Below are 115343 nucleotides of genomic sequence, written 5' to 3'. Positions count from 1 at the left end.
GAGGAGAAGCTTTTCTCCCCAATATTGGGCTGTTTTAGCATGCTTTAATCTCACAATTTTGTAGGTGTAATTTTAAAAACAAAAAAATGAGAAGAGCATTACTCGTGGGTATTAATCATTATCCAAAAAGTCCATTAAACGGATGTATTAACGACGCAAACCGCATGCATGAAGTTTTTGCTACCCATGAAAACGGCAATCCTAACTTTTCTTGCAAACGCCTGACCTCAGATAAAATAGAGGTTACCCGTGGTTACTTAAGAAAAAAAATTGAAGACCTGTTTAACCATAGGGATAACGATACTACCCTACTCTACTTTTCTGGTCATGGAGCCACCACCAAAGCAGGTACTTATCTGGTAACGCAAGATGGAGAACCTAACGATTATGGAGTAAGTTTAATGGAAATTGTTGCCTTAGCCAATAGTTCAGTGGCAAAAGAAGTAATTATCATTCTAGATTGCTGCTATGCAGGAGATGCTGGGAATAGCATTGATTTAGGAGAACGAAAAGTAGTACTACGTGAAGGCGTTTCTATTTTAGCCGCTTCTACAGACAAACAATATTCTTATGAAAAAAGCGGTGGCGGTATTTTCACCAATATTATTTACGACGCCATGCAAGGTAGCGCCGCAGATCTTAGAGGTAAAATTAACCTATCGAGTCTGTATTATTTTGCCGATACGCAACTCGATGCTTGGCAGCAGCGACCACTATTTAAATCACACGTGTCACAAATGATTTCTTTACGCAATTGTGAACCTAAAATTCCTTTGGATATTTTACGAAAACTGCCGCAGTATTTCAGTGATACAAAAACAGGATTGCAATTGTCTGTTAATTTTCTGAAAACAGAAGACACCAATAACCTCAAATTACAAAAGGTTATGGAACATTTGCACTTATACCACACCAATGGCTTACTACAATTAACCACAGCTAAGACATTGGAAGCAGCCGCCCAAAAAAACGAAGCATGCACCTTAACTCCATTAGGAAATTATTATAAAAAATTAGCCCTTTCAAAAAAAATATAAGCACAAAAAAATTAAATATGAGTCCAACTGACAAACACCATTTAACCAACGAAATTTATTTGTGCCTACAAAGCACTCATACAGAAGAAGAGTTAAAACAAATATTTATAAAATACGGTATTCATCTAGAGCTTTCTAAAACATATACTATAGATCAACTCAAACAAATTGTAAGAGATAGTAAAGATGATATTGTATTAGATATTGCCAGAGACCTTAACCTATCCATTACCGCATACACCCAAAAAAACAATACTAAAAAGCAAAACAAAGCAACTTATTTGAAAAAAGTTTTTGTGAGTCATGCCCCAGAAGATACCGAAATTGCATCTGATTTCACCCAAATACTGGAAAGTATGGGCGTAAATCCCGAACATATTTTTTGTTCCTCTTTAGAAAGTAACAGTACTCCTTTAGGCAGTAATTTTGAAGAAGAAATTAAAACACGATTGTCTGATGATGTCTTAGTACTCTTTCTAATTTCAAATAATTTTTACAACTCTACAGATTGCCTATTGCAAATGGGCGCAGCATGGGGATTAACCAAAGCACAAATTTCTATTGCTATTCCTCCTTTTGATTTAAAGGAAATGAAAGGTGTTTTTCAAAAGTTTCAGAGTATACATATCGATCAAGAAAAGCAATTGAACTTGTTAAAAGAAACTTTAGAATCTAAACTTAACCTTAAACCCGAAAGATATTTAAGATGGGAACAAAAACGAGATTTGATTTTAAAAAGTATTCGAGAGCATATTTCTAAAGAAAAATACTAAACTATTTATGTTGTGACTCATCACAGTTTGGAAGGTATTCACAACTGATCGAGTATTCTTGTTTTGCTTTGGATCGTTGTGACTCATCACAATTTGAAAAGTATTCACAACATAAAACATGTTATTATAAAGAGGGAAGACTGGTGAAGTATTATTATTTACGAGATAAAATGGTATAAAATACAAATAGACAACTTCTCGATACAAAGTTATTTTTCATTGCATTACAAATAATTTCACTAGAAGTAACATTCCATATACCAAACTATACTTTGTTAATAACACAATCGCTGAACTGATAAGTAAATTATCTCATTTCTCAGAAAATCAATCACAACAACAAACAATATTCTATATATGAAAACAAATTATTTTACCTATTACCAACCTTGGGCGGTTGTCTTTGTAGTTGGAAGCACCTTATTGGGTATTATTTGGGCACAACAATTCAATTGGTCCTATCCTATTATTGGTATAGGATTATTAGGAATTGTTTTAAAAATCATAGACCAATGGTTATGGAAATATCCGCCTTTTTCTTGGCTTTTTACCATTAAAGACTTTTCCGGCACCTATACGGGTACGCAAGAGTGCTTTATTATTGAAAAAGAAGACCATTGTACTACCAAAAAAATATACATCGATGTTACGATGGTTATCGTACAAACTGGGAGTTCTATAACCGTAAATGCTTTTTATAAAAGACACAACAAAAAGTCTTCTAATTCCCACAGTAACCTTTGTATGATTACCAAAACAGAAGATAAACAGCACTTTAAAATTTTGTATCAATATACCAACGAAGGGAATGAAGCACTAGACACTCATTTTGGTACCTGCATTATAAAAGTAAAAGAACACAGTGGTAATTATCTTTTAGAAGGTACTTACTATACAAACAGGAAACCTTATCCAACCAAAGGAAACTTTAAAAACCTTACAAGAACCTCAACAAAAACTATACATCCATTTTAAACACAAACACTCATGGCAACATTACATAAAGAATACAATACATTTTACCATACTATAAAACTCACACAAAAACGTAAAGACGATTTATTAGGCAGCAGAAAATCGCTTCGTAAAAAAATAAAAGACTGGTTTGCAGAAAATAAACCTGACAAACTACAGCCTACGTTTAAAGGACAAGGATCTTTTGAAATGGACACCACCGTAAATCCTATTGTAGTAAAAGATCAAGATGGAAACGAACTTCGAAAATACGATTTAGATGACGGAGTGTACTTCAACGAAAAAAAAGACGAAGACAACAGAGAACATATTTCAACTTGGCACAACTGGGTATACGAAGCAGTAAAAGATCATACAGAAACAGATCCTATTCGAAAAAACACTTGTGTACGTGTAATTTTTTCAGATGGACATCATGTAGATTTACCCATTTACTATAAAGAGGGTACTAAACCTGAACTAGCGCATCGTGCTGAGGGTTGGAAAGAAAGCGACCCTCCAGAATTTACCCAATGGTTTTTAAACAATGCCAATCCGCAAATAAAACGCTTGGTTAGATATATTAAAGCTTGGAAAGATTTTAGACATCAAAAAAACAGTCATTTAAAACTTCCTTCTGGTTTCGCCTTAACTATTTTAATCGTAAACAACTATGTAGAAGATGATAATGACGATACTGCATTTAGAGAAACGGTGAGAAAAATGTTAGACACACTTACAGCACCTAACGGTTTTACTTGCAAACGCCCCACAACACCAAAAGGCGACAATGTTTTTGCCGATTATTCCAAAACTAGAAAGGAAAATTTTTTAAACACCTTACAAAATTTAGTTTCCGATTGCGATCGAGCAAAAAACGAAACCAACTTTAAAAAAGCTTCTGAGTATTTACGAAACAATCAGTTTGGCGATCGTTTTCCTAAAGGTTCAGATGCAGATGAAGAAAGCCAGAAAAAAGCAATGGCTAGTACTTTAAACACTAGTTATATAAAACCTAAACCGTATGCAAATTAATACACAAATTGCAAAGGTATTAGCACAATATCCTGAACTTTCTTTTAACCAAGCAACACAAGTATTTACAGGAACACTGGAAGTATTTTCTGATGATATGTATACGGTAAACATAGACATTAGCCCTTGGAATTCAAGTTTTCCAAGGGTATTAGAAACAGGAGAACGAATCCCTAAAGATATCGATAGGCATGTGTATTCTGATTCTGGATATTGTTGCTTTACAACACCCAGATTAGAAGAAATCTACCTAAAAACAAAGGTAAAAACCTTAGTTCAGTTTATAAGGCACATCTTAATTCCGTATTTACAAAACAACTCTTATTACGAACTACACAAAACGTATAGTAATGGAGAATTTGCCCATACCAATAGCACCTTACAAAGCTACCAAACGTTATTAGGAATTACGGATGCTGCAACCATTATAAAAGCACTCTATCAATATATAGAAGGAAACAAACTACGTCATAACCACCTTTGCTATTGCGGTAGTGCACGCACATTACGAAAATGTACAAACGGTACGCATAAATTAGGCTACGATAAACTACAATATATCGCTACCTCTAATTTAAAAAAAGACCTACTCACTTTGTTGGGAGATTATAAAGAACAGCACAAATTAGCAAATAACACTTAAAAATTGTACACCATGAATCACACTAACAGAAGACTAAAATCTAACCAAAGACGCTCAGTCCCTAGTATTCATAAAAACGGAGAATTGGCAGTATTTTATAACCTAGCTTATAACCGTACCAGTAATTTTATTAAAACAATACAACGAAAAGACAAGGCACAAGAGTTTACTGAAATTCGATATATTTTCTTTCCTAAACATTCTGAATCTGGAAAACAAAAAGAAAAGATAGACTGGAACGATTTAAACCATAAAATTAACGGACTTACCGATAGAACCTACTCTGAACTCAAAGTATTTTTTTGGAATACTGTGAAAGGAAATAACATTCGTTTTGTAACTCCAGAAGAAATTAAAGAAATAAATCATATTTTACTCTTGTTACTTCGCTTACGCGATTATCATTCACATTATTGGCACGAAGAAACCGCTATTTATCCATCTAACACCGCCAGAAATGTATTAGATCGCACTTATAAAATTGCCCTAGCAAGTTATCAACCTAAAATTAATTTTGCCATAGATGTATTGCATTACGATACCTGTTGGAATGCAAAAAAACCTGAAAAATTAAGCAACTTAGGAATTGATTTCTTTTTAAGCTTCTTTTTAACCAGAGGGCAAATGGAGTTGTATATGAAATCGCGACAATACCTAAACCGTGGTGGCTATTCCAAACCACCAACACAACAAGGTAAATCCGCTAATCCAGAAAGTTATTTATACGATGCTAACGGAAAGCTCAAAAAACGCAAAGACGGTACTTTTCGTTCTTCCGAAGATATTATCGATTTAGAAAAAAGTAAGTTTATTGCTTCGTTCTATGCTCAACGCGATGCTTCTGAAAGTGCTGGATATTGGTTGGGAAAACATTCACTTTTTGAAGTAGATGCCTTACAATACCATTTATTACAACTCCGTAATTACCTAGGTACGCTTCCTCAGTATTTACACCATCAACTTTCAGAAACTACAGCAACACAAACTGTATGTAGAACTAGTCGTAAACCCACTACTTTATTAGCTGCTTCTATTGCTTATTTAACTGAAGATGTATCTGGTCTTTCATGGCGAGTACATACCGATGATATGATTCAGAAAAAAGTTTCCCATGCTGTAGAAAATGAAGCAGAAAAAACTGAAGAGGAGATTCAGAAAATTCCAGCAATGTACTATACCCAAAATGCCACCTATACGCAGAAGCTAGGTATTACCAAAGTACTGGCAGATCGTTTACAACACGATACCGAAACGGTTACAAAAACCGAAGTACAAGTACATCAAGAACTGTATGAAAAAGCGGATCGTATTATGATTCGTATAGAAGTAGCTCCCAATAAATTTATGCACATCAGCATAGGTTATCAGAATTTAAAACATTGGGGAGCCTTAATAGCGATGAGCAAAACTGACGAAACTATTACGGCACTGCAACACTTTGCTACTGCTTTTATGGAATGGTTATGCTACTTAAATAAGCCATCTAAAAAACATTTTTTTATAAACAACTCCTACCTAAAACATTTTAAAGGTATACAAAATACGGATGGTACTTGTAAACACAGCTCTTTATTGCCTAAGATTTTATTACAATTGCAAAACGAAAATTTATCGGAAGCTAAAGCCATGGAAACATTACGCACTCGAATTCAACAAAAACTAGAGCGTATTATCAATCCAGAAAACGAAGGACATTTTGCGGCTATAGTCGCCATGTATAATACGGCTGCTTATGCTACGGGGTATTTTAAAAAGAAAGAACAAGAAGATTTATTAAGAGAAATCAATAGCATCAACAACCGTATTAAAGCTAAAAAAGCTACGGAAGTAGATCTTGCTAAAAAGAGCATATTAGAACGAAAATGGAAAGGGAAAACAAATACCACTGTTCGACATGAAAAAATGTTGTTGATTTATAAAGCCATCGAATGGATTTTAGGAAAACAAGGGAAGTTTACTTCTGTAGCGGCTAAAAAACAATTTGCAAAATATTGTTATTTGCTAGACGACCAACGATGGAAAAAAGAAAATAAAGCGTTAATAGCCGATTGGTTAAATGTGGCGTGTACTGCAAAGTTAAATCCAAAAAAGCACGAAAACGACTTTTTTGAAAACTACCAAGCTAAAGTGTTAACCATTTTAGACGAAGCTCATTCTTTTGATGCTTGTTTTAAGCGTATCACACAATTGGCTATAGATAAATACAAGGATGAATTAGAAAAGAAGTTACCTACATATGAAAAATATGTAAACTTAATTGGCTTAGCTAGACGACTACACATTGCCAATCCGTCTAATGATATACTAAGCAATAAGAATGAGGAGAGCAAACATCCAAACAGAAGAGCAGAAATTTTAGCTCCTTTTTTACGAAAAGAAAAAGATACTGTACATGGGTATATCCATTTACCACATGATTTCTTTTTAATTACTCCTGAAACAAAAGAAGATCTAAAGTTTCAGTTTAAAAAGATGCCAGATACAGTAAACATTTTGGAAAACTTAAAACTACAATGGCAAAACTTATCAAAACAACCAAACTACCAATACTATTTTGCCGATTTTAAAGCAACAAACGCTAAAATTAAGGCTGCTAGAAACGAACAAAACACAAGGGTTTTACACAATTTAAAAGCACAACGCAAACAGATAAAACAACTCTATGAAAATTTATATACCGATACGGTACTTACCTTATTACAAGGACGTTTATTACAAAACGACGCACGACTGCCTTTAGGATGGAAAGAACATCATGTAAAAAGTATTCGTAGTAATGCAAAAACCATAGAAAAAACAATTGAAGGCGTTACGGTTTCCTTTCCTGTAAAGCAATTGAAAAGTCATGATTTTTACAATATAAACCGTATTGAAGCAATAGTAAAACGCTTAAAAAAAGAACAACCTGATAGAGATGAGTACGAATACAAATACATTAAAACCGCTTTACAATTGCATTGGAAAGAAAGTATTGCTTTTGTATCGCAATTGTTAACTTTTGAAAAAGAAAACAAAAAGAAATATACAGACAAAGAAGACACTTCTTTAGCACAAATGGCATATGTTTCTTTTAAAGAATACGAAACCAATTTAGGAAAGTGTTTTAAAAAAATTGAAAAGTTACGTAACAAGGCTTTACATGCAGATGTATTACCTCCAGAATTATCGTACACTGAACTAACGAACACTTTATTAGGATTAAAAAAACAACCTAAAAAACAACGACATAGCTATAATAACACTTATTTTCTCAATCCTAAACAAAAAATAAAAACATAATAATCAATAAGTTAAACACATAAAACAAGTATTACGTTGTGACTCATCTCAGTTTGATAGGTATTCACAACTATAATTTCATCGTTTTCAAATTGATAAATGTTGTGACTCATCTCAGTTTGGAATGTATTCACAATAATATTTAATTATGAATAAATCAAGATTGTCACTTCAAGTGAAATTATTTGTAATGCAATGGAAAATAATTTTGTATCGAGAAGTTTTCGTTTTTTGGAATTGTTCTCGATACAATCCCGATTAGCATCGGGATCACTCGAACTGACAAGATGAAAAACTATTAATCGTAAAAAAGTATAATAAAAACAAACAACACTATTTATAAGATCAAAAAATTAAAAACTACCGTTTAAAATTGTTAACTGAATTACTAAACACTGCTAATTGAAACGTTGTGACTTATAACATTTTGTAAAGTATTCACAACACATAGTAGGTTTGTTGATCTTGTTTGTAAGTTATGACTGATACCGTTTTGGAATGTATTCACAGCTTTACACCAACAAGGGTTTTAGACGTGATTGTTGTGACTAATGACAATTTAAAACCTATTCACAACTGATTTTGATAAAATATAATACGCTATAAAGTTGTGACTCGTGACAATTTGTAACACGTTCATAACATAACGATTGTTGTTATTCATTACTCCTGTGTTGTGACTTACCTCAGTTTGTTAGGTATTCACAACTCATGTTGGTTGGATCTGCAACGATTAACTTGTTGTGACTCGTGACAATTTGAAACTAATTCACAACAATATTTAATTATGAATTTTCAATTACAAATTATGAATAATAAAAACTAACGTCACTGCAAAAACTAAATGATAATGGAGTTTTGTGGCAGTTTAATTCTTAATAAACAGATTACTTCATAGCTCCATAAACTACGCTATTCGCAATGACCCATTTTTTTACGTTATGACTCATCACAGTTTGGTAGGTATTCACAATATTAATGTAACAATGTACCAGTATTTCAATGTAACAATTTGTGATAATTTATAAGCATTCATAATATATTTATACTAAAAAACGTCACTGCGAAAAACGAAATGATAATGAAGTTTTGTGGCAGTCTGCTTCTTAAAAAACAGATTACTTCATAGCTCCATAAATTACGCTATTCGTAATGACATATTTTTTACGTTGTGACTCATCTTAGTTTGGAAGCTATTCACAATACAAAAATTAAAGACAATAAAAAGGTTAAAATCAGCTTTTGTAATTATCTACTTAACAAACCTCTCTTTAACAATCTTTGTTATCTTAGCGGCTCATTTCATCATTTAAAATGACTCAAAAATTACGTCCAATAATGTTGGTAGGTACTGGTTCTGATGTTGGTAAAAGCATGTTAGTAACTGGTATTTGTCGCATTTTAAAACAAAAAGGATATGCTCCTGCTCCTTTTAAAGCTCAAAACATGTCTTTAAATAGTTTTGTTACCAAAGATGGACTAGAAATTGGACGAGCTCAAGCTGTGCAAGCTGAAGCTGCAGGTATTGCATGCACCACTGAAATGAATCCTGTTTTGTTAAAACCTTCAGGAGCTAACAAATCGCAAGTTATTTTGCATGGAAAACCTATTGGAGACCAAACAGCCCGTTCTTATTTTTTAGGAAATAACAAACAGCATCTTTTCCAAGAAGTACAAAAAGCTTTTAATAAACTACAAAAACAATACAGCCCTATTGTATTAGAAGGCGCTGGTAGTATTAGCGAACTGAATTTAAAACACAGAGACATCGTAAACATGCGTATGGCAAAATACGCCAATGCTTCGGTATATTTAGTTGCTGATATTGATAGAGGCGGTGTTTTTGCAAGTGTTTATGGCAGTATTGCTTTACTAGACGAAGATGAAAGAAAATTAATTAAAGGGATTATCATTAATAAATTTAGAGGTGACATTTCTTTATTTGAAGAAGGAAAAAAAATGATAGAAGAACTTACCAAGGTTCCTGTTTTAGGTGTTATTCCTTTTGCTAAAGATATTTATATTGAAGAAGAAGACTCCTTAGCATTAGACACTAAAAACAAAGCTATTACTTCAGGTAAAATTAACATTGCTGTAGTGTTACTTCCTTTTATCTCAAACTTTACTGATTTCAATAGACTAGAAAAAGACGAGAGAGTTCATTTATTTTATACACGCGCTAAAGAAGATATACAAAACGCTGATATTATCATCCTGCCTGGTAGTAAAAATACAATTGCCGATTTACAGTTTTTAAGGAACGTTGGTATTGCTCAAGAAATCTTAAAAGCTCACGAGCAACAAAAGAAAATTATTGGAATTTGTGGCGGATTCCAAATGTTGGGACACTCTATTTCTGATCCGCATCATGTGGAGAATACTATACAAACCATACCTGGATTGGGTATTATTCCTGCTGATACTATAATGGCTGCAGAAAAAACAACGTTACAATGTAATTTTAAATTCAAAGAATATCAGAATCTTTGTACTGGCTATGAAATTCATATGGGAGTTACTACTTTTAAACACCAGCAAAAATTAAATACTATTAATGATGTTTCTGAAGGTTATGTTGAAGAAAACTGTTGGGGAACTTATATTCATGGAATCTTTGACAATAGCATTGTTATTGATGATCTTTTGAGTGATTTTACTATTGAACAAAACACAGCTACTTTCGATTATAAAAAATATAAAGAAGAAAATTACAACAAACTTGCTCTTCATTTAGAATCGCATTTGGATATGGAAACTATAATTCAACAAATGCAATCGTAATTGTTTATAAGACATGATAGAATACGGACACGGAGACGATACTCATAAATTTAATAACGTTAATTTTAAAGCAAACTTTAGCTCTAATGTATACAACCTAGGTGCCAATACTGAACTTAAACACTATTTAAAAAAACAATTAGATACCATAGAAAGTTACCCAGCTCCAAGTAGTGAAGATTTTATAGAATTACTTAGCAAACATCATCAAATTAAGCCCCAAAATTGTTTGGTTACAAATGGAGCTACAGAAGCTTTTTATCTAATCACCAATACTTTTCACGGAAGTAGTGCTACTATTTGTACCCCTTCATTTTCTGAATATGAACAAGCTGGAAAAGTAAATGATTTGCAATTAGAGTTTATTGATCGAAAATTAGTATTGCAACATAAATTTACCACCAAACTGGCTTTTATTTGCAATCCTAATAATCCAGATGGTTTTGAAAATACGAGTGATGAAATTGCTACTTTAGCAACAACGTACCCAAACACCTATTTTGTTATTGATGAAGCATATACTGAATTTACAAGCAACTCAATCTCTTGTGTAAATTTGTTATCAAAATACCCAAACATTATCCTGGTAAAATCATTAACAAAACTATTTTGTGTTCCCGGACTACGTTTAGGCTATATTCTTAGCTCCTCCTCTATCATTACTCAGTTATTACAACACAAAATGCCATGGAATGTAAATAGTCTTGCCTTACAAGCTGGTGAATTTATCTTTAAAAATTACACAAAAGTTCTACCCGATTTTAACGCTTATTTTTCAGACGCTATAGCCTTACAAAAAGAAATTAACACCATAAAAGGTTTTGAGGTAATCCCCACACATACAAGTTATTTCTTAGTTCGTTTGTCTCAACCAAGAGCCTCGGAATTAAAATCATATCTAGTAAACTCTCATCAGTTATTGATACGAAATGCTTCAAATTTCAGAACATTAGATGAGCATTATATCCGGATTGCAAGTCAAACTCCTGAGAAAAACGCCTTACTAATCAAAGCACTACATGCATGGAACTAGTACTCTTTTTACTTCCTTTAGGTATTGCTTATGTATTAGATTTAGCATTTGGAGATCCTAGATGGTTACCACATCCTATTCGTTTATTTGGAAATTTAATAGCGTTTGGAGAACGAAAATTAAATAGAGGAAATTCCCTATTTACAAAAGGTATGGTATTAACTTTAATACTTACTATAAGTACATTTCTTACCTTTTATCTTATACAATTCCTACTAAAACCTTACCCTATTATATACATAATAGTTCAAAGTATATTTTTATTCTATGCCATTGCTAATAAAAGTTTGATTCAAGAAGGGAAAGCTGTATTTGACGAACTGGATAAAGGAATCCTGCAAGGAAGGAAACGACTTTCATGGATTGTAGGAAGAGACACTTCTCAACTTAATGAACAACAAATAAAAACGGCTGTTTTTGAAACCCTCTCAGAGAATTTAAGTGATGGCGTTATTGCTCCGTTATTTTATTATGCCATACTAGGCATTCCCGGAGCCATGTTATATAAAATGGTGAATACGTTAGATTCTATGATTGGTTATAAAAGTGAACGTTATTTTTACTTTGGAAAATTTGCAGCCAAATTAGACGATGTATTAAACTACATTCCTGCAAGAATAACAGCCATTTTAATGCTGGTAGTAACAGGTAAACCACATAAATTATTCACTGTTTTTAAAGAGGGAAAAAAGCATGCAAGTCCCAATGCTGGATACCCTGAAGCTGCTTTGGCTATTATTTTAAACTGTAGGTTTGGCGGTCCTAATTACTACCACGGAAAACTCGTAGAAAAGCCATACATTGGTTACCATAATAGGGAATTAAAAGATTCAGAATTTAAAACGGTAGCAAGGATTAATCATACCACTACCCTACTATTTGTAATTAGCATTGCTATATTGCACCTTTTATTACTTACCTAATGAAAAGATACATTATAACAGGAGCTCCAAGTACTGGAAAAACGTCCCTAATCAATGCTTTACAAAAAGAAGGACATCTTACTTTTGAAGAAGTCTCTAGAAGAATCATTCTTGAAGAACAAAAAAGAAAAGGTACTAAAACCCCTTGGGAAGATGTGGTAGGTTTTACCCAATTAGTCTATCAAAAAACAATAGAAGAACTGAATACACCTATAGCAAACTACGCTTTTGTAGATAGAGGCTTGCCAGACAATATAGCGTATTTAGCCTTAAAAAAACATCCTATTACTAAAGAATTGCTTGATTTTAAGTATACCAAACATTACCACACTACTGTATTTGTATTACCCATATGGGAAGAGATTTATGTACAAGATGCACAACGCTTACAATCTTTTGAAGAAGCTACTAAAATACATCACTTATTAATAAGCACTTATCAAAAATTAGGCTTTACAACCGTGCTACTTCCTAAAAACACTATTGAAAGTAGAGTACAAAGCATTGCCAAAATCATTCAATAAAAAGCGTTACATTTGCTGCTGATTTTTGGTTTTTTATAAAGGTAAACTACCTTAAGGATTCTACCCTTTGGTTATACCAATAAAAATTAAAAGGGAATTTGGTGCAAATCCAAAACTGTTCCCGCAACTGTAAGGTTTATTACAAACAAAATATCAATAAAGCCACTGCTTTTAAAAGTGGGAAGGCGATATTTTGGAACCAAGTCAGGAGACCTGCCACAAGTCATAAATTAATTAGTAACTCTCGGGTAAAGAGTTAGAAAATTTATAACTACATCTACTGTAGAATTTTCTACACATTACCTGCTTACACTTATTTTTAAATGAAAAAATTAGTATTATGCAGTGTGTTTTTGTTATTAACCGTAATGGTTAATGCACAATCTAACACCATGATTACAGGAATCGTTAAAGACGCTAAAACTGGCAAGATAATTCCTGATGTTTCAATTATTATTCCCAACCTATCCAAAGGAACAACCACTGATGTTAATGGGAATTATGCTATTCAACTTCCAAAAAACAATAACACGCTTCGGTTTTCTAAAATTGGTTATGAAACACTTTTAAAAAATGTATCTCCTACAAAAGCAAAACAATCACTTATTATTTTCCTGAAAAAACAAGATATTGCTTTAGAAGAAGTAACTATTACTTCAACTCAAAACAACTTAAAACAACAAGTACTTAATGTAGGTAAACTTCCTATTAAAGACATCGATGCTCCTATTACAACCAATAGTATAGATGCTAAAATATTACAACTTCGTAATGTTACTGATTTAGGTGATGCCATTAAAAGTGCTACTGGAGTACGTCCTATAAACAGGTATGGCGGGTTCCAAACATTTAGAATTCGAGGTTTTAATAACTTTGTATTACTTATAGACGGTGTAAGAGATGAAAGACATAACATTTCTACAAGTGCGCCCACAACAAACTTAGCCAACCTAGAACGAATTGAAATTTTAAAAGGTCCTGCAAGTACTCTATATGGTCATTCAGCATTAGGAGGAATCATTAATATGGTTAGAAAAAAACCTACAGCTACTCCTGAGGGAAGTTTTAGTATTTCTTATGGTAGCTATGATACCTATAACATGACTGCTGGATTTGGCGGTGCTATCTCAGACAAGTTAAGATACAGAACCGATTTTGGTATAACACGTACCAATGGATGGAGAGATTATGGAGTAGCCACCAATAATGGTGCGGTTACTTTTGAATATACACCTACTGATAAAGACACTTTTGAGTTTTACGCGCAAGTAAACAATGACACATATGATACAGATACAGGAATTCCTGTAGATGATGATGGAACTTTAGTAGCGGGTATGAACCCTGAAACAAGGTATAACGATCCTCAAGATTATTTAAAACATAAACGATTTGATTTTCAATTAAAATACACACACAAGTTCAACGCTAATTTTAAATTGACCAATCACCTTTCTTATTCAGATGATGATATTGATTACTTATCTACAGAATTTCTAGTATTTAACAGTGCTAAAGATTCGCTTAAAAGAGACTTTCCTTTCTACTTTAACCACCAAACAAAAACGTTGCAAAATCAATTAGACATTAGTTATACAACCCACATAGGAAGTATACAACATAAAATTCTTGTTGGAAATTCATTGAGTTATTTAGATCGTAAAACTTTTAGAGGAAGTGTGCAAGGACCTGGTACTTTTACCACCATTGCCGTTCAAAATCCTATTTTAAATCAAGGGCATATAGAGGCTGTTGATAAAAGAGTAGATGTAACCGATGAAATAGTTAGCGGGTTTTATGTACAAGATTGGTTAAAGTTTTCAGATAGCTTTAAAGCTTTAATAGGATTACGATACGACATTTTTGAAGGCACCTATTATAGAGACGCTATAGACCCTAACAGAAATGTAACCGCTAATGGTAATAGAACAGACATTCCTTCTAATGCTTTTACTTACAGAGCTGGATTGGTGTATCAACCTATTAAAAATACACTTAGCTTTTTTGGTTCTTATTCTAATTACTTTAAACCTTCTAGAAGAATTGCGCCAGATGGCACTATTTTCGATCCAGAAAAAGGATATCAAATTGAAGGAGGTTTAAAATTTCAAAAAAATCATGCATTTGCCGCTACACTTTCTACTTATTACTTATTAAAAAACAACATTGTAGAAAGAACCAATGTAAATAATTTTCAACAAATAGGAGAAGCTGACTCCAGAGGCTTTGAAATAGACATTGAATCGCAACCAGTAAAAGGCTTGTATTTAAAAACAGGATATGCATATGTTGATGCTAAAATAAGATCATATAATGAAACGCTACAAACTATAACTCCTGGAAATCAATTACGTTTTGCTCCTAAAAACACGGCAAACTTTTGGATTAATTACAATTTTCAAATGCCTAAATTAAAAGGTATAGGTATTGGATTTGGAGGAAACTACGTAGGTAGTAACTACACAAACTCAAGCAATACATTTGAACTACCTGCCTATACTACTTTAGATGGAACCCTATACTACCAAGCAAAAAAAGTAAGGATTGGTTTTAACTTGAACAACATTACTAATGAATTGTATTTTACAGATGCTATTTACGATCGTCAGTTTTTTGTAGGGCAAGGAAGAAATTATAAAATAAACATCACCTATACATTTTAAAACATTGATAGTGCTAAGGAGTAAGCAATCAGCGAATAGTATTGATAAATACAATCATTGACATTCTTTTCGTCCTTGCGATTGAAACGTAGTGTAAAGAAGCAATCTGTGTATAGACAAAAAGATTACTTCACTTCGTAAATTCCATTCGTAATGAACCTTATAGGATACTTCTTAGCCATCTTCTTTTTTATGATAAAAAAAATAATTTCTTTGCACCATTGGTTAGGTACTTTTTTTAGTGCTCTCTTTCTTATTTGGTTTTTATCTGGTTTTGTTATGATGTATCATACCTTTCCTTTTCTAAGTAAAAATCAACAAAGAGCCATGCTCCCTTCACAAGAAATAGACAGTGTTCTTACTCCTAAAGAGGTATTTAAAAACAATACCACAGATGCTATTTACAGTCTTACATTAAACTTTCAGCTACAAAAACCTGTTTTACATTTAGTAACTACTTCAGGTAAATTGGTTTCTAAATATGCAGATACAGGAACCCCTATAACAATGTCTAAGGTAAAAGCCTTGGCTATAGCCAAAGAAAACGTAAAAAGTAATGCCACAGCACAAGTAACTACTATTACAGAATTAGATCAGTGGATTCCTAGAACGCGTTTTCTAAAACACATGCCTATTTATAAAATTACTTTTGATAACTCAGACAAAACCTATACCTATATATCTTCAGTTACAGGAGAAGTTTTAGCCACCAATACTATTTCTGAAAGGTTTTGGTCTTGGTTAGGCGCTATACCGCATTGGATTTATTTTAAAGACATTCGAATTCATAATACCCTATGGTTTCAATTAATTGTTTGGTTGTCTAGTCTTGGTTTTGTGATGGTTATTACCGGTATTGTTACAGGAATTGTTCGATATCAAAAAAAGCCAAACGCTAAATTCAAACGCTTTAAAAACAAATGGTACAATTACCATTATTACTTCGGATTGTTTTTTGGGACCTTTGTATGTACTTGGATTTTTAGTGGATGGATGAGCATGACACCATTTAGTTGGACACCAAGCACTAGTTTAAATAAAAACGAACTACAGCAATGGCAACAAGGAAGTTTTCAATTATCGGATATTTCCTCAGAAGTATGGAATCATTTTCTAAATCAAACAAAACACACCTTCATACAAGAAGGTAACTTTACCTTATTTAATAATCAGGTATTTGCGGTAGTATATAACGCTAATAATTCTCAATTATATAATTTAACAGTACCTAAAAAGCTTCCTAATACGGAAGATTATGCTACAACCATTCAATCTTTTAACATTGAGAATCCTATTACAGGTACAATGTTATTGAATACATATGACAACTATTATTATAGCAGACACAATAGCAAAGAATTACCTGTTATAAAAGTAAATACCGCTAACAAAACAAGTTATTATATAAATCCTAAAACAACCAAGGTGCTATATAAGTGTGCTACTAAAAATAGAATTCAACGTTGGATATATCATGGTCTGCATAGTTTAGACTTTTCCTTTTTAGCCTGGAACAGACCTCTTTGGGATATTGTACTTTTTATTTTGTTAATAGGTGGTACTATTCTTAGTTTTACAGGAACTGTATTAGGCTATCGATTTATAAAAAGAAAATGGAAAAAGAAAAAACATCAAAAGAAGAAGAAACTAACAACTAAAGCGTTATAACATATGGGAAAAAATATAGCAAAAGCTGCAACTACCTTTTTATTTTGCGATGGTGGTTCTTGCCAAAAAGCAAAAAGTGAAATGGCGGTACGTGAAGCAAGAGCACATTTACGAAACGAAGGACTTTGGGATACTACACACACTATAAGAACCCGATGTAATGGACGATGTGAAGACGCACCAACATGGATTGTACAACCTGGTAATTGTTGGTACAAGAATGTAACACCAGAAAAAGCGGTTGAAATTGTAAACGCACATATCCATACAGTAGAGCCTATAGAAGAATACTTATTGTATAAAGGCGGAAATAATTATATTACGTCTGATAATGAAAGAACGCCCAAACCTATTGTTTTTAAAGAAAAAACAACCCCAAACCACGCTTCAATTTTAGTAGCTAGAGCCCCAGCTTCTGATCAAAATATATATCCATTGTTTAAAAAACTATTTGAAAATCCAAATGGTTTAAAACTTACATTCCCTGCTAAAGACGAACTGATAATACTCACAAAGCATCAAGTAGATTATACAGATACTTTTGATATTGCTGTAACAGGTTCAGAAACCAATTTTACCTTAGCCATTGGCCCAATTACCAAAGCTATGGAAAATGATGTTTCACAAGAAATTAAAGACCGAAAAGTTGGCGTGGTAGAAGTACTTTGGGATAAGCACAATACTAATTATATTTGTGAAATTAATTTTAAAAATAGGAAAGGAAAACACTTAGTGTCTTTTCACATTCCTATACACAATAAGGATGCTTGGAATTACCTGCTAAGTATTTATTTAAACATGGACAGTAATAAACCTAAAATAGCAACGCTTCTTGAACAATAAACAAATAAGTATACTAGGATGCGGATGGCTAGGCTTGCCATTAGCCAAACATTTTATAGCACAAAACTATACCGTAAAAGGATCTACCACTTCTCAAGAAAAAAAAGAAATTTTAAAAGAAGCTGGTATTACCCCATATGTTTTTACCTTAGGAAAGGATATTGATAAAGATATTTATACAGAATTTTTAGCGGATAGCGCTGTTATTGTTATCAACTTTCCGCCTAAAAGAATTCCTGATATTACTACCATATATCAAGAACAAATTCAACATATTTTACCGTTTATAAAACCTACTCAAAAGGTGCTATTTGTTAGTTCTACCTCAGTATATCAAAACACCAATGATTGGGTCACGGAAACTTTAGAAAACAAACCTGAAAAAGAATCAGGATGGGCAGTTTTAGCCGTTGAAAATATTTTAAAAGCACATTTAAAAAACAATGTTTCTATCCTTCGTTTGGCTGGATTGATTGGATACGATAGAGTTCCTGGACGATTTTTAGCCAATAAGAAAGAAGTAGCCAATGGCAAAGCACCTATTAATGTCATTCATCAAGATGATTGTATAGGACTTATCAATGCCATAATTTCTCAAAATGCTTGGGGTGAAATTATTAACGGTTGTGCTGATGAACATCCACTTAGAGAAACATTTTATACACAGGCGGCAAAGAAAGCAGGATTAGTGCCTCCTCAATTTAAAGCCTCAAAAGCTATTCAGTTTAAAAAAATAGCCAATACCAAAAGTAAAGACTTGTTAAATTATACCTACAAGTATCCTGATCCATTAACGCTTGTTCAATAAATGCATAAAATAACCATTATAGGTGCAGGTCCTGGAGATCCTGAGTTACTTACCGTAAAAGCATACAAGCTTATTACTGAAGCGGATATTATTTTGCATGATAATTTAGTTTCTGCCGAAGTTTTAGCCTTAAACACACAAGGAGAAAAGTTATATGTAGGCAGAAAATTTGGAGATCAAACCAATCAAGTTAGTCGGCAAGATCGTATCAATAAATTATTACATCAACACCAACAAGAAGGGAAAAAAGTAGTCCGTTTAAAATCTGGCGACCCCTATATTTATGGGCGTGCTGCTGAAGAAGCTAGGTATTTAACCCAACATAAAGTACCGTTTGAAGTAGTTCCGGGTATTACAGCGGCCATTGCTGCAGCAAACATTGTAAACATTCCCATTACAGAACGTAACCACTCTAACGCCATGCTTATTTGCACGGCACATACTGCCGATTATTCTTTTGAGCAATTAAATGGCATTGCACACATGCTAAAAGCCGGTAATACCATTTCTATTTATATGGGATTTAAAAGCTTACATAGAATTATTCCTAAGTTATTAGAAGTATGTAAAGACGAAAATATTCCGGTGAATGCCATTTCTAATGTATCAAGAGAAAATCAAGCAATTATTACCGGTACATTAGGAAATATCATTCCAAAAATAACAGCAAGTACTATTGAAATGCCTGTAGTATTTATTATTGGCGCAACCCCTATACATTAAAGTAAGAGAGTATGAAAGAAGGAATTTTATTATGCGGTCATGGTTCAAGAAGAGAAGCTGCCGTAGCATCGTTTAAAAAATTAGTCCGTATTTTAAAAGAGCGCTATCAAGATGCTTATGAGGTAGATTATGGTTTTTTAGAATTCAATCACCCAACTTATGAAGCAGCCGTGGAACGTATGTATTTAAACGGAGTTCGTAAAATTTACGCGCTTCCTGTTATTTTATTTGCGGGTTCACATGCTAAAAACGACATTCCTTTTGAGTTAAACACCCTACAAACGTATCATGATGATTTAACCATTTCCATGGCTAAACATATTGGGGTAAGTTCTTTTCTTTTAGACTTATCTGTAAAACGCATTCAAGAAACTGAGCAAAAACTAACACCTATTGACCGTAAAGAAACTTGCTTGGTGGTAGTAGGAAGAGGTACTACAGATCCGGATGCCAATAGTGATGTTGCCAAATTAACCAATATGCTATGGGAAGGTTTAGGCTTTGGTTTTGCTACCGTTGGTTATAGCGGAACTGCTTATCCTAACATTAAGGAAAGTTTGGCTATGGTTGATAAGTTGGGCTTTAAAAGAACCATTGTAATTCCGTTTTTCTTTTTTACAGGCGTGCTTTTAGAGCGTATTTACGATGCCGTAACCATCATGGATCAAAATTCTGAACTGGAGTATGTATATACCGATCCTTTTGGGGCAGATGAACTGATTTTAAAAGCTTTTGATGAGCGTTTGGAAGAAGCTAAAAATGGTGTTGCTAATATGAATTGTCAGCTATGCAAATACCGAAAACAAGTGGTTGGTTTTGAAGAGTATTTAGGGCAAGAACAAATAGGGCATCATTTAAACGTAAAAGGAATTTTGTTTGAAGAAGACGAAAAGCCTGGTGATAAAAAAGGGGGTATTGGAAATACGATTAAAAAGATTTTAGGGATATAGTTACCTACCATACAATACCCAACTGTAGAATTTTGTTCGCTACTGTCATTACGATGAACGAAACTTAGTGAAGTGAAGAAGTAATCTTTTAGTCCAGTAAAAGTTTTTTTGTCTGAATAGTATTCTCACTTCGAATGAAATTATTTGAAATACAATAGAAAATAATTTTGTACTTCAACTTTATTCTGTAGAACTATCAAGAAGTAATTAAATCGTTCTCGATACATTTTTATTCCGTTTTCACTTCATAAAAACACTCGAACTGACATTGCGTACAAAATTGTAATAATTTATAAACGGTATACCAATCATAAAAGCCTTTCCAATATTGAAAAGGCTTCTTGTATAGTACATCAAAAGTTATCACTATTTTTTATTCTTCAGAATCGTCATCAGGTGTGGGTTCACCACCATCAGAAGTGTTGTTCTTAGTTCTATTATCTACTACCTGATTGTATTGTTTTGCCAATACATCAATTTCATTTAATAAAGATGTATAAGTTACTACATCTGTCAACGTTTCATGCGCTACAATATGTTTTAATAATGAACGATACGCTAGAGTAGCATCAAATTTTAATTCAGGATTATTAGCGGATGGATTTGCCGCAGCTTCTCCTACACGCTCTATATACTTATTAGCACAATCTTCATTAGCTATTTTTAGTTCTTCTACCCAACTTGCTAATTCTAAAGTTGTCACTGCTGCTATTAATTCTGCTTTTGTTTCTAAATCTTCTACAATACTACTTAGTATAATCGTTTCTTCTTGGTAACTTCTACGGGCAATATTACTCCCATACAATTCTATGTTTTTCACAATGGCTTGTGCTGCATTTGCTGTTACTGAATCAAAGTGATAAGACAATCCGTTAACGGTGGTTTTTAACCCCGTAATTGCCTTGTCTCTTCGGTCATCAAAAGCCTTAATTTCTTTGGTAATATCACTTCCTTTTTCTTGCTGAAACACATCGTTTATAGCAACTACTGCCTCCCTTAATGTATTAGTAGGATTGGTTAGTTTTAAAGTTTCTAAATCCTGTAAATCTAAAAGCTTTAAAATATCTTTCATGTACTGTAAGTACTCTCCGTTACGGTAACGGTTTAAATATGGACTATTGTTCATATCATACAATTTTTAAAATGTTAGTAATTCAATTTTTTTGCTGAAAAAGTTATCCGGAATGTACTTTCATAGCAGGGGCAAGATAATCAGTAATTCACTGATTGTAAACACCTATAATGTTAATTTTATTTTAATTTTTACGTTACAACTACTAATTATACTATAGCAATACACTTCTACAACACGGTTTTGTTGTATTGAGAAGTGCTATACACTAGTGCGAGACGGTTTTGTTGTGTTGAAGAAACGCCATACACTAGTGCGAGACGGTTTTGTTGCGTTGAGGAACGCTGTACACTGGTGCGACAAGCTTTTGTTCTGTTGAGGAAACGCTATACACTAGTGCGACAAGCTTTTGTTGTCTTGAGGAACACTGTACACTAGTGCGAGACGGTTTTGTTCTGTTGAGGAACGCTATACACTGGTGCGACAAGCTTTTGTTCTGTTGAGGAAACGCCATACACTAGTGCGACAAGCTTTTGTTCTGTTGAGGAACGCTATACACTAGTGCGAGACGGTTTTGTTCTGTTGAGAAAACGCCATGCACTAGTGCAAGAGGCTTTTGTTCTGTTGAAAAAACACTATACACTAGTGCGAGAAGCTTTTGTTGTGTTGAGGAACACTGTACACTAGTGCGAGAAGCTTTTGTTCTGTTGAGGAAACGCCATACACTAGTGCGAGAAGCTTTTGTTCTGTTGAGAAAACGCTATACACTAGTGCAACAAGCTTTTGTTCTGTTGAGGAAACGCCATACACTAGTGCGAGAAGCTTTCCAAACCAATAGTATTAAGACTATTCATTAAAGTGTGTCAATATTCTTAAAAATACATTAGTCCCTCAACAATATCAAGCTAAATAGCTTAGCAACAAAAATTGATATTTGAGCTTTCTATACTTTTTAATTAGTAGAAAATCTAGTAGATTTGTTGGTATAATGGGAATGAACACATTGTGTTTATCCCTACGTTAATCTGTAATCTTCGCTTCGCTCGCTTACAGATTAACGTTGTGAGCAGGAGCTGTATCGGCTTCTTAACCACATTGTTTACTTTCTAGAGTTACAACGAAGAGGCTTTAGATACCCAAAATTATCAGGTCTTTACTGAGTGAAAGCTCATCTAAGACAACCGATAACAACAGGCAAAAGGCAATGGTTTACAACCTCATACCTCTTGCCAACAAACTAGTTTGTTTAGAGGCATGGGCTGTAAACCACAGCTCCTGTCCACAACGTTGCAGCACATATGACCAAAGAAACTGAAAGAACACATTTTGCCATATTTTCTGGCAGTTGGGTAGACCTTGATAAATTGGATTTTTCAAGCCTAAATCTTCAATTCTTTAACTTAAAGAATGATGAAGTAAAAAAGAAAATCGAAGAGGTGGAAGTTCGAGCACCAAGGATTGAACATCTTTTCAAAGGTATTCTTAAAGAGAATGGAGATTCTGACAGACTGCAAATTTTACTTCCAATTGATTTTACAAAAAAAGTATCGGAAAATGACATTTATTTTGTTCAAAACATTTTGCTTTTAATTTTCCCATCGGACATAACGCTTCACTATTTATTTCACTTTGAACTAAATCAAAACAAGATAAACCTTCAAAGTCATACTTCATTTCCTTTTCGCTCTACTGGAATTTACAATATGTATGACAATTATTTAGTTTATCACGATAGAGAATTAGAGAATATAAATTTGTTCATACCAATTTTGGTAGAAAGACTCCCGAAAATAAAATATGCTCAATCTGCATTCTATTCTTACACAAGCAGTTTTTTTCAAAATTTCAAAACAATGGAATACCTTAATTTGTGTATAGCATTGGAAAGCATTGTTAGTGGAAATACCGAATTGAATTACAGAATAAGGAGGAATACATCAATATTGCTAACATCTGAAGTTGAGTTTGCAAAAAACATTTTTAAAAATATTGGTAAAATTTATACGTTAAGGTCGAAAATTGTGCATTCTGGAAAATATAAAGGAGAAAAAATTTATGAATATCTGCCATATTTAAGGAATGTTGTATCGAGATTAATAACAGAAGTAATAAGTCATAACATTGAAAACCTTGATGAATTGAATCAAATACTTACTGAAAAAGGATTCGGAGATAATAAATCAATTTCTGAAAATTATGTGCATTATTCTTTAAGTTCTTCAGTATCGTCAAACGCTTTAGTAACAGAATTGGAATAAATACGTGCTACAATGTGTATAAAACATAGCTAATAAAGGCTTTCCGAAAGGTTAGTGCTTATTTGCGAAGACTGCCAAATTTTTAATTTGGCTTTTAAGATTGAAAAGTTAAAAACAAAATATAAAAATTCGGTCCCCGATACTCCTAGAATATATTAAGTGCTACTGCTAGTATTTACTAGTAGCGTCAATGCGTGAGAAACATGCTCACTCAGATTTAACATAATGTTATCCGAGTTTATAAAAAGACAAAGAACAGTATAAAGACTTCCTGCTTTTTATAAAAGCTATATAAATCAGAACAAAACACAAAAATTGGTCTTCTTTTAATAAAATAATTTAAATTTGGTCAACAGAAAAAGGGATTTAATCACCATAATAAACCAAAGATAAAACGATACCGCATAATTCAACTACGGATTAAAGCAAAATGCGCCTCTGGCTTATATGATTTAATCCTATAATGTTTCCCACAATATGAAAAAAACATTCTCGATAATATTAATTGCTCTTGCAGGAATTTATATCTATAGATTGGAAAAATTGAATTCTGAACTTATGGAAATGACTAAAGAATTATCTTTTGAAAAATTTGACAATTTTATCCATCCATCAAACAGCTTTATTTACCAAAATGGGAATCAAAAAATAGAAATGAAAATCTCAAATGGGAAAGATTATTTAATTTATGACAAACCAACTGAAACGGAATTCTTAATAACTAATATTGAACCAAACGATGTCACAATTTATGGAGCAGGAATTCGAATTATTGGAAATTCTAGCGGAATATTGAAAACGGAAATAACTGCCCCTAATAATTATACCGAATCTGATAGTTTGTCTGTTAAAATCAGTATTGGAGAAAAAGAAAAACTTGAATTTAATATTCCTTTAAAGAATGTTGAGTAAAATGCTGTAGGCAACACCAACTAAACTGTATTAAAAAGCAACTCAGCCAAAATGTTAATTTGAATGAATAAAACGGATAAATCAAAACATAATATTTCAATTGCTTCAATAAAACGAAGCACCATAAAACCCTATGATTTTAAATGGACAAAATTTTATGAATTGAATTCTGACTTTCCATACTCAGAAATAGATATTCGTTTATCTGAAAAAGAACTCATTATATGTTCTACTGTAATCGATTCCGAAAATTATAGTATTCTAACCAGTCAAAAACTAATTACAAATGAGAATGGAAATGAAATGATTGGGAATCTGGTGAATGCAAAAAATAAAGGGTATGGAGATTTTAAAGGATATATAGACAATGTACTGACATTCGGAACTGTAGAGCTTCAAAACGGAGATGAACTCAAATATTTTATTGAAACTGGAAAAGCGTCAATGATTATGATTCATGGAGTCCGAACATTAATCAGAATACAACGAACAACAGAATAAAACATTGAGAATACTATTAAAAAATGGAAAAATACCTAACGTCAACAAAGTATGTATTGCACATGTTTCCTTTGGCAGACAAGCATAACGCAACATACAAAAGCCGTTAGCTACAATAGAAATTATACAAATTGATGAACTATGATAGAACTTAAACCTTTTAATATTGATTTGGCTGCTGAATATGCAAGAATAAGGAATATACCTGAAATTCTTGATAATGGATATGACAGAACTCCAAACCCTTTTACCGAGAAGGATGCTTTAGAACTTATAAATAAAGAAATAGGAAAAAGCCCTTCTGAGCGCTTCTTCATATTCTGGAATGGGAAATTAGCTGGAGAAATTGGAATTTCTATTAAAGAGGATGTTTTCAGGTTAAACGCTGAAATAGGGTATTTTGTAGGTAAAGAATTTTGGGGACAAGGAATAGCTTCAAAAGCTGTTGATAGAATGACTACTTATGCCTTCAATACATTTAATATTGTTAGAATAGTTGCAGGAGTTTTTGATTATAATAAATCTTCAATGAAAGTTTTGGAAAAAAATGGTTTTTACCTTGAAAGTATAAGAAAGAAAGCTGCCATTAAAAAAGGAAAGATAATTGATGATTATATTTGGGTAAAACTAAAAGAATAAAACAAGGTTCTTAACAAAATACCCCTTTAAAATGGGGTTTACATCTGGACGTTATAATTCATACGAGAAAAACCTGATCGCTCGGATTTAACAAAGCGTAATCCAACTACACAAAAAAGTAAAAACAAATTTGTACGTAATTTCTATGAAAACACTATTTGAAAATTCTATAACTAAAATTGGTATGAATAGATTGATGAAAGACCTATTCATTAACGCCCCTGTTTCAGCTTTAATATTTATTTCATTTATATCTATTGTAACTTGGACAAAACCAAATATTAATTGGATATTGATTTTTATTTTAGTCTTTGTATTATTAAAATTATTCCGAACTTTAATACATAATTACAGAAACCACTTAGAGAAAATTTCTATAGATTATGAGAATGAAAAAATAATTATAAACCACATAAGACCATCAACGAAAAAGACTAAAACCGTAATGAATTTAAAGGAAATTAAAATTTCTGAAATTAAGCATGTACCCATTTCTTGGTTTTCGTTTGAAAATTACTTCTGGATATCAGATCAATATTCAAAAATTAAAATTTCTACTGCTGGGCATGAAAAACGAGAAATTAACCTAAATGATATCTACTCTGAATTAAGTAACATGTGACAACAGTATCCAGATGGCACGGATATATAAAAACCACAAGTGTTAGCTCGAAAATGATCCTTAAACCCGATTACACAAAAAGCAAACTAGCTATCAACTTACTAAAAGTTATGAGTGTTTTAAACAAAATTCTTAACCACTATATTTCATCTAAAAAATAAAGTATTTTGATAGCACCTATAAACATCAATACAAAAGACACTATTGTAAATTTATCTATGGGAATATATGATATATATGTAGTTGGAGGTTGGTATGTATATTTAGGAAAGTTCCATCTTAAACTGAATAAAACAACGGACAACGAAGTCATAAAACCTAAAGAAGTTACTCTCAAAATACATTCATATTTCAAGAAAAGCAGAACAAAGAAAATATTTTCTTTTGAAATTAATAAGAGAGGTAAATATAAAATAGAATTTGATGGACAAGAAAGTTTAATCTTAAAAAAACAAGGTTTCATTTTTGGATATTTGTTTGGAAAAAAAATTGATTTTAAACAGGTTGAAATTTTGATTGAAAGAAACTAATTCAGAAGCATTTTATTATAAACAATAGTATCTGCTACACGATGTCAGAGGCGTCTTTAATTTCATTAAATTTGTTTTTATTCAAAAAATATGGGATTAGTAAATTCAAAAGAAATTGCAAAAGTATTGAATGTTGGTAAAGCTGGATTTTTAGGAACCTTTATAGGTTGGATTGTGTTAAAAGTATTACGAATAGATGCTGTTAACAAATTGTATGACGACAATAAACACCTACCTGATATTGAGTTTTTAAGAGGTATTTTAAAGGACATGAAAGTTAAATATGAAATTTCTGATGAAGACTTAGAGCGTGTTCCTAAAAACGGTTCCTTTATTACAGTTTCAAACCACCCAATGGGAGGTGTAGATGCCATATTGCTTTTAAAAATAATGCTAGAAGTTAGACCAGACTTTAAGGCTACTGCTAATTTTTTTGCACAAAGGGTAGTACCTGTTCAATCTATCATCATTCCCGTAAATCCTTTTGAAAACAGAAAAAAAGAAATTGGTTCCTTAGGTGCTTTTGAGAAATGTTTAACCGTTATAGGAGAAGGAAAGCCTTTAGGGCTTTTTCCTGCAGGAGAAGTATCTACTATAAAAGATGGAAATATTTTTCAAGATAGAAAATGGGGAACGTCATCTATAAAATTAATTCAAAAATCTCAAGTACCCGTAGTACCCTTATATTTTCATGCTAAAAACAGTAATTTGTTTTATTGGCTTTCGGGAATTAGTGGTTTTTTACGTACAGCTAAACTTCCTTCAGAATTTTTTACTCAGAAAAAGAAGATTGTTAAAGTTAGAATTGGAAATCCTATACCTGTAAAGGATCAAAATAGACATACTAATATTGAGGATCTTTCTAATTTTTTAAGAGAAAAAACATATGTATTGGCTAATTCATATAATGAGACATTTAATTCTTAAAAAGAAATACTATAAAGCAATTAAAAAACTACAGCTAATCGTTAACTATTGTGCAACGCTTCTTGGTTGTAATTTTGAAAAAATGAAAAGAACTATTTTATTGTTAATTCCAATAACCTTCTTTAGTTGTTATTTTGGAGCAAATGAATATAGCGGTAAAATTACTAGGGACTTTTATTTAATTGCTTGGGACGATAAATTTTGGCAAATATCGCGGTCAAATAATAACAGTGAATTTAATCCTGAAAACATTATTATTAGCCATGATGTTTTTGCCATTGGGAATACTAAAAATTTCATCATAGCCATTCAACATCCGTGTAAAAATGAGCAAAACCATTTGAATGATTATTTTGATGACTCTAAAATTAATAAAGAAATTACTAACTATTATATTATTGAACTACTAAAAAATGAAAAATACAGAATCAATAAGTTTGATAATAAAACCAAATACCTAGTTGCTAGAACCGAGCTTGGAGTCCCAGAAGATTTAGACTATAAGTTTTATAAAGAAACTTTAGAATAAAAACGAACCACAGTAATTATTGTACAAATATTCAAAACAAAAACAGCATCTTAAACACCAAACCGCATCTATAAAAACTACCATTTACCACATAAAAGACAGTTCTAAAAAACTTTATACAACATAAAAACGCCTCTAGAAATCGAATACTATAATAAATTAAATAAAGTCGCTTAGAAAATTAGTCCCAAATTTATTGGGTAGTACAGTACTTTTTAAAATAAATATTATTTGTATAAACTATACCTCTTGTCTTTGTTTATAAAAATTTGATTTACGTATTGTAAACTCAAAACAAACTCCTTTTTTTCCATCTTCTCTTTCTTTTAAAGAAATCTTCCCTCCTAACCTAGTAATAATTGATTTAACCGTAGCCAACCCTATGCCAGTACTTTGGTAATTAGAAGTTTTTAGAGTTTCAAACATTAAAAAAACTTTATCTCTATATGCCAAGGATATCCCAGGGCCATTATCCATATAAGTAAACTGAAGGAAGTCTTTATTTTGTGAAAAAAGAACTTCTACTATACATTCTCTTTCGTCACAAAATTTATTAGAATTGGTTAAAAGGTTTTGAAAAATTTGAGTAAAACAAACTTTTGAATGAACAACATCTATAGCTAATTCTTTAAAATCTATACTTATTTTATTTTCTAAATCACAATTCTTTAAAATACTCTTTAGCAACAATTCTAAATTAAAATTTTCAAAATTAATTTCTGCATTTGTTACCTTCGTATACAGTAAAAGTTGTTCTATCATCAATTCCATATACACCGTCTTTGATGATATAAGCTCTATTAGTTTAATGTTTTTTTCATTATTAGCCTCTTCTTCTAAATCTTCTTTCACAAACTCTGCTAAAGAATGAATCCCACGAATGGGCGCTTTTAAATCATGTGTTAACTTGTATGCAAATTGTGTTAACTCTGTATTTAACCTTGTAATTTCTTTATTTGCTTGCTCTAAAACAATATTCTTTTGTCTTAAATCTAAAAGCCTCATTACTTGTTTAGACAATGCTTTTAAAGACTCTTTTTGTCCTTCAGTAAGTGCTTCACGGGGTTCATTATCAATAACACATAAAGTTCCTATTGGGTAACCATCTTTAGTTTTTAATGGTGCTCCAGCATAAAATACTACATGAGGTTCATTTTTTGTTAATGGGTTGTCCTTAAAACGAATATCTTTGGTAGCATCTGGAACAATGAATAAATTTTCAGGTTCTAATATGCTATGCGCGCAAAAGGCATAATCTCTAGATGTTTCTTTTGCATCTAAACCGTAAGTAGATTTAAACCACTGCCTATCAGGACCTACAAGAGAAACAAGAGCTATAGGAGTATTACATATTTCCGCTGCAATCTTAGTAATATTATCATATGCCTCTTCTGGTAAGGTATCTAAAATATTGAAACTTTTTAAAGCCTCAACTCTTTTTTCTTCATTCTCTGGAATATTAGCTACTTGCATTTTGAACTTTTAAAAAAAGATAAAACCTAAGATACTTCCAACATTTTCCGTGTAGAAACAACAAAAGCTACTCTTCTATAAACTAAGTATATAAATATAACACAATGTACTGAATGAAAAAAGGGTAAACGTTAATATAATGCAATATCTCCTCTAAAAATGTAGTACTTAAACTAAAAACCCCTAGCAAACTATTCTATAATTCCTTCTCCTTCTAAATACAAATTTTCTAATTGTTGCTTTATTTCCATTGAAGGTTCTTGCCACATCCCACGTTGTATGGCTTCTAATAAACGTTCACTCATATCTTTTAAAGCCCACGGATTGTTTTCTTTTATAAAGGTTTTATTTTTTTCATCTAATAAATAACGTTCAGTAATTCCCTCATACATAAAATCATCAATTAAATTAGTGGTAGCATCATAAGCAAACAAATAATCTAAAGTAGCTGCCATTTCAAAAGCACCTTTATATCCATGACGTTGTACCCCAGAAATCCATTTTGGATTTACAACTCTTGATCGGTACACTTTTAAAAGCTCCTCTTTTAAGGTTTTTACCTTGGGAGTTTCTGGTCTTGAATGATCTCCGAAATATATCTCAGCATCACTGCCTTTTACTGTAGCCACTGCATTGGCTAATCCACCTTGAAATTGATAGTAATCATCACTATCTAAAATGTCATGTTCTCGGTTATCTTGATTGTGCATTACAATTTGCATAGCTTGCAATCTGTTTGTAAAAGATTCATGTGCTGAAACTCCTTGTTTAGAACTTCCATAGGCATAACCACTCCAATTGATATATACTTTGGCTAAATCTTCTTGCGTTTCCCAATTTTTCTCATCAATTACTGCTTGTAAACCTGCTCCATATGCACCTGGTTTAGACCCAAAAACTCTATACAATGCGCGTTGTTTAGCTTCTTCTTTAATTAAACCTTTAGTTTCCCAATCGTTACTTTCCTCTAAAAATCGTTTACGAATAGGATTTTCTTCTAATGGTTCATCTAATTCTGCTATTTTAGCCACAGCGGTATTAAATAGGTTGATTACATCTGGAAAAGCATCTCTAAAGAAACCAGAAATACGTAAAGTAACATCTACTCTTGGACGTTGGAGTTTTAATAGCGGAATTACTTCAAAATCGCTTACTCTTCTATTCGCATTTTTCCAAATTGGTTTTACCCCCATTAATGCAAAGGCTTGTGCTATATCATCTCCTCCAGTTCGCATGGTAGAAGTTCCCCAAACCGATATTCCTATAGTTTCAGGGTATTCGCCATGTTCTTGTATGTATCTATCAATAATTAATGCTGCACTTTTTTCTCCTAAACGAAAAGCTGTTTCCGTTGGAATGGTACGAACATCTACAGAGTAAAAATTACGACCCGTTGGTAATAAATCTACACGACCTCTTGTTGGAGCTCCAGATGGCCCCGAAGGCACATAATATCCATTTAATCCTTCTAACAAATTGGTTATTTCTTCTGTAGTATTATTTACAGCTATTAACGTTTTTTGTTTAATAATAATTAAAACTTCATTCAGTTTTGGATAGGCTTCTGATAAAATACCTTCTTCTAGAAATTCTATTAACTGCTGTTTCGCTATCAATTCTAACTGCTCAATAATCTGCCCCACAGTTTTACAATCTTTTTCACCAATAGTTATTTCTAGTTTTTCAGTATAATCTAACGTTAGAATGTTTTGTTTAATCCCAAAATCTTCTGCCAATACTTGTGTAATTCCTTTTTGATTATACGTTGGCATCCTATGTAAGGCTATTAATAAATCAATCAATTGCTCATCTATAGGGGCTTTTCCGAAAATGTGTAAACCATCACGAATTTGCGCTTCTTTTAGTTCGCATAAATAACCATCTAATTTTACCAATAACTCATCAACATCATCAGAGGTAATTCCTAAATCTACATTTAATTGTGTTTCTTTAACTAAATTGGCTATTTCTTGTTCTAATACTTTTGAGCGTTTTGGATCTAAATTCGATGCTTCATAATACTCATCAACTAAATGTTCTAACTTCATCAAGCTTCCATAGCTTTCTGCTCGCGTCATCGGTGGAATCAAATGATCTATAATTACAGCTTGATTTCTTCGTTTTGCTTGTGTTCCTTCTCCTGGATCATTAATAATAAACGGATAAAAATGAGGCAATGCATCGAACAACATAGCTGGAAAACAAGTTTCTGGATTTAGAGATACACTTTTCCCTGGTAACCACTCTAAATTTCCGTGCTTACCTAAGTGAATTACAGCATCTGCTTGATATGTATCTTGTAACCAGAAATAATATGCCAAATATTGATAAGTAGGTGCTAAATCTGGAGAGTGATAAATTGCTTGTGGATCTTGATTATAACCTCTGGAAGGTTGAATACTCACAAAAACATTTCCTAATAAAAATCCGGAAACTATAAAGCCTTCTTCCGTAAAATAAGGATCGTTATCTGGTGTACCCCATTGTTCAACTATTTTCTCTTGTAATGTTATTGAAATAGTATCAAACCGTTTTTTAAAATCTGATAAACTATATAGAATTGCATGTGGTCTGGTTTGCGTAGTGCTTGTATCATTAGTAGTTACTTGTGTTATCCAATGCATCAATGCTGTTCCTGACTTAGGTAATTGCTTTCCTACATTATAATTTGCTTTATGTAAAGCTTCTAATAATACAATACAACTTTCTGGTGTGTCTAACCCTACTCCATTTGCTAATCGGCTATCTTTGTTTGGATAGTTGGGTAAAATAACTGCAATACGTTTTTCTTTGTTTTTCTTTCCCTGTAATGTAATCCAGTTTTTTGCTAATCGTGCCATAAACTCACAAGCAGGTTGATGTGCTTCGTATTTTACGATGGTACTATCTGTAAGTTCATCTTTTTGAATCTCCTTTTTAAAAGAAACGGCTCTTCCTATAATTCTTCCATCAATTTCTGGTAAAGCTACATTCATTGCAATATCTGTTGGTGGCAAACCAAACATACCTTCTTCCCAAACTGTTTTATTTGTTGTTGAAAAAATAGCTTGTAATACAGGAATCCCTAATCGATCGAAAATAAAATCTGTTGTATCCGAAGATTTTATTGTAAATCCTGTTGTATTAATCATGGTTGCTATTTTTCTAGTGCCTGAATTAGTCATTAATTTTTCAAGATTCACTAACGTATCAGGATCTCTTAAATTATTTGCAAAAACTACAACAGGCTGCATTCCTTGGTCTATTAACGATTGACTTAAAACCTGTAAAGGCTCTAAATTATTCGCTAAAAAATGAGTTCTATAGGCTAATAAAACTGTTATTGATTTACTACGATCTAAACTTGAATCTAATTCTTCTTGTGTAACAATTCCATTTTCAAATGTATATAAAAATAAGTCGTCTATTTGTTCTGCAATAGCGACCTCTATAGTTTGGTTAAAAAAATGTTTACGGATATAATTTAAAAAGTTAACTGCATTTGTTTTTCCTCCTTGCTGTAAATACTGCCTACAATGATGCACCATTTGAATATCTACCGATGATAGTTTCATTAATTCATAATCGGGTTCGTGCGCTGGTATAAATAGTAATACACAATTGGTTTCTTCTTGCAGTTCTACCAAAGATTCAACTAAATATTTATAATAACTAATCCCACCTAAAAGACTACAAACAATCACTTTGGCTTTTTCTAAAACATCCTCTAAATAATTATCAATCGTAAGTTCTTGTTTTAGATACACCAAATTTGTCATACGCAAACTTGGAAGACCTTCTCTTTCTTGATCATAAAGTTTTTTATAGGCTTCATTTACCGTATGTATTTCGGTATCACCTGCGCTTAAAAAAACAATATCTCCTGGTTGTTGTTCTATATAAAAGACGCCGTCATCATCTGGATTCCATCCTCCTGGTATTGTTGCTATTAAATGCATAACTTTCTTAATTCCAAGGGGATTAATCCCCTTGGCAGTCCCCTTGGATCAAAGATGCAATGAATTCACTCATTTCTTCTCCCCAACGTTCTTGATGTTTATAATGATTATTTTTAATGTAATTCGTTACTCTTTCTATTGAGCCATCTGTTTTAGAGATCTTTTTTCTATGAAATTTCTGAACCCAAACTTTTTGAGTTCCCTTTTCCCATTCTTTAAATCTCTGAAATTTATAAGAAGTATATCCTTTTAAATTTTTAATCTGAATTGCTAGTTCTTTTTCACTATTTATTTTTAACAAGATATGGATATGGTCTGGTAAAATATTAAAACAATCTACATCCATTTCATATCTCTTAAAGGCTTCTTTAAATAGTTGCCTCATTTGTTCTATATCATCCGTTTCAAAAATTAATGGATCTAACTCTTTTATGAACTTTCTTGAGTTATACTTCACCATTCTATCTGAAATTCTTGATTTTGCTGTGGCAAAGGTTACGAAATAGTAATCTTTCTCCTCTTTCCCAAGGGAATTAATCCCCTTGGGAAACCAATTGAAATTTCCTTCGCCCCAATACAAGTGTATGTAACTTGCTAAAACGTTTTTATAGGAGTATACTTTGGTATTTATTTCTTTATTTCTTGCGGTGTATATTTCGGCTACAGAACTGTAATCATCCTGCATTATTGAGGAATAGTGAAATTCATGTCCCCAAATTGTTTCGTCTTCAAAAACAACTTTTCTATAACCTAAATGTAGTTTTTTATTTTCCATTGTTGTACTAAAATCAAATACTCCAACCATAGGATATGAAATTCCTTCTTGATTAATTATTTGATTTCCTAGATACATCATTCCTCCACATTCTGCTAAAATTTTCACTCCCTTTTCAGCAGCTTTTTTTATAGCTTCTCTCATTTGGGTATTAGTACTTAATTGCTCTAAGTACAATTCTGGATAGCCTCCTGCTAAATAAATAATATCTGCTTCAGGTAATGTATTATCATGTAGTGGACTGAAAAAAGTAACTTCTCCTAATTCTTTTAGATAATTCAGATTTTCTAGATATGTAAAAGTGAAAGCTTCATCCTTAGCTACTGCTATTTTTCCAATGGGTTTAAACCCATTGGAAAGCCCATTGGAAACTCCCTTGATGACCTCTACCTCTCTAGCTACTTCATTAATTAATACATCTACCTTGATATGTTTACCAATATGTGAAGCAGCATTTTCTATAACCTCTTCAAAAGAAGTATCAATATGCAAGCCTAAATGTCTGGATGGAATTTTTATAGCATCATTTGGTGGAATATACCCCAAAGAAGTCAACCCAACAGAATCACAAGCTTCTTTTAAAAATGCGTAATGTGACTCTGTTCTTACAAAATTAAAAAGAACTCCCGCTATTTTTACTGCTGGATCAAACGTTTTTAATCCGTGTAAAATAGGTGCAATAGTATACGCCATTGCCTTGGCATTTACGACTAAAACTACAGGGATATTTAACTTTTTTGCAATCTCTGCTGAGCTTCCTTTATCTTTTTCTGCACCATCAAAAAGTCCCATGACTCCTTCTACAATATTTACATCTGCTACTGAACTGTACTTTGTAAAGACTTCTTGTATATGCGCATCAGACATTAGTACACTATCCAAATTAACACTAGGATTCCTTGCAGCGGTTGTGTGATGAATAGTATCTATATAATCAGGACCGCATTTAAAGGTTTGTACTTTTAGTCCTTCATTACTAAAATAACGAGCTAAACCAAGTGTAATAGTTGTTTTCCCTGAATTACTCCATGGAGCTGCTATTAAGAATGCTTTTGCCATGATTTTATAATGATGTTAATGGAATGTAATTAACTTTTAAAGTATCTGCCAATAATTTTGCTCTACCAAGTTTAACAAATCCGTTTTCGGTATCTATTATAGTGGTATTATTAAGCTTGGACAAATAGGTTTTATAGGATTGTATTGCATATTCAAATGGATTTTCTTTTCCTGAATTTATTTTTCCATCTGTTAATACAAACAATTGTACTGCTTTTTTATTGATAGATTTCAATAATTCAAAAACCTTAAAAAACGCACATCCTAAATTTGTTTTTCCTCCGGCTCTTAATTGATGACTTATTTTATTGAGAATCGCATTATCACTTGTAAAGTCTTGTACAACTTTTGCTGACGAATTATCCAATGTTATAATAGCGTATTCTACTTTTTTTGTTGGATACCTATTTATTGTTTTTTGAACAATACCTTTTACATAGCCTAATTGTTTATCTACCGCCATAGAAGCACTAGTATCTAGTAAGAATACAATTTTTGCAGCTGCTTTTTCGGTTACTTGCTTATATATTGCTGTAAACTTTTCCGTAGCCATGTAGTTTTTAATTGTCTTTACTAATGCAATAGATGGTGATGGTGTTGCAATATAAGGTGTTTTTTTAAGTGTTTTAGTAGGTAATATTACCTCTTTTTTTTTTGAGGTTTGGGTAATTGAAAACTTTAATCCGTTTTGTACACTTTCAGGTAGTTGAAAAGAATTATTACCCTGAGTTTGATTATCTTTCTTATCAGGTTTTTCTTGTTCTTTATTTTCACCTTCTTTTTTATCATTATTTGACTCAGGTGGTATAAAATCTTTGCTTCTATGCTGTAAAACATACGTTGCTATTCTATGTAGCATTTCAACAGTAACCTTATCTTGATTAAGTAATGCTGCATAAGCTCTTGCCGTTTTTAACAATAAAATATCTGCTCGCATTCCTTCAACATTTGCCTCTATAGTTAATTTAGCAGCTTCATTTTGTACCTCCTCAGATAGTGTTACCTCTGTTAATTTGTGTTTAGCTGATAGAATTTCTGTTTTCAACCTTAATTCTTGTTCCTTTCGTTTTTCATAAAAATCAGTTGGAGTGGTATCAAAATCTAAACGTTGTATCGCTATTTTTTTTCGAATAGCAATATCTTTTGGTGTAGTTATGTTTACACTTAACCCAAATCTATCTTTCAATTGCGGACGTAAATCTCCTTCTTCGGGATTCATAGTTCCTACTAAACAAAATCTACTTTCTAGCCATTGTGAAATTCCTTCTCTTTCTAAATGATATCCTCCAGAAGAAGAAGCATCTAAAAGCACGTCCATCAGATAATCATTTAGTAAGTTAATTTCATCTATGTACAAAAACCCCTGATTTGCTTTAGCTATCAAACCTTTATCTACAATTGTTTTTTTCTGATTTATAAGTGCTTCTATATTTACACTCCCTAAAACTCTATCTTCAGTAGCTCCTATAGGTAAATTGATAAACGGAAAATCTTTTCCCATTAATTGACTTAATGCTCTAACTGTTGTTGTTTTTCCTGTGCCTTTATCTCCAGTAGCCAAAACTCCACCTATAGTTGGATCTATTAAGTTTAACAATAAACATAACTTAAAATCATCTTGACCAATAATTGCTGTAAAGGGAAATTTAGTTTTGTGTTGCATGGTTAATGCATTAATGTTTTATAAATCCAAATACATCCTATAATGATTGAAATAATTCCTATTGATGCATTTAACCATTTAAAAATCGACATGTTTCTTTCAATAAATCGACTCATGGTAAAAATAAGTACATAACTATAGGCTGCCATAGCAAAAATAACCCCTAAGGATTCTATAACTAAAATCCAAATAGCTTCAGTAATTGTACTTGCACTAATAACCAAAACAGATGTTAATGCGCCTCCAGTTCCTGCTAAACCATGTAACATTCCTATCCAAAAAGATCTATTGATAGGATTCATAGCTATTTCCTCTCCTGATTTTCCATGTAAGTGAATCATATTATTCGGATCATGTTCGTGTTCTTCGATCTTTTTATGATCCGACATCATGTCTTTTAATTTATGGTTTCTTCTGATCGCTGTAATTCCCAACCAAATCATGATAGGTCCAACAGCTAACTCAGCAAAATATGAGATATCTTCTACGAATGATAAAAGTAAAGTTCTAAATACTAATGCTATTCCTCCAAAAAGTAATAAGGTAACAGAATGACCAAAAGCCCATTGTGAAGCTGTAAAAACGGTTTTAAATGTTACTTTTTTCTTATTAATGGCATTTTCTGCTGCCAAAACTGATACTGCCGAAACGTGATCTGGTTCAAAAGAATGTAAAACGCCTGCAATTAATGGTCTTGTAAAGTTTAAAAAACTCATGCTTTTTTATAAGGTATAACTTGATTATTATTATTTATTAAATATATATTTAATATTATGTTTGATGCTATTTTATAGCAGTGTTCGTAACATTTTTGAAGTAACATTTGGTAAAAAGGTTCTTCTACATCAAAAGTAAAAATTTCTTGCAACCTACCCGCCATATTTAATGCTAAAACCTTCCTTGCAGTTTCTTCAGTATAGCCTGATTCTAATGCTAGTTTATAAATAAAGTTTTTATCCCAACTTGTTTTGTTACTATGCGTATTTGTATGGCCTTGTGTCAATTTAGAGGCTTTTCCTAACATAATCCCCATATTCACAACTTTTATTTCTTTGGAATCGTGAATTTTCTCAAAAGTTTCCTGAATCCAATTTCCATAATGAATACAAGCTACTTCAGGAAAACTAGGAAATATACTTCGAAGTGCTTTTTCACTTCTTGCTCCAGAATTAATTAATAATTTAGTTTCATTATTGGCTAAAGCAACGTCTATCCCTTGTTGAATACTCGCAATATAAGACGCAGCAGAAAATGGAGTTACAATACCTGATGTTCCTAAAATGGAAATTCCGTGTAAAATTCCTAAACGACTATTTAAAGTTCTTTTGGCTAGTTTTTCCCCATCTTTTACCGAAATTGTAATAGTGACTCCTTTATCTATAAGGTTAAAATCTGATAAAATTTTATTACAAACTGTAGTCATCATTTTTCTAGGAACAGGGTTAATAGCGGGTTCTCCAACTCCTATTTCTAATCCAGGTAAGGTTATTAATCCCACTCCTTCTCCTTTTTTAAAAATAATATCTTTTGTATCATTGAATTCTACTGTTGCTGTAATTTCAGCTAAATGTGTAACATCTGGATCATCTCCAGCATCTTTAATAGTTGTAATAGCACTTTTACTTTCAGAAATTATAGCATCTTTTAAGTAAAACGTTGCCATTTCTCCTACAGGTAGTAGTACTGTAACTTTTTCTTGTACTCTCTGAGAAATTAGTCCTAATAAAGCTCCTTTTACACAAGCTGTAGCACAAGCTCCTGTTGTATAGCCCTTCCGAAGAGGTTTATCGGGTATTTCTTGTAAATCACTCAATATATTCAGTAATCTTTTTATTTAATTCTTCTATAGAATTCATACAAAGATACCTATTTGACAACAAAGGCTTTTTTAAAATAACGATTGGAATTTGAGTTTCCATTGCTGCTGAAATCTTTTGATCTAGTTTTCCGTTAACCCCGCTTTCTTTAGTAAATATTACCTCTGGAGCTAACCCTTTATATAACAAAACTTCTTCTTTTACATTTTGAGGATACCCATACAATAGCTGGTTTAATGGAAAATTTGCTTGACTCGCTATAGCTCGTGAACTATTCTTATCTAAAATTCGAAACCAAGTCTTCTTTGATTTCCAATATGGTGCTAATCTTTTTATAGTTTGAACCCCTGAAAGTGCTAATAAAGAATGGTATTTTTTTTCTTTAAAAAGAGATATTGCTTCTTCAAAAGAATTTACATAGGTTACTAATTTATGGGATATTCGTTTTGTAAACTCACGTTCAAAACGAATTAACGATATTTCAGTTTCTATTGAAGCAACTGTCTCATGTAATTCAACTGCAAAGGGATGTGAAGCATTAATGATATGTGTTATTTTTTTCTCATGACAAAACTCCTCTATTTTTTTAGTTGTCATTTCTCCAAAAATTGGAACTCCCTTTCCTATAAAAGATACTTCTGTTTTAGTTGAATAATAATAAGGTAATAATAGTTCATCTAAAAATGAAGCTACTTGTTTTCCTTCTGTAGTTCCTCCAAAAACTAGAATCATAATCATTTTATATTGTCTACAACAAAGAAACAAAACCATTATTAAATAACTTATTTTTTCACTTTGAAAGTCTAAATCTCTTTCATTTCTTCTCTGTTATTCTATAGTTATAGTTCCTATTTATAAATAATATTGTACCTTTGCATCGTTCAAGTAGAACGACCTTTCAATTTTAGGGTAGTATTTTAGTAATTAGTTTTTTGAGTTTTATTCTCTTCTTGCCTTTTTTATTTCATCATTACTTTATTTTTTTAAGTGTTTAAAAACATTTTAACTGCTATATAATTATTAATATTAATGGTTCTATATAAGTTTATAGTAGTTCTCCTTTAACAAAACAATATTTATAATTTAAAATTTAGTACGATGCAAGAAGGCACAGTAAAGTTTTTCAACGAATCAAAAGGATTTGGATTTATTACATCATCAACTGGTGAAGATATTTTTGTTCATAATTCTGGTTTAATTGACGAAATTAGAGAGAACGATAAGGTTAAATACCAGACTGAGCGAGGAAAAAAAGGATTAAATGCTGTTAACGTAGAAGTTATATAGTTTTTAACCTAACCTTAAAAGTGGCAAAATTGTTAAAACATAGTTTTGCCACTTTATATACTTAATAAAGTAGTTTTTACATCTCGTAAAATTACATTTAGAACACCTCAATAAACTTTATTAAGTTCTATACTTATATTCCTGAATATTTTTTTTAAAAACAAGGTTCTGTTAACCTACTTTATTTTAATAAACTATCAGGATTTTTATTAACTAAAAAATAATTTATGGCTTCAAAATCTCAAATAACTTTTAATAAAAAAGAAAAAGAAAAAAAACGCGCTAAAAAAAAAGAATTGAAAATGATGAAAAAAGAATCTAGAAAAGAAGGTAAAAAAAATGGGTTGGAAATAGACTGGTCATTAGCTCCCAACAACAAAACATTAACACAAGAAGAAAAAGTAATTAAAGAAGCTAATAAAACAAACTATATAAACTTATAACCTAATTAAGGTGAATATCGTATACTTTTTAATGTATATTATAAAAGACAAATACTTTCAAAAACTAAAAGCATTTGTCTTTTTATTTTATTGGGTTATTTTTTGTTTCTTTCTAAAAATATGATGCCAATTATCGTCATACAACCAAGAACGATTTTTACGTGCTCCAACTGCTTCTCCAACAACTATTAATACTGTTCTTGTTAATTTATTTTCTTTAATTATCTCAGTAAGTTCTGTAAGCTTTCCTGTCCAAACTTGTTCGTCTTTCCAACTCACTCTATACAATACTGCTAATGGTGTTTCTTCTGGATAATGTTCTAATAATTCTGCTTGCACTTTTTTAGCAATACCAGCGCTTAAAAATATACACATCGTAGCACGTAACTTTGCCATATCTGCAATTTTTTCATGTTCTGGTGTTGGTGTATTTCCTTCTCCTCTTGTTAAAATAATGGTTTGTGCTACTTCAGGAATTGTAAATTCAGATTTTAAATAGGCTGCTGCTGCTTGAAAAGAAGAAATCCCTGGTACAATATAGTAATCATATCCTTTGGCATCAAAAATGGTCATTTGCTCTTGAATCGCTCCGTATATAGACGGATCACCAGAATGTAAACGGACAATTTTCTTTCCTTGTGTATAATAAGTATCTATAATTTCTATTTGCTCTTCTAAAGTCATCGAAGCAGAATTACGTACTAAAGCTCCTTCTTTGGCCATATGCGTTAATTCTTCTGGAACTAAGCTACCTGCATATAAAATACAATCTGCGACTTCTAATATTGCTCTTCCTTTTAATGTCAACAATTCAGGATCTCCAGAACCAGCTCCTACAATAGCAATACTTGGTTTACGTTCAAAATCGGATACTAGTGATAGTGCATAGGTAAACTTTTTACCAGATTCTGTAGTAGCTTTTGTTTTTTCTACAAGCCATTCATTTGAATCTGCAATAAGTGCAACTGAAGCTTCTGAAACTCCATAAACTCCTACTTTTTTCTTTACTACTTCCGACGGATTGGCTACCTCAACATTATTCAATTCCTCACCTGTATAGGTAACAAAAGGAAGTTCGTATTTTAATGCAAAGTCTAAATATGCTTGTTCTTCCGACTTTATATCTGCCGAACCTAATGCATATATACTTTCAAATGCTATATTTTGTTTTTGTAACTCATCCTGCAAAACCATTTCAAATAATGGCGGCTCTATATCTTTTGAACATCCACTTCCTAATGCGATACATTTTGGATAAAAAGCTAATGATGGTATTTTAGAGTCTAACAGTTCATAACCTACATACAATAACAAGTTATACTCAGTAATGTCTACATCTTCTATTCTGTAATAAATAGTAACAAAATCTGGGCATGATTTTTCTAAAAACTCAGTTCCTTTATCTTTAACTTTTAAAACCAAAGCTGTTGGTTTTCTATTTACAAATAAGGAAATGATTTTATTCAGTTCAACGGAGCTTCTAGTTTTCCATGCGAACTGTTCTGCTAATGTATCTAAACTCCATAATTTTTGTAAATCGCTTGAGGTAGATATCACGGGAATTGCTTGTAATATTCTACTAATTTGTTTAGTTAAGTCATTAGCTTTTCCAATATGACCGCTTAAAACAGATTGTACGTGTTTTCCTTGATCATCAATATTTACCACCGCTGGGTCAGTATTTTTATCCTGAATAAAAGGTGCAATGCTTCTAACACAAATTCCTAAAGCTCCTATAAACAACCAAGCATCATATTTTTGAAAGGAAGTTTCCATTAGTTCTGAAGCTGAACTAATACGCTTCATCTCTTTAGTTTCTTCTATAGATCTAGTAGTGAATATCCTACTTCTATAAAATTCATTTTGTAGCACTTTGGCTATTTCCAAACCATTATCTGTAAAGCTAACTATTGCTACTTTTAAAACTTGTTCTGTCATATTTTCTCCCTTATAATTTAATAGCTTTTAATAAGCATATAGGGTTGTGCAAATCTAAGGTTAAATTTAACTCTTCTACCAATTCCCAAGCTAAGTTTTTGCAGCTTTCTTTAAACGAATTATTACTTGTTTCTTTTACTGTGTTTATCACAATTATAGTATTGGGAGAAATTACCTCATCTAATACTATTAGCATCTCTTTGAGTTTTCCACCATGCCCTCCTATAAAAATAGTGTCTGGCTTTGGATACTGTTTTAAATCTTGCTTAAAAAAATCACCGATAACTGATGTTATTCCCAATGCTCCGAATCTTTTTTGATTTTCCATTAAAATACTCTCACATTCTAATCGCTTTTCAAATGCTATAATATCTAAATTCGGATTTTTAAGTTTTGCTTCTACAGAAATAGAACCTGTACAAAACCCTATATCCCAAAATACATTTCTATTTAACACATCTAATAAATGTAAACTGGTTAAACGAATGGGCATTTTAGTAATCATTTTAGGTCTGCCTTTTAACCCTAAAAAATCACCATCTTTTATTCCGAAATATTCTTTTCTTTTTTCTTTTTGATGAAGCAATACACAGTTTAATTTGTGATATTCTTTATTTAAAGCTTCTTCTAAGGTTATTGTTTGAACCTTTTCATATTCTCCTTCTAAATCTTCGCCAATACTTATTTCATAATTGGTATAACCATAATTCAATAATCTTTCAGCAATTGCTTTTGGGCTTTTAATTCTATCTGTTAATACACCTATTAATGATTTTTGATTTATTAAGGCTATATCTAATGCTTTCCATGTTCTACCATGCACACTAACTGTAATCAGCTCATTACTATTTGTATTCGTTTTATTGGCTAATACTTGAATGGAACTAAAATAAGGTTCCGTATAAATTTCTATAGATGGATATTTATTTTTAAGTGTATTTGAAAAACCATAAAACAATGGATTTCCTGAAGCAAAAACAACAATTCTTGTATTTGCCTGTTCATATTCCTTAAAAACAGTTTCCATAGGACTCTGAATAAAAATCCATTGATAATTTTCAGGAAGCACATTTTTTACCAATTCTAAATGACGTTTACCACCACTAAAAACAGTAGTGCTTTGAATAAGCTCCTTTTGTTCTTCTGAAAATATTGATTGCTTATTTCCTATACCAATTACAAAAAACGTCATCTATTTTTTTTAGCGTTTAATGAATTAAAACTCATTGGACATACTTTTCTTGAATAACTACTTCGTCTTGAAATTTTTTATAATCCCACTTTTTAATTTCTAGTTCAGGTTTATTGTAAAACATATCCGTATAACCGAAACATAAATAACCTATTAACTGATTTTCTTTTGGAGCATTTAATATGTTTTTTACCTTTTCAGGATCCAAAATACTTACCCAACCCATCCCTATATTTAAAGCACGTGCCATTAACCACATATTTTGAATGGCACAAACAACACTATACTTTCCCATATTTGGCATACTTGTCTGACCTAAAACAGGTTCGTTTTTAGGTTTATAAAAAACTGCCATATTCAAAGGAGCTTCTGTTATTCCTTCTAATTTTAATCGAATATATTCTTGTTGTTTTTTATCTTTAAATTGTAGAATCGCTTTTTCATTTTCTTCTTGAAAAGAATTTTTAACTGCTTGCTTTGTTTTTATATCACGAATTAAAACAAACTCCCAAGGCTGTGAAAATCCTACCGATGGCGCAGATAATGCAGCTTGTAAAATTCGGTTTATATTTTCTTCTGATATAATATCTTTCTTAAAATAATTCCCTCTAACATCTCTTCGGTATAACAATATTTCTTCTAATATTTCTTGTTCTCCTTCTGTAAAAAATCGTTGCAATTCCTCTTGCATCCCTTAAATCGATTCTAATTTTTCTACTTCCTCTAATGTAAATGCTGCATTCACTATTGCAGCTGCAAAATTACTTCCTCCTCTACGTTCTGTAATCAATGCAAATGAAATTTCTTTTTGCATTTTTAATCGCTCTTTGGATTCTATAACATTTATGAACCCTACTGGTGCACCAACAATCCCTACAGGGTTTATGGTTCCTTCATGGACTTGATCTACAATTTCAATTAATGCCGTTGGTGCGTTTCCTATGACAAATAATGCATTTGGATATTTTTGTGCTGCTAATTTAATCCCCGCTTGTGAACGTGTTAAACCTTCTTTAGTTGCTAACTCAAGGGTTTCTTTTTCATTAAGCATACAAACTACCTGATTATTATATTTGCCTGTAAAAGCTTTGGTTATTCCTGCTTTTACCATAGTTACATCCGTTACAATAACACCTCCACCTTTCAGGTAATCATTCCATTTTTCAATAGCTCCTTTGGAAGTTTCTATGTAATTGATATACTCAAAATCTCCCGAAGTATGAATACAACGAATTGCCGCCCATAAATGATCGTTATCAAAATTATGAGTTGGTAGATTTTCGATAATTTCTCTAAAGCTTGCTTCTTGAATTTCCTGTCCTGTTTCTGGTTTTCTATTCAAGTAACCTCTGGGTGTTATTAAGTTTTTTTTGTATCTAAATGTTTGACTGTTCCCTATTAATACCACACTAAACATATCTACCTCATCAATATTTAGCTCTCCTAATGTTGTTAGTGTAATATTTTCTTCCGTTCTACCTAACTGCTTACAGATAGCTACAGGTGTAGCATCAGAACGATATTTTAAATAAATATCTTTTAACGCTTGTAACTGCCAATACCTCTTTTTACTTCTTGGGTTATATAAACCTGTAACAAAATCTCCTTGTGCTGCAGCTATGATTCTTTTCTCAATAGTCGTCCATGGAGTCATTAAATCAGACAATGAGATACAACAAAAATCGTGACCTAGAATAGCGCCTAACTTACTTCCTGCAGTAATAAAAGCTGAAATTCCAGGAACCGTCTCAACTTCCAACTCTAGTTCTTGTTCTGCTACTTTCTGATATACAATAGAAGCCATGGCATAAATACTAGCATCTCCAGAACCAATAACCACCACATTCTCTCCTTTTTGTGCATATTCAATTGCTATGTCTGCTCTTTTCTCTTCTTCACTTAACTCTTTTCCTATACAAACAGCGTTTGGATTAATTAAGTGTTCTATAAATTGAAAATAATAATGATATCCAATAATTACAGTAGCTTTTGAAACTGCTTCAGATGCCATTGGAATAATATATTGCTCATGTCCAGGTCCTAGTCCTACAACTTTAATCATTCGTACGATTCTTTTTTATAATTAAGAGAGAGAAATATGGAATTTCTCTCTCTGATATTTCTTGTATATTAGTGGTAATATATTCTTGATTCGTTCCTAAGCGCTCACAATAATAAAACTGCCAAGTTTGCTGTGTCAATTGTTTATAAAAATATTGCCAACTTGTTTTTACTTTCATCAATATGAGCGTGTCAACTTTAACAAAGTAATTTTCAATTTCTTCTATTGATTTTACCCTAGGAACTACTGCTATTTTATCATTTAAAAGACTTAAATGGGTTTGATGTTTAGCAGCTCCTAAGCTAAAAGAATTAATTCCTGGGATTAATTCTACAGGAATATTTAGCTTTTTCAAATGTTCTAAAACGTAAGAAAACGAGGCATATAAACTAAGATCACCTTCACATACTACAGCTACTTTTTTACCTTGATTTACTAATTCTTGTATTTCAGATGCAGTTAAAGCATACACCCTTTTTGACTGAGATCTATCATCTGACATTTCTAAATAAAACCCTCTAAGATCTTTATTTTCCAACTGATGGTATTTTAACAAAGGATATACATAACTTTTCTTCCTACCTTGATATGAAGATCCTGGGTAAAATATTACGTCACTTTCCTTTAAAACTCTCAATGCCTTTATGGTTAGTAATTCAGGATCTCCTGGACCTAATGCCACGCCATATACCATAATTACTCAGCTTTCTTCTTTTTGCGTTTGTATAAAAATAATTGCCATTTTTCCTCTGCTACTCCTTCTTTATCCATTTCAGCTCTTGCCATCGTAAAAAATAAATCTGATAATCTATTGATGTACGCCATTACATATTCCTCTACACTATCTGGATCTTCAAGCATTAAAGTAACTAAACTTCGTTCTCCTCTACGTATTTGTGTTCTACATACATGACATAACGCTGAAATCTCATTTCCCCCAGGTAAAATAAAATAATCTGAAGGAGAACTTATACTAGCTTCTAAGGCATCTAACCATTCTTCACAAAAAACTGCCCCATCTATTGGTTTTGGGTTTGGATTTTCTTTTTTTGAATCTGATGGACGTGCTAAATGCGACATCATATCCATCATATCTTTTTGAATACGATGCAAATTTGCTTGCCACTCATGTTCTTGTCCTAATTTAGCTCTTAATAAACCTATTGTTGAGTTTACTTCATCTAAAGTTCCAATACATTCTATTCTTGCTGAATTTTTATAGGCTCTTTTTCCTCCAAAAACTCCTGTTTTTCCTGCATCTCCTTTTCGTGTATATATCTTCATCTGTTATGCTGTAACGGTTAACTTTTCTTCTAAAGCTTTTATTAAACTAGTTTCTTCTAACTTTTCACCAATAATAACCAATCGTGTACCTCTCACTTCTCCTTCTTTCCATTTTCTATCAAAGTAATTTTCAAACCTACTTGCCACACCTTGCACTATCATACGCATTGGTTTATTAGGAACTTCAATAATTCCTTTAATTCTATAGATTTCAAATTCCGAAACTAAACGCTCTAAAGCTTTTATTAATTGCTTTGGTGTATGTGGTACTTTTACTTCTATAACTAACGAGTTTATTGTTTCATCATGATCATGATCGTGGTGGTGGTCATGGTCGTGATCGTGATGGTGGTGATGTGCTTCATGATGCGAATGCTTTTCTTCAATAAAATCTTCAGATTTTGCATCTAAACCTAATAAAACATCAACAGGAATATCTCCTTTTACTCCTGAAATTATTTTAATTTGATTTCCTATTTTATTCTGGATAACTTCTCTTACTTTAATAAAGCTCTCTTCATCTATTAAATCTGATTTTGTCATAATCACTAAATCTGCGCACGATAATTGATCTTCAAATAATTCTTCTATAGAAGATTCATGATCTAAACTATCGTCAGCTAAACGTTGCTCTTGCACTCTTGCTCTATCACAAATTTCTCCTGTAGCTTGCCCTACACTATCTACTACAGTTACCACAGCATCTACCGTTATTTGTGGTTTTAAATCTGGCCAATTAAATGCTCTTACTAATGGTTTTGGTAACGCTAATCCAGATGTTTCTATAATAATATGATCAATTTGATCTTTACGTTCCATTAATTGAAGCATTGTTGGTAAAAACTCTTCTTGTACAGTACAGCAAAGACAACCATTACTCAACTCTAAAATATTCTCTTCTTCACATCCGCAATCATTACCTTTTAGAATTTCTCCATCCATTCCTAACTCTCCAAACTCGTTTACTATAATAGCTAAACGTCTTCCATTAGCATTCTTGGCTATTTGATGAATTAATGTAGTTTTTCCTGAACCTAAGAAACCTGTAATGATAGTTACAGGTATTTTTTGAGAAGTATTAATCATTATTTAGAAAATTTTATACCACCAAAGGTATTAAAATTGTTATGGAGTGCACACTATTAACCTAAGGAATATTTGTAAATGGAAGGTAAATATTTTTACAACAAAAAAGCCTTACTAAAACTAGTAAGGCTTATTGTGATCGCGACAGGATTCGAACCTGTGACCGTCTGCTTAGAAGGCAGATTTTATCAACCCAAATAGAAATACACAAAAACAAAAAACCTCATAAACAAAGGGGTTTAAGACATATTGAATTTTATAAAATCAAATAAAAACTAAAAAATCGGGCAATTTTCGGGCAATTTTTTTCATATCTTTATGGAAATAATTTTCATTATGGCTACCGTAAAAATAGTTCTCGATAAAAAGAAAAATAATCAACGTACAGATGGTTCTTTCCCTATAAAGATTAAAGTTGAACACGATGGAAAACACCTACCGATTAACCTAAAAAAGTATGCGTTAGTTGAACAATGGACTGGAGATAAACTAAATAGTAAATTTCCTAATTCCAAAAGAACCAATAATGAATTATTAAAAAAACTTGTGACAGCCAAATCACTTTTAGAAGACTATGAAAATGAAATTAAAACTTGGAGTTGTAAACAATTAAGAGATTTTATTGCTTTACGAATATTAGATGAAAAATCCGAAAAGCGAGATAAAAGAATCAAGGAAAAAGGAGGCACGCTTTTAATGACTCCTAAAGGTATTAAAACCATTAAACTCTTTGAATATGGCAATACTCTGGTAGAGCATTATGAAAAATTAAAACTTTATGGCAGAGCTAAATCTTACAAACAAGCTCTAAGTGCATTTAGGAAATATTCAAGCCCTAAAGAAGACATCACTTTTGCTGAAATCACTGGAAAAGTACTGGAACAATGGAAAGTAAACATGATGAATAAACCTATGAAAGATACTTCATATAATGCTTATTTAAGAGGCTTACGTGCTGTAATCAATCATGGAATAAAAGACCATAAGCTTACAAAAGACGGAAACTATGGGTTTCAATATTTTACTGTAGGCACACCTCAACCTACACAAAAAAGAGCTATTCATATAGAGCAAATCAAATCCTTATTTGAATATTCTTTAGAAAAAGAAACTTCTTTATGGCATTCTCAGCAACAAGCTATTTTTATGTTTAATACTAATGGCATTAATTTTCGAGATTTAGCTTATTTAAGAATGAATCAAATTATTGGCGATTTTGACCGTATAAAATATAAAAGAGCAAAAAACCATAAAGATTTTGATATTGTCATCGCAGGTAAATCAAAGGAAATATTACAATATTACTCACAAGGAAAAAAACTAAATTCTAATGAATTGGTCTTCCCTATTCTGCCACAACAAATTTTAGGACTAGGGAAAAAAGAGATTACTCTTTATGAAAGTCGTCGAGATATTTTTAACAATAACCTCAAGAAAATTGCATCTTTAGCTAAAATTGACACCAATTTAACTTCTTATGTTCTAAGACATTCATTTGCAACCGCCTTAAAACATTCAGGAGCAAATATTTCGTATATCTCTGAAGCGCTAGGACATGAGTCTTCTAAAACTACCCAAGTATACCTAGATAGCTTTGAAAAAGAGGATAATGATAATATTACTAGGTCAGTTGCTTTTTAAACAGAAAAAATTAATAGGCTTATAATTAATCAAGACAAAATACCTAAATGTATTATTCGACTACCAGTTTGCCCTACTGGATTAATACTTTTCCCTATAACTATTCCATCTTCTGGAGCATAGTACTCTTTTAAAACCCTACCAAACACATCACGAACTGTTGCTATTAATTCTCCTTTTTTAAGTTTTTGAGTTAGTTGAGAATGTACTTGAAGAACTCCTCCTACGTGGCTATAAATCCAATATGATTTTTTACATATGATAGCAGGGGTTTCAGCTTCTTCCATCTCGGTATCATACATATTTAAAAAAGATAATGTATTATAAACCCCTGTTAAACCAGATCGAATCATTCCCTTCTGAAACTTATCTGGATCACCTACTTCAACAGTTATTGAATCAATACCTAAATCTGCTGCCGCCCCTCGAAGAGTTCCATCTTTCGGAGGTGCATTTAAAATAATTTGAGGATTTTGAATCATCGCTAACTGCTTAGCTACTTTAGAAGATAAATCTGCTCTAATATAATAGGAATTAATTCTTCCAAAACTTGCAGTATGTAGGTCTAATAAAAAATCAAAATTTTTAACTATTCTATTCACAACCCTACTAGCATAAACTTGACTCCTATTCCCTTCTTTATTTCCAGGCATAATTCTATTTAAGTCTTCTCCATCAATAAAACGTCGTTCATTAACTAAAATAGAAGGCACATTAACTACAGGAACACCAATAATAGTTCCTGATAGTTTCTCCAAATCAATTGAGTTAAATAGACGCTGAATAACTGGCATTCCATTTAATTCATTACCATGGACTACAGCCGTTATTCCAAGTGTTGGTCCATCCTCTACTCCTCTTCCAACAATTATCGGAACATAAATAGGCTGACCAATACCATTCGATACTATATGTAACCATCTATATGATAATGTGTTTTTCTCATATGAATCTATCTTGATTCTTTTGATGACAGGTATTTTCTTAAACTTTTTTGCCATTATAGAATTTCCTTAATTAATAGCTCATCATCATTTAACGACTTAAATAACTTTCTCTTAAAACCTCCTTTTGTATTAATCAACCTTATAGCCATTTTATCAATTGCTATAGACGTTAATACTGTTTGAATATAGGCTTCAACCAAATCATCTATACCTATCCCTAAATTGTTAAACTCTTTTCTTTCCATTAGTAACAATCTATTAGTATCTGACCCCCAATCTCCATTCTCTTTCTTAAAAGATAAATTAGTTCCTAATATATCCCATGACGCTTTCCCATCTTCTAACACATCTTTTAATGGGGATTTTGCTCGTCTAGAATAAATAGATAGTGGTTTATAGCCTTCTTTTGTGCCATGAATCATCATTCTAAAATCTAGTACATAAGACTGCCCTTTTTGGTTTGGAACAGTTCCAACATGATAAAACTTTCCTTCAGAAGTAACAGAACTCCAATTATAATTCCCAACTAAACTTTGGACTATAAATTTATCATAATCAAAATCAAGCTCCATAAAGTCTGTTAATTCCTTCTCATTAACGATAGTATATACCCCTTGTCCTGCATTGCTATAAGGATTTTTTACAACTGCCTTTCCTCCCATATTATTAACCCACAGTGGAATTTCATTTTTATTCACATCCCAAATGGTATGCGGAGTCAAAATTTTAAGATTTTTGTTTAACAGCTCAGCATTAAAGAATGAATAAGCTTTTGATGCTATCATTTTATTTCTACCTCCTGCTAGACAAACTATTGTCGGGTTTATAATTTTTGTTTTCGAACTAATAGGTAATCTATTCCATGGTTTTTGAGTTAAATATCTAAAAACCAACCCTAATTTTATCCAACTACCATCTATTTTTAATTGGATATAGTCTCCACTTGTATCAATATGGGATTTATCTAATTGGTTATAAAAAGGAACTAGAAAAACTTCTTTTTTTAATACATCGGCCATTGCATGAGCATAACCAGAGGCTTCCATAAAATTTTTATCATAAATAACTGCCACAGCATCATTAACCTTCTTTTTCAATAAAGGTTTAATCGTTTGTTCCATAAACTTTTTATATCCTCCCTGCTCATCAAACTCATTAAGTAATGGCATAAATTTTTTTGACCTGACGGACAAGAGTTATTTTCAATAATCACCATTTGTCTTTTTCCTTTCTCTGTAGTTACATGCAATAAATCAGCTCCAGATAAATGATAATGTCTTGGTTTATATCTTAAGATTTCATTTAAATCATCAGGGTTAACTTTTGGGTTTAAATGACAATATCTTTTTACAATTCGATCCGTTGAAAGATTTAAAAAATAGCTTACCATTGGATGTATAGTTGCATTAAGCGACTTTTCATACCAGTGATTCTCAGGTTCAAAAGTACCTGGTAATATAACTTTAATTTCTTCTCTCATTTTGTTTTATTTAATTATTTTATCTTTCCAATAATACGCCAAAAAACAATTAGTTGTATATAAAATCCAAAAACATTTAAACACACTTCAAACCCTTAATAACCAACAAATTAAACACGTATTGAAAAATATTATTTTCATAAAAAAAATTAAATATTTTTTTTTAATTATATTAAAATTAAAGAGTATTTTTGATTATATAAAATTGAAGCTTATGTAACATCATTTCCTTTGAACCACGAGCATAATTATCGTTTAATTTTTGCTAAAAGCAACTTGGACTTGTTGTGGTTAATTTCCAAGATTTATTATTATTAATTAAAAACTAAAAGGAAATGAATATTAAATTTTTAAAGTTTACGCTTATAGCTGTTTTATCTTCAATATTAATGGCAAGTTCTGTCTTAACTTATTATAATACACTTGATCCTATTAAAATAATTGGAAAATATGAAGGATTTGATGAAATGGGATACAGTTTTTCTTTTGACACCAATGGAGAGGTAGAAACTATCACTTTCGAAAAAGTTAAAAAGGAGTTTATAATAGAATTTAAATTAGATGAAGAAATCACAATAGGTAAAAAATTCGAAATCATTTATTCAATAGTCGAATCTGAAGATGATGAAGATTACTCCATGGAGTTAATCTTAGAATCTTTAAAACTAGTTGAATAATTTTTATAAACAGACCTCATTCAAATTGAATGAGGTTTTTTAAGCATACAAAAAAATGTACACTATAGTTATTCAAATTTCCATACTATTATTAGCTTTATTTACGGTAATAAGCCTAACAAAAAGATTAACAAAATCCTATATTGTTAAAAATTCAATAGAACCACATAGAAGAAAATTAATTCTTAATTTGTTTTATCTCTTTTATCTTATTACTTCATTTTTTCTACTCTTATTAATTTTAGGAATTGAGTTTAAACAATTTGGTGTATTTGCTACATCAATATTAGCTGTTTTAGGGGTAGGTTTTTTTGCTCAATGGTCAATGTTATCAAACCTAACTGCAAGTATTATTCTATTCTTTTATCATCCTATGCGTATTGGAAATACAATAAAAATTCTGGATAAAGATTATGATTTAACAGGTGAAGTAAAAGATATTACAGGTTTTTATACTCTACTCTTTCTACCTGAAGACAATAAACATATTACTATTCCTAATATTATCATCTTATATAAAGGAATAGAATTAATAACTCCCAAATAACCAATTAGTTATTTTTTTTAAAAAAAATATTAAAAAAGTTTTTTGTATTAAAAAATAGTTTACATTTACCGCAATCTTATTAGATAAGTTAAATGTTACGTTTTGCTTATTTCGTAAACAACTTTTATGAGAAGACAAAAGGTTGTTTTGTATTAGGAAAATACAACGAAAAAATTAAGGTGTCTTCATCTTCAAAAAAATACTCTTTACCACTGAATTTTGACATTCAGTGCGGTGGTTGTTTAGCACTACGAGTCTAAGTATCATTTTATTTTTTTATAACAAACTCGCTACAAGGTAGCAGTAACGTTTGTTTCCAATGCATTTAAAAAAGTTTCAGCAATATGCCGAAACCATTTTTTGAATTATCTGTCCGTACAGGAAATTCAAGCAAAATAAACCTAAAAAATGAATACTAGATATAAAGATTTAATAGAGCAAACATTTGATTTTCCTCAAGCGGAATTTCATACAGAAAAAAACAATTTATTTTTTCACAACATTGATATTATGGAATTAGTAAACCAGTATGGGGCTCCTTTAAAGTTTACCTACCTTCCTAAAATATCAGAAAACATTAACCGTGCAAAACAATGGTTTTCAAATGCTATTGAAAAACACAATTATAAAGGAACATATAATTACAGTTACTGTACTAAAAGTTCACATTTTAAATACGTGTTAGACGAAGCACTAAAAAATGACATTCATATTGAAACATCATCTGCTTTTGATATCGATATTGTTAAAGCACTAAAAAATGAAGGAAAACTTAAAGACAACGCGTATGTGCTATGCAATGGTTTTAAACGAGATCAATATATAGCAAACATTATCAGTTTAATTGACGGAGGACATTCAAATTGTATTCCAATTATTGATAATTATGAAGAACTTAACTTGCTATTAGATGAGACAAAAAGCAAGTTCAAAGTTGGTATTCGTATCGCTTCAGAGGAAGAACCAAAATTTGAGTTTTATACAAGCAGACTGGGTATTGGCTATAAAAACATTGTATCATTTTATGAACGTGAAATAGCTAATAACCCACAGGTAGAACTAAAAATGCTACACTTTTTTATCAATACAGGTATTAAAGACAACGCATATTATTGGAATGAGTTATTAAAATGTCTAAAAGTATACATCAACTTAAAAAAAGTATGTCCATCCTTAGACAGCTTAAATATTGGAGGAGGGTTTCCAATTAAAAACTCATTAGCTTTTGACTATGATTATGAATATATGGTAGATGAAATCATTAACCAAATAAACAAAGCTTGTGAAGAAGCAAAAGTTGATGTTCCTCATATTTTCACAGAGTTTGGAAGCTTTACAGTAGGCGAAGCAAGTGGAGCAATTTATGAAGTATTGTATCAAAAAAAGCAAAACGACCGTGAAAGATGGAACATGATCAATTCATCTTTTATTACCACAATGCCAGATACTTGGGCTATTAATAAACGATTTATTATGCTTCCTGTGAACAAATGGAATGATAAATATGAACGAGTTTTACTAGGTGGATTAACATGTGATAGTGATGATTATTACAATTCAGAGCAGCACACTAACGCAATTTACCTTCCTGTTTACGAGAAAGAAAAACCACTATATGTGGGCTTTTTTAACACGGGAGCTTATCAGGAAACTATTGGAGGTTTTGGCGGATTACAACACTGTTTAATTCCACACCCAAAACATGTGTTAATAGACATAAACGAAAATGGAAAGCTCACAACCAAACTGTTTAAAGATCAACAAAAAAGTGAAGAATTTTTATCAATTCTTGGGTATTAAAACGTTTAGTTATTCTGAAAATTTTAAGAGTAATAACACAACAATTAAAACTAAAATGAACACGAAAAATTACGCTGGTATACCAGACCAATACGCAAAGTTAGAAAAAGCAAATATTGTACTTATTCCTGTGCCTTATGACGGTACTAGTACTTGGCAAAAAGGTGCAGATAAAGGGCCTGATGCATTCTTACAAGCATCAGAAAATATGGAATTATACGATATCGAAACCAATAGCGAAGTATATAAGGAAGGAGTGTATTTAACGGAAGCTATAACTGAAAATTCTTCACCAGAAGCGATGGTAGAGGCAGTACATTCGGAAGTAAAAAAATACATTAATAAAAAGAAGTTTGTAACTATTGTTGGTGGAGAACATTCTATATCTATAGGTACTATCCGTGCCTTTGACGAATGTTTTAATAACATCTCTGTTTTACATATTGATGCTCATGCCGATTTACGAAAAGAATACGAAGGTTCGACTTGTAATCATGCTTGTGCAGTTTATGAAGCAAGTCAAAACACCAATTTAGTACAAGTAGGTATTCGTAGTATGGACGTCTCTGAAAAATCCTCAATGAACATGGAAAAAGTTTTCTTTGCACATGACATGGCTGTAAATGAAGATTGGGTTGACGATGTACTAGATCAATTAACTGATAATATCTTTATAACATTTGATTTAGATGCTTTAGACCCATCAATTATGCCTAGTACTGGAACACCAGAGCCAGGAGGATTACTTTGGTATGAAACATTAGATTTTTTACGTCGCGTTTTTGAAGAAAGAAACGTTGTAGGATTTGATATTGTAGAGCTATGTCCCAATGAACTTGATAAATCATCAGATTTTTTAATGGCCAAATTATACTACAAGATGTTAAGCTATAAGTTTTACTTAAACGAAGAAGATGAAGATGAAGAAGACAAAAAGGAACATAAAGCTATCTCTAAGTTTAGAGAAGACGAATACGAAGAATATTAAAAATGTTAGTCAAAGCATATCATTTAGAAGTTCAAATAGATCTGAGTAGAATCCGAAATTGGTTTTCCAAGTATCAATTGTTAAAAAGGGAGCATACTTTTATTCTATATAAAACAAATAAGGAATCTTACATCTACTTAAAAAACTATGGCAGTGTAGTGTTTTTAAATTGTGAGAATTTTGAAATAGTAACTGTTTTAGAGTATTTAAATGGAACTAAAAACAATATGGAAACAATGCTTTCTGAAGAGTATGAAATAACCATAAATGACGATATAGAAGTTGATTTTGGAAGTATACAAATTAAAGAGCTCCATGATGATATAGCGCATATTATTATGTTGAATTTGGCACAATCAGTAGCGCTAATGAATTATGTGAACAAGGCTTCTGATTTGCATGAGAAAACCATGGTGTATTCTCGACAGCTTGAGCACACAGGAAACTTTAAACTATCAAAAACAAAAATGCGCAAGTTTATAGGCAGAACTTTAAATCTAAAAAACAACATAGCCGAAAACTTGTTTGTATTTGACTCACCAGAAGTAGCTTGGAGTGACAAAGAACTGTCAGTTTTAGATTACAAGTTAAAAGATGAGCTGGATGTTGCAAAAAGACATCAGGGTATTGAAAATAGTCTAAACGTAATAAAAGAAAATTTAGACCTATTTAGTGATATCATCCATCATAAATATAGTAGCATGCTAGAATGGATAATCATCCTTCTTATCTTATTTGAAATCGTACAAGTTTTAATCGAAAAAATATTATAAAAATGAACAAACCAATTACAAATTTTATAGAAAAATACTTTTTACACTTTAATGCAGCATCGTTAGTAGATGCTGCCAAAGGTTACGAAACTCAATTAGAGCAAGGAGCTAAAATGTTAATTTCTTTAGCTGGTGCTATGAGTACTGCGGAATTAGGAAAAATTTTTGCTGAAATGATTCGTCAAGACAAAGTGCACATTATTTCATGCACAGGAGCCAATTTGGAGGAAGATATCATGAATTTAGTGGCACATTCTCATTATAAAAGAGTTCCAAACTATCGTGATTTAACGCCTCAAGATGAATGGGATTTATTATTAAAAGGCTTAAACCGAGTAACAGACACTTGCATACCAGAGGAAGAAGCTTTTCGAAGATTACAAAAGCATATTTTAAAGATTTGGAAGGATGCTGAAAAAAATGGAGAACGCTATTTTCCGCATGAATTTATGTACAAATTATTATTATCAGGAGTATTAGAAGAATATTATGAAATAGATATTAAAGATTCTTGGATGTACGCTGCAGCTGAAAAGAATTTACCAATGGTAGTTCCAGGATGGGAAGATTCTACTATGGGAAATATTTTTGCTTCCTATGTTTTAAAAGGAGAATTGAAAGCTTCTACGATGAAAAGTGGAATTGAATACATGACCTTTTTAGCAGATTGGTATACTAATAATTCGAACAATGGAATTGGCTTTTTCCAAATTGGAGGAGGAATTGCTGGCGATTTTCCTATTTGTGTAGTACCAATGCTTTATCAAGATATGGAACAAGAAAACACTCCTTTTTGGAGCTATTTCTGTCAAATTTCAGATTCGACAACAAGTTATGGTTCTTATTCTGGAGCAGTTCCTAATGAAAAAATCACTTGGGGTAAACTAGACATAGATACTCCAAAATTCATTATTGAAAGTGATGCCACTATTGTTGCTCCATTAATTTTTGCGTATCTTTTAAACATGTAAAATGAAAAGAGTTATTGTTGAATATAGTAAGCTAACAACTAATATATTAGATTTATTAGTAGCAAAATATCCAGATGGATATGAGTATGAAGATATTATTTCCTTTCAAAACTCTCAAGGACAAACCACAAAAGCTGTAGAGGTTAAAACAGAGGATACAATTTACTTAGTCAAGATTAACAAACAACTTAATCAAACTATAGAAGATTATTCCGAAGATAGAGAATCGTTTAACGATTTTGATAATGAATATTTTTAAACCATTACGGATGGGATATTACAGTTCTTTTCAAGATGCAAATACTCAAGGAGTGTTTTTACGTCACGAGAGTGGGTACTATTATTTCAGAAATACTCAAAATGATGAATATGATGAAATTGTTTTTGAAGAAGTAAATAAAAAAGTTTTAGAAAAATACGATTTAAGAACATTAGAATTCAAAGGAAAAAAATTTCAATTGTACTATACTGAAATTATGGAGGATTTAGACGATGAAGATTTTATCGTTTTAAGATTAGATGATTTAGAATTAACTTAATTATGGAATTAAACTTTCACATATCCCTTCCTTGTAAGGATCTAAATGAGACCTTACAGTATTATACGGAAGAATTAGGACTAGAAATAGGTAGATCTACTAGTAAATGGGTAGATTTTAATCTATACGGAACGCAATTAACTTTTGTTAAAGTAGAGGAATATACTTTCCAATACCCATTTTATGTTTTAGAAGATAATCAATTACCGACATTTCATTTTGGTATTATACTAAACTATGAAAACTGGGAAAGTATTTATGATAGAATAAATAGATGGTCTACTGACACAATTATTAAAACAACGTTTTTTGAAGATCAAAATGGAGAACAAAGTTCGTTTTTCGTTCAGGATCCAAACAACTATCATATTGAATTTAAAACCTTTAAAGAGAAAGGTGAAATTTTTATGTAAATAACTAAAAAATAAACAATGGGAATAATAGATCTTTTTGAATCAAGTATTCATAGAAACAATATGGCACACTTTTCTGCAATATTAAATATAGCATTAGTAGATGGTGAATTGAACTCGGATGAACAATTAATCATTAATCGGTTTGTTAAAAAATTGGATATAACTGAGGAAGAATATAAAGAAGTCCTAAAAACTCCAAACAAATATCCAATTATACCTCAAAACAATATAGATGATAGACTTGAGCGTTTGTTAGATTTGTTTAAAATCATTCTTTCTGATCATAGAATTGATAAAGAAGAAAGTGATTTAGTCCTACGATACGCAATTCAATTAGGATTTAGTGAAGACTCTGCTAAATCTATTATAAAAAAATCATTGAATATATTTAATGCAGATATAGATTTTGATGATTACAAAAAAATATTAAGTATTATTTAATAAATAAATCAAATGAAAAATATTTTAATTCCTTATGATTTCTCAGAAACAGCAATTAATGCATTAAATTATACTAAAAAACTTTTTGCAGAACAGAATATAAATATCTTTTTATTGGATGTTTATATAGGCGAAAGATCTTACTTATTAAGTGAGGAATATAATGAGAAATGGTTTAGTCAAATGGACGATGAAATTGAAGATGAATTGAAATATTTGGTTGATATTCTCAATAGAGAAAATAAAGGTTTTTCATATCATGCTATTGCCGATTCTAACTCTTTAACAAATGCCATAAAGGAAACTATTAAAGAAGAGAAAATTGATTTGGTGATATGTGGTACAAAAGGCGCCAAAAGTTTGGCGCAAACCTTTATTGGAACGAATACAGTTAAAATAATCAGAGCAATTGACTATACACCTATATTGGTAGTTCCTACAGAATATAAGTATAAAAATATAGACAGGATTATCCTTTCTACAAACTATAAAAGACCTTTTAATAGAACAGAACTTCATCCATTAATTAGATTGAGTAATATGAAACGCTGCAATGTGGAAATTGTAAATCTTTCTATCGAAGAGGCTTTAACAAATAAGCAAAGAACTCATAAAGTAAATCTAAGAGAATTATTACAAGATTTACAAACTCATTATAAAAAGCTTAGCTGGGAAGAATCTGAATCATACACTCTTCAAAAATATGTGGAAGAATCTAACGGACAATTACTAGTTCTCATCAATCATCATTATAATTTCTTTAATAAATTATTAAACGAAGATGTTATTAAAAAAGTTACTTTTAGTAGTAAAATACCTTTACTAATTTTACCAGAAATGTCATGAAAAGTTTAAATTTTAATGAAGATTTTTATATCGCAATCACCCACCTTTTTTATTCTTTCTCTATGATTGACAAAACCATAACTATTCAAGAAAAAAAGGAAATAGTTTGGGCTATAAAAGAAGAATGGGCTACAAATGAATATGGATTTAATAGTGAAGAGTTAATTTATGAAACTATGAGAAATTTAATTAATGGTAATTTATCAGCAGAAAAAGCTTATGATTTTTTTAAAAGTTTTTTCTTAACTAATAACAGCTTTTTTAATAATGAAGTTAATATTGAACTCTTGGATACCTGTTATAAAATTTGTAATGCAAATAATAGTAAAAACAAATCTGAATTAATTCTATTGGCTAAATTGCAGAAACTAATAGAAGATAGAAAAATTATAAATTAAATGAGATTTACTATCCGTCAAAAGAATAAAAGTGAAATCCCTGGCAAACCAATATTTATAGGTACGCAAAAACAGGATAATATTTATATTACTCTAATTGCTTTTGATGATAACCAATTTATAGAAATTGAAATATTAGAAATTGAAGAAATTTTTAGTTACCTATCCCAATATAAAAATGCATGGATTAATATAGACGGTATTCATGATGTAGAATTGATTAAGATGATATGTGAACGCTTTGATATACATTCTTTATTGATTGAAGATATTGTTAACACTGGAGTACGATCAAAGTCTGATATAGAGGATGATTTTATTTTTACAGTCATAAAAATGATGTTCTTAGGTAAAGATCAAACATTACACTCTGAACAGCTATCTATGTTTTTAACCAAAAATGTATTACTAACTTTTCAAGAAAAAAAAGGAGATGTTTTTGATCCAATTAGAGAAAGGATTAGGAATAAAAAAGGTAGAATTAGAAGTTATAACCTCAGTTACTTAAAATACTGCTTATTAGATGTTATTATCGATAACTATAATTACTTAATAGAAATATTCGGTGAAAATGTAGAAGAACTAGAAGATCGAATTTTATCTAATCCTAGCAAAAATGTCCTAGAAGACATTAATAAAAATAAAATAGAACTTAATTATTTTAAAAAAAATATTAGACCTGCTCGTGAAACAATTAATAACTTTAAGAATTATAAAACACCCTTAATTACAAAACGTGAACAACCATTTTATAATGACCTTAATGAGTTGATAAATAGAATATATGAAACATTGGAAAATTATAAGATGATGTTAAGTGAACAATTAACCGTCTATTCTACAAATGTTAACTATAAACTCAATGAAATTATGAAACTTCTTACTATTTTCTCTGTAGTCTTTATACCAATAACATTTATAGCAGGTATATATGGTACTAACTTTAACAATGTTCCTGAATTGAAACTAGAATATGGATATTTTTATATGTGGGGAATTATAATTATTGTGACAATTTCAATGCTTGTATTTTTTAAAAAAAAGAAATGGTTTTAAATAATAAATTAGGTTTAATTCCAAATTTTAATAATAGCTCACAATATTTAAAATTAAAGTGTGACCAAATAATAATTTAATCGTCTAAAAAGAGATTCCCCTGCTTTTTAAAAAAAGGCAACCATTTTTCTCTATTTGAAAATAGAGAATATTTTCTTTTTCATTACAATTCCCTACCCACTCCTTGGAGTGGGTTTTTTAAAAAACAACAATATCTCTTAATGAATTTTATGTGACCAAACAATTCAATTATCGTCCTTATAATAACATCTTTTTACTCATATTATGGCGAAAATAAATTCTGTTCAATTAACAAATATTCCTAAAGAAATAATAGTAGGAAATAAATTATTTAACCTCAATGTCCAAATCGAAATTGAATGTCATAAAATAGACTTACAATTAGAAATGGAATATTATCTACATGCTTTTATTTATGATGTAAAAGGAAAACTAGATACACCTGTATTAGTTCCTAACTGGAACAATAGTTTTGTTTTCCCCATAGCATTTGAAAATTCGGATGAATATTTAGGAAAAACCCAATGTCTTTTTACTGCAAATAAAAAAAATATTTCAATTTCACTCAATATTGATCTCATGTTAGGCAAATTAAAAGAATCTAGTTTTCCTATTACAAAAAGATTAGAAGCTTATGTCGCTATAATACCCGCAATTGGGGTTGCTGGAAAACATTCATCAATTCACAGCGTAAATATGCTTCATTGAAAAAAATAGAATATAAAGTGACCAATACAGTTTTTGCCCGTCTAAAGAATAAATTAATCAACCTCTTATGTTCGCTCGAAAAAAATCAGATATCTACTTAATTAAAAAGTTTTTAAGTAAAAAAGATGTCAGCGCTTTTGGTGAATTGTATGACAGATATACTGATCGTGTTTATGCTAAATGCCTTCGCTTTTTTCAGGATGAAAATAGAGCTAAAGATGCAACACAAGATATTTTTATTAAAATTTTATATGAGTTGCACTCAATTAAGGAGACGGAATACTTTTCTTCTTGGCTATATACTGTAACGTACAGATATTGTATAGATGAATATAGGAAAGAGAAAAAGAATTTCTTTAAAGATTCAGATATACCGTTAAAAGTTTATTATGAAGAAGATGAAAATGTTTTTAATAATTTCTATTCTGAAATTCTTGAGAAAGGATTAGAAAAACTAAACATAGAAGAAAGAACAATTATCATGATGAAATATATTGACGAAATGAACATCAGAACAATTTCAGAAATATTAGGTATTGGCGAATCTGCTGTAAAAATGAGGTTAAAACGAACCAGAGAAAAATTAATTAATATCTGTAATATACTTATAAACAAAGAATATTAGTTATGGACAAAGGATTTAAAAATATAAATACCAAAATAAAGACGCCTAAATCTGTAAAAGATGATGTTATGTGGCATGTTGAAAAAGTCTTTTTAGTTGAAGCTATTTTTAAACATTTTACGATAACCTTTGGAAAATCGCTGATATCACTATTTAATAACAAACAAAAATAAACGGAAATAAAATGAAAAATGAACTAACAAACTGGCCTGAAGTTTTCAAAAGCTCTTTTTATAGCCTTTGGGAGAAAATTACACAATCTCTACCAAATATAGCCGCAGCACTCCTAGTAATTTGTATAGGTATTATTGTTGCTAGAATAATAAGTAAAATTATATCAGCTTTATTGACAAAATTTGGTAATACTAAAATGGGTAGTGTATTATCTATAGATGATAATAAATATGAAGAAAAAAGTAAAACAGAAATAATAGCATTGTTTTCTAAATTTTCTTACTGGATCGTTGTCTTATTCTTCTTAGTAGTATCATCTAACGTCCTTGGATGGACAATAGTATCACAAGAAATTGGTGAGCTATTTAGATATATACCTAAGCTTTTGAGTGGAATAATCATTGTTATTATTGGGTTATACATTGCTCGTTTTATTAAACATACTATCCTAAAAGCTATGAGTTCATTAGAAATGTCTGGATCAAAAGCATTAAGCTCAATGGCCTTTTATATAGTCTTAATATTTGTTGTAATAACCGCTTTGAATCAAATTGGTGTAGATACATTAATAATCAATCAAAACCTTACCATAATTATAGCATCCACTATTCTATCATTTGCAATAGCCTTTGGATTTGCATCAAGAAATATATTAGAAAGCTTTATTTCTGGTTCATACAGCAGAAAAAATCTCGAAATAGGTACAGAAATTATCATAGATGGATTTCAGGGTGAAATAGTGAAAGTTGATGCTGTAACTTTTAATGTTGATAATGGTAAGACAATTAAAGTTTTTCCTTTAAAGATATTAACTAATATAAACTATGAAATTATTAAGAAATAAATTCACAATTATTATTCATATGAAAAACAAGCTAATTCAAATGCTTTTTTTATCTGTTTTACTACTTAATTCGATAATTACAAAAGCTCAAGAGAATCAAGAGAACAAAGATCAGTTAACAGGATACTATTTAGGTTTTGAAGACGATAAATATAAGTTTTTATTTACCGAAGAAGCAACTGGAGAAAAAGAAACTATATTTTTCAATCAAGTAACAAACGAAGTTGTAAGTAAAATCGATTTAAGTAAAGAATATTATCACGGAGTTAAATTTATAATTACCTATAAAATAATTGAGAATTCTATAAGTAATCAGAAGAAAATTTATCGAATAATTAATCTCAAGGAAATTGATGAATAATAAAAGGTTTAACTATTATTTATAAGAAAACACAATGAGAGTTCCCACAAACAAGATAGAAGATCCCCCTATAAAAAAATCGACTGATTCCAAAATTAATGGAACCAATGAAGAGTCATTATTAAAGTTAATAGGAGAAATAACTTTACTCTTTACCGAATGTTTAGGAGAAGTAGCTGTAAGCTTCTTTAAAAAAAAATGAAACCGCACAAAAACGAATGCAGTTATTCTCTTTTTAGTAGAAATACCTTAATTAATGGAAAAATTAAAAGTGATTTTGATTCGATAAGATTTGAAGGTAAAATGAAAGGAGAAATTATATCCTGTAAGAAAATAATTACTGCTGCTTCTGCAGAAATTATTGGTAACCTAAAAGGAAAGTCAATAGTTCACAATGGATTATTGGAAGGTACAATTAAATCTGAAGAGTTATATTTGAAGGAAAATAGTATTACAAATGGAGAAGTCGTATCTAAAATTATATCCATAGAAAACGCTATTTTTAACGGAGATTTAATAATTTCAACTAAAGAAGACCAATACTAAAGAGAAATAATAATTGTATATATCGATTTTTTCAATTGAAATATTTATCTAATTACTTGGGTCTGTTAAATTAAAACGGAAACTGTTTTTTAAAACCGATTTAACAAAAAGAAACCATTAAATTATTTAAATAACTTTTAGAACTTCTGTATTGTAAAAAATACAGAAGTTAAACTTTAAGAACACTGAATATAAATACTTTGTTTTATAGGAAAACATGATAACTCGATAAACCATTTTAATAAGAAGATTATATGTCTATAATATCCTCTTATTCTACTACCTATTTGTTTTTGTATTCCTTTTGAAATTCATCAAAACTAAAAACAATAAGGTTTACTAATAACGCTACTCATATTACCCAATTAAATATTCAATTCTAAGGTCTCTTTTTTCGAGTGTTTTTTCTAAATTAAACTAGATATCCATATTAAATTTTTAGAGCACTGCATTAATACATATACTTTTTTAAAGCGTAGGTTGAGGATAGGCACTATCCCACAAGTTGCGTGATAAACTGGATTTAGAAGGGTTTACCCTCTGATATCCAGTAGTACGCTTACTTGCCGATAGCCTCCTAAATAATAAAGTCAGCTATCGCCCCACGCGACTCAATAGAGAGCGCACAACAATTACAGCAAAGCTGTTCCTTATTTCTTTTAAAAAGAGTAGATGAATAAATAAAAAAATCCAATACCATAAGGCACTGGATTTTTCTTGATAGATTTTCTAATTAAACCATCTGATATATTTCCTCAAACAATTGCTTGTCGAGTTTTTCCTGTTGTGAAAATGTCTTTTTGAGCGTACCATGTAAAACTGAATTGAAAGCATTATACCCAAGCCATAAATTAGGTTGTTCATCTAGTAATAAAGATTCGTAATCTAGTATTTCAAGTACTTCTCTTGCTTTTTTAGAAGGATTATCATTCTTGTCACTGCATTCGTAGCGAAATAGCTCTGTTTGATCCAGAACTGCTTTCACAAATTCTTCTGTATCAATAAGCTTAAAATCTTTCATCTGGTCAAATTTTTGTACGATACTGTAAAACTCATTATCTAGGAATTTAGAAAATAGATTGTTGAGCTTTGGCATAATAAGCTGGGTGTTGTTTCTACTGTGCTTGATGGAAAACGCAATTTGCTCTTGTGCAATATGTAAGCCATTAGAGCATACTTTGCGATAGAATCCAAAATGCCCAGATGTTTTCTCGCTTCCATCATAGGAATTCTTAAAACGTAGCATTGGTAGGATGGCATCCTGATTATTTTTCAGTGTAAATTGATTAGTGTCATCAATGATAAAATCGGTTACAAATGAGCGATCATCACGGTTAATTGTGCGCTTTTGATACTTTAGGTTTGCATCAATAAGCATTTGTTCGGCTTTTTTGAAAAACAATTCATTTGGTATGTGTCCATAGCGTTTTGATACAACATTAACAATCTTACCATTAGAGATTATGACATTTTCTAACCCTTTACGAGATTCCATCATAGTAAGGCTTTTTAATGGTCGAATAGCTGATGGGACGAATATCTCGTCTTTTTCTAATTTTTGTAAATACATAATTTATGATTTTAGATTAAACAATAATTATGCATAGCCAAAACGGAAGCTAAAATCTCAGCTCAAAAGGAAACGGAATAAACAAGCATAGGAATGAGAGATGGCTTTATGCCGTAGTCTTTTGACGGGAGTATTTTACGAGTTTACCTTGTGTGATTATTGTATGAATATAACTTTCTTTCCTCTTTATAGTTGTCATTCTTTCATGGAAACGTTTGTGGCTTAACCTTATTTTTATAGATTTAACTAGTCCTAAATAACAAAAAAAGCTCCCTTGTTAAAGAAGCTTTGAAAATCGTTATGCCTAAACGGATACTATTAATTCAAACTTTTAGAAAGAATATAATCAAAAGTGAAAACAGAACTTTGAGGCTCACATTGTTTTGTTGGAGGTTGTATTTTAATATTCTGCTTTCTCATAATCTCATTCACACTAGAAAAAAGACTTCTTTTTGCTCCACCTTGTTTGTCTGAACCATCCCTATTTAGATTCTCGGTAACTAATCTATTTCCTCTTTTGTATTCAACAACTGTATGTTTGTAGCTTCCTTTTTCATCAAAAATTATTGAGATTTCAGCTCGTACACCTTTTGTATAATCATCTAGATAAGATTGTTGTAAACGCTTAGCCTCTTTTAAAAATGGCGGTTTACTAATAATGATTTTCTCTAAATAGGTTTTTATGTCTCTAGTATCAGGTGTGTTATTTACAAGTAAAACAGCTTCTTCTATTTCTTTGTCACAGTTTAATCTCATATACCATCTATTTATAGGATTGATAGTATATGTCTTTCCATTAGAGATAACAGCTCTTAAATCTTGTAAGAAAAAGAAATATTGATTGTTCAACTGAGATTCTTTAAATTGTTGTGCTTCAGATTGAGGAACTGAAATTGTGTAGTTCTTTGTTTTATACCTATATAAATCATTTTCTTTTTTAAACTCAATACTTAACGTGAATTCTTGTTTTTCGGCATTGTAGGTTAATTTTTTTATTCTTGAGTCAGCATATTTTTTAAGTACTGGCGGATATTTTTTGATAAATTCATTGGTTTTAGCTCTTTTATCAATTTTACTTTTTTGTAGAGAACAAGCTTTTAAGGCCTCATTAAATGGTGTATCTAATTTTTCTAATTTTAGATTAATCTCTTTAGCAGCTTCTTTTTCTAAGTTTTTGTATTTATCCTTACGAGCTTGATATTGTTCTTTCGTTTCAAATTCTGATTTTGGTTTCATTAAATCACGATTTTCTGAAATGAAAGTCTTTAAAATTCCACTTTTCTTTTTCCATCTCCCTAAATATAAATTTAATGTTTTATTCTTCTGTTGTGCCTCTTCTTTTAGAGTAATTAATTTTCCGAACGACTTTTTTGTAACTGATTTATAGAGGTCTATTTCTTTTTGAATTTTTGAATTTACATTAGTAATATAAGATAGATTGGCTAAACTATCTGCTTCCTTTTGTATGGCTTCTATCCTTTTAGTAAAACTCGTACGCCTATAAGAACGATAGTTTTTGAAATATGACATTCTTTTCTTTTTTGCCAACTTAAAGTAACGTTCCGCTTGGTCACTTTTGTTTGTTCTTAAGTAATAATAACCGACATTAAGATATTCATTGTAGGTTAAACTACTTTTTCTATCCTTACTCTTTAAATCTAATACAGAGTTAAAACTTAGGGTAGTTGTTTGTTCTTGTGCTTTTAGTGGAGTCACAAAAAGGAAAGCTAAAAGTAGCCCCCAAATAAACTGTTGTTTCATAAGATGAATTTTTATTGCCTTTAGGAGCGAAAAGCGATGATTTTTTTGTTGAATTAATGGCAACAAAAAAGTGTGCCCCTATACTATTATGAACCCTACTAACTCAGGTATCGCCAAACACCACGGAGAATAGGAATAGAGATAGAAAGCACACCCAAAAAGGTAATGCAGTCTTACTATTCTTTCTCCTATTTTAAAATTGGCGATTTCGAGTTAGAGAAATAGTAACACGTTAATGTTGTTCTATTTATATGTTGATATTATGTTTTTTCTTATATATCTTTTTAAAAAATTATAGATTGTAAATATAGTTATTTTAAGCAATTAGTATGCCAATAAAAAACAAAACCCCGTTGAAAGAGCGGGGTTTCTAACTCGTGTATTGGCGACACCTGAGATTAGATTTCAAAGGCAATTAGTTGCGCTTCGATCTCCGCTTTACGAGTTTGCAGTGTAGATCGTAGAGTGTTTGTTACCAAATGTATTAAATTGGTGTTTGTCGTCATGAAACTTAAATTTTGAGAGTCAATAATCTCAAATCGAGCAGAATCACTTTGATTGTACTTAAACTTATTTAACTCGGTTAAAGTACTGGTTAAACGTTCTCTTTGTTGAGCTAAGCCTTTCATCTTTTCAAAGCGATCTAACTTTGATTGAAGGTCAATTACTGGAGCTGGAGTTTCAACAGGTTTCGGTTGCTCTTTGGTAATTGGAGTTGTTTTTTGTCCTGTAGCTTCTTTTGCTAATTTTTCTTGAACGGCTTTTTTAGCAGTTGCTGTTTCTTTTTTTGCTGTTCCATTTTGTTTTACTGTAGCTGTTGCCATAATTCTAAAAATTTTAAATTAAACATGATTTTTTAAGTGTTTGAAGGCTGTTATTATGAAGCGGTATCAAACACAATGCTTAAAATGTTGCAGGGTAGGACGAGACAAGCCAGAAGGAATATTATTTTGAGAATGCGAAGCCAAAAAATATTTCTTCTCCCGGAGGGCTTGGGCTTGTAAAAGCGATGGCAGAGCAACTAACTTTGCATTTGTTTGTATCCGCTGATAACAGTTTTTAAACTCTATCTATGTTTTATTGAATTTTGAATTATAGCAACACGGAAAATTAGAAATGGCAAAAAGGATGTACTTTAAAAGTGATCTCTATAAAAATATAAAGGACTATATTTCGAGTCCCAATTCATTCGCCAACTGATATGCTGTTTCTTCAAATGCAAACCATGCTAGAAAATTTTTTAAGTCGCCTTTAATAGTAAGTGGATGACCTATAGAATCTTCGTAATCAAGTCGAAGGCATTCGATTTCATTATAATATTCATTGTAGAATTTGTGAGTTTGTGAGTAATAGGTAAGAGAATAAACCCATCCTGAAACGCAACCATGTTGAAATAGACCTTCAAAGAAGTATTGTATTTCATCTTCATCTTGATGACAAGTTAATATTTCTTTGGCTACAAAGTTTCTAATAGAGTTAGCATTACTATTTGCAATTTCTTGAAGTTTTTTTACGAGACTCTTGTTTTGAGATGCATTCATAATAAAAAGAATTAAGGTTAAATACATCAAGCGTCACATCTCAAAGGCGTAAAAGTCAAAAGGACACTCTTTTGAAAAAAGAGGCAAACATTTGACCTTTTAAAAGCCGAAAGAGATAGCCTTGAAATGTATGTACTGATTCTTTGTTATGAATTCCTAAAAACTAAAATCTAAAACTGATAATTATTACGAAGAAAGTCTTACCTCTAAAAAGCCAAAGAAATAAATTCTATGTCTTTTTAAAGGTTATGGTATGATATTACAAAGTGGTTCGAAATTCTTTCAGTGTGGCCAGCCAAGCGTAATAACACTGTTTTTGACCCTCATTTAAGTCTTTCGTAGATTGGCTTTTTGGCGGTTCGAAGTTTAAGTTTTTGTGCTTTCTAAGATTTAAAATAGACAAGTAGACTTTTTTCGCTTCCATATTGACTTCTTTGCCCATTAGATAGTGGTTCGAAGATATTTTATTGAGAAGTATTTTTCTCTCTTTTGGAGCATAGTTTTCAAAACGCTTTTTAAGTCCTGCTAAAAAACTTAGCTCTTCTTCAAACCTAGTAATAATCTCATCTTTTTTAAAAGATTCAATACATTCTATTTCTTTTTCTAACTGCCCATTCTTTTCTTTAAAAATAACTTCATCAATCTCATCATTAAGGCGCATATCTAAAAGTCTACTTTTCTTCTTTTTCAAACGCTCAATTTTCTGTGCATTAAGTAGGTTTTCTCTTTGTTTTTCCTTTATTGAATTTATCTTTAATAATTCAAGCCATTTTTTACTCCATTGAATAAAATCTTCATTGACTTCAAATTTCCCCAAAAAACTAATAATTTCATTCTCTAACACATCTAATGTTATTGATTTCTGAGAACATTTAGTCTTAGATTTAGAACAATGATAATAAGTATAAAATTTTCCTTTATTGATCGTTGACAAAGTAATTTGATAGCCACAAGAGCAGACTTTAGGATGTTTTGCTGTATGTCTTTTTTTACATTTGGGACATTTATATTTTACTTTCTTTTCAGCAGTTATAGAACAAGTACATTCTCCACAGTGAAATAATCCGGTATATGTAAAACTACAACTGGTTTTTGATTTTCTCCCTTTACTTTTAAGTAGTGATTGAACTTTTTGAAACTCGTTATAGGTGACCATAGCTTTATGTTTACCAATTCCTTCATTTTTCCCATTGCGTGTTTTTCCGTAATAAAACGGGTTAATAAAAATTCCATGAAGAGTTCGAACACTTAAAGGAACATTTCCTGTCCTCTTTTTAGGTCTTGTTTTAAACCCCCAATCGTCATTAGCAATAGTACATATTTGCTTTAATGAGTAAACTCCTGTAAGAGCTAAATCCCAAAGTTTTCTTACAGTATCAAACCGCTCAGGATCAATCTCAATAGTCTTATCAACCTTATTGTTAATATAACCTTGTGGAGCAACATGACAATGACCACCATTTTTTATTTTAGTCATATTTCCCCTTTTGACATTATTTGATAAGTCACGACTGTATTGGTTAGACATTCCTATTTCTATAGATAAAGGAACCATATTATCCGTGGGAAGATATGTTTTATAAGGTGTCTTAATAAATTTCAAAATACCCTTTTCTAAACAGTGCAAAATAATTCCTCCCTCAATATGATTTCTAGCTAACCTATCTGCCTTCCAACATAAAATACCATCAATCTTTCCCTCATTAATATCTTGTAGCAACTGATTAAAACCATCTCTATTATTAGGTTTATATGCAGAAGCATTATCTTTATATGTCTTGAAAACCTTTATCCCCTCTCTTTGTTCTATTTCTTTAAGAACATCTACTTGAGATGCTATGGATTGTACTTGTCTCCCTGTATCTTCTTGAGATTTTCTAACATAGCGACCTATACGATAATTCATAAGATTAATTGACTGCATATAGTTTATTGTTAATAAACAAAAAGAGATGGTTCAGGCTTCCCAATCAAACAGTTATATTTATTGGCTGAACCACCTCTTTTTATTGGAGGGTTTTATACTATTTGAAATATGGGAAGCATCTATATTTTGAACTAGACTTTATTCATTGTCAATGAAATGACTTAACAGATGTAGTTTTCCTTGAGAAAAAGCATATATATACAATAAATCTTTCGCTTCCTCTTCACATTGTTTATCTGTCAATTGAATATTGTAATTATCCATAAATAGTTTTTTAAGCTCATCTAAAGCTTCTTGTGGTAATTTATACATTGAGAGAAACAAGGAAATAGACATCACTTATAAACCCACTATAGCAAATTCACCAAAAGAAAATTGAATAAAAAATAGATTCTTCCAAGTGTTTCATTCGTGGTATAGATGGTTTAATTATTATTTTTTATTTCATTTTATAAATGACTACATTTTATGGAGGGGCAGATTTCAAAATCTTACATCATAACTTTATTAGTGGTGATATGTCTCAAAAACTTTTTATGATGAAAGATTATGAATCAGAATCTGCCTGTTGGGGTAAAGGAGCAGTTATTCATCTGGATAAGGCAGAGCCTTTTTTGCTAAATATTATTCTAGAATGGTCACATAAAAATCCTAACGGATATGTAGGAGATGAAACAGCTCTATATTATTTAGTCAATAAATATATCGCAAAACAAACACATCAAAAAATAAGAAAATCTCATGCTAATTTTAAGAAAAGAACCAAGCGTATGCTATCTCTTCATAATTTAATTAGATCACATAAACCTATATTAAAAAAAGAAATTAAAAAAGTTACTGCATAGCAATACAAGTTATAAAGAACCAAGGAGATTTTCTCTCTGGTTCTTTTTTAATGGGAATATTATATATCCCCATTATCTGCAAAACTGTAGTAGCTATCTTCTGTAATGATTAAATGATCCAATACTTTTAAATCTAACGTCTCTGCTGAACGAATTATTTTTTGTGTTAGGTTTTTATCTGCGATTGATGGCTGCAACTTATTGGACGGATGGTTATGAAATAATATTATAGCCACAGAATTTGTAAGTAACGCACCTTGCATTAACACACGAATATCAACTAAGGTAGATGTAATCCCTCCAACACTTAACAATTGATATCCAAGTACATTATTTGAGTTGTTTAAATACATTGCATACATATGTTCACGATAAATGATTTGTTCTTTGGGAAAAAATGTACGAATACAGGTATCTGCTGATTGTGAGCTTGTAATTTTCTCAAAAATCACGTTACTCTTTTTCTGATAGGATAATTTAACTTCTCCAATTGCGAAATAATCAGTAGTTATAATATTTTCCATAATGCCGTTATTTTGATGAATAATTCTTTGGCATTACAGCAATCGTAAAAGCGGAAATAAAACATGGAGGAATTCTAGAGAAAATCCATGTAATTTTCCGTATAGATTAGCTTTGACAAAGAATTTATAGCAAAAGGCATTGGAAAATAGTACTATGATTATTTCATTGGAATGCATAAAAAAGAGCCATAGAAAATTTCATGGCTCTCGTTATTATTTTTAGTTGTTAAACATTTGGATCATAGAACAAATCAAATAGCTTCTTAGTGATTTCAACAAGGAAATACCAGATCTGTTCTAATGTAAAAATGATCCATTTAAAAAGGACTTTAGATAAATATGCAATTGCTTTCCCTACTTTTTTAATTACTGGAATTACTAATTTGAACGATTTAAAGGGAAGGTACTTATTTTCAACCTTAAACACAGCGCATACTATACTAATCCAAATGGATAGTACTGCTATTCCTACGATTAAGTTTACTATAATAGTCATTATTGTATGTAACATAATTTTTTAATTTTAAACGTTTATAATTCTGTTCTTTTTTTAAGTTTCCACTGCTTGTACCATGGACGAAGCTTTAGTATTGCCGCCTTTGATTTATGGATAAATAACATTTCATGAGGAGATAAATTTCTGATCTGCTGTGCCGAAATGAGTGGGATTCCCACAGGACGGTCGAGTATTTCTTTGGTTTCGTTTCCAACTAAATTGGATGCCCAAGCAGCATCGTCAGGAGATACGGCTGGGTAAATAAGCTTGTTCAAACAATTACTAGCAATGATCTTCTTTTTAGCAAATCCATACATATCTAGTTGAAATAAATCCTGTAAAAACAACATAATAGATACATTCCGCTTACGCATCACAACGATATAAGAATCGAGATTTTGAAGATAAAAAGCCCCTGCTTCATCAATATACGCATGCACGTCCAACTGCTGTTCTCCCTTTTCTGGAAGTCGCATACATTGTGCTAATAAAAACTTGTTGAGAATACTGAGCATTGCTTTTACACCACTGTGATTCAATCGATCTTCGCGCACCTGTATAAAAATTCCTTGTGGGATTTTACGGAGCGTCTCAATATCAAAATTATCATCACTAATAATTTCTGAAATGGTCTCATTGGTTACTAATTTTGCTATGGCAGACTTCGCTGTACTTACGACACTGAGAAGTACTTTGCTGTTTTCTGAACTGTTCGCAATTAGCGATTTATACTCGTCTTTCATTCGCTGATTGTTTCTTAAATGGGTCAAAATAAACCTATCGAGTTTTTCTTGTTCCACACTAAACCAATTTAAAAGCATATAAACCGTATGTAAGGTTTTAGCATATTCATTTTGAGAACTCGAAACAACCGTCCTCATCAGAAGTATTAACAAATTCTGTGCAGAATCTCGCCAGAAAGGATCACCAGAGTTTACCCCGTCATACTGAATTAAAATAAACAAACTTGCTAAATCCTCTATACCATTTGGCGTTCTAGCAGCGATCAAAAGAATATTGATTTTTAACGATTTTGAAGCATCATCAAGATTTATAACTTTGGTTATAAACCCTTGTTTTTCGAGCCATTTATGAGTATCTCTGTAAATATCCGAAGCAGGGTCGATCACCCAAAAACTATGTGGATATTTCATGCTTTTTTGAAGAATATTCCCCTTTATTAAAGTCGATTTTCCTCCCCCAGTAGGGCAAATTACCAATGTATTAAGTTTGGTAAATTGGGGTTTTAAATGTTTCTTCCCATCAAGGGAAATACCCAATGATTTGCTATGGAAAAATGTTCTTAGTTCCCAACGAGAAAGATAGGAAGCTGATCCATACAATCCCTCATTAGGTTTGATACTAAAGAATTTATTGTAAAATGACATAAATTTTATTTTTAAAAATGAATACTAACGAGTTCTACCTCGTTCTTTCTGTTTATCACGAATCGCTTTGAGTTGTTCTAGCTCTTGTAAAATTTCGTATCGCTCTGATTGCATATAGGTTTTGAGCCTATATTTACAGTTCTTATACCACGCACCAACAACAACTCCTTTTTTATTGGTATAAAGGGTTAGTTCTGGATGTTCTTTTTCAAGACGATTACACAGATCCGAGAAATTAGAAGCTTCAGCAGCTACCGTATTATAGAGGTCGGCTATAAAAGTCTTGTGATCCATCTTAGCAGTATGTTTCGGCTTCTTCTCTTGTGTTCTGTCTGGATGCGTATACACCAACGATTTTAAATCACCATACTTTTCTTGCTGATAATTCTCTAATTCAATATCCTGTCTTTTATAATCAGCCTTAGAAACACGAGTACTTTGACGACTTCTGATTTTGTTGGTAGAAATCAAGAAATGCCAGTGATAGTGCTGTATGCCATCTTCTTTAGTTATATCTGGCTTATGTAAGACACCATATACTAAAGCATCAGTATTATAGCCTCGTAATTCCAAATACTTATCAGCAAGGTCATACAGAATAGCTGGATTATCAGCTAAAACATTGCTGTCTTCACTTGAAAACGACATGATACAGTGCCGAAGGTTTTTAGACCTGTGGTGCTTATGTTCTGCATTTTCTAGATACACTTTGGTCAATTCTTCAGGAGTTGAAGCGAGTCCTGTATTTCTGAATAATTGAAGGTCTCCCTCCTGGTAACCTTTCAGAAAATACTTGATAAGCTTATCAAACCGTTGATTACTGGTAGGAAGCTGTTTAATGTACATCTTGTTCTTTTTTAATAGCATTAAGTATCATCTGAGCATAATCTAAAAATCTAGGATTTTTAGACTGCTCCTGACGAAAAAAGTTCTCTAATGAAACAGGTGTACAAAAGCTCAAATACAAATTCTGCAACGCATAAAACTCTTTTTTTAATTTCTCCATATCTGAACGATAGAGTTCATTATGTTTCCTTGCATTAGCATGAAAACTAAGGGTGTTTACGTTTGTTCCAATACGTATCAGATCAATGTGAATTTTGTGAACTAGCTCGTGAGATACCATCAGAAAAACTTCTTGATGATAGCCTTTATCAACCACCTGTTGAATAAGCTTAGTAACACTTATATTTAGCTTTTCAGCATCTTTTTTAAATGCTTCGTATTGCTCCAAAGAAAATGATAGCTCTAGCCTTTTCTGGTGTTTACGGCGCTTCTTCTGATTAACTCGTAATCTCGACTTACGCCACTCATTATAGAGTTCAAGTCTGCGCTCAGCAGTACACGCACTCTCGCCGATCTGTAACAAATACTTATCAAACGTCATCTTGTAAAAAATCAAAGTGATTCATGTTATATCATAGACTTCTAATTCCTCTGAAATTAGAATAAGAGATTCCGTGTCTAGAAATTTTAAAATTTCTGAACAGTGGGTAATAGTTCGATACATCTGTGAAAAAAGGGAGTGGAATTCACTCCCTTTTCTGTCCTCTTTAACGGCTTTTAGATTGGTCTTTTTCTTGTTGCTGTTTTTCTTCTCTGTCTTTTTGCAGTTTTGCTACTTCTTTATCAATTTGAATTTGTTCGGTTTTACTAACTGCTTCCGTTTTGCTAGGTGAATTTTTGAGAAGAAACTTCTTTTCATTTTTGGCATGAGACATACCTTCATGAAAAGCTTTCAAAACATGTTTCTTACTATGTCTCAAAATTTCTTTAATCAAATTATCAAGTAATTGTTTATCTGATATTTCAATTAACTCCCAACGATAGCCAAGACGATAGGCTGATATTCTTGAAGAAATGGTTGACCTGTTTACAATAAAAGCTTTTATTTTACTTAAATCTTTCATCATAATTTCTGAAAGTTGATTTCCACTTCAAATTGCCTGAAATACGTTGTCCAATATCGCTCTAGATAATATTGAGAATATTCATCTTCATTGGAAACAATTAAACAGTTTAATTCAACACCAGACATAACTTTTTCTGGGAAAATATAGTGTTCTCTGATTTTTAAGACGTGCTTTTGGGCTAACGTTATGGCATCTGATTCTTTAGTAAAATTGTCATTTTTGAAATTAATTACTGATGACATTTGTACTAAGTCTGTAATAACAATTGTTTTAAGCGGATGTTGAATCTTATTACTTAAAGGAACAATCATTTCGGCAATACCAGATTCCTTTGAGTTATATTCTAAAGTAGTAAGTGTATCTATTAATTTATTAATAAACGTTCTTTTATATTGTTCTACTTGCTTTTCATACAGTTCTATCTTTATGGGCGTTGGTTTTTCTTCGTAAGTAACAATGGATTCATCAAATTCAGGCGGATCATACACAATAACCTTAGAATTAGATTTAGATGCTGTGTTGTTAGATAGTAACTTTAATTCTACTCTAAAAATATCATCAGTTAAGTATTCCGCCAGGTTTTGGCGGAAATACTGTTTTAAATTCTCTTTATCTATTGTTGAAGATAAAGCTGGATCTACATAAATGGTAATTTCATCATCTGTACTACAAGATTGAAATACCAGAAAAAAAACACAGATTATTCTATATATAAATTTTTTCATGGTTCTTATTTTTTAAAATTAATACTGCTCAAACTCTTTTGTTCAAGTTCCTTAATAAAAGCCTCTCGTTCTTTGGCTTCACAATTTAAGTTGTATTCGATTACTCTTTTTTCTTGAGTTCCTTTTGTTTTTCCTAAATGGAATGCTTCCATAATTTTAGGCTCACAGGTAAACTCCAAAATTTCTTGAATGAGAGTTTCCAACGTTTCTTTGTTTGCTCCCAATAAAAGAGAGCTCCTAAAACCCAATTGAAAAGCAATCATTTCTTTTGTTATCAGTGATTTTTCCATAACTAAAAAGGTTTTTTTGAATGTTTTTCCAAATAATTTAAAAGGGATTCCCTTTTATAGAGTATTACTTTTCTTGTAGGTTGTGAAAATTCTATGACTCCGCTGTGCCTTAAATTCGCCATAGCTGACGTTTTTAAATTGAGCATGCTTTCTGCTTCCTTTTGTGTTAGCCATACTTTCTCATTTGAGTTTCCTTTGAATTCCTGAATGTATTGTATCAGGAGCTTAGCAAGTGAAGGTAAATCCCCTTCACTTACTACTAAATATCGTTGCTCCTTCATCGTTATAGTGTTTCAAAAATTACATTCTCAAAACCAAATCCATAACGATATACTTCCTTCCAATACACCTCTAAGAATTGCAATAAGCTATTATTCGCTTCCATATTTATCGGAACAACAAATCGTATTTGCTTAATTCCTGACAACGTTTTTTGCAACTCGAATTTTTTACCTAGCTTGGTTATATCTGATTGAGCAGCTAAAACTGCTTGTTTCTCATTACTAAAGCTATTTCTAGTCATATCTCTGAAACGAGATGATTCTACTGCATCTGTATAAAAATAAACACTTGCATTCTTTGCATTTAAACGAGCAATGGAGACAATTCCAGATAGTAATTCTGTCATTTTTGCACTCGTGTCATAACTATTTACAAAGGCAATCACTTTCTTCGCAAAATTCTTTTTTGCTTTCTTGATTTTATTACCAAACAACTGTCTCTGTACATCTACTTCATCATCAGAATAAAGCCCCGCATCAAACACAGGTTGTTCAAAAAAGAAGTTTTTTTTGTTCATCAAGCTGTTTGTTGCTTCATTTACGAATTTCACCTCTACAGTTGCTTTTTTTGCTTTACAAGCCTGCTTTATCACTTCGTAAATATGTCTGTCTTGCTTTGCGTTTTTCGCTTCCATTGAACCACTTTTATCGACTAATAAAAGGGTATAGCTTTCTTGCGCTACCACTGAAAGTGGTAGTACAAGAATTAGTATGATGGTCATTATTATATTTTTCATATCTGTTATTTTTAAAAATTAGTATTGATTGTTTTGTGATGAGTAGTAATTCCATTTCCGTTTAGTACATCAGAGAATGGTGTATTGCTTTTCTTTCTGTAAGCTTTTAGATAAGCAAGCTTATCTAAAGAAGTACCTTGCGTTAGTAGCTTTTCAATAAAATATTTACGAGCTAGATGGTATCTAAAGAGCTTTCTCTCTACACCGGCACTTAGTAAGCGTTCTACTTCCTTGTCATAGGTTTCTTCGATTTCCAGAATACGTCTATTATTCTTATGAAATGTATTTCTCAGTTTTGCTATATACTTTCCTTGTTCGGCAATATTTTTTAAGATGCACGATGCAAATAAAGTAAGTACACTAAACAGTCCTACTAAGGCATAACTTAGCCAGTACACCCACGAAGGTTCTTCTTTAAGCTTTATGGAACGTTCATTGATTTCTGAACGCAGATTAGTCGTCTGAACTTGTAATTCTGGATCAACATCATAGGAATCTTCCAAAGCAGATTCCAAACGCCCAAGTCGTAACATTTCAGATTTTAGCTCTGATTTGGCTTTATCTCTACGTATATTGTAGTTCGTCAATAATCCAGCTCCAAAAATCTGAGCAAAAAACAGTATTGAAAAAACTGCAATGAGTATAGGATGTTTTCTCGTTCGTTCTAATAAACGCTGCACCAATCCAAATAAAACTCTACTCACAATATAGGTCACTCCAACGATCATTGTACTACATAACAAAGACTTAGGTTCAGAAAATCCCAAATTCTTATGGAATACATTCTGAAGAATAATTCCTTCTGCAACATAAATAAGCAAAAGTGAAATCCAAATAAATGGAACTGTAAAACCTGTCATATAGGCTTTGATATTCTCATGTAAAGCCACTTTTGGCTTTTCTCTGATTACTTTTGGTAATGGTTTAATACTACTACCCGTTCTAAATTGGCTTTCATTAACGCTCATAATTTGGCAAGCTCCATCGTGAATGCTCTCATCTAGGTATCTGACAAGTTCTATATCCTCTGGCGTATTTACTTTAGGAATGTAACTTGCATACTTAAAATCGTTTACGTCTTTATCCAATTTATAAGGAGCTTTTTCAGTATCATCTTCAAAAGTTATCGGAGGTATTACATCCGATTTCTTTTGCGACTTACAACAACCAAGTGCTATATGATTGTAATAACGATGTTCAACCTCATGATTTGTCGCACACAAATCTTTGTACTCTGCTCGCATTTTTACAATGGCTAGCTCTCGATCATGATATGCTGCATTTAGATCTGAAATAGTTTCTTCTATTCTTACAGTTTTTGCCTTAATAGGTGGTAATCCCAAAATCTTCATAAAACTATTAGCGTATTCAAAGGCTTCATTAGCTGAAATACCTAAAAATGTATTGAGAAATGCTATTAAAAGGTTCTTTACACCTTTAGTTCCTCGAAGGATATTTATTATATATTCTTTCATTTTAATATTTATGTTTTTAAAACCTCCCAAGAGTTTTTATTCTTAGGAGGGTTAATTAAACTTCTGTTTTTTTTAGTTCCTCTTTAGGAACTCTATTCACTTTTATAGTGAATCTTTGTTCTTCATATTTGAATCTTGGTTTTGTGTTCTATTTGCAACTAGAAGCAGGTTAATACTCAAATCAGAATTCTGAATTATTTATTCTTAAAGGCATATAGGCTTATTTGTTCCTGTATTGCTTACAGCAAAGAAAAAGAGGATATATAAAGTATTTAATGCAAGTAGAGTGCAAACGCAACGCAAATAGCTGAAAGGCTTATTTTAAAATAGTATCAGAGAAGTTTTCATTAAAAATACAGCTATCATCATTTATAAATTTTCTTATTAAATAATGATCTGTGTTATTCAATAATTCATAATTATCAACCTTATATTTTTCAGGAATGATTAATTCTGGTATATGATCATGAAGTTTAGTTTGATATAATTCAAAATCACATCTTTTTAAATGTCGATAGTTTAAAGCTGGTTTTTTTAATATATCTCGAAGAGTTAAGCCTACCTTAAAAACAATATCTGTTTGAATATCTTTAAATAATATTAAAGGCGGTAGTCCTAACACTTCGCTATCAGTTTCTATTGTTTCCTTTTTTTGACTTAAAACCGTATTAATTTTTTGTTTTATAGAATTTACTCCTTCAACTCCTAATAAATCATGTACTTCTTTAGTAGGACAAGGTATTCCCTCAAATAGATTTGTCCCATTTTCTACAATAGGAATATATTTCAAATTATATTGCTTATCTTTTTCACTCATTTTTTTAATTAGAACACAATAAATTTATTTTGTCAAATAAATCTTTAAAAAAACAGCAAATAGAAAACCTTAGAAGATTAGTAATATCTAAATACAACAATCAATCTTTAAGCGAAGAGAAACCTGATGCTATTGATGAAGTTAAAAGATTACTGTCTTTTTTAATTTATTATGATGAGTATGAAAACAAAAATTATGAGATAGTTAAAGCTAATATAACATCATATCTAAAAGAAGATATTTACCAAGCATTATTTGGCTACCTAAAAATTAAAGATAAAGAAGGCAAAGTTATCGATAACGAAAATGCAATTCTCGCCATGTGTCTTCCAGATGAAGACACTTTTGAAAGATTTGTAATTCATAAAACAACAACATTTTTAGATAATCGAAACTTATCTTTCATGGCTTTATACGTCGGTTATTGCGGCTGGGAGGGCTTTAAGAAAAGAAAAAGTATTTCTGATTGCTTTCTTATCTTAGAACAAAATCAAGAAGATTTATTTATAAAGAATAATGTAGCAATAACTCCTTTCTCTTTAGACTCTAATATTCCTATTTACAATAACAATGAAGGGTTTGAAATATTTAAAAAATATTTTGAAAAATACAATCATAAGATAGATAACGAAATTATCAAAATTCAAAAGGGAATAACTACTTTTAAAGATGAATATTTAATTTCAAATAAAAACCTTAGTTTTCTAAGAGACGAACTGAATCAGAATCAAGAAAAAATAATTAGCCAGATAGAAATTTTTGATGAAAAACTTAATTATTTGAAAAATCAAACAATTGACTATTTAAAACACCCTTTCAAAAAAGAGCAATTTGAAATTTTAGAAAAAATCTTCAATTCTAATAAATTAAATGTAAAAAACTCTTTAGAAGATCTACAAACGACTCAAGATAATATTAATCGCATTTGTTATAATTTAGGGTTAAAAATTGATCTATCAAAAAAAGAAATTATTCAAAACCAAAACAACGTTGCTGAAGATATTAAAACATCAAGCAGTAAAAATTTTCGTTCCCTGAAATTTTTTGGTGGTGCAATAGCTGGGCTAATTCTAATTATTTTATTGATTAAAACATTCATTCCTAAATCAGATATTCAGATAAAAGGATTGTTTGATGAAAAATTTGATGGTTTTGAATTTAAAGATTCAACAACTTTTAAATTATTGGTTATGCCTTTTAATAGGGATAGAGTTTCAAATCTTAATAGCAAAGCAAGTATAGAAGATCAATTTTTACGTAGGTTTAATAAGATAAGAAAGAGAGATAGTCTTAATATCGAAATAGCTTTCTTGAAAACTGATTCTCCACCAAGTGATGAATTTGATATTCAACCCATTTTAGATGAATATAAACCTAATATGATAATTTGGGGTAACTATGAAGAGAATATCAATGATGAAACCAAAATTGCCATAAACTATTCAATTTCTTCAGAGATTAGTTTGTCATTAGGTATTCCCAAAAATATGGAAACAAATTTGACATCTATCAATTCTATGGAATCAATAAGAAATGGAAAATTACAAGGAGATATAGATAATATAATTTTTTGGATTGTAGCTAATTATCATTTCAAGAAAAACGAGTTTAATAAATCTTATTTAGCATTAAATAAAATGAAAGAAAACAAGGGTTTCGAATATCATTATAATGTATTAATGTATTTAGTTTGTAAAAAAAGAAAAGATGAAACTAACTCAAAAATATTCTTCTCTTTAGCTGTAGAATCAATAAAAAATCACCCAACTAAAGATTTAATAAAAAAATATAATGAATTGGCAAGTATTTTATTATTTGAGAAAAATATGATTAATTCATTATTTTACTTTACAAAGTCATTAAAAATAAATCCGAATGATAATTACGCCTTAAAATCTGTTGGTATGATTTTAACTTATGAAAAAGAATATGAAATGGCTGAAAAGATTTTTTTAAAATCTATTAAATTGAATGACAAAGATGCTCATACATGGTATCTATTGGGAATAACTTACGTCTACAATAATAAAAATGAAGAAGCTGGAACTGCTTTTCAAATAGCAGCTAAGCTAAACCCAAAACTAAAAAGTTTTTTTAAAGAATTCATTAAAAATAAAAATTTACGAATATCTGATGCCAATAAAGTATTTAAACACAACTTTTGACCTTGATCCCATTTGAATAAAATAGCTAAATGTTTTAGATATGTTTTAGGAAAGATATTAAAAAAGGCTTCACATTTCTGCGAAGCCTTATTACTACTAGTAGCGGGAGCTGGACTCGAACCAGCGACCTTCGGGTTGTTAGATTTATAATTAATTTATAGATAAACCACCATAAAACAACATGCTTATTTTATATCAATTTAACTATGCTTAAAAATGTCATTTGTTCTAGATATGTTTTAGAATAAATAAATAAACAGGGGATGAAAACTCAGCTTTTTCAAATTTGTATCGAAGACGGGATCGTCAGTTTAGAAAGACCGCAAAAATTACTCACTAGATATTAAAAACTTTAATTAGGTTCTTATTAATATTCTTTTCACGCTAAACTATACCTTCACATTCCTTAATCGCAACGCATTCCCGATTACAGACACAGAGCTAAAGCTCATAGCCAATGCGGCTATCATGGGCGATAATAATATTCCAAATATTGGAAATAAAACCCCAGCAGCTACAGGAACACCTAAAACATTATAGATAAATGCAAAAAATAGATTTTGCTTGATATTTTGTACAACTTTATGACTTAAGTTTTTAGCCTTTACAATACCTTGTAAATCTCCTTTTACTAAGGTTATAGAGGCACTTTCTATAGCAACATCTGTTCCTGTTCCCATAGCTATTCCGACATCAGACTGTGCCAACGCTGGTGCATCATTAATACCATCTCCTGCCATTGCTACAATTTTACCTTGGGATTGTAATAACTCAATTTCTTTAAGTTTATCCTCTGGTAAGCATTCTGCTTTAAAATGTTCTAGCTGTAATTTTTCTGCAACTGCTTGGGCGGTATTTTTATTATCACCTGTAAGCATTATCACTTCAATACCTTTTGCTTGTAAAGTTTTAATAGCTTCCTCACTTGTTTTCTTAATGGCATCAAAAATAGTAACATAACCAACGGCTTCTTTACCGATAGCAATGTATGAAACCGTTTTACCTTGTTGTTGCTCTGCTTTAGCTTGTTCTAACAAGTTATTAGAAAGCTCAATATTAAACTGATGTAACAATTTATCATTACCTAAAGAAACTAGTTGTCCGTCTATTGTTCCAATAACTCCTTTACCTTTTACGGCTTCAAAATCTGGAACATCAACATCCTCAATGTTTTTTTCTTTGGCGAATTTAACTACTGCTTCAGCTAATGGATGCTCACTATATTGATTCAATGATGCTATCTTTTGAGTTAAATCAGTTTCAGAGATTTTTTCTGAAATTGATATAACCTTTTCTACAGACGGTTTCCCTTCAGTAATGGTTCCCGTTTTATCTACAATTAAGGTATCAACCTTCTCCATTTTTTCAAGAGCTTCAGCGTTTTTAATCAAAACACCTGATTGTGCTCCACGTCCAACACCAACCATTACAGACATTGGTGTGGCTAATCCTAAGGCACAAGGACACGCAATAATCAACACAGCTATGGCATTTACAAAGGCAAATACATAAGTTGGTTCAGGTCCAAAAATAGCCCAAACAATAAATGTAAGTACAGCAACCGCCAATACAATTGGCACAAAATATTTTGAGATTTTATCTGCTAACTTTTGCATTGGTGCTTTTGAACGACTCGCACTATTTACCATCGTAATGATTTGAGATAACAAGGTTTCTGAACCTACTTTTTGGGCTTCCATCACAAAAGATTTTGTACCATTAATAGTTCCTGAGCTTACTTTATCACCTTGCTTTTTATCTGCAGGAATTGGTTCTCCAGTAATCATGGATTCATCAATACTACTTATCCCTTCGTTAATTACTCCATCAACAGGAATCTTTTCTCCTGGTTTTACACGTAATAAATCACCTTGTTGAATTTTATCAATAGCAATAATTTTTTCTTCTCCATTTACTAATAGTGTTGCTGTTGAAGGAACTAATTTTAGTAGTTCTTTAATTGCTCCACTAGTTTGACTATGTGCTCTTGCTTCCAGTAATTGCCCTAATAACACTAAGGTCAATATCACTGTAGTAGCTTCAAAATATACAAATACATTACCGTGAGGTGTTTTAAATTGCGCTGGGAAAATATCTGAAAATAACATAGCAAACACACTAAATACCCACGCAATACCTGCGCCAATACCAATTAAGGTAAACATATTAAGATTCCGTGTTTTTATAGACTTCCATGCTTTTTCAAAGAACATCCAAGTTGCATAAAAAACAACAGGAATGGATAATACCAACTGAACCCAGTTCCACATTTTTTGATCTAAAATGTTATATAACGGATTGTTAGATATCATTTCAGACATGGCAATAATGAAAATAGGAATGGTAAAAGCAACCGCTACTTTAAACTTTTTAAGTAGTTTTTGATAAATAGCATCTTCTTCATTATCACTGTGTTCCATTGGTACTAAATCCATACCACAAATTGGACATGAACCAAACTCGTCTTTAACAATTTCTGGATGCATTGGACAGGTAAACTGTACATTTTTAGGCATCAGCTCTGGAATTTTTTCCAAATTCATTCCGCAAACGGGACAATCACCAGGTTTATCATACACTTTAGAACCTTCACAATGCATAGGGCAATGATATTTTCCAGCAGCTTCTGGATCTAATGTTGGTGTAGGGTGATTGTGTTCATGACCATGTTGATGATGCTTTCTTGTGCTGTGTCCAGTACTACAACATGAAGCAGCTTTTTCTTCTGTTCTATTTTGATGCGACTTAGTAGCTTTAGCATTTCCACCACAACAAGAGCCTCCTTTGTTTTCTCCTTCTTTTTTAGGGGTATGATGTGTCATTTCAATAGTATAGTTCCCTGCTTCAGCTAATACTTCTTGCATAGTTTCTGTAGCAACATGTTGCTCCATTTCTATGGTAGCGCTATCTGGTAAACTTACTTGTGCACTTGTAATGCCTTCAATACTATTTAAGGTTTTTTCAACTTTAGTTCTACAACCATTACAGGTCATTCTTGTTATTTTATAAGTATGCGTCATAATTGTTGGATATTAAGTTTGAGATGCTTGAAACTAAGTCAGATTAAAAATCATCCCTTTGTATTTTATTATTATTTCTATATTACATTTTCATCATATCGTGTTCATCCATATCCATTTCCATATGCATATTTCCGTGTTCATCTGTATGCGATTTCATAAAAAGAAATTGAAAAAGAAAAATCAAAACAATCCCAATACCAGCAACCATAAGTACAAATGGGTCGTTTAAATATTTCATGTAGATAAATGCTCCTAGAACGAGTACATCCATTAAAATGGCGATAATTGGAATATTAGGATTAAATTGAACTTCTTTTTTAAGATATCTGAAAAGTCCCCAATGAATAGCTATGTCCATTATTAAATAAAATATGGCTCCAATTGAAGCAATTCTTGTTAAATCAAATAATATTGTCAGCAGTATCGCCAAAGAAACCGTAAAAATTAAAGCTGTATTCTTAAGGTTTTTTACTCTGTTTAAATCTGGTACTTGTTTTATTTTGCTTAACATCCCCAACATTCTTGAAGCTGAATAGACACTAGCAATAACTCCAGAAACTGTAGCAATAATTGCAAGAAAAATAGTAAGTATTGAACCCCATTTGCCCAAAGCAGGTTTCGCTGCTGCAGCCAAAGCATAGTCTTTAGCAGCAATAATTTCTTCAACTGTTAGACCTCCTGCCACAGAAAGTGCTAAGATTACATAAATAATCGTACAGATTAGTATGGAAATAATGATTGAGCGTCCAACATTTTTGTGTGGGTTTTCTATGTCTGCTCCCTGGTTGGTAATGGTTGTAAATCCTTTATAGGCTAAAATAGATAAAGCCAATGCAGCAATAAAACTAAATCCTTCTGGTAACAATTGGCTGTTGGCAGGTGTATAATTACCTGTAATGGTTGGCAAACCAGAAATAATCAAGCCAGAAATTGCCAATAAGGCAATACCTGCTACTTTAATAATTGCAGTAAAGGTAACAGTGGCTTCAATTATCTTATTTCCAGAAATATTTACAATATAGGCAACTGCAATAAGAATTACACCTAATACAGATGCATAGCCTGCGTATTCTTCTGGGAATAACCGTAAAGTATAGGCACCAAAAGTACCAGCAACTAAACTTTCGGCAACTACCATTGACACGTACATTAATAGTGAAAATGAACCGGCTGCCGTTCCTGGGCCATAAGCCTTTGTTAAAAATTTTGCAACACCACCAGAAGATGGAAAAGCATTTGAAAATTTAACGTATGAATAAGAGCTAAAAGCAACTACAATAGCTCCTGCAATAAATGCAATAGGAAACAAATCGCCAATAAGTTCAGCAATTTGTCCCATTAGTACAAAAATACCTGCCCCAATCATAACACCTGTTCCTAATGAAACAGAACCTAATAAAGAGAGTTTTTGGTTGTTTTTTGCTTTCATAATTTAAGATGCTTAAAATCTAACTGTCAATCCGCCACCAGCTCCAAAACGATTATCATAACTAACTGATAATGAAAAGTACTGTCCTAAGATATACTCTGCACCAACACTCCAAACATATTCGCGTTCCCAGTTTGTATCTGCTGGCAAGTCATTTTTCCAACCAAAATCGGCTTGCATTTGCCACATTCCTTGTAACTCTACGCGATTAAATATTGGAATTGCAGTTGAAAACTGAATTTGAGGACGTAGCTGTGTGTCGATACCTAAATCGCTATCAATAAAGCAAGGTAATAACCAACGTACACCAGCTCGTCCAACAGTTGTGATTTCATCTAAAGAATCTTCAACTTCGTTTTCGGCTTCTATTCCGATGTATGCTCTAAAAAATATTCCGAGGTAACGTTCATAATCCGCACCAACTTCCAAATTCTTATTCCAACCAAATTGTGCATCAACATTAAATTGGTTGTAGGTGTTAGTTGCTACTAATTCTAATGAGGCCATATGACTTGCAACAGTCGTTTCTCCCCAAGTATAGATTTTTTGATCTGCTTTGGTAAGTTGTTTTAATGGATAGTTTGCCATTCGAGGATCGCGCGGATCACCATAACTAAAAATACGTGCCATACCAGCTTTGGCGTGATACAAGATATGACAATGAAAAAACCAATCCCCAGTTTCATTGGCATCGAACTCAATAGTAACGCTTCCCATTGGAGGTACATTTACCGTATGCTTTAATGGTGAGTATTCACCATTGGAATTGACAACCCTAAAAAAATGTCCGTGTAAATGCATTGGGTGATGCATCATTGTTTTGTTATTAAGGGTAATACGTGTTTTTTCACCTCGTTTTATTTTTATTTTATCAACTTCGGAAAGGACTTTGCCATTTAAACTCCACACATAACGCAACATATTTCCAGTAAGATTAAGTGTGATTTCATTGGTCGGCAACTCGGAATGAATGGTTGTTTTTACAGGTGATTTTAAATAATCATACGAAAACTCCTTGTTCATCTGCATATTCATTCCTTTCATTTTTGTAGCATCTGATTTCATCATATCCATTTTATGATGTTGATGCTTGTCATTCATCTTCATTTTTGGCATCGAATCTTTTTTATGCACAGGTGCTTCTTCCATTTCCATATCTTTATTCATAGCCATTTTTTTATCCATTTTCATAGCTCCTCCCATCTTCATATTCCCCATTTGTTTAAGCATCTTTATGTAATCTACAGGAGGCAATACCTTAGCCTTTTCTACAGTACCTCTCCCTAATATTGCAGATGTGAATCCAGAACCATCTTGAGCAGTAGCTCTTACTTCTATTGCGCCACTTTCGGGAATTGTTACGATATAATCATACGTTTCTGCAATGGCATGTAATACCTTATCTCTATGAACAGGAACTACACCTACACCATCACTAGCAACAAGCATTTGTTTTCCGCCAATGGTAATCCAAAAATAGGTAGCAGCCGAAGCGTTAACCATTCTAATACGTACTTTATCACCCGCTTTGAATTGTGGATAAGTAGGTGCTGGTTTTCCGTTGATTAAAAATGCTTCGAAAGCCACATCAGAAATATCTACTCCTGGCATTCGCTTGCTCCATAACTTTAATTGAGCGCCAAGCGCATTGTTAGCAATGGCATTGGCTAAAGAAACATTAGTCTTACGTTTAATAGCATACCACTCATTATTTCGTTTTAGGTTTTTAAGTACACTATAGGGCTTTTCATCTGTCCAGTCAGATAATACCAAGGTCAGATCATAATCGTAATCGAGTTTTTGTTTTTTTGGCTTTATCATAATAGCACCATATACTCCTCGCTGTTCTTGTAAACCTGTGTGTGAATGATACCAATACGTTCCTGAATGTGTAAGTGGAAATTCGAATTTGTGGGTTTTCCCTGGAAGAATAGGTGGCGAATTGAGATACGGCACACCATCTTGAAAATTAGGTAAAATCAATCCGTGCCAATGCACAGAGGTTTCGACCTTCATATTGTTAGTAACGTAGATAACAGCGTTTTGCCCTTCGGTAAAAGTCAAGGTTGGTGCAGGGATAGAATTGTTTACTGCCATTGCTTCAACTTCTTTCCCTGTGAAGTTTACCATTTTTTCGTCTATGGTAATGCGGTAAATAACCGTATTTCCTGAAATTTCAGGTATTATTTTTTCTTGTGCTATTATATTAATTACAAAAAGAAATGCTATTAAATTTAAAACTACTGATTTCATATTTTAAATATTCTGTTTCACGAATTTCTTATAAAACAGACCCTTTATCGTGTATAATTATGGTTAATTTGTATCAATTGTACTTCGTTATATTTTTTTAAAGACTAAGGTTGTTTTTATTATTTCGATTCTTTTTCTATTCGTTTCTTTATATAATTTATAAGACTAAATAATATACGCAAAAGGAACTTGTATGAAAAAAAAACAACTAAACTTATCATTACCGTTTTCATAATAACATCTTCATTAAATCAACCTGAAAAGAATGAAAACAGTTATAAACCTGTGTCATTATTAAGTTTATCAAGTGTATTTCTTTTACCAAAAGCTTTAAATTGCGTAGGGGTTAGCCCTGTAACTTGTTTAAATTGTCTTGATAAATGTTGAGGACTGCTATAATTTAAATCGTAGGATATTTGCGATAGACTTAGCTCACCATATTTTAGCAACTCCTTAACCTTTTCTATTTTTAGATAAATAATATATTTTTCAATAGTTGTCCTTTCAGTTTCAGAAAACAGTTTACTAAGATTAGTATAATCCATACCAATGGCATCTGTTAATATTGTAGAAATGTTTTGTGTTACTTTAGTATTACTATGATGAATTTGTTCTATAAGAATTGATTTTATTTTATTTATAAGTTGCCTATCCTTATTTTCTAAAATCTCAAACCCTTCTTTTTTAAGTATTTGTTTTATTTGATGTAGAGTAGTTTCGTCTACTGTTTCTTTAAAATGAATACTTCCCAAATTAACCTCATCAAAATTTATCTGGTTTTTAGTTAACTCATCAGTAATAACTTTAATACAGCGAGGACACACCATATTTTTTATGTAAAGAATAGTATTCATTATTTTTGTTGTTTTAGATATCTAATTGATTGCTTCCGAAAACATTAAAATATATTTTCGGAAGCTATGTTTTCTTAATGATCGTGATTAGAATGGTCATCAGAACTGTTCTCTCCAGATTGATTCATTTGCATACTATGATCATATTTGCAACATCCTGGTAAGCCGTTATATGCTTCTTCATTCCCTGCTACTTTTTCAGTATCATAACCAGATACGGCAATAGCATTATGAATTGCCATGACGTTAGTCTTTGATTCATCAAAAGACACATCAATTTTCTTTTTGTTTCTATCCCAAACTGCACTAGTAACACCAGCTACTCCATTAGCAGCTTTTTCTATGGTGTTTTTACACATACCACAGTTTCCTCTAACTCCAAAACTAGTATTGGTCATTGCAATAGTTTTAACCGCTTCTATTTTAGGCGAATCCTTAGTTTCTTTTTTTGCTTCGTTTTTACAGCTAGTAAATAGTATTGAAACTACTACTGCTACACTTAAAATTACTTTTTTCATTATCTTTATTTTATTAATTATTATTCTATTGTTTCTTTAACTTCTCCACACCTTAACATCGCATCTCCGAAATAGGGGTTTAATACTTTTTCCTCAAGACTTAACCAATAAGCTCCTTTATTGTTATTTGCCATAGGGCAGAATTGATGATATATTTTTGTATTAACACCGAATAATTGTATTGCTTTTGTAAGATGTGTCGATAAATGCTTAAAGTGATCTCTTTGTTTTTTAATATCTGAAATACTTGAAATGGATTTCGCAGCAGATTTAATTTCTTTCTCCAACGGCATCCAATGACTGTGTGCGCTCTTATCTTTCAACAATTTCATATCTACTTTGTTTAAACTAGATTGAAGTGTTGTTGCTGATGTACTTGAAGTATTAGCATCATCTTTTACCAAAGCATCTTTTAATTGAATATAATTCTCGAAAACACTTTTTAGTTGGTTTTGAAATTTGGCAGATACTTCTATTCTTTCAACAGCTTCATTCATACTATGTCCTGCGTGTTCGTCCATTGTATTTTGATTGTTCATCATCGATTTTTTACCTTGTAATTGTGCCGCAGCATCAATAGTAAATGTACCGTTGGTAACAATTTCATCTCCTTTTTTCAAGCCTTTTATCACTTCATAATTTTCTCCAATCTCATTGCCTAATTTTACTTCACGCATTTCAAATACAGGTTGGTCAGAACTTGTTTTCACATATACTACTGAACGTTCACCAGTCCATAAAACAGCGGAAGTAGGAACCGATAGTAATTCCTTCTTATCATGATTTTCAACTTCAATTTTACCTTCTACAAACATTCCTGGTTTAAAAGCATCTTTTGAATTTTTTAAAACAACTCTTAGACTTACCGTTCTGGTTTTGGTATTTAAAACAGGATCTATAAAATCTACTTTGGCTTTAAACTTCTTATTTGGATAAGCATTCGTCGTTATGGTAATTTCCTGTCCTTTATTGAATAAATCGATTTGATTTTCATATACATCAAAATTTGCCCAAACAGTATTTAAGTTAGCTATTTTAAGTAAAGGTTGTCCTTGTTTTATAGCAGCTCCTTCTTCAACCAACTTTTCTGAAACTGTACCTGAAACTGTTGCATATACTGGAAAATTCTCTTTTACTTTTCCTAAATTTTCAATTTGATTGATATGCTTTTCTGAAAGCTTCCAGAGTTTTAATTTTCTACGTACAGCTTGGTATAACGCAGGTTGTGATTCTTTTAGAGACGCTGCGGTAATCAACTCTTGTTGTGCTGCAAATAATTCAGGAGAATAAATGGTAGCTAGCAACTGTCCTTTACGTACCTCTTCACCTACATAATTAAGATTTAATCGTTCAATTCTTCCTGAAAAATAACTGACCTGCACAGCATTCGCTTCTTCATTTTCTACAATCTTTCCTGACAACTTTATGGTATTTCCTTCTGTCTCACTATCTCCTACAACAGAGGTTTGTACGTTTGCCAAAGCCATAGCATTTTTTGACAATTTAAATTCATCTGGACGTAATCCATCTGCTCCAGCTTCAGCAGGAATCAAATCCATACCACATATAGGGCAATCACCAGGTTCTGGTTGCATAATTTGCGGATGCATAGAACAAGTCCATTGTTGATTTGCAGCCGTAGTTTCATCATGATTATGAGTTGTTTTACCTTCAGATGAACCACCAAAAAGTAACCAGCCAAATAGCAAACCAGCTAATAATATTCCTAAATAGATTATGTGTTTTTTCATCTTTATTTTTTTATTCGTTTTAATAATTTTCTAACTGATGGTGAAGATGTATACCACAATAAAAATCCACTTAATACGGTTATTAATCCTAAAAGTGAAAAGGCTCTTAATACGAGTGTATTGAAGTTGTCTCTACCTTCATAATCCATTGTATGTGTCATCCATAAAAAATCGAACCATCGCCAACTTCGATGCCTTACGGTTTGAAATTTTCCATCCTTAACAGATACATATGCTTTTAGTTCTTCATCGGTATCATAAGAAATTACATAAGCAGGTAATAATCGCTCTCTATATTCGTGGTGTTTTCCTGCTTCTTTAATCTTTTCAATCGAAGCTACTTTTAAGCCATCTTTCATGTAGTTTTTAGCTATGTACAAAGCTTCTTCTTCGGAAATATTTTCTTTTAGACTACCATCCAAAGCATTGTATAATTGTTTCTTGTTTATCCAATAAAATGGAACACCATTAATATCTCTTAAAGCAATGGTATTAATTCCTCCAGAATTTTTTAATTCAGAAGGGCTCACGAGATTATTAAATGTTTTAGGCTGATACTCTAAATTCTTGAATTGGTCCCCGTGAATATCGTCTATATTCGTCCAACTAAAATAAAGCCCACTGATTGTCCAAAATAGAAACTGAACACCTATAAAAACACCCAAATAACGATGAGTTTTTCTAATTTTTTGTGCTGTGTGTCTGTTAACCATTTTTTATTCTTTTACCTTAAAATCAAAACTTACAGTTACTTTTTCCCAAGTTAGAGAAATACTACCTTCATCACCACTAATCTTACTAACTTTGTACTCTAAATGTTCTTTTATTTTATCAGAGATAGTAGGTTTAACCTTAAAACGGAGTACATCATCCTTCTCATCATAATCATCTTTTCCGTGTTGGTTCCAATTAGAATTGAAAATTATTATCCATTCTTCTTTTGATGGAATGGTGAAAAAGCCATATTTGCCTTTGGGTAGTTCTTGTCCTTGAATAGTTAAATCTTTATTGGTTTCTATCCATGTTGCCATGTGCGCTCCCGCTTGCCATACTTTATCATAAGCTAATAAGCCTCCAAATATTATTCTATCTCTTACTCCAGGTGAGGAATAATCAATATGAATATGGGCATCACCAATCATTGCCATAGTAGAAGTATGTGGACTTAATACTTTTTTTGAAGACTTTGATGAAGTTTCAGTTTTTGATTGCTCTAAAGTTTCTTTGGTCTCTTTTGCTTCTTGCTTACACGAAACAAAAAGAAACGTATATAGTAATAGAGTAAAAAGAATACGTAGTTTCATATGATCTTATTTTTTATTTCTTGAAGAAGAATGTATTTTGATAATTTTCCATTTGCCATCCATTTTCTTTAGAATGGAAGTTGCTACACCTTTTTTCTTAATAGTTCGAGAATTGCCCTTATCATTTGGATTTAAGACGATAGTATAGATGTATGTTTCTGTAGTAAATGCATAGGGTGCATCTACTTTCACATCAATTTCATAATCTGAAAAAGTAAAGCTTTTAAAATGCCCTAATTCTGGACCTAAATGATGCTCTATATAATGTGCATAAGAACCTTCTACACCGCCTGATTCAAACACTTCAGAATCTTCAGTAAACAACTCAAACGTACCTTTTGTTGTTAAGTTTTGTAAAGCGTTTTTGTATGACTTCATTACTTCGATAACGTCTTGTTTATCTGTCATATTCTTACTATTCTGTGCATTAGTAAAATTGACATTTGTAAGCAAAATAGTTACTAGTGTAATTAATTTAAGTATTTTCATAATAATAGTTTTATTCTAATTTTTTTCTTAATTCTTTCATATAATCAAGAACCAAGGTCTTTTCAGATTCTGATAATTCAGCTTCCTTATGAATCAAAGTGTAAGAATCTAGAGGCATTTTATCACTTTCAATCTGTTTAATAATAGACCTTAGTTTACTTACTTTTCTTCGATTTGAAAGAGAACCCCACTCATTAAAATTTAACTCTGCTTTTCCCTCTTCAACATGATCTTCTATAAACCAGGATATTGGTTGAATTTTATTGTACCAAGGATATTTTGTGTTGTTACTGTGACAATCATAGCACGAGACTTGTAATATTGTTCCAATTTCTTTTGGTGTATTATTTAATATTAAAAAGTCATTTTTGGGTACAATACTACTTTGGTTTAGTTTTGTGGGTACAAATTGTATACCCACAAAACATACCAACAGAATAAGTGCTATGATTTTTACAACTCTCATTTAGTTAATTTCTTTTTGCACCTTTCCGCAGGTTAACATTTTATTACCATAGTAAGGGTTTTTTACATTTTTTTCCATACTTAACCATGCACCACCTCCATCATACATAGGACAAAACTGCTGATATAAAGTATTCTCCGTTCCTGTTATGGCAACCATATCTATAATATCCTTACTCAATACTTTAAAGTGCTCACGTTGATGCCCAATTTCACTTCTGCTAATATGTTCAGCATGTTCGGTAGCATCAGCGATAATATCTTTTAATTCCTTCTGCTGTTCTGCACTATAGTTGTTCACTTTAAATGCTTTTAATGTGTTTTCTAATGTTTTACCAGCTTTGGCTGCCGCAGATTCATTTGTTGCTACTAAAGCATCTTTAAGAGCCATATAAGCAGTTAATACTTTTTGAGCATCAGTTGAGTTTTGAGCATCAGAAACTGTCTTATCAGTAGAAGCATTCATTTCATCATGATTCATCTCAGAATGTTCTGTATTAGTAGCAGTATTTTCTTTTGTACCATTCTTACATGACATGGCTGTTAAACTTAAAGATGTCATTAATGTAATTGCTAAGATTAATTTTACTTTTTTCATTGTTGTTTGATTTAAAAATTATGTTTGTCTTTAGTTACTTAAATAGTTAATAATAGTTGTTTGTACGAAGTAGTCTTTTATCGATTCTATTTGATTCATCTGAAACTTTAACTGCAATTCTTGAATGTCTAAAACATCATTAAAATCAATCGTTCCTGTTTCATAATTTTTAATTAAAATCTCCTCTGCATCTTTAGCTTGTTTTAGATTTTTTGTTTGTGTATTGTAGCTAATTCTAGAAGCAATTCTGTTATTTATCGCTTTAGAAAGTAATGTCTCTAGTTTGTTTAATCGTTCTTGCTTTTGAGACAACAGCTCTTCTTGCATTAATTGATTTTGTTTGGTTTTAGATTTATGCTTCTTGTTAAATATGGGAATAGACACAGATACCATTGGCATTACAATGTCTTTTCCGTTATCAGAAAAATTCATGTTCGGACGTTCTGAAACAGCGATATAATCTAAACCAAAACCAATCATCGGACTACTTTCTTTTTGGTTTAATAGTTCTGATTGTTCAACAGATTGGTACAATTTATCGTACTTACTAAGTTCTGGATGCAATGCTAACTGATTAACATCAACCTCATTTTTCTCTAAAGGAATAGTCAGCTCTTTTACAACATCAATAGCAGTAGTACTTTCTCTATTTAAGAGTTTGTTGAGTGCTGTTTGTTCTGCCAAATACTTTTGTGTTAGTACTTGTTTTAACTGCTTCAGTTCATTTTGTCGCATTTGCAATCGCAGTACATCTACGGCAGATGCTTTTCCTACTTCTACAGAAGTCAATGCCAAGGTTTCATACGTCTTAAGCAGTTCGATATTCTTTGTGAGTACATCTTGTTTTGCCTGAATAGTGTACAATTTATAATACGATTGAGATACGTCTGTAATCAATTGACGTTTAGCAATAACAATGTCTTCATATTTAGCATCTGCTAAAGAATTCACATAGCTTTCTCGTGCTGTAATGGAACCAAACCACGGAAGCATTTGTTTTGCTGATACTTTAAAGCGTTGTGCTCCAGTTCGTGTTTCTGGTTCGCTTGCAAAATAACCTACACCAAATTGTGTATTGGGTAATGTATTGACTTCGTTTACTTTTTCTGAAGCAATAGCATGTTGCAGTTCAAATTTTTGAATCTTAGGATTATTCGCTAATGCTTCATTTATAAGTGATTGTAATTCTTGAGCGTTGGAAAAACAACTAAAAACAAGAATAAATAGTACGGATAATATACTTTTAGTTTTCATTATTTTTCTTTCTTTTTAATAAAAATTCTTCTCGTAAACTGTATAAAACAGGTAGTAAAAAATAGGATGTAACATCGATTATCATACCTCCAAAAGCAGGAATTGCCATAGGTATCATGATATCACTTCCTCGTCCTGTAGATGTTAGTACAGGCAACAATGCTAATACAGTTGTTGCTGTAGTCATTAAACACGGTCTAATACGTTTTTCACCAGCTTCTACAACCGATTTTCTTATATCGGCTTTTGTAGTTGGTTCGTTTTTGGCAAAGGTTTGTTTTAAATAGGTTGCCATTACTACGCCGTCGTCGGTGGCAATACCAAACAAAGCAATAAAACCTACCCAAACCGCCACACTTAAATTAATTGGGTGCATTTGGAACAGCTCTCGAATGTTTTGCCCAAAAACGCTAAAGTTTAAAAACCACGATTGCCCATAAAGCCACATCATAATAAATCCACCTGCAAAAGCCACAATAATTGCGGTAAACACCATTAAAGAAGTAGTTGTAGAACGAAATTGGAAATATAAAATGATAAAAATGATTAATAGTGCCAATGGTACCACTACCGAAAGTGTTTTCTCTGCTCGTATCTGATTTTCATAAGTTCCCGTAAACTGATAATTGATTCCTTTTGGAACTACAAGCTCACCATTATCTATTTTTTGTTGAATAGCTTTTTGTGCATTTTCAACTACAGTAACCTCTGCAAAATCGTTCAATTTATCAAACAATACATACCCTATTAAAAAAGTGTCTTCACTTTTAATCACTTGTGCACCTTGTTCGTAGCGAATGGTTGCTAATTCACTTAAGGGCACAGAACTCCCTTTGTTTATTGGTACATAAATTTGTTTTAAATCAGCAGGTGTAGTACGTAATTCTCTTGGATAACGTACACGTACTCCATAACGCTCTCGTCCCTCAACGGTTTGCGTTAGTGGCATACCGCCAACGGCAACTTTTAAGACATCTTGAACCTCTTGAATAGAAATACCATAACGTGCTATTTTTTCTCTGTCAATATCAATTAATAAATAGGGCTTTCCTACAATTCTATCAGCAAAGACAGCTTCTTTTTTAACCCCTGTAACATCTTTTAAAATGTCTTCCAGTTGTACACCAAAGGCTTCGATTTCTTTTAAATTTTGTCCTTTTACTTTTATCCCCATTGGTGCACGCATACCTGTTTGTAACATTACCAATCGGGTTTCGATAGGTTGTAATTTTGGAGCAGAAGTAACACCTGGTATTTTAGTAGCCTTTACAATTTCATTCCAAATATCGTCGGTAGATTTAATGTTAGGTCGCCAGTTTCGATAAAATTCACCGTCGTTATCTTCTATTAATTCATCAGTAGAAACATCAGAGAATATAATCTTAGAAGTAACATCTGTTGCGTTTGGATTTGCAACCGTTTCTCCATTTTTCAACACAAACAATCCGTCGTTATTTACTTTATAACGTTGACGTTCGCCGTTGCTATTAAGTGCATATTCGGGTTTGTAAATAATTACATTTTCATACATTGAAAGTGGAGCAGGATCTAATGCCGAATCGGTTCGTCCTGCTTTGCCAACGACTGTTTTTATTTCAGGAATACTAGCAACACCCATATCTAACTGTTGTAAAACGCGTTTATTTTCTTCAACTCCAGAATGTGGCATTGAGGTTGGCATTAGTAAAAATGAGCCTTCATTTAACGAGGGCATAAACTCTTTACCTGTATTTTTGAATATTAAAAATCCGAGAATGGTAATCGTTGTTGGTATTGCTAAAAAGAGCATTTTGTTGGCTAGTGCCCATTGTAAAATTTGAGCATAGTATTTTCGTAATAACGAAAATGCGCCTAACAATCCGAAACAAATAATGGCTACAAACAATAGGTTTAACAATAAACTTTTGCCTACGCCTAATGGTCTCCAATGTTCCGCTAATAAAAATACAATTGCTGCCGATGCAATAATAATATTGATAAGATTTACCTGCTTATCTGAAACTTTTTGCTGCAGTTTTAAAATACCAGTAATTCCAAAAGCGATTAAAAGCATTCCTAACCAATACCCAAAGAAAATGGATAAAATCCCCAAGATTATTAGTACTGCATTGATGACATAAGAGAATTTTTTAGTAGTACTTCTTCGTTTAAAAATGATAGTTGCAAATGGCGGAATTAAAAACAGTGCTACCACCAATGCCATAATAAGAGCAAAGGTTTTGGTAAATGCCAACGGACTAAATAATTTACCTTCTGCACCAATCATAGTAAATACAGGTAAAAAACTAATAATAGTAGTCATTACAGCGGTAACGATTGCACCTGAAACTTCGGCTGTAGCATTGTAAACCACTGTATTAATTGGCAGGTTGTTTTTGCTTTTTTCTAAATGATTTAAAATATTTTCCGATAGAATTACCCCCACATCTACCATGGTTCCGATAGCAATGGCAATTCCAGATAAGGCTACAATGTTTGCATCAATACCAAAGGCTTTCATGGCTATAAATACCATTAAAACTGCCACAGGTAACAAACTCGAAATTAATATGGAAGCTCTTAAATTATATACCATTATAATAATTACTAAAATGGTAATAAGTATTTCTAAAGTCAGAGCTTCGTTAAGTGTTCCTAAGGTTTCTTGTATAAGCTCTGAACGGTCGTAAAAAGGCACAATGGTTAATTGCGAAGTTGTTCCATCTGCCAATACTTTTGAAGGCAAACCTGCACTTAACTCTTTTATTTTTTCTTTGGTGTTATTAATTACCTCTAACGGATTTGCACCATAACGGGCTACTACAACACCACCTACAACTTCTGCACCCTCTTTATCTAAAATACCTCTACGTGTTTTTGCCCCAAGGAAAACTTTGGCTATATCTTTAATTTTTATTGGTGTATAATTGGCGGATGAAACCACTCCATTTTCTATATCTTTTATAGATTTTACATACCCCAAACCACGCACTAAATATTCTACCTGATTAATTTCTATGGTTTGTGCTCCAATATCTTGATTACTCTGTTTTACAGCCTTTACAACCTGTTGTAAATTGATATTATATTGACGCATTAATTCAGGATTAACGTCAATTTGATATTCTTGGACATATCCACCAATTGATGACACTTCTGACACACCACTTGCTGATGATAAAGCATATTTCACATAGTAATCTTGTATGCTTCGTAGTTCGTGTAAATCCCATCCACCTGTTACGTTTCCGTCTTTATCTCTACCCTCTAATGTGTACCAATATACTTGTCCCAAACCTGTGGCATCGGGTCCTAAAGTTGGACTTACATCATTGGGTAATAAGTTACTTGGTAGCGAGTTGAGTTTTTCGAGAATACGTGAACGACTCCAGTAAAACTCAACATCTTCTTCAAAAATGATATAGATACTAGAAAAACCAAGCATAGAAGAGCTACGGATAGTTTTAACACCTGGTATTCCTAACAACGATGTGGTTAATGGGTAAGTAACTTGGTCTTCTATATCTTGCGGAGAGCGACCAGCCCACTTAGTAAAAACTATTTGTTGATTTTCTCCGATATCTGGAATAGCATCAACGGCTACAGGATTACTTGGTAAAAAACCAGTTTCCCAGTTGAATGGTGCATTTATGGTTCCCCATCCTAAAAACAGAATGAGAAGTAATATGGCGACGAGTTTGTTTTCTATTAGAAATTTTATGCTTTTGTTTAGCATTGCTTTAATTTTTAAACTTTAGACATCGATATTTAGAAAATATCACATACAAAAAAGTACCCTAATGAATAGTGTTCATAGGATAGCACAGTCTATTGTTTAAAAATCAAATTAAATAAGTCTCGTCAAGCTTATAGATATCCCTGATGACCAAAGGAGGGCTATAATCTTTATAAAAAGCGTTGTCTATTTCTTCGCTTTCAAAAAGATTAAGGTAAGAGTAAACAAATGAAGCTACAAAAACTTGTTGCTCTAATGAAAGTAAAGTAGGCGATGATTTTAATTCATCTTGCCCCTCTATAGCCATTTGTTTATCACTACAACAGTTTTTCTTTGTAATAGAACAATTTTTATTCGCAATAGACTTTTGCATTTCCATTCCGCAAGTCTCTGCTTTTTTGAAAATAGCAATATCTACTAAAGTATCTCCACAATAATGCATATCTAAAGTAAATGACAAAGTAGAAAATAAAACTACTATAGCCATTATAAAAGATGTTATTTTTTGAAATACTTGTTTCATTCTGTTTGTAAATATATGAAAATCAGTACAAATAAATGATTTTCACAAACTTCTATCGTTTTAATTAAGCAAATATAAATAGATATTAAAAATCAATTGTGCATAATTTTGGTGAAGATTTATATTGTTTCAAAACTCTTAGAAACCTGACTAACTAATAAAAAAAATTAAAACATGTTAAATTTTTTGTTGTACCTCTAAAATTAAAAAAGACTTCACAAGAATGTGAAGTCTTGATTTTACTAGTAGCAGGAACAGGACTCGAACCTGTGACCTTTAGGTATGCTTAGGAAAGCCAAAAAAAACGTGTTAAAAATTCAGCTTTTTAGATTTGTATATTATACTAAACTTTCCTTAACTATAAAAATCGGGCAATTTTCGGGCAATTTAAAAACAAGAAAGGCTTTCAGTTTCCTGAAAGCCTTTGTTTTCCTGTGATCGCGACAGGATTCGAACCTGTGACCGTCTGCTTAGAAGGCATTTTACAAAACAAACATAAAAAACTTAAATACAAACAGATACAAAAACACAAATATTTTATTTTGTAAATTATTTGTAATAAAATAATTTTATTTATACCTAACAACTATAAAAGTGTATTTTAGTTGTTTTTATCTTTTATTTTGAACTTCAGCATAAAGTTATTATTTTCGGGGACTAAAAAATTAAAATGACTGAACAAATTATAGTTTCGTTAGTTCTTGGAATAATTTCTAGTATAATTGCTTCAATTGTATTTATTAAATTTTTCTTAGGCTCAAAAAGACCAAAAATTGAAATATCTAAATATATAAGCAAGGTTGAAAAAGACGGTAATACCCTGTATTATTTTAAATTTGTTAACAAAACTAAATCCGAAATTTATGATGTTAATATTGAGTGTACATTTCATAAACCAGTAGGAGATTTCGGAGGAAAAAACTTAAGGTCTACAGATGTAAAATTATCAGATCATTTTTGCGCTTATGTTGCTAGCTCTAACCCCAGTGATGACAACAACCTACATGCCATAAGAATAAAAACGGAAGAAGACATTTTAAGTAAATGGGACGATTCATCTTCATTCATCCGATTAACAATTATTGCAAAACACTCTTTATCTGGATTTAACAAAGTTTTCACTGAAGATTTTAATTCAAAAGATTGTATTACTGATAAAAAATTTCAATCAGGAGATAATTTAGATGTTAAATAATAATTTATTTGCATAATTCATCTTTTGGTATTATCTTTGATTATTATTATCACGAAATAATAATATTAAATCAACCAATTATGAAAAAAGATGTCATCCTAGGGTAACAGTAACTTATGCTTATTGTTTACATTTGAACAACAATTAAAAAAAGCTGATTCTATTAGAAATAGAATCAGCTTTTTTATTACTTATAAGTGATTTTTTAATATAGGTAAACGAAGTCTTGTGTATAAAGTTTAGTATCACTAGTTTTGTTTGTAAATTAACTATTAATTAAGTAATGAAAAAAGATTTAGAAAGTATTGTAGCCTTAAATTATGAAGACCAAAAAGGCGTTTTTTCTGTTACATTTAATGAAGGAGGTAAAACTCTAGATACTTTATTAGAAAAATATAATGTGAATTTATCAGAATATTTCCCAATAGGTTTTGAGATTGAAAAGTTTTCAGCTATAACAGGAAGTATAGGTATAATTGATATTGCTATTTTAGCAGTTAAAAAAGAGCATTATGGTGGAAATTTTGAGAGTGTGAAGAGAAAAATACTCGAAGATGAAAGAAACGTTTCTGTAGATAAGATTAAAATACCATTAAAGCTAGACGAATTTAATAAGGTTTTTAAACATTTTAAATTAATAAGTTTAAACTACCATAGGGAGTACATTGATACAATAACATTCAATAAAGAATAAAAAGAGGGGGAATCCCCTCTTTTTATTTAAAAGTATAATTCGTTTACAACCGCTTCTTTTACCTCTGTTCCCTCAACTTTTTCAGGAGTTATTATCTTACCTGAAAAAATATTGTACTTTAAATCCTCTAAATTTTCTGATTGATAGCGATTCTTATCGGCATACACATAGTTATTTCTGTAATCTGAAAACTTTTCAGTGTATAATACTATATCTGCGTCGTACTGCGATTTTGTACCGCCTCGCATTTTTCCGTCTGAGGTTTGTTGGAAAATAACAATAAAAAGTTTACCATTATATTTTTGACGTAAGTCTTTATCAACTTCAAAACCTTTGAACATTTCTTGCATTTTAGCAAAACTGTCAATAACAATAATATCATTTTCTTTTATGATTTTATCCAGCTGCTCTGCTGTGTTTATATCAGGATTATCAATATTATTTAAAGCTGCTCCTTCTAAATATTCATTTACTTTATTCCAATAAAGTGAGCTTTCAGGATGCTCTTCTTTACTTACATGACCTATTTTATATTTTTGCCCAAACGTATTCATAAACCTAAAAGCACAACGCGTTTTCATAGAACCCTGTCCACCCGTAAGAGTAATTACCACACTTTCCTTTTCTTTAATTTCCACCTCACCTAGTAATTTGGCTATCTCAGGATTATCAATATTATAATATTCAAGTTTTTTATTAGCTCTAGCGACCTTTTTTTGCGCTAATGAACTCCTTTTATTAGATGGGTTTATTGGTATTGGTGCATTAGAAGTAGTTGTAATTTGTGGTTTGACCTCCTTTTGTTCTGATATTTGATTTACTGGAATTTCGTTTGTGTGTTCCTCCTGTTCCTCGATTTCTATTTGTGGGGTTATCGGTCTTGGATTTTCAAACCTTTCTAATTGTTGAGTAACTTGTTTTACTATTTCTACAGGCTCAATGTTTCCAGCTAAAGCTTTTACTTTTGGTTTAGAAATTTCTTTTTCTAATTCTTTATAAAACTTTGGGTTACCGTCTGACTGGATATTTAACATATAATCCGCTGCTTTTTGCGCTTGTGCTGAAGCTCGCAAAATTAAAGTGCTATCCTTTTCAATATAATTAAGAACAGAAAGCCAACCGTTTAAATAAGCTTCGTGATTTTGGTGTGTTTGCCAAATTATACCAGCTTGTGTACATAAAAAAATTGCACCAATCTCTGCTATTAACTCTTCTCTTGCATATTGCTTATCTCCAAACTTTTTTCCAAACTCTCTATTTAATCGATGTTTAGCCCCTGTAGCATGGATATACTCGTGAAACAACGTTGCATAATATGCGTTTGCAGAATCAAAAGCGTTTAATTCAGGTAGTTTTATACTATCAGATACTGGAGAATAAAAAGCACTTTCTTTATGAAAACCTACTTTTATAGCTGGTTTAGGTTGATTTCGTATAATTGCTTCCGCTAAAGGATTTCTTTCGTGTCTCTCTTTAACTTTCTTTACAGAAATATAACCGTATTTTCTTTTGTCTATTTCAGTAAATTCATCTAGTTTAAAATCTATATTATCAATATCACTACCATTATAAGTTAAGTACATTTTAAGAATAGGAATATAACTTACATAAGAGTTGAAAAATTTTACATCTATTTTCTTCCCTATTAAATAGTCCTCCATTTTATCTCGTGAATATGTTTTAAAAACTATCTTCTTTTCTTTAAAAACATATAGATTGGTGTAATAAATTAACTCGTGTTGTTTTGCTCCTTTTTTTATTTCACCTTTTAATTTTTTAACTTGTTTTTCAGTTAAAAAAAATGGATTTTCAAAAACTTGAAATTCATCGGCAGCAGACAATAACAATACATTGTTTAAGCCTTTATAAGGCTTCTTAGTTATAAAATTTGCTGGACGTAAATAACCTTCAATAGCTCTTTGGGTACTTCCTTGTAATATAGATTCTCCATTCCAAGATTTTTTCCACCTTTCCCCTTTTGCTTGTTTTATTCTCTTAATTATCTTCTGAGTAATTTTACTATAAACTTCACTAGGTGCAAAGTACTTTCCTAATCCTATTTGTAAATCTTCATCACTTATATTTATAAAGTCAATTCCTGATAAAAATTCCTTAGACACTTCAAGCTTATTACCATTTAATGCTAATTGTAATTGATTACCTTGTTTGATGACATCAGTACTTAACTTACTTTCTCCAATATTTACTGCTTTTCTACCGTTAACATACTTCAAAGAATATAAATAATTTTCTTTATTGTATAAGTAATTTTTTTTAGGAGTTCGTTGCACTCTAGTTATAACAGCTTGTTTGTTTTTGAAGGTTATTTTAGCTCCTTTTTTAAATTTTGGACCAGGTACTTTAAAAACTTTTCCATTTTCAAAACGAAAACCTTTTTTCAATCTTCCGCATTCTGTTAGAGCTTCTTTATAATCTCCTGAATGTTTAGGAGCATTTAAGGCGTTGGGGTATTGCTTTACAGAAATTTCAAAACTATCTGATTCAGGATTTTTTAGCAGTATTTGAGACACTCTGTAAACTACTTCAATATTGTTTTCTTGTTTTGCTTCATTAACTAAGTTCTCCAATACTTCTCTACTAACTTCTTTACCGTTTAAATCTTGAAATTTCTGTGTTGTCATTTACTTACTTTGATTTTTTTTATAAACTAAATACCCTACAACGCCTAATGCTAATACACCTAGAACAATTGCTATCTCCTTTTTTTTTTAATTTCTACACCAAATTTTTTACCGAGCGCATAAACTCGGCTTGTCCAGCTTTTCGCAAAATATTTGTAATCTTTTAACCTACTATAGTAATCCAAACGAGCCTGCGCAATGTATTGGAATAGCTTATCAGCATTTACCGAATTAATAGCCTCTAAAGTTTTAGCACCGATAGCACCGTCAACACTTAAATTCATTCCAAAATATTTATTTAAAACACGCTGAACAATCTTAGCAGTTACTCTAGGGTTAGCATTGATTGCATGATCTGCCACAACTTCCGCAACCGCTTGACTCTGGATTTCATCTGCGGAAATTTTATCCCAAAACTCATTTTTAAAAAGAATGTGAGCTTCCACTTTTGTTAAGCTTCTCATATCTTCCTCACTCGGAGCTCTACCGATAATAGTTTCATAAAATTTTGCTGAAACTCCGTGATTAGTTCCTACTAATTCACCTTTTGAATTATAGTTACCTTTATCATTCACGAGTTTTTGATAACCTCCTTCAGCTGCTTCTAATGAGGCTTTAAAAAATTCATAGCTTGCCATTTTATTTTCTTTTAAAATTTGATTGTTTTTTTATTTCCTAATGCTTCAATATCTAATTCAAATCGAAGCTCTTTAACAAAGTCTTTGGTAATGTCTTTGTTACCTAATAAATGATTTAATACCATTTGTCCTCCAGTCAATAAAGGAATCTCCACCGCAGCAGTAGGTAGAGCGTAAAAGCCCCCTCCTGGTATATTAATTTCATTGGTATCTAAATTTGAAATTCCTAAGAGTTTATCGTTTTTCTTTTGGTAAACACGTATTACTTTTGCTTTAACAACTCCAGTATTTACATACAAATCTTCTTTAGTAGGGTTTACCGCAATTACATCTAAATCAAGGCGAAGTCTTTGTAGTGACACATCAAAGTTTTTGATACTTTTTAACTGAAATTCTAGCTTTTCAATTATGTGTTCAAATGATTCTTTTTTCTTCTTAGCAAATGAAGTCAATGCAAATGCACCTACTCCCAAGGCTAAAAATATTAACGCTCTTTTCATAGTTTAAAGGATTTTAAACTTAACTAACAGATAAACACCTACAAAGCTGATTAACCATACTATAAAAATCCACAAAGGAATACGTTTTTTTACTTTAACTACTTCCTTAATTTTGGTAACTACTCTATCTTTTACACGTATTACTGTGTCAGTTTTTGTTATAATTTGGGTTTCGGTTTTTCCTATTCTCGCTTTAAACTCAAACGCTCTTTTTTGCTCGTTGTATTTTATAGCGTATTTGTTTTTTCCTGAATTTTTATAAGTATGAAAACCTGAAAAAAAAGTTAGCAGTAAACTATCCACCTGTTTGTTATTTGCCTTAACAGGTAAAGAAATTAAATCGTTTATTTCTTGATTAATTTTTGTAAGATTTACACTATCACTGCTAGATTGGTGTATCTCTTTTTGCTTTTCAGAAGTGCTTAAAAAGGTTCGATTTGTGGTACACGAACCCAATAGCACTAAAAAAAATAGTAAAATATATTTAGCCATTTTTTATACTCCCGTATTTCCTACGGTATTTTTTAATTACTTTTTCTTGTTTCTCTATTATTTCTTGATGCTCTGCAATTATTTGCTTTTGTTTTTGCACCAAGTTTTTTAACAATACATTGTTTTCTTCAACTTCTTTAATTCTAGTATTTAAAAACAATGTTCGATCGGCAAAATCAGACTTGATTTGCTCTATCATTTCCCCATTGATTTCTAAAACTTTGGAGAAATTATTTATTTTTTGATACTCTGCATTATAACTTGATTGTTGAACCTCTGTCTCTGCCTGTTTTAGCTTTATTTGCCTCATTTGTAAACCAAATACAAACGAAATAACAGGTACAATTATCAGATTTAAAATTCCTTTCCAATTCTCCTTAATAAACACCTTCATCTACTAAGCTTTTGGAGTTTCTTTTTTACTTTCTTTATCCTCTTTTGCTGAAAGTAACAGCAATAAAGCTACTCCACCAGCTACCCACCATTTCCAATTCTCCTTTTTTGGCTTATTAGCAGTTATAACAACTTCGGGCAACACTTCAGCCTGCTGTTTTAACGTTACTTTTGCTGGTAGTTGATTACCTGTTAAAGTGGCTGTTCCATAGCCAACAAAAGATATTTTAATAGTGTCATTTGGAGAAGCTGACAAAGTAAACGATCCATCCGCCTGTGCTGTAGTTCCTTTTCCAGTTACAGTGTTGTAAACGTTTACTAATCCTGCTGGAAATGGCTTGTTAGTTTGATTATCTATAACAGTTCCTGTAACTTCTTTTGCTGGTAATGGTTTTATTTTCATTTTGCAACCGCATTTTTTTTGATTAGTTGATATACCTGTGTTATAGGTTTGAATTTTTGTTTTTGGGCATGCGAGCCCATGAATTGGCAAACTTGATTCCATAAATTTTATTTTTACTTTTTCTTATTGTTTAAAAATCAAAGCCAGCGCTTTGTAATCTTTTTTTCACTTTTGCATGTAATTCTTTATCCCAAAAAGAATCAATCTCTTGATCAAGCCAATAGACCAAGTCATAAGCACTGGCTATTTTTTTATCTATATACAGAGTTGGTGTTCCTCCTGAAAAATATTTTTTATATCCAAAAGCTTCATAAACCAGTTTAAAATCATCTCCAGTTTTTAACTTATCAAAAACGTTGCTTATTTTTTGCTCGTCTGTTGCTGGTAATCCGATAACACTCTTTTTATTAAAAGCGTCCTGAAGCGACTTTGAAAATATTGAGGCTTGCTGAGGAGTAATTGTTAAGTTACTTGCTGTTATTTTTATTTTAGGTTTTATAAAATCATCTTCAGGGTTCTCTAAAACGTCTCCTATTATTTCAGAACCTTTTTTTATACCTCTATAAACCTTATACCCAAGGTAACCAACCAAAAGCGCTGCACCTACATAAAGTAAAGGCTTTTGGTTTTTTTCTATAAAGCTACCTGTATTTTTTATAGCTTTTTTTGCCTTTTCCTTATTAGCAATCTTCCCAACTTTCGACTGTATTTTCTTTTTCATAGTTTGTTTAATTACTTTAAAAACCCTTTCACTAGCGCAAACATAATATTACTTTTGAAGTAGTTTAAAGCCTTAGGGTTATCGCTTAATTCAGCTAACCTTACAACTACTTCCTCATCTAGTTTTGCTAGTTTCTCTAACGCTTGTGCTTTATTCATTTTTTATTATTACTTCAATTTTTGATTTTAATTCTTCATTCCAATTCTGGAATAAATAAAACAGGAATCCTAATTTTTCTTGGTCTGTTTCTTGGGTCACCATTTCAAAAAATTTATTTTGAATTGGCGATAAAGACGGATTTCCCAAAGCTCCAGCATTTGCATTACTATTCATAGCCTGCATTACCTGTGGTAGCATGCCCGCTAACGATTCAAACGCTTTGCTATCCAAAAAACCTTTTTGATTTAATTTTTCTTTTTCAATAGCAAGTTCCTTACGTTCATTTGCAGTTTCTAATTTTATTTTTAAAGAACTATTTTCTTCCCGAAGTGTTCTATTTTCGGAACGAATATCTTTTAATTGCTCAGATAGCTGCTCTGCTTTGTCTTTATAATCCCCAGCTCTTCCAGCTTCAATCATCTTACCTAAATAATCAGGCATGCCCATACCTGAAAGAAAACTAGGAAATTGATTTACTGGTTGATTATTTACAGGGATTTGTTGGCTATGTGTTACTGGTATTGATGTTGTTTCCATTTCTAAATCTATTTTGTATTCTTTAACACGGTGATATGTTTCTTTTTGTGCATCTCCATAAACTTTTTGAATTACAAAAACAACATCCTTTTTAAAACCTTTTGCAGGTAATGACTCTATAAAGTTTTCAAACGAAGTGTATTTTACCTCTATCTCTGATAGTGTTAGTGCATATTTTCGCCTTTTAGCACCTTTTTTACCAAGCTTTTCTCCTGTAGCAGAAATAACTTTTAAAACATGATTAGGAGTGCTTAAATGATCTTTTAATATTTTGACTAACTCTTGATTCATTATTTATATATGATTCTTACAATAGCTTTTTTAATACTGTCTGAAATAACATTGTGTGTTTCTTGAAATTCAAATCTTATTGCACCTTCTTCAATAGGCACTGGAGAGCTTATTACAAAAGGATTGTGTTTGTGTTTAATAACTTGGTTAGTGCCATCCTTAACAATCAAAGGCATACTTTGCTCAGTTACAAATACCTGTATTTCATAGATACCTTTACAGTTTTTATTTATCTCTTTGAAGTTTATTTCAAAGTCTTTTTGATATGTTTTTGTACCGTAAATAGCCATTAACACTCACAATTAGATTGCTCAATTACAAAGATAAATTCACCGCAAATTGGTTGTCCTGCATGGGTTTGCCATCTAATATTTATTTGTTCATTGTTAGATTTAAAATCTAATTCTTTATATCCTTTTAGATATCCTCCTTGTTTATGGTAAAAATCTTGAATATCAGTTGGCTCTGTTAATGGTCGACTTTGGGAATCATTCAAAAAGATATCCGTATGAGAATACGGAGAAAAACCAGTTGCAAAACTTTGTTTAGAAAATTGCGGGTTGTTTCCTTCTCCTCCTGATGGTGGTGGAGCTATTGGTGCATTTGTATTTCTGTAAGAAATAAAATAAACGCCTTTTACATCGCCAGCTGGCAACGTATCATTTATTTCATTTTCTAGTGGATTTTTAACCTGACCGCCTTTAACTAGGTCAAAATTTACTTTAACTCTTTTATATGCTAACTTCATTAATTATACTTTTAAGAAACTTTGCGCAATGCTATGTTTGCGCAAAGTTTTTGTTTACTAAAAAATGTTGCTTATCTCTTTTGGTAAGATTCAAAACCTTTAATGAACACTGACACAAAAAGTGCTTTTCCATCAGCTAAATCAATTTTCGATCCTACTGGATATTCGATGTCAATTTCCGTGATAGAATTTGGTTCAATAAATGCAAAGGCTTCTAAGTTTCTATAATTACTAAAATCTTCTCTACCATTTAAAATTGAATTAATTGGTAATTTTATAATCGCTTCATTCTTTTGCTTTACCACAAGTGTTGCAAAACGTAAAGAAGCTGGCACATTATCAAATGAGTAATCAACTGCATGTACTGGGGTATTCTTATCTGCAACACCAGCAGCTACTGAAATAGCGTTGGCTGCAAATGCTCTACCTTCAGTTAAACGGTTACCATCAAAGTTGGTAACCCCACGTTCAGAAACTGTACTTCCCACTAAAAGATTAACTACTCCTGAAGTTCCCACTTCTTTATTTACATATAATTCACTTGGCATTGGTTTTACATCTTGGATATTCCAATACTTACCTCCTTCATTTTTTGCCTCAAAATAAGTTGCTGCTCTTAAATATTCCTCTTGATTGATATAATGATTCATTCTTACTTTTTTTAATATGTTACTTTAATTGTTTTTTACTTGTTTACATTTGGAAACTTGCAATACTTGGTACAGTTTCAATTTCTTCCTCGTAGTATGGTTCTACTATTGGTTCATCCCATAAAGGATTTCCTAGCATAGGCAATAAAGTTGGATTGTCCTTCCAGCGATCTTCTAAGAAATCTTTTAATAAGTGTCCTGTTTGCGTAGCGGCTATACTTATTAAAGCGTCTTGACCTACCTTGTTAATTGTGCTACTTCTGTCTAAATATGCTGCACCAATTAATCCTGTAGCGATTAAAATTCCTCTTTTCATCTTACCATTTTTTACAAACGGCATTTTCTCATAAATTAAACGCGACCCCATTGCTCCTGCGGTCATCGCGCCTAATGAAATTACAGTTTCTTCAAAACCTTTCTTTTTGTTGCTCATTTTTTTATTGTTTTTTATTGTTGTTCATTAAATACATTACTGCTACTAAAGCCAGTACACCTCCACCTATAAGCACATATTTCATATTACTTTGTTGTGGTTTATTATTGTTATTCTGTTGTTGTTGCATCATCTGCATTTGCATCATCTTCATCATGTTATCCATGCTTGTTTGTTGCAATTTTGCTTGTTGCTCAATTTTTGAAACTAAAACGGGGCCTATATCTTGCGTTTGTCCTGTTTGAGGGTTTTGTACATATACAGGATTTCCATTTTTTGCCTGTACAATTTGGGAATAGGTAGTTCCTGCCATTTCCAAAATTCCTTTTAGCGTTAACCCTGACCAAAAAGAACCTCCTTGTTTTTGTTGCATATCTCCATGCAATCCACCACAACCACAACCACAACCACAACCACAACCGCAACTTGTTTCTTTTCCTCCGTCAGAAGGCTTAAAACCTCCCGTAGGATTTAGCATTATTTCTTTTTTTACTATACTCATCATAGCTTTATGAATTTTATGCCACTACCTTTTGTGGCGTTGTTACTTTTGTTTTTTTAGGTTTGTTTTTAATCATATATAATAACAAAGCTCCTACTGCAACAGCTCCTATTATCATTGGTGTATTTTCTTTTAGTTTACCATTGGTAGCTGCTGCTTTATCTGATTGGCTTTGGCTTTTTGCTTTATTATCTCTTTTAGCCTTATAATCAGCTATTTTTTTCTTGTATAGAGCAATTTGTTGCCTTACGCTTTCTAAATCCTTCTTTAATTTGATAATTTTTTCATGACCTATTTTAATTCCTTCAGTTTGTTGTTTTTCCAGTGTTTCATATGAGCCTCTTATTTTTCCTAAAGCTTCATTTGACATTGCTAACAGCCTTTCTGCTCGTTGTCTTAAAGAAACAGCTTCATTACACCAAGCGCCTAAACCAATACCAATAGCATCTGCAATCCCTTTTTCTTTATTTAAAAGCAAGGTTTCTTTTTCTATTTCATCCTCTAGCTTTTTAATTGTTGCTTTTACGTCTGCCCATTCTCCAGCTTGTTTTCCTTTTTTTAATTCTTCATACTTCCTTTCATATTCAGCTTTTTGCTCTAAAATATTTCTAGCCTGTTGTACTAAATTTCTTGCAATTCCTCGTGAAGGACATAGGTTATCGAAAAAACCTAAGCCTTTAGCTTGTGTTTTTTTAAAATCACGTATTGTCATAGCTCTTTTTATTTATATAAATTAGATAAATCACGGCTAAAGCTGCTACACCATAGCCGATATGCTTTTTCATTTCTTTTCGTTTATAAGCTGCTTTATTTTCTGTTATTTCAGCTTGTAACTTTTCCTTATATGATTTGATTGCTGCTTCGTTGGCTAGATAAAGGTTTTTATACTCTTTTTTTACTAACTCATTATAGTTTGTATCGTATTTTTTGTATAATTCTAAAAGATTTCTGTGGAAAGGTTTTTCATAATAATAAAGCATTTCACCTCCTAAGAAAACTTTTTGCCTTAACGCTTCAATGTGTACTAATATAGGCTCAGCTTTTTGCTTGTATTCTTTCTCTCTTCCATCTGCATAAGTCCATGATAAATGCCTTGCAACTTCATCTAACCAAAGACCTGTATCCTCTCCAAATGGTACAACTGGGATTACTCCATATTTCGCTGGATCTGATTTTATTTTTATTTGGCGGTATTCTCCTAAAACTGGGTTGTCAGCTGCTCCTACTACAAAATAATAAGTACGTTCTGAGGTCATAGCGTTTTCAGTGGTAATATTAACCTTGAAACGTTCTTGAGTATTGATAAAATTTTGCAAATATGTATCGAAGTAACCTCTTAAATTCCTTGCAAAAGGTAGTACTTGTGTTAGAACATCTATTTCGCAATCATCATAGGTACTATAAGCTACCTCATTTTCTAAATGATGAAACCCTAAATCTACTTCTTTTAATACCTCGTTAAAAATGTTTTCAATTCTCGCATTATTTCCAGCCTCAATAGCCTCATCCAGTAAAGAAATTTTGTTCTGTAATACTTTTTGTAAATCTTCCCTTAAATGAAAAGAGACTTTACCAATATCATAGCGGCTACCTGAACAAGAATTTAACTCTTCTAGTAAACTATCTACACCAGCACTTACAAGCTTACCAAAACCACTTGCTAAATGCTTTGTAAAAGCTCCATTTAACCCTGTGTTTTTCGTTGGTAACATATACACATCATCAGCCTTATATATTGGTTGTTCTTCTAATGTGTTAATTGTGCCGTCAATGACATAATACCCTTTATCGAGGTTGCCTGTTTCTTGATCTAAAGGTACTATTACATACACATGGCTATAACTTTCACCTTTAGAAACTATAACTCTACGGAAATAATGTTTTATACCTCTATTTAATAAAATAGTACTGGCAAATATTGAATAGCTTTTACAGTCTAAACCTTCCGCTCTAGTTTTCCAAGCACAGGCTGGACTTCTTAAAAGCTGGTTATAACCGTCTATTTTATATTGTAGGTGATTATAGGTAAAAGAATGTATTTCTTTGCATAATTCAGCTAATGAATAGCTGGCAAATTCCTTTTCGGTAAGTTTTTGGGTATGGTGCTGGTATCGTTTTGCCCAAACTGCCATTTTATTAATCGCCACCTCAGTATCTCCATTAGCAAGAAATACACTACTACAATCGCTTTTAGGCACTAACTTATCGTATTTAGTACCTTTTTTTAAATTGCGATGTAATGCTATGTTTATGGCGTCTCGATTCATTTAC

117 protein-coding genes and 1 riboswitch are annotated in these 115343 nt (G+C 31.5%); of the genes, 52 read left to right on the top strand and 65 right to left on the bottom strand.

Going from position 1 to position 115343, the window contains the following annotated elements:
- The first annotated feature begins 86 nt into the window (after positions 1-86).
- From ABNT65_RS20090 to ABNT65_RS20015, 16 genes are all read left to right on the top strand, one after another.
- Positions 87-1037 carry a caspase family protein gene (locus ABNT65_RS20090; protein WP_348746709.1) on the top strand — a complete coding sequence of 317 codons (951 nt, stop codon included), beginning with the start codon at positions 87-89 and terminating at the stop codon, positions 1035-1037.
- Positions 1038-1054: 17 nt separating this feature from the next.
- Entirely contained in the window at positions 1055-1810 is a 756-nt protein-coding gene (locus tag ABNT65_RS20085) for a toll/interleukin-1 receptor domain-containing protein (protein ID WP_348746708.1), read from the top strand.
- A gap of 357 nt (positions 1811-2167) precedes the next feature.
- Positions 2168-2785: a hypothetical protein gene (locus tag ABNT65_RS20080; RefSeq protein ID WP_348738389.1), complete on the top strand. Its 618-nt coding sequence runs from the start codon at positions 2168-2170 to the stop codon at positions 2783-2785.
- A gap of 12 nt (positions 2786-2797) precedes the next feature.
- Positions 2798-3799: a cyclic GMP-AMP synthase DncV-like nucleotidyltransferase gene (locus ABNT65_RS20075; RefSeq protein ID WP_348738388.1), complete on the top strand. Its 1002-nt coding sequence runs from the start codon at positions 2798-2800 to the stop codon at positions 3797-3799.
- On the top strand, positions 3789-4442 hold the full coding sequence (locus ABNT65_RS20070; protein WP_348746707.1) for a hypothetical protein: 654 nt from the start codon (positions 3789-3791) through the stop codon (positions 4440-4442). The genes ABNT65_RS20075 and ABNT65_RS20070 overlap by 11 nt, the downstream gene beginning before the upstream one ends.
- Positions 4443-4454: 12 nt before the next feature.
- A complete protein-coding gene (locus ABNT65_RS20065) occupies positions 4455-7721 on the top strand; it encodes a hypothetical protein (protein WP_348738385.1) in 3267 nt (1088 codons plus the stop codon).
- Positions 7722-9035: 1314 nt separating this feature from the next.
- The gene (locus tag ABNT65_RS20060; protein WP_348737395.1) at positions 9036-10502 is read left to right on the top strand and encodes a cobyric acid synthase; all 1467 of its coding nucleotides are present in this window, start codon (positions 9036-9038) and stop codon (positions 10500-10502) included.
- A 13-nt stretch (positions 10503-10515) separates the two neighbouring features.
- Positions 10516-11535, top strand: a complete 1020-nt coding sequence (locus ABNT65_RS20055; protein ID WP_348737394.1) for a histidinol-phosphate transaminase — start codon at positions 10516-10518, stop codon at positions 11533-11535.
- Positions 11526-12458, top strand: coding sequence for an adenosylcobinamide-phosphate synthase CbiB (gene cbiB, locus ABNT65_RS20050; protein WP_348737393.1), 933 nt, complete (start codon positions 11526-11528; stop codon positions 12456-12458). Before ABNT65_RS20055 ends, cbiB begins: the two co-directional genes overlap by 10 nt.
- Entirely contained in the window at positions 12458-12982 is a 525-nt protein-coding gene (locus tag ABNT65_RS20045; RefSeq protein WP_348737392.1) for an AAA family ATPase, read from the top strand. The genes cbiB and ABNT65_RS20045 overlap by 1 nt, the downstream gene beginning before the upstream one ends.
- Positions 12983-13033: 51 nt before the next feature.
- Positions 13034-13218, top strand: a riboswitch (cobalamin riboswitch).
- Positions 13219-13305: 87 nt separating this feature from the next.
- Entirely contained in the window at positions 13306-15645 is a 2340-nt protein-coding gene (locus ABNT65_RS20040; RefSeq protein WP_348737391.1) for a TonB-dependent receptor, read from the top strand.
- Between the two features lie 153 nt (positions 15646-15798).
- Positions 15799-17313 carry a PepSY domain-containing protein gene (locus ABNT65_RS20035; RefSeq protein WP_348737390.1) on the top strand — a complete coding sequence of 505 codons (1515 nt, stop codon included), beginning with the start codon at positions 15799-15801 and terminating at the stop codon, positions 17311-17313.
- Positions 17314-17316: 3 nt separating this feature from the next.
- The gene (locus ABNT65_RS20030; protein ID WP_348737389.1) at positions 17317-18156 is read left to right on the top strand and encodes a (2Fe-2S) ferredoxin domain-containing protein; all 840 of its coding nucleotides are present in this window, start codon (positions 17317-17319) and stop codon (positions 18154-18156) included.
- A complete protein-coding gene (locus tag ABNT65_RS20025) occupies positions 18146-18964 on the top strand; it encodes an SDR family oxidoreductase (RefSeq protein WP_348737388.1) in 819 nt (272 codons plus the stop codon). Before ABNT65_RS20030 ends, ABNT65_RS20025 begins: the two co-directional genes overlap by 11 nt.
- Positions 18965-19687 (top strand): uroporphyrinogen-III C-methyltransferase, encoded by a 723-nt coding sequence (cobA, locus tag ABNT65_RS20020; RefSeq protein ID WP_348737387.1) that lies wholly within the window; start codon positions 18965-18967, stop codon positions 19685-19687.
- An 11-nt stretch (positions 19688-19698) separates the two neighbouring features.
- Positions 19699-20637 (top strand): sirohydrochlorin chelatase, encoded by a 939-nt coding sequence (locus ABNT65_RS20015; RefSeq protein ID WP_348746706.1) that lies wholly within the window; start codon positions 19699-19701, stop codon positions 20635-20637.
- A 373-nt stretch (positions 20638-21010) separates the two neighbouring features.
- Here ABNT65_RS20015 and ABNT65_RS20010 read toward each other — a convergent pair whose 3' ends face one another.
- Positions 21011-21763 carry a DUF6261 family protein gene (locus ABNT65_RS20010; protein WP_348746705.1) on the bottom strand — a complete coding sequence of 251 codons (753 nt, stop codon included), beginning with the start codon at positions 21761-21763 and terminating at the stop codon, positions 21011-21013.
- Between the two features lie 1244 nt (positions 21764-23007).
- On the opposite strand from ABNT65_RS20010, the gene ABNT65_RS20005 reads away from it, so the two are divergent.
- The 8 genes from ABNT65_RS20005 (at position 23008) to ABNT65_RS19970 (ending at position 28627) form a co-directional block, all read left to right on the top strand.
- Positions 23008-23967, top strand: coding sequence for a hypothetical protein (locus ABNT65_RS20005; protein WP_348746704.1), 960 nt, complete (start codon positions 23008-23010; stop codon positions 23965-23967).
- A gap of 564 nt (positions 23968-24531) precedes the next feature.
- Positions 24532-24879, top strand: a complete 348-nt coding sequence (locus ABNT65_RS20000) for a hypothetical protein (protein WP_348746703.1) — start codon at positions 24532-24534, stop codon at positions 24877-24879.
- A gap of 63 nt (positions 24880-24942) precedes the next feature.
- Positions 24943-25380, top strand: a complete 438-nt coding sequence (locus ABNT65_RS19995; RefSeq protein WP_348746702.1) for a hypothetical protein — start codon at positions 24943-24945, stop codon at positions 25378-25380.
- A gap of 141 nt (positions 25381-25521) precedes the next feature.
- On the top strand, positions 25522-26019 hold the full coding sequence (locus tag ABNT65_RS19990; protein ID WP_348746701.1) for a GNAT family protein: 498 nt from the start codon (positions 25522-25524) through the stop codon (positions 26017-26019).
- Between the two features lie 145 nt (positions 26020-26164).
- A complete protein-coding gene (locus ABNT65_RS19985) occupies positions 26165-26641 on the top strand; it encodes a hypothetical protein (protein WP_348746700.1) in 477 nt (158 codons plus the stop codon).
- Positions 26642-26808: 167 nt separating this feature from the next.
- Positions 26809-27171 carry a hypothetical protein gene (locus ABNT65_RS19980; protein ID WP_348746699.1) on the top strand — a complete coding sequence of 121 codons (363 nt, stop codon included), beginning with the start codon at positions 26809-26811 and terminating at the stop codon, positions 27169-27171.
- A 90-nt stretch (positions 27172-27261) separates the two neighbouring features.
- Positions 27262-28098 (top strand): lysophospholipid acyltransferase family protein, encoded by an 837-nt coding sequence (locus tag ABNT65_RS19975; RefSeq protein ID WP_348737373.1) that lies wholly within the window; start codon positions 27262-27264, stop codon positions 28096-28098.
- 82 nt (positions 28099-28180) lie between these two features.
- The gene (locus ABNT65_RS19970) at positions 28181-28627 is read left to right on the top strand and encodes a hypothetical protein (RefSeq protein ID WP_348746698.1); all 447 of its coding nucleotides are present in this window, start codon (positions 28181-28183) and stop codon (positions 28625-28627) included.
- A 240-nt stretch (positions 28628-28867) separates the two neighbouring features.
- Here ABNT65_RS19970 and ABNT65_RS19965 read toward each other — a convergent pair whose 3' ends face one another.
- From ABNT65_RS19965 to ABNT65_RS19935, 7 genes are all read right to left on the bottom strand, one after another.
- Positions 28868-30100 (bottom strand): GAF domain-containing sensor histidine kinase, encoded by a 1233-nt coding sequence (locus ABNT65_RS19965; RefSeq protein ID WP_348746697.1) that lies wholly within the window; start codon positions 30098-30100, stop codon positions 28868-28870.
- A gap of 191 nt (positions 30101-30291) precedes the next feature.
- Positions 30292-34038, bottom strand: coding sequence for a cobaltochelatase subunit CobN (cobN, locus tag ABNT65_RS19960; RefSeq protein WP_348746696.1), 3747 nt, complete (start codon positions 34036-34038; stop codon positions 30292-30294).
- A gap of 22 nt (positions 34039-34060) precedes the next feature.
- The gene (locus ABNT65_RS19955; protein ID WP_348746695.1) at positions 34061-35872 is read right to left on the bottom strand and encodes a cobyrinate a,c-diamide synthase; all 1812 of its coding nucleotides are present in this window, start codon (positions 35870-35872) and stop codon (positions 34061-34063) included.
- A 4-nt stretch (positions 35873-35876) separates the two neighbouring features.
- Positions 35877-37535, bottom strand: coding sequence for an AAA family ATPase (locus ABNT65_RS19950; protein WP_348707308.1), 1659 nt, complete (start codon positions 37533-37535; stop codon positions 35877-35879).
- A 2-nt stretch (positions 37536-37537) separates the two neighbouring features.
- Entirely contained in the window at positions 37538-38251 is a 714-nt protein-coding gene (locus tag ABNT65_RS19945) for a hypothetical protein (protein ID WP_348707307.1), read from the bottom strand.
- Entirely contained in the window at positions 38248-39348 is a 1101-nt protein-coding gene (locus ABNT65_RS19940) for a cobalt-precorrin-5B (C(1))-methyltransferase (protein WP_348746694.1), read from the bottom strand. Before ABNT65_RS19940 ends, ABNT65_RS19945 begins: the two co-directional genes overlap by 4 nt.
- Complete coding sequence (locus tag ABNT65_RS19935) at positions 39341-40090, bottom strand: precorrin-6A/cobalt-precorrin-6A reductase (RefSeq protein WP_348707305.1); 750 nt, start codon at positions 40088-40090, stop codon at positions 39341-39343. Before ABNT65_RS19935 ends, ABNT65_RS19940 begins: the two co-directional genes overlap by 8 nt.
- Before the next feature lie 360 nt (positions 40091-40450).
- Here ABNT65_RS19935 and ABNT65_RS19930 point away from each other — a divergent pair, with 360 nt between their 5' ends.
- Together ABNT65_RS19930 and ABNT65_RS19925 are read left to right on the top strand one after the other, a co-directional pair.
- Positions 40451-40639 (top strand): cold-shock protein, encoded by a 189-nt coding sequence (locus ABNT65_RS19930; RefSeq protein WP_348707304.1) that lies wholly within the window; start codon positions 40451-40453, stop codon positions 40637-40639.
- A gap of 227 nt (positions 40640-40866) precedes the next feature.
- The gene (locus tag ABNT65_RS19925; RefSeq protein ID WP_348746693.1) at positions 40867-41082 is read left to right on the top strand and encodes a hypothetical protein; all 216 of its coding nucleotides are present in this window, start codon (positions 40867-40869) and stop codon (positions 41080-41082) included.
- An 87-nt stretch (positions 41083-41169) separates the two neighbouring features.
- On the opposite strand, the gene cobM is transcribed toward ABNT65_RS19925, so the two are convergent.
- Genes cobM through cobW form a run of 7 tightly spaced genes read right to left on the bottom strand, consistent with a single transcriptional unit; the run spans position 41170 to position 48644 of the window.
- Positions 41170-43020, bottom strand: a complete 1851-nt coding sequence (gene cobM, locus ABNT65_RS19920; protein WP_348707302.1) for a precorrin-4 C(11)-methyltransferase — start codon at positions 43018-43020, stop codon at positions 41170-41172.
- 10 nt (positions 43021-43030) lie between these two features.
- Positions 43031-44212, bottom strand: a complete 1182-nt coding sequence (cbiE, locus tag ABNT65_RS19915; RefSeq protein ID WP_348707301.1) for a precorrin-6y C5,15-methyltransferase (decarboxylating) subunit CbiE — start codon at positions 44210-44212, stop codon at positions 43031-43033.
- Positions 44213-44243: 31 nt separating this feature from the next.
- Positions 44244-44903, bottom strand: a complete 660-nt coding sequence (gene bluB, locus ABNT65_RS19910; RefSeq protein ID WP_348707300.1) for a 5,6-dimethylbenzimidazole synthase — start codon at positions 44901-44903, stop codon at positions 44244-44246.
- 3 nt (positions 44904-44906) lie between these two features.
- A complete protein-coding gene (gene cobJ / locus ABNT65_RS19905; protein WP_348737362.1) occupies positions 44907-46274 on the bottom strand; it encodes a precorrin-3B C(17)-methyltransferase in 1368 nt (455 codons plus the stop codon).
- Positions 46267-46968 carry a precorrin-2 C(20)-methyltransferase gene (cobI, locus tag ABNT65_RS19900; RefSeq protein ID WP_348746692.1) on the bottom strand — a complete coding sequence of 234 codons (702 nt, stop codon included), beginning with the start codon at positions 46966-46968 and terminating at the stop codon, positions 46267-46269. The genes cobJ and cobI overlap by 8 nt, the downstream gene beginning before the upstream one ends.
- A gap of 2 nt (positions 46969-46970) precedes the next feature.
- Positions 46971-47558, bottom strand: coding sequence for a cob(I)yrinic acid a,c-diamide adenosyltransferase (locus ABNT65_RS19895; RefSeq protein WP_348737360.1), 588 nt, complete (start codon positions 47556-47558; stop codon positions 46971-46973).
- Between the two features lie 3 nt (positions 47559-47561).
- Positions 47562-48644, bottom strand: coding sequence for a cobalamin biosynthesis protein CobW (cobW, locus tag ABNT65_RS19890; RefSeq protein ID WP_348707296.1), 1083 nt, complete (start codon positions 48642-48644; stop codon positions 47562-47564).
- A 336-nt stretch (positions 48645-48980) separates the two neighbouring features.
- On the opposite strand from cobW, the gene ABNT65_RS19885 reads away from it, so the two are divergent.
- Positions 48981-50285, top strand: coding sequence for a tyrosine-type recombinase/integrase (locus tag ABNT65_RS19885; RefSeq protein ID WP_348746691.1), 1305 nt, complete (start codon positions 48981-48983; stop codon positions 50283-50285).
- Positions 50286-50314: 29 nt separating this feature from the next.
- On the opposite strand, the gene ABNT65_RS19880 is transcribed toward ABNT65_RS19885, so the two are convergent.
- Genes ABNT65_RS19880 through ABNT65_RS19870 form a run of 3 tightly spaced genes read right to left on the bottom strand, consistent with a single transcriptional unit; the run spans position 50315 to position 52712 of the window.
- Positions 50315-51286, bottom strand: a complete 972-nt coding sequence (locus ABNT65_RS19880; protein ID WP_348746690.1) for a succinylglutamate desuccinylase/aspartoacylase family protein — start codon at positions 51284-51286, stop codon at positions 50315-50317.
- A complete protein-coding gene (locus tag ABNT65_RS19875; RefSeq protein ID WP_348746689.1) occupies positions 51286-52401 on the bottom strand; it encodes a hypothetical protein in 1116 nt (371 codons plus the stop codon). The genes ABNT65_RS19880 and ABNT65_RS19875 overlap by 1 nt, the downstream gene beginning before the upstream one ends.
- Entirely contained in the window at positions 52326-52712 is a 387-nt protein-coding gene (locus ABNT65_RS19870) for a hypothetical protein (protein WP_348746688.1), read from the bottom strand. Before ABNT65_RS19870 ends, ABNT65_RS19875 begins: the two co-directional genes overlap by 76 nt.
- Positions 52713-53101: 389 nt before the next feature.
- Here ABNT65_RS19870 and ABNT65_RS19865 point away from each other — a divergent pair, with 389 nt between their 5' ends.
- From ABNT65_RS19865 to ABNT65_RS19770, 20 genes are all read left to right on the top strand, one after another.
- Entirely contained in the window at positions 53102-53389 is a 288-nt protein-coding gene (locus tag ABNT65_RS19865; protein WP_348746687.1) for a hypothetical protein, read from the top strand.
- Between the two features lie 55 nt (positions 53390-53444).
- Positions 53445-53936 carry a mechanosensitive ion channel domain-containing protein gene (locus ABNT65_RS19860; protein ID WP_348716981.1) on the top strand — a complete coding sequence of 164 codons (492 nt, stop codon included), beginning with the start codon at positions 53445-53447 and terminating at the stop codon, positions 53934-53936.
- A 408-nt stretch (positions 53937-54344) separates the two neighbouring features.
- Positions 54345-55736 carry an arginine decarboxylase gene (locus ABNT65_RS19855; RefSeq protein WP_348716979.1) on the top strand — a complete coding sequence of 464 codons (1392 nt, stop codon included), beginning with the start codon at positions 54345-54347 and terminating at the stop codon, positions 55734-55736.
- Positions 55737-55791: 55 nt separating this feature from the next.
- Positions 55792-56724, top strand: a complete 933-nt coding sequence (speB, locus tag ABNT65_RS19850) for an agmatinase (RefSeq protein ID WP_348716978.1) — start codon at positions 55792-55794, stop codon at positions 56722-56724.
- A 2-nt stretch (positions 56725-56726) separates the two neighbouring features.
- Positions 56727-57497, top strand: coding sequence for an RMD1 family protein (locus ABNT65_RS19845; protein ID WP_348716976.1), 771 nt, complete (start codon positions 56727-56729; stop codon positions 57495-57497).
- Positions 57498-57499: 2 nt separating this feature from the next.
- Positions 57500-58468 (top strand): deoxyhypusine synthase family protein, encoded by a 969-nt coding sequence (locus ABNT65_RS19840; RefSeq protein ID WP_348716974.1) that lies wholly within the window; start codon positions 57500-57502, stop codon positions 58466-58468.
- Position 58469: 1 nt separating this feature from the next.
- A complete protein-coding gene (locus ABNT65_RS19835; RefSeq protein ID WP_348716973.1) occupies positions 58470-58727 on the top strand; it encodes a hypothetical protein in 258 nt (85 codons plus the stop codon).
- Positions 58714-59007: a hypothetical protein gene (locus ABNT65_RS19830; protein ID WP_348746686.1), complete on the top strand. Its 294-nt coding sequence runs from the start codon at positions 58714-58716 to the stop codon at positions 59005-59007. The genes ABNT65_RS19835 and ABNT65_RS19830 overlap by 14 nt, the downstream gene beginning before the upstream one ends.
- Positions 59008-59009: 2 nt before the next feature.
- Positions 59010-59420 (top strand): VOC family protein, encoded by a 411-nt coding sequence (locus ABNT65_RS19825; protein WP_348716969.1) that lies wholly within the window; start codon positions 59010-59012, stop codon positions 59418-59420.
- A gap of 18 nt (positions 59421-59438) precedes the next feature.
- Entirely contained in the window at positions 59439-59864 is a 426-nt protein-coding gene (locus ABNT65_RS19820; protein ID WP_348746685.1) for a TerB family tellurite resistance protein, read from the top strand.
- 12 nt (positions 59865-59876) lie between these two features.
- Entirely contained in the window at positions 59877-60710 is an 834-nt protein-coding gene (locus tag ABNT65_RS19815) for a universal stress protein (protein WP_348746684.1), read from the top strand.
- Positions 60707-61108 carry a hypothetical protein gene (locus ABNT65_RS19810; protein WP_348716963.1) on the top strand — a complete coding sequence of 134 codons (402 nt, stop codon included), beginning with the start codon at positions 60707-60709 and terminating at the stop codon, positions 61106-61108. Before ABNT65_RS19815 ends, ABNT65_RS19810 begins: the two co-directional genes overlap by 4 nt.
- A complete protein-coding gene (corA, locus tag ABNT65_RS19805) occupies positions 61109-62164 on the top strand; it encodes a magnesium/cobalt transporter CorA (RefSeq protein ID WP_348746683.1) in 1056 nt (351 codons plus the stop codon). It abuts the gene before it with no gap.
- Between the two features lie 285 nt (positions 62165-62449).
- Complete coding sequence (locus tag ABNT65_RS19800) at positions 62450-62893, top strand: hypothetical protein (protein ID WP_348746682.1); 444 nt, start codon at positions 62450-62452, stop codon at positions 62891-62893.
- A gap of 67 nt (positions 62894-62960) precedes the next feature.
- Positions 62961-63518, top strand: coding sequence for an RNA polymerase sigma factor (locus ABNT65_RS19795; protein WP_348716958.1), 558 nt, complete (start codon positions 62961-62963; stop codon positions 63516-63518).
- 2 nt (positions 63519-63520) lie between these two features.
- Positions 63521-63691: a hypothetical protein gene (locus ABNT65_RS19790; RefSeq protein ID WP_348716956.1), complete on the top strand. Its 171-nt coding sequence runs from the start codon at positions 63521-63523 to the stop codon at positions 63689-63691.
- A gap of 11 nt (positions 63692-63702) precedes the next feature.
- Complete coding sequence (locus ABNT65_RS19785; RefSeq protein ID WP_348716954.1) at positions 63703-64536, top strand: mechanosensitive ion channel family protein; 834 nt, start codon at positions 63703-63705, stop codon at positions 64534-64536.
- A complete protein-coding gene (locus tag ABNT65_RS19780; RefSeq protein WP_348746681.1) occupies positions 64517-64897 on the top strand; it encodes a hypothetical protein in 381 nt (126 codons plus the stop codon). Before ABNT65_RS19785 ends, ABNT65_RS19780 begins: the two co-directional genes overlap by 20 nt.
- Positions 64898-64931: 34 nt before the next feature.
- Positions 64932-65099: a hypothetical protein gene (locus ABNT65_RS19775; protein ID WP_348716950.1), complete on the top strand. Its 168-nt coding sequence runs from the start codon at positions 64932-64934 to the stop codon at positions 65097-65099.
- On the top strand, positions 65096-65443 hold the full coding sequence (locus ABNT65_RS19770) for a polymer-forming cytoskeletal protein (RefSeq protein ID WP_348746680.1): 348 nt from the start codon (positions 65096-65098) through the stop codon (positions 65441-65443). The genes ABNT65_RS19775 and ABNT65_RS19770 overlap by 4 nt, the downstream gene beginning before the upstream one ends.
- Positions 65444-66176: 733 nt before the next feature.
- On the opposite strand, the gene ABNT65_RS19765 is transcribed toward ABNT65_RS19770, so the two are convergent.
- The 6 genes from ABNT65_RS19765 to ABNT65_RS19740 form a co-directional block, all read right to left on the bottom strand.
- Positions 66177-67013, bottom strand: coding sequence for a DUF932 domain-containing protein (locus ABNT65_RS19765; RefSeq protein ID WP_348746679.1), 837 nt, complete (start codon positions 67011-67013; stop codon positions 66177-66179).
- Between the two features lie 318 nt (positions 67014-67331).
- Positions 67332-68774: a hypothetical protein gene (locus ABNT65_RS19760; protein ID WP_348746678.1), complete on the bottom strand. Its 1443-nt coding sequence runs from the start codon at positions 68772-68774 to the stop codon at positions 67332-67334.
- A 398-nt stretch (positions 68775-69172) separates the two neighbouring features.
- Positions 69173-69598, bottom strand: coding sequence for a hypothetical protein (locus ABNT65_RS19755; RefSeq protein ID WP_348746677.1), 426 nt, complete (start codon positions 69596-69598; stop codon positions 69173-69175).
- A 342-nt stretch (positions 69599-69940) separates the two neighbouring features.
- A complete protein-coding gene (locus tag ABNT65_RS19750) occupies positions 69941-70315 on the bottom strand; it encodes a hypothetical protein (protein ID WP_348746676.1) in 375 nt (124 codons plus the stop codon).
- 259 nt (positions 70316-70574) lie between these two features.
- Entirely contained in the window at positions 70575-72239 is a 1665-nt protein-coding gene (locus tag ABNT65_RS19745) for a recombinase family protein (RefSeq protein WP_348746675.1), read from the bottom strand.
- Between the two features lie 141 nt (positions 72240-72380).
- Positions 72381-72554 (bottom strand): hypothetical protein, encoded by a 174-nt coding sequence (locus ABNT65_RS19740; RefSeq protein ID WP_348746674.1) that lies wholly within the window; start codon positions 72552-72554, stop codon positions 72381-72383.
- Positions 72555-72697: 143 nt separating this feature from the next.
- Between ABNT65_RS19740 and ABNT65_RS19735 the strand changes: the two genes are divergently transcribed.
- A complete protein-coding gene (locus ABNT65_RS19735; protein WP_348746673.1) occupies positions 72698-73087 on the top strand; it encodes a hypothetical protein in 390 nt (129 codons plus the stop codon).
- A gap of 59 nt (positions 73088-73146) precedes the next feature.
- On the opposite strand, the gene ABNT65_RS19730 is transcribed toward ABNT65_RS19735, so the two are convergent.
- Positions 73147-73611, bottom strand: coding sequence for a JAB domain-containing protein (locus tag ABNT65_RS19730; RefSeq protein ID WP_348746672.1), 465 nt, complete (start codon positions 73609-73611; stop codon positions 73147-73149).
- 308 nt (positions 73612-73919) lie between these two features.
- Here ABNT65_RS19730 and ABNT65_RS19725 point away from each other — a divergent pair, with 308 nt between their 5' ends.
- The gene (locus ABNT65_RS19725; protein WP_348746671.1) at positions 73920-74132 is read left to right on the top strand and encodes a hypothetical protein; all 213 of its coding nucleotides are present in this window, start codon (positions 73920-73922) and stop codon (positions 74130-74132) included.
- A gap of 10 nt (positions 74133-74142) precedes the next feature.
- On the opposite strand, the gene ABNT65_RS19720 is transcribed toward ABNT65_RS19725, so the two are convergent.
- From ABNT65_RS19720 to ABNT65_RS19675, 10 genes are all read right to left on the bottom strand, one after another.
- Entirely contained in the window at positions 74143-75495 is a 1353-nt protein-coding gene (locus ABNT65_RS19720) for a type IV secretory system conjugative DNA transfer family protein (protein ID WP_348746670.1), read from the bottom strand.
- A 24-nt stretch (positions 75496-75519) separates the two neighbouring features.
- Positions 75520-76341 carry a hypothetical protein gene (locus tag ABNT65_RS19715; protein WP_348746669.1) on the bottom strand — a complete coding sequence of 274 codons (822 nt, stop codon included), beginning with the start codon at positions 76339-76341 and terminating at the stop codon, positions 75520-75522.
- A complete protein-coding gene (locus tag ABNT65_RS19710; protein ID WP_348746668.1) occupies positions 76331-76882 on the bottom strand; it encodes a hypothetical protein in 552 nt (183 codons plus the stop codon). Before ABNT65_RS19710 ends, ABNT65_RS19715 begins: the two co-directional genes overlap by 11 nt.
- A gap of 166 nt (positions 76883-77048) precedes the next feature.
- Entirely contained in the window at positions 77049-77408 is a 360-nt protein-coding gene (locus tag ABNT65_RS19705; RefSeq protein ID WP_348746667.1) for a hypothetical protein, read from the bottom strand.
- On the bottom strand, positions 77405-78133 hold the full coding sequence (locus ABNT65_RS19700; RefSeq protein WP_348746666.1) for a hypothetical protein: 729 nt from the start codon (positions 78131-78133) through the stop codon (positions 77405-77407). Before ABNT65_RS19700 ends, ABNT65_RS19705 begins: the two co-directional genes overlap by 4 nt.
- Before the next feature lie 5 nt (positions 78134-78138).
- Entirely contained in the window at positions 78139-78423 is a 285-nt protein-coding gene (locus ABNT65_RS19695; RefSeq protein ID WP_348746665.1) for a hypothetical protein, read from the bottom strand.
- Between the two features lie 2 nt (positions 78424-78425).
- Entirely contained in the window at positions 78426-78704 is a 279-nt protein-coding gene (locus ABNT65_RS19690) for a helix-turn-helix domain-containing protein (protein WP_348746664.1), read from the bottom strand.
- A gap of 2 nt (positions 78705-78706) precedes the next feature.
- Positions 78707-79426: a hypothetical protein gene (locus ABNT65_RS19685; RefSeq protein WP_348746663.1), complete on the bottom strand. Its 720-nt coding sequence runs from the start codon at positions 79424-79426 to the stop codon at positions 78707-78709.
- Between the two features lie 26 nt (positions 79427-79452).
- Positions 79453-80916: a hypothetical protein gene (locus ABNT65_RS19680; RefSeq protein WP_348746662.1), complete on the bottom strand. Its 1464-nt coding sequence runs from the start codon at positions 80914-80916 to the stop codon at positions 79453-79455.
- Positions 80917-81232: 316 nt separating this feature from the next.
- On the bottom strand, positions 81233-81733 hold the full coding sequence (locus ABNT65_RS19675) for a hypothetical protein (RefSeq protein ID WP_348746661.1): 501 nt from the start codon (positions 81731-81733) through the stop codon (positions 81233-81235).
- Positions 81734-81762: 29 nt separating this feature from the next.
- Between ABNT65_RS19675 and ABNT65_RS19670 the strand changes: the two genes are divergently transcribed.
- The gene (locus tag ABNT65_RS19670; RefSeq protein ID WP_348746660.1) at positions 81763-83898 is read left to right on the top strand and encodes a hypothetical protein; all 2136 of its coding nucleotides are present in this window, start codon (positions 81763-81765) and stop codon (positions 83896-83898) included.
- 389 nt (positions 83899-84287) lie between these two features.
- Here ABNT65_RS19670 and ABNT65_RS19665 read toward each other — a convergent pair whose 3' ends face one another.
- The 14 genes from ABNT65_RS19665 to ABNT65_RS19600 all read right to left on the bottom strand — a co-directional run bounded on the left by ABNT65_RS19665 (position 84288) and on the right by ABNT65_RS19600 (position 102074).
- A complete protein-coding gene (locus ABNT65_RS19665) occupies positions 84288-86918 on the bottom strand; it encodes a heavy metal translocating P-type ATPase (protein WP_348746659.1) in 2631 nt (876 codons plus the stop codon).
- A gap of 82 nt (positions 86919-87000) precedes the next feature.
- Positions 87001-88350, bottom strand: coding sequence for an APC family permease (locus ABNT65_RS19660; RefSeq protein WP_348746658.1), 1350 nt, complete (start codon positions 88348-88350; stop codon positions 87001-87003).
- A 12-nt stretch (positions 88351-88362) separates the two neighbouring features.
- Positions 88363-90603 (bottom strand): multicopper oxidase domain-containing protein, encoded by a 2241-nt coding sequence (locus tag ABNT65_RS19655; RefSeq protein WP_348746657.1) that lies wholly within the window; start codon positions 90601-90603, stop codon positions 88363-88365.
- Between the two features lie 275 nt (positions 90604-90878).
- Positions 90879-91457 (bottom strand): helix-turn-helix domain-containing protein, encoded by a 579-nt coding sequence (locus ABNT65_RS19650; protein ID WP_348746656.1) that lies wholly within the window; start codon positions 91455-91457, stop codon positions 90879-90881.
- Positions 91458-91531: 74 nt separating this feature from the next.
- Complete coding sequence (locus tag ABNT65_RS19645) at positions 91532-91975, bottom strand: heavy-metal-associated domain-containing protein (RefSeq protein WP_348746655.1); 444 nt, start codon at positions 91973-91975, stop codon at positions 91532-91534.
- Positions 91976-91995: 20 nt separating this feature from the next.
- On the bottom strand, positions 91996-93726 hold the full coding sequence (locus ABNT65_RS19640; RefSeq protein ID WP_348746654.1) for an efflux RND transporter periplasmic adaptor subunit: 1731 nt from the start codon (positions 93724-93726) through the stop codon (positions 91996-91998).
- Between the two features lie 2 nt (positions 93727-93728).
- Positions 93729-94439, bottom strand: coding sequence for a PepSY domain-containing protein (locus tag ABNT65_RS19635; protein ID WP_348746653.1), 711 nt, complete (start codon positions 94437-94439; stop codon positions 93729-93731).
- Between the two features lie 3 nt (positions 94440-94442).
- A complete protein-coding gene (locus ABNT65_RS19630) occupies positions 94443-95030 on the bottom strand; it encodes a DUF2911 domain-containing protein (RefSeq protein ID WP_348746652.1) in 588 nt (195 codons plus the stop codon).
- Between the two features lie 6 nt (positions 95031-95036).
- The gene (locus ABNT65_RS19625; RefSeq protein ID WP_348746651.1) at positions 95037-95519 is read right to left on the bottom strand and encodes a nuclear transport factor 2 family protein; all 483 of its coding nucleotides are present in this window, start codon (positions 95517-95519) and stop codon (positions 95037-95039) included.
- Between the two features lie 10 nt (positions 95520-95529).
- The gene (locus ABNT65_RS19620) at positions 95530-95985 is read right to left on the bottom strand and encodes a heme-binding domain-containing protein (protein ID WP_348746650.1); all 456 of its coding nucleotides are present in this window, start codon (positions 95983-95985) and stop codon (positions 95530-95532) included.
- Positions 95986-96582, bottom strand: a complete 597-nt coding sequence (locus tag ABNT65_RS19615; protein WP_348746649.1) for a DUF3347 domain-containing protein — start codon at positions 96580-96582, stop codon at positions 95986-95988.
- 30 nt (positions 96583-96612) lie between these two features.
- A complete protein-coding gene (locus tag ABNT65_RS19610; protein ID WP_348746648.1) occupies positions 96613-97836 on the bottom strand; it encodes a TolC family protein in 1224 nt (407 codons plus the stop codon).
- Entirely contained in the window at positions 97826-101551 is a 3726-nt protein-coding gene (locus tag ABNT65_RS19605) for an efflux RND transporter permease subunit (protein WP_348746647.1), read from the bottom strand. Before ABNT65_RS19605 ends, ABNT65_RS19610 begins: the two co-directional genes overlap by 11 nt.
- A 106-nt stretch (positions 101552-101657) precedes the next feature.
- Positions 101658-102074, bottom strand: a complete 417-nt coding sequence (locus ABNT65_RS19600; RefSeq protein WP_348746646.1) for an HYC_CC_PP family protein — start codon at positions 102072-102074, stop codon at positions 101658-101660.
- Positions 102075-102744: 670 nt separating this feature from the next.
- Between ABNT65_RS19600 and ABNT65_RS19595 the strand changes: the two genes are divergently transcribed.
- Both ABNT65_RS19595 and ABNT65_RS19590 read left to right on the top strand, forming a co-directional pair.
- Positions 102745-103269, top strand: a complete 525-nt coding sequence (locus ABNT65_RS19595) for a hypothetical protein (RefSeq protein ID WP_348746645.1) — start codon at positions 102745-102747, stop codon at positions 103267-103269.
- A 283-nt stretch (positions 103270-103552) separates the two neighbouring features.
- A complete protein-coding gene (locus tag ABNT65_RS19590) occupies positions 103553-103963 on the top strand; it encodes a hypothetical protein (RefSeq protein WP_348746644.1) in 411 nt (136 codons plus the stop codon).
- Positions 103964-103989: 26 nt separating this feature from the next.
- Here the strand turns inward: ABNT65_RS19590 and ABNT65_RS19585 are convergent, their stop codons facing one another.
- The 16 genes from ABNT65_RS19585 to ABNT65_RS19510 form a co-directional block, all read right to left on the bottom strand.
- Positions 103990-106605: an ArdC family protein gene (locus ABNT65_RS19585; protein WP_348746643.1), complete on the bottom strand. Its 2616-nt coding sequence runs from the start codon at positions 106603-106605 to the stop codon at positions 103990-103992.
- 71 nt (positions 106606-106676) lie between these two features.
- Positions 106677-107243 (bottom strand): glycoside hydrolase family 108 protein, encoded by a 567-nt coding sequence (locus tag ABNT65_RS19580; protein ID WP_348746642.1) that lies wholly within the window; start codon positions 107241-107243, stop codon positions 106677-106679.
- Positions 107244-107254: 11 nt separating this feature from the next.
- Complete coding sequence (locus ABNT65_RS19575) at positions 107255-107743, bottom strand: hypothetical protein (RefSeq protein ID WP_348746641.1); 489 nt, start codon at positions 107741-107743, stop codon at positions 107255-107257.
- A gap of 3 nt (positions 107744-107746) precedes the next feature.
- Positions 107747-108235: a hypothetical protein gene (locus ABNT65_RS19570; protein WP_348746640.1), complete on the bottom strand. Its 489-nt coding sequence runs from the start codon at positions 108233-108235 to the stop codon at positions 107747-107749.
- Positions 108228-108629: a hypothetical protein gene (locus ABNT65_RS19565; RefSeq protein WP_348746639.1), complete on the bottom strand. Its 402-nt coding sequence runs from the start codon at positions 108627-108629 to the stop codon at positions 108228-108230. The genes ABNT65_RS19570 and ABNT65_RS19565 overlap by 8 nt, the downstream gene beginning before the upstream one ends.
- A 3-nt stretch (positions 108630-108632) precedes the next feature.
- Positions 108633-109031, bottom strand: coding sequence for a carboxypeptidase-like regulatory domain-containing protein (locus ABNT65_RS19560; RefSeq protein WP_348746638.1), 399 nt, complete (start codon positions 109029-109031; stop codon positions 108633-108635).
- A 130-nt stretch (positions 109032-109161) separates the two neighbouring features.
- Positions 109162-109752 carry a hypothetical protein gene (locus ABNT65_RS19555; RefSeq protein WP_348746637.1) on the bottom strand — a complete coding sequence of 197 codons (591 nt, stop codon included), beginning with the start codon at positions 109750-109752 and terminating at the stop codon, positions 109162-109164.
- 11 nt (positions 109753-109763) lie between these two features.
- Positions 109764-109910, bottom strand: coding sequence for a hypothetical protein (locus ABNT65_RS19550; RefSeq protein ID WP_348746636.1), 147 nt, complete (start codon positions 109908-109910; stop codon positions 109764-109766).
- Entirely contained in the window at positions 109903-110739 is an 837-nt protein-coding gene (locus tag ABNT65_RS19545) for a hypothetical protein (protein ID WP_348746635.1), read from the bottom strand. The genes ABNT65_RS19550 and ABNT65_RS19545 overlap by 8 nt, the downstream gene beginning before the upstream one ends.
- Entirely contained in the window at positions 110739-111029 is a 291-nt protein-coding gene (locus ABNT65_RS19540) for a hypothetical protein (protein ID WP_348746634.1), read from the bottom strand. Before ABNT65_RS19540 ends, ABNT65_RS19545 begins: the two co-directional genes overlap by 1 nt.
- Complete coding sequence (locus ABNT65_RS19535) at positions 111029-111487, bottom strand: hypothetical protein (RefSeq protein ID WP_348746633.1); 459 nt, start codon at positions 111485-111487, stop codon at positions 111029-111031. Before ABNT65_RS19535 ends, ABNT65_RS19540 begins: the two co-directional genes overlap by 1 nt.
- Positions 111488-111558: 71 nt before the next feature.
- A complete protein-coding gene (locus ABNT65_RS19530; protein ID WP_348746632.1) occupies positions 111559-112137 on the bottom strand; it encodes a hypothetical protein in 579 nt (192 codons plus the stop codon).
- Positions 112138-112180: 43 nt separating this feature from the next.
- On the bottom strand, positions 112181-112570 hold the full coding sequence (locus ABNT65_RS19525) for a hypothetical protein (RefSeq protein ID WP_348746631.1): 390 nt from the start codon (positions 112568-112570) through the stop codon (positions 112181-112183).
- Positions 112571-112574: 4 nt separating this feature from the next.
- Complete coding sequence (locus ABNT65_RS19520; protein WP_348746630.1) at positions 112575-113075, bottom strand: hypothetical protein; 501 nt, start codon at positions 113073-113075, stop codon at positions 112575-112577.
- A 13-nt stretch (positions 113076-113088) separates the two neighbouring features.
- On the bottom strand, positions 113089-113784 hold the full coding sequence (locus ABNT65_RS19515) for a hypothetical protein (protein WP_348746629.1): 696 nt from the start codon (positions 113782-113784) through the stop codon (positions 113089-113091).
- The gene (locus ABNT65_RS19510) at positions 113771-115339 is read right to left on the bottom strand and encodes a hypothetical protein (protein ID WP_348746628.1); all 1569 of its coding nucleotides are present in this window, start codon (positions 115337-115339) and stop codon (positions 113771-113773) included. Before ABNT65_RS19510 ends, ABNT65_RS19515 begins: the two co-directional genes overlap by 14 nt.
- Positions 115340-115343: the final 4 nt, after the last annotated feature.

It is taken from the genome of Tenacibaculum sp. 190524A02b (genome assembly GCF_964036645.1).
Taxonomy (GTDB): Bacteria; Bacteroidota; Bacteroidia; order Flavobacteriales; family Flavobacteriaceae; genus Polaribacter; species Polaribacter vairaonense.
This window is presented reverse-complemented; position numbering and strand designations above follow the sequence as displayed.

Excerpts from the sequence above, each read along its gene's own strand:
- ABNT65_RS19755 (WP_348746677.1), bottom strand. The coding sequence starts at position 69,598 with ATGGCAACAGCTACAGTAAAACAAAATGGAACAGCAAAAAAAGAAACA.
- ABNT65_RS19660 (WP_348746658.1), bottom strand. The coding sequence starts at position 88,350 with ATGAAAGCAAAAAACAACCAAAAACTCTCTTTATTAGGTTCTGTTTCA.
- ABNT65_RS19645 (WP_348746655.1), bottom strand. The coding sequence starts at position 91,975 with ATGAAAAAAGTAATTTTAAGTGTAGCAGTAGTAGTTTCAATACTATTT.
- ABNT65_RS19705 (WP_348746667.1), bottom strand. The coding sequence starts at position 77,408 with ATGATGAAAGATTTAAGTAAAATAAAAGCTTTTATTGTAAACAGGTCA.
- ABNT65_RS19870 (WP_348746688.1), bottom strand. The coding sequence starts at position 52,712 with ATGAGAGAAGAAATTAAAGTTATATTACCAGGTACTTTTGAACCTGAG.
- ABNT65_RS20015 (WP_348746706.1), top strand. The coding sequence starts at position 19,699 with ATGAAAGAAGGAATTTTATTATGCGGTCATGGTTCAAGAAGAGAAGCT.
- ABNT65_RS20080 (WP_348738389.1), top strand. The coding sequence starts at position 2,168 with ATGAAAACAAATTATTTTACCTATTACCAACCTTGGGCGGTTGTCTTT.
- ABNT65_RS19580 (WP_348746642.1), bottom strand. The coding sequence starts at position 107,243 with ATGGCAAGCTATGAATTTTTTAAAGCCTCATTAGAAGCAGCTGAAGGA.
- ABNT65_RS19675 (WP_348746661.1), bottom strand. The coding sequence starts at position 81,733 with ATGAGTGAAAAAGATAAGCAATATAATTTGAAATATATTCCTATTGTA.
- ABNT65_RS19930 (WP_348707304.1), top strand. The coding sequence starts at position 40,451 with ATGCAAGAAGGCACAGTAAAGTTTTTCAACGAATCAAAAGGATTTGGA.
- ABNT65_RS19535 (WP_348746633.1), bottom strand. The coding sequence starts at position 111,487 with ATGAAGTTAGCATATAAAAGAGTTAAAGTAAATTTTGACCTAGTTAAA.
- ABNT65_RS20040 (WP_348737391.1), top strand. The coding sequence starts at position 13,306 with ATGAAAAAATTAGTATTATGCAGTGTGTTTTTGTTATTAACCGTAATG.
- ABNT65_RS19725 (WP_348746671.1), top strand. The coding sequence starts at position 73,920 with ATGATCCATTTAAAAAGGACTTTAGATAAATATGCAATTGCTTTCCCT.
- ABNT65_RS19860 (WP_348716981.1), top strand. The coding sequence starts at position 53,445 with ATGTACACTATAGTTATTCAAATTTCCATACTATTATTAGCTTTATTT.
- ABNT65_RS19750 (WP_348746676.1), bottom strand. The coding sequence starts at position 70,315 with ATGAATGCATCTCAAAACAAGAGTCTCGTAAAAAAACTTCAAGAAATT.
- ABNT65_RS19810 (WP_348716963.1), top strand. The coding sequence starts at position 60,707 with ATGAAAAGTTTAAATTTTAATGAAGATTTTTATATCGCAATCACCCAC.
- cbiB (WP_348737393.1), top strand. The coding sequence starts at position 11,526 with ATGGAACTAGTACTCTTTTTACTTCCTTTAGGTATTGCTTATGTATTA.
- ABNT65_RS19975 (WP_348737373.1), top strand. The coding sequence starts at position 27,262 with ATGGGATTAGTAAATTCAAAAGAAATTGCAAAAGTATTGAATGTTGGT.
- ABNT65_RS19800 (WP_348746682.1), top strand. The coding sequence starts at position 62,450 with ATGGCGAAAATAAATTCTGTTCAATTAACAAATATTCCTAAAGAAATA.
- ABNT65_RS19715 (WP_348746669.1), bottom strand. The coding sequence starts at position 76,341 with ATGTACATTAAACAGCTTCCTACCAGTAATCAACGGTTTGATAAGCTT.
- ABNT65_RS19630 (WP_348746652.1), bottom strand. The coding sequence starts at position 95,030 with ATGAAACTACGTATTCTTTTTACTCTATTACTATATACGTTTCTTTTT.
- corA (WP_348746683.1), top strand. The coding sequence starts at position 61,109 with ATGAGATTTACTATCCGTCAAAAGAATAAAAGTGAAATCCCTGGCAAA.
- cobA (WP_348737387.1), top strand. The coding sequence starts at position 18,965 with ATGCATAAAATAACCATTATAGGTGCAGGTCCTGGAGATCCTGAGTTA.
- ABNT65_RS19740 (WP_348746674.1), bottom strand. The coding sequence starts at position 72,554 with ATGTATAAATTACCACAAGAAGCTTTAGATGAGCTTAAAAAACTATTT.
- ABNT65_RS19520 (WP_348746630.1), bottom strand. The coding sequence starts at position 113,075 with ATGATGAGTATAGTAAAAAAAGAAATAATGCTAAATCCTACGGGAGGT.
- ABNT65_RS20000 (WP_348746703.1), top strand. The coding sequence starts at position 24,532 with ATGACTAAAGAATTATCTTTTGAAAAATTTGACAATTTTATCCATCCA.
- ABNT65_RS19680 (WP_348746662.1), bottom strand. The coding sequence starts at position 80,916 with ATGAAAGAATATATAATAAATATCCTTCGAGGAACTAAAGGTGTAAAG.
- ABNT65_RS19730 (WP_348746672.1), bottom strand. The coding sequence starts at position 73,611 with ATGGAAAATATTATAACTACTGATTATTTCGCAATTGGAGAAGTTAAA.
- ABNT65_RS20085 (WP_348746708.1), top strand. The coding sequence starts at position 1,055 with ATGAGTCCAACTGACAAACACCATTTAACCAACGAAATTTATTTGTGC.
- ABNT65_RS19880 (WP_348746690.1), bottom strand. The coding sequence starts at position 51,286 with ATGGCAAAAAAGTTTAAGAAAATACCTGTCATCAAAAGAATCAAGATA.
- ABNT65_RS19790 (WP_348716956.1), top strand. The coding sequence starts at position 63,521 with ATGGACAAAGGATTTAAAAATATAAATACCAAAATAAAGACGCCTAAA.
- ABNT65_RS19530 (WP_348746632.1), bottom strand. The coding sequence starts at position 112,137 with ATGAATCATTATATCAATCAAGAGGAATATTTAAGAGCAGCAACTTAT.
- ABNT65_RS20060 (WP_348737395.1), top strand. The coding sequence starts at position 9,036 with ATGACTCAAAAATTACGTCCAATAATGTTGGTAGGTACTGGTTCTGAT.
- ABNT65_RS19560 (WP_348746638.1), bottom strand. The coding sequence starts at position 109,031 with ATGAAAATAAAACCATTACCAGCAAAAGAAGTTACAGGAACTGTTATA.
- ABNT65_RS19540 (WP_348746634.1), bottom strand. The coding sequence starts at position 111,029 with ATGGCTATTTACGGTACAAAAACATATCAAAAAGACTTTGAAATAAAC.
- ABNT65_RS19585 (WP_348746643.1), bottom strand. The coding sequence starts at position 106,605 with ATGACAACACAGAAATTTCAAGATTTAAACGGTAAAGAAGTTAGTAGA.
- ABNT65_RS19990 (WP_348746701.1), top strand. The coding sequence starts at position 25,522 with ATGATAGAACTTAAACCTTTTAATATTGATTTGGCTGCTGAATATGCA.
- cobN (WP_348746696.1), bottom strand. The coding sequence starts at position 34,038 with ATGCATTTAATAGCAACAATACCAGGAGGATGGAATCCAGATGATGAC.
- ABNT65_RS19570 (WP_348746640.1), bottom strand. The coding sequence starts at position 108,235 with ATGGCTAAATATATTTTACTATTTTTTTTAGTGCTATTGGGTTCGTGT.
- ABNT65_RS20010 (WP_348746705.1), bottom strand. The coding sequence starts at position 21,763 with ATGAACAATAGTCCATATTTAAACCGTTACCGTAACGGAGAGTACTTA.
- ABNT65_RS19565 (WP_348746639.1), bottom strand. The coding sequence starts at position 108,629 with ATGAAGGTGTTTATTAAGGAGAATTGGAAAGGAATTTTAAATCTGATA.
- ABNT65_RS19690 (WP_348746664.1), bottom strand. The coding sequence starts at position 78,704 with ATGAAGGAGCAACGATATTTAGTAGTAAGTGAAGGGGATTTACCTTCA.
- ABNT65_RS19695 (WP_348746665.1), bottom strand. The coding sequence starts at position 78,423 with ATGGAAAAATCACTGATAACAAAAGAAATGATTGCTTTTCAATTGGGT.
- speB (WP_348716978.1), top strand. The coding sequence starts at position 55,792 with ATGAACACGAAAAATTACGCTGGTATACCAGACCAATACGCAAAGTTA.
- ABNT65_RS19840 (WP_348716974.1), top strand. The coding sequence starts at position 57,500 with ATGAACAAACCAATTACAAATTTTATAGAAAAATACTTTTTACACTTT.
- ABNT65_RS20005 (WP_348746704.1), top strand. The coding sequence starts at position 23,008 with ATGACCAAAGAAACTGAAAGAACACATTTTGCCATATTTTCTGGCAGT.
- ABNT65_RS19745 (WP_348746675.1), bottom strand. The coding sequence starts at position 72,239 with ATGCAGTCAATTAATCTTATGAATTATCGTATAGGTCGCTATGTTAGA.
- ABNT65_RS19935 (WP_348707305.1), bottom strand. The coding sequence starts at position 40,090 with ATGATTATGATTCTAGTTTTTGGAGGAACTACAGAAGGAAAACAAGTA.
- ABNT65_RS20090 (WP_348746709.1), top strand. The coding sequence starts at position 87 with ATGAGAAGAGCATTACTCGTGGGTATTAATCATTATCCAAAAAGTCCA.
- ABNT65_RS19825 (WP_348716969.1), top strand. The coding sequence starts at position 59,010 with ATGGAATTAAACTTTCACATATCCCTTCCTTGTAAGGATCTAAATGAG.
- ABNT65_RS19685 (WP_348746663.1), bottom strand. The coding sequence starts at position 79,426 with ATGACCATCATACTAATTCTTGTACTACCACTTTCAGTGGTAGCGCAA.
- ABNT65_RS19950 (WP_348707308.1), bottom strand. The coding sequence starts at position 37,535 with ATGCAACACAAAACTAAATTTCCCTTTACAGCAATTATTGGTCAAGAT.
- ABNT65_RS19600 (WP_348746646.1), bottom strand. The coding sequence starts at position 102,074 with ATGAAACAAGTATTTCAAAAAATAACATCTTTTATAATGGCTATAGTA.
- cobW (WP_348707296.1), bottom strand. The coding sequence starts at position 48,644 with ATGATTAATACTTCTCAAAAAATACCTGTAACTATCATTACAGGTTTC.
- ABNT65_RS19780 (WP_348746681.1), top strand. The coding sequence starts at position 64,517 with ATGAAATTATTAAGAAATAAATTCACAATTATTATTCATATGAAAAAC.
- ABNT65_RS19590 (WP_348746644.1), top strand. The coding sequence starts at position 103,553 with ATGAAAAAAGATTTAGAAAGTATTGTAGCCTTAAATTATGAAGACCAA.
- ABNT65_RS19510 (WP_348746628.1), bottom strand. The coding sequence starts at position 115,339 with ATGAATCGAGACGCCATAAACATAGCATTACATCGCAATTTAAAAAAA.
- ABNT65_RS19855 (WP_348716979.1), top strand. The coding sequence starts at position 54,345 with ATGAATACTAGATATAAAGATTTAATAGAGCAAACATTTGATTTTCCT.
- ABNT65_RS19965 (WP_348746697.1), bottom strand. The coding sequence starts at position 30,100 with ATGCAAGTAGCTAATATTCCAGAGAATGAAGAAAAAAGAGTTGAGGCT.
- ABNT65_RS19515 (WP_348746629.1), bottom strand. The coding sequence starts at position 113,784 with ATGACAATACGTGATTTTAAAAAAACACAAGCTAAAGGCTTAGGTTTT.
- ABNT65_RS19875 (WP_348746689.1), bottom strand. The coding sequence starts at position 52,401 with ATGCCATTACTTAATGAGTTTGATGAGCAGGGAGGATATAAAAAGTTT.
- ABNT65_RS19615 (WP_348746649.1), bottom strand. The coding sequence starts at position 96,582 with ATGAAAAAAGTAAAATTAATCTTAGCAATTACATTAATGACATCTTTA.
- ABNT65_RS19640 (WP_348746654.1), bottom strand. The coding sequence starts at position 93,726 with ATGAAAAAACACATAATCTATTTAGGAATATTATTAGCTGGTTTGCTA.
- ABNT65_RS20045 (WP_348737392.1), top strand. The coding sequence starts at position 12,458 with ATGAAAAGATACATTATAACAGGAGCTCCAAGTACTGGAAAAACGTCC.
- ABNT65_RS19945 (WP_348707307.1), bottom strand. The coding sequence starts at position 38,251 with ATGAGTTTTTTAAACTTTACAAGACCATTAATTGCAGGCGTTTTACAT.
- ABNT65_RS19735 (WP_348746673.1), top strand. The coding sequence starts at position 72,698 with ATGACTACATTTTATGGAGGGGCAGATTTCAAAATCTTACATCATAAC.
- ABNT65_RS19610 (WP_348746648.1), bottom strand. The coding sequence starts at position 97,836 with ATGAAAACTAAAAGTATATTATCCGTACTATTTATTCTTGTTTTTAGT.
- ABNT65_RS20075 (WP_348738388.1), top strand. The coding sequence starts at position 2,798 with ATGGCAACATTACATAAAGAATACAATACATTTTACCATACTATAAAA.
- cobM (WP_348707302.1), bottom strand. The coding sequence starts at position 43,020 with ATGACAGAACAAGTTTTAAAAGTAGCAATAGTTAGCTTTACAGATAAT.
- bluB (WP_348707300.1), bottom strand. The coding sequence starts at position 44,903 with ATGCAAGAGGAATTGCAACGATTTTTTACAGAAGGAGAACAAGAAATA.
- ABNT65_RS19620 (WP_348746650.1), bottom strand. The coding sequence starts at position 95,985 with ATGAGAGTTGTAAAAATCATAGCACTTATTCTGTTGGTATGTTTTGTG.
- ABNT65_RS20035 (WP_348737390.1), top strand. The coding sequence starts at position 15,799 with ATGAACCTTATAGGATACTTCTTAGCCATCTTCTTTTTTATGATAAAA.
- ABNT65_RS19625 (WP_348746651.1), bottom strand. The coding sequence starts at position 95,519 with ATGAAAATACTTAAATTAATTACACTAGTAACTATTTTGCTTACAAAT.
- ABNT65_RS20070 (WP_348746707.1), top strand. The coding sequence starts at position 3,789 with ATGCAAATTAATACACAAATTGCAAAGGTATTAGCACAATATCCTGAA.
- ABNT65_RS19835 (WP_348716973.1), top strand. The coding sequence starts at position 58,470 with ATGAAAAGAGTTATTGTTGAATATAGTAAGCTAACAACTAATATATTA.
- ABNT65_RS19710 (WP_348746668.1), bottom strand. The coding sequence starts at position 76,882 with ATGACGTTTGATAAGTATTTGTTACAGATCGGCGAGAGTGCGTGTACT.
- ABNT65_RS19995 (WP_348746702.1), top strand. The coding sequence starts at position 24,943 with ATGAATAAAACGGATAAATCAAAACATAATATTTCAATTGCTTCAATA.
- ABNT65_RS19720 (WP_348746670.1), bottom strand. The coding sequence starts at position 75,495 with ATGTCATTTTACAATAAATTCTTTAGTATCAAACCTAATGAGGGATTG.
- ABNT65_RS19885 (WP_348746691.1), top strand. The coding sequence starts at position 48,981 with ATGGCTACCGTAAAAATAGTTCTCGATAAAAAGAAAAATAATCAACGT.
- ABNT65_RS19635 (WP_348746653.1), bottom strand. The coding sequence starts at position 94,439 with ATGGTTAACAGACACACAGCACAAAAAATTAGAAAAACTCATCGTTAT.
- ABNT65_RS19575 (WP_348746641.1), bottom strand. The coding sequence starts at position 107,743 with ATGAAAAGAGCGTTAATATTTTTAGCCTTGGGAGTAGGTGCATTTGCA.
- ABNT65_RS19865 (WP_348746687.1), top strand. The coding sequence starts at position 53,102 with ATGGCAAGTTCTGTCTTAACTTATTATAATACACTTGATCCTATTAAA.
- ABNT65_RS19770 (WP_348746680.1), top strand. The coding sequence starts at position 65,096 with ATGAAACCGCACAAAAACGAATGCAGTTATTCTCTTTTTAGTAGAAAT.
- cbiE (WP_348707301.1), bottom strand. The coding sequence starts at position 44,212 with ATGACGTTTTTTGTAATTGGTATAGGAAATAAGCAATCAATATTTTCA.
- ABNT65_RS19775 (WP_348716950.1), top strand. The coding sequence starts at position 64,932 with ATGAGAGTTCCCACAAACAAGATAGAAGATCCCCCTATAAAAAAATCG.
- ABNT65_RS19955 (WP_348746695.1), bottom strand. The coding sequence starts at position 35,872 with ATGGCAAAAGCATTCTTAATAGCAGCTCCATGGAGTAATTCAGGGAAA.
- ABNT65_RS19765 (WP_348746679.1), bottom strand. The coding sequence starts at position 67,013 with ATGTATTTACAAAAATTAGAAAAAGACGAGATATTCGTCCCATCAGCT.
- ABNT65_RS19785 (WP_348716954.1), top strand. The coding sequence starts at position 63,703 with ATGAAAAATGAACTAACAAACTGGCCTGAAGTTTTCAAAAGCTCTTTT.
- ABNT65_RS19665 (WP_348746659.1), bottom strand. The coding sequence starts at position 86,918 with ATGACGCATACTTATAAAATAACAAGAATGACCTGTAATGGTTGTAGA.
- ABNT65_RS19985 (WP_348746700.1), top strand. The coding sequence starts at position 26,165 with ATGAAAACACTATTTGAAAATTCTATAACTAAAATTGGTATGAATAGA.
- ABNT65_RS19815 (WP_348746684.1), top strand. The coding sequence starts at position 59,877 with ATGAAAAATATTTTAATTCCTTATGATTTCTCAGAAACAGCAATTAAT.
- cobJ (WP_348737362.1), bottom strand. The coding sequence starts at position 46,274 with ATGATTAAAGTTGTAGGACTAGGACCTGGACATGAGCAATATATTATT.
- ABNT65_RS19650 (WP_348746656.1), bottom strand. The coding sequence starts at position 91,457 with ATGAATACTATTCTTTACATAAAAAATATGGTGTGTCCTCGCTGTATT.
- ABNT65_RS19845 (WP_348716976.1), top strand. The coding sequence starts at position 56,727 with ATGTTAGTCAAAGCATATCATTTAGAAGTTCAAATAGATCTGAGTAGA.
- ABNT65_RS19820 (WP_348746685.1), top strand. The coding sequence starts at position 59,439 with ATGGGAATAATAGATCTTTTTGAATCAAGTATTCATAGAAACAATATG.
- ABNT65_RS19655 (WP_348746657.1), bottom strand. The coding sequence starts at position 90,603 with ATGAAATCAGTAGTTTTAAATTTAATAGCATTTCTTTTTGTAATTAAT.
- ABNT65_RS20065 (WP_348738385.1), top strand. The coding sequence starts at position 4,455 with ATGAATCACACTAACAGAAGACTAAAATCTAACCAAAGACGCTCAGTC.
- ABNT65_RS19970 (WP_348746698.1), top strand. The coding sequence starts at position 28,181 with ATGAAAAGAACTATTTTATTGTTAATTCCAATAACCTTCTTTAGTTGT.
- ABNT65_RS19830 (WP_348746686.1), top strand. The coding sequence starts at position 58,714 with ATGAATATTTTTAAACCATTACGGATGGGATATTACAGTTCTTTTCAA.
- ABNT65_RS19700 (WP_348746666.1), bottom strand. The coding sequence starts at position 78,133 with ATGAAAAAATTTATATATAGAATAATCTGTGTTTTTTTTCTGGTATTT.
- ABNT65_RS19895 (WP_348737360.1), bottom strand. The coding sequence starts at position 47,558 with ATGAAGATATATACACGAAAAGGAGATGCAGGAAAAACAGGAGTTTTT.
- ABNT65_RS19760 (WP_348746678.1), bottom strand. The coding sequence starts at position 68,774 with ATGAAACAACAGTTTATTTGGGGGCTACTTTTAGCTTTCCTTTTTGTG.
- ABNT65_RS19795 (WP_348716958.1), top strand. The coding sequence starts at position 62,961 with ATGTTCGCTCGAAAAAAATCAGATATCTACTTAATTAAAAAGTTTTTA.
- ABNT65_RS19925 (WP_348746693.1), top strand. The coding sequence starts at position 40,867 with ATGGCTTCAAAATCTCAAATAACTTTTAATAAAAAAGAAAAAGAAAAA.
- ABNT65_RS19525 (WP_348746631.1), bottom strand. The coding sequence starts at position 112,570 with ATGAGCAACAAAAAGAAAGGTTTTGAAGAAACTGTAATTTCATTAGGC.
- ABNT65_RS19550 (WP_348746636.1), bottom strand. The coding sequence starts at position 109,910 with ATGAATAAAGCACAAGCGTTAGAGAAACTAGCAAAACTAGATGAGGAA.
- ABNT65_RS19595 (WP_348746645.1), top strand. The coding sequence starts at position 102,745 with ATGACTGAACAAATTATAGTTTCGTTAGTTCTTGGAATAATTTCTAGT.
- ABNT65_RS19555 (WP_348746637.1), bottom strand. The coding sequence starts at position 109,752 with ATGAAAAAGAAAATACAGTCGAAAGTTGGGAAGATTGCTAATAAGGAA.
- cobI (WP_348746692.1), bottom strand. The coding sequence starts at position 46,968 with ATGGTATATGGCGTGGCATTAGGTCCAGGAGATCCTGAATTACTAACC.
- ABNT65_RS20055 (WP_348737394.1), top strand. The coding sequence starts at position 10,516 with ATGATAGAATACGGACACGGAGACGATACTCATAAATTTAATAACGTT.
- ABNT65_RS19545 (WP_348746635.1), bottom strand. The coding sequence starts at position 110,739 with ATGAATCAAGAGTTAGTCAAAATATTAAAAGATCATTTAAGCACTCCT.
- ABNT65_RS19605 (WP_348746647.1), bottom strand. The coding sequence starts at position 101,551 with ATGCTAAACAAAAGCATAAAATTTCTAATAGAAAACAAACTCGTCGCC.
- ABNT65_RS20030 (WP_348737389.1), top strand. The coding sequence starts at position 17,317 with ATGGGAAAAAATATAGCAAAAGCTGCAACTACCTTTTTATTTTGCGAT.